The organism is Azospirillum sp. TSO5 (assembly GCF_003116065.1).
Classification (GTDB): Bacteria; Pseudomonadota; Alphaproteobacteria; order Azospirillales; family Azospirillaceae; genus Azospirillum.
This window is the reverse complement of record NZ_LGQY01000006.1, coordinates 110506-225120: the sequence shown is the minus strand read 5'-3', so window position 1 is coordinate 225120 and position 114615 is coordinate 110506. Positions and strand designations below refer to the sequence as shown.

The 114615-nt window shown below is 68.4% G+C and carries 100 protein-coding genes (2 of these 100 cut by a window edge); 43 read left to right on the top strand and 57 right to left on the bottom strand.

Annotation, left to right across the window (positions count from 1 at the left end; genetic code table 11):
- The 3 genes from TSO5_RS01815 to TSO5_RS01805 form a co-directional block, all read right to left on the bottom strand.
- Nucleotides 1-967, bottom strand: partial view of a PQQ-like beta-propeller repeat protein gene (locus TSO5_RS01815; protein WP_109073111.1) — the 5' portion only. The gene continues 392 nt to the left of window position 1, outside the view; 967 of the gene's 1359 nt are visible here — the first part of the coding sequence; its start codon is at nt 965-967; its stop codon lies off the left edge, out of view.
- A gap of 9 nt (nt 968-976) precedes the next feature.
- Nucleotides 977-1621, bottom strand: coding sequence for a tetratricopeptide repeat protein (locus TSO5_RS01810; RefSeq protein WP_109149972.1), 645 nt, complete (start codon nt 1619-1621; stop codon nt 977-979).
- 292 nt (nt 1622-1913) lie between these two features.
- On the bottom strand, nt 1914-2555 hold the full coding sequence (locus TSO5_RS01805; protein WP_085089627.1) for a response regulator transcription factor: 642 nt from the start codon (nt 2553-2555) through the stop codon (nt 1914-1916).
- Nucleotides 2556-3504: 949 nt separating this feature from the next.
- Between TSO5_RS01805 and TSO5_RS01800 the strand changes: the two genes are divergently transcribed.
- A complete protein-coding gene (locus TSO5_RS01800; RefSeq protein ID WP_247870533.1) occupies nt 3505-4245 on the top strand; it encodes a LuxR C-terminal-related transcriptional regulator in 741 nt (246 codons plus the stop codon).
- A 76-nt stretch (nt 4246-4321) separates the two neighbouring features.
- On the opposite strand, the gene TSO5_RS01795 is transcribed toward TSO5_RS01800, so the two are convergent.
- The 9 genes from TSO5_RS01795 to TSO5_RS01755 form a co-directional block, all read right to left on the bottom strand.
- On the bottom strand, nt 4322-6322 hold the full coding sequence (locus TSO5_RS01795) for a cache domain-containing protein (RefSeq protein WP_109149971.1): 2001 nt from the start codon (nt 6320-6322) through the stop codon (nt 4322-4324).
- Nucleotides 6323-6536: 214 nt separating this feature from the next.
- Nucleotides 6537-6872: a tRNA-binding protein gene (locus TSO5_RS01790; RefSeq protein ID WP_109149993.1), complete on the bottom strand. Its 336-nt coding sequence runs from the start codon at nt 6870-6872 to the stop codon at nt 6537-6539.
- 154 nt (nt 6873-7026) lie between these two features.
- Entirely contained in the window at nt 7027-7461 is a 435-nt protein-coding gene (locus tag TSO5_RS01785; RefSeq protein WP_109149970.1) for a phasin family protein, read from the bottom strand.
- A 173-nt stretch (nt 7462-7634) separates the two neighbouring features.
- On the bottom strand, nt 7635-8333 hold the full coding sequence (locus tag TSO5_RS01780; RefSeq protein WP_109149969.1) for a TetR family transcriptional regulator: 699 nt from the start codon (nt 8331-8333) through the stop codon (nt 7635-7637).
- Between the two features lie 78 nt (nt 8334-8411).
- Entirely contained in the window at nt 8412-8894 is a 483-nt protein-coding gene (locus TSO5_RS01775; protein ID WP_109073104.1) for a YbaK/EbsC family protein, read from the bottom strand.
- 12 nt (nt 8895-8906) lie between these two features.
- Nucleotides 8907-9731 (bottom strand): pyrroline-5-carboxylate reductase, encoded by an 825-nt coding sequence (gene proC, locus TSO5_RS01770; protein ID WP_109149968.1) that lies wholly within the window; start codon nt 9729-9731, stop codon nt 8907-8909.
- Between the two features lie 37 nt (nt 9732-9768).
- Nucleotides 9769-10272: a YbjN domain-containing protein gene (locus tag TSO5_RS01765; RefSeq protein WP_085089634.1), complete on the bottom strand. Its 504-nt coding sequence runs from the start codon at nt 10270-10272 to the stop codon at nt 9769-9771.
- Nucleotides 10273-10501: 229 nt separating this feature from the next.
- Nucleotides 10502-10882 (bottom strand): accessory factor UbiK family protein, encoded by a 381-nt coding sequence (locus tag TSO5_RS01760; protein WP_109149967.1) that lies wholly within the window; start codon nt 10880-10882, stop codon nt 10502-10504.
- A gap of 109 nt (nt 10883-10991) precedes the next feature.
- Nucleotides 10992-14225, bottom strand: a complete 3234-nt coding sequence (locus TSO5_RS01755) for an AsmA family protein (protein WP_109149966.1) — start codon at nt 14223-14225, stop codon at nt 10992-10994.
- A gap of 276 nt (nt 14226-14501) precedes the next feature.
- Here TSO5_RS01755 and TSO5_RS01750 point away from each other — a divergent pair, with 276 nt between their 5' ends.
- Both TSO5_RS01750 and TSO5_RS01745 read left to right on the top strand, forming a co-directional pair.
- Complete coding sequence (locus TSO5_RS01750) at nt 14502-14684, top strand: DUF4169 family protein (protein ID WP_109149965.1); 183 nt, start codon at nt 14502-14504, stop codon at nt 14682-14684.
- Nucleotides 14685-14859: 175 nt separating this feature from the next.
- A complete protein-coding gene (locus TSO5_RS01745) occupies nt 14860-15684 on the top strand; it encodes a DUF2189 domain-containing protein (RefSeq protein ID WP_109149964.1) in 825 nt (274 codons plus the stop codon).
- 63 nt (nt 15685-15747) lie between these two features.
- On the opposite strand, the gene TSO5_RS01740 is transcribed toward TSO5_RS01745, so the two are convergent.
- Nucleotides 15748-15945 (bottom strand): DUF1192 family protein, encoded by a 198-nt coding sequence (locus TSO5_RS01740; protein ID WP_109073099.1) that lies wholly within the window; start codon nt 15943-15945, stop codon nt 15748-15750.
- Between the two features lie 138 nt (nt 15946-16083).
- Between TSO5_RS01740 and TSO5_RS01735 the strand changes: the two genes are divergently transcribed.
- The 5 genes from TSO5_RS01735 (at nt 16084) to TSO5_RS01710 (ending at nt 19958) form a co-directional block, all read left to right on the top strand.
- Nucleotides 16084-17100 carry an NAD(P)H-quinone oxidoreductase gene (locus TSO5_RS01735; RefSeq protein WP_109149992.1) on the top strand — a complete coding sequence of 339 codons (1017 nt, stop codon included), beginning with the start codon at nt 16084-16086 and terminating at the stop codon, nt 17098-17100.
- Nucleotides 17101-17382: 282 nt separating this feature from the next.
- Entirely contained in the window at nt 17383-17997 is a 615-nt protein-coding gene (locus tag TSO5_RS01730; RefSeq protein WP_109073098.1) for a DUF1013 domain-containing protein, read from the top strand.
- Between the two features lie 177 nt (nt 17998-18174).
- Nucleotides 18175-18768 (top strand): UbiX family flavin prenyltransferase, encoded by a 594-nt coding sequence (locus tag TSO5_RS01720; protein WP_109149963.1) that lies wholly within the window; start codon nt 18175-18177, stop codon nt 18766-18768.
- Between the two features lie 144 nt (nt 18769-18912).
- A complete protein-coding gene (locus tag TSO5_RS01715; RefSeq protein ID WP_109149962.1) occupies nt 18913-19593 on the top strand; it encodes a carbonic anhydrase in 681 nt (226 codons plus the stop codon).
- Between the two features lie 101 nt (nt 19594-19694).
- Entirely contained in the window at nt 19695-19958 is a 264-nt protein-coding gene (locus TSO5_RS01710) for a hypothetical protein (RefSeq protein WP_146203655.1), read from the top strand.
- On the opposite strand, the gene TSO5_RS01705 is transcribed toward TSO5_RS01710, so the two are convergent.
- Nucleotides 19934-21721, bottom strand: coding sequence for a tetratricopeptide repeat protein (locus TSO5_RS01705; RefSeq protein ID WP_109149960.1), 1788 nt, complete (start codon nt 21719-21721; stop codon nt 19934-19936). The genes TSO5_RS01710 and TSO5_RS01705 overlap by 25 nt on opposite strands.
- A 183-nt stretch (nt 21722-21904) precedes the next feature.
- Between TSO5_RS01705 and TSO5_RS01700 the strand changes: the two genes are divergently transcribed.
- Entirely contained in the window at nt 21905-22339 is a 435-nt protein-coding gene (locus tag TSO5_RS01700; protein ID WP_109149959.1) for a hypothetical protein, read from the top strand.
- Nucleotides 22340-22383: 44 nt separating this feature from the next.
- Here the strand turns inward: TSO5_RS01700 and TSO5_RS01695 are convergent, their stop codons facing one another.
- Together TSO5_RS01695 and TSO5_RS01690 are read right to left on the bottom strand one after the other, a co-directional pair.
- Nucleotides 22384-22827 (bottom strand): TIGR02444 family protein, encoded by a 444-nt coding sequence (locus tag TSO5_RS01695; protein WP_109149958.1) that lies wholly within the window; start codon nt 22825-22827, stop codon nt 22384-22386.
- A gap of 20 nt (nt 22828-22847) precedes the next feature.
- Nucleotides 22848-23942, bottom strand: a complete 1095-nt coding sequence (locus TSO5_RS01690) for an ATP-dependent 6-phosphofructokinase (RefSeq protein WP_109149957.1) — start codon at nt 23940-23942, stop codon at nt 22848-22850.
- Nucleotides 23943-24213: 271 nt separating this feature from the next.
- Here TSO5_RS01690 and TSO5_RS01685 point away from each other — a divergent pair, with 271 nt between their 5' ends.
- Nucleotides 24214-24414 carry a DUF465 domain-containing protein gene (locus tag TSO5_RS01685; protein WP_085089646.1) on the top strand — a complete coding sequence of 67 codons (201 nt, stop codon included), beginning with the start codon at nt 24214-24216 and terminating at the stop codon, nt 24412-24414.
- Between the two features lie 122 nt (nt 24415-24536).
- Here TSO5_RS01685 and TSO5_RS01680 read toward each other — a convergent pair whose 3' ends face one another.
- Nucleotides 24537-25001 (bottom strand): group III truncated hemoglobin, encoded by a 465-nt coding sequence (locus TSO5_RS01680; RefSeq protein WP_247870532.1) that lies wholly within the window; start codon nt 24999-25001, stop codon nt 24537-24539.
- Between the two features lie 215 nt (nt 25002-25216).
- Here TSO5_RS01680 and purE point away from each other — a divergent pair, with 215 nt between their 5' ends.
- The 4 genes from purE (at nt 25217) to TSO5_RS01660 (ending at nt 30739) form a co-directional block, all read left to right on the top strand.
- Complete coding sequence (gene purE / locus TSO5_RS01675) at nt 25217-25753, top strand: 5-(carboxyamino)imidazole ribonucleotide mutase (protein WP_109149956.1); 537 nt, start codon at nt 25217-25219, stop codon at nt 25751-25753.
- 21 nt (nt 25754-25774) lie between these two features.
- On the top strand, nt 25775-26899 hold the full coding sequence (locus TSO5_RS01670; protein ID WP_109149955.1) for a 5-(carboxyamino)imidazole ribonucleotide synthase: 1125 nt from the start codon (nt 25775-25777) through the stop codon (nt 26897-26899).
- A 573-nt stretch (nt 26900-27472) separates the two neighbouring features.
- Complete coding sequence (locus TSO5_RS01665) at nt 27473-28636, top strand: acyltransferase (protein WP_109149954.1); 1164 nt, start codon at nt 27473-27475, stop codon at nt 28634-28636.
- 387 nt (nt 28637-29023) lie between these two features.
- Nucleotides 29024-30739: an EAL domain-containing protein gene (locus TSO5_RS01660; RefSeq protein WP_247870537.1), complete on the top strand. Its 1716-nt coding sequence runs from the start codon at nt 29024-29026 to the stop codon at nt 30737-30739.
- 44 nt (nt 30740-30783) lie between these two features.
- Here TSO5_RS01660 and TSO5_RS01655 read toward each other — a convergent pair whose 3' ends face one another.
- The 4 genes from TSO5_RS01655 to fumC all read right to left on the bottom strand — a co-directional run bounded on the left by TSO5_RS01655 (nt 30784) and on the right by fumC (nt 33653).
- Nucleotides 30784-30990, bottom strand: a complete 207-nt coding sequence (locus TSO5_RS01655; RefSeq protein ID WP_109073086.1) for a hypothetical protein — start codon at nt 30988-30990, stop codon at nt 30784-30786.
- A 138-nt stretch (nt 30991-31128) separates the two neighbouring features.
- Complete coding sequence (locus TSO5_RS01650) at nt 31129-31863, bottom strand: DUF599 domain-containing protein (RefSeq protein WP_247870531.1); 735 nt, start codon at nt 31861-31863, stop codon at nt 31129-31131.
- A 91-nt stretch (nt 31864-31954) separates the two neighbouring features.
- Nucleotides 31955-32170 carry a ribbon-helix-helix domain-containing protein gene (locus TSO5_RS01645; protein ID WP_109149952.1) on the bottom strand — a complete coding sequence of 72 codons (216 nt, stop codon included), beginning with the start codon at nt 32168-32170 and terminating at the stop codon, nt 31955-31957.
- A gap of 91 nt (nt 32171-32261) precedes the next feature.
- Nucleotides 32262-33653: a class II fumarate hydratase gene (gene fumC, locus TSO5_RS01640; protein WP_109149951.1), complete on the bottom strand. Its 1392-nt coding sequence runs from the start codon at nt 33651-33653 to the stop codon at nt 32262-32264.
- 305 nt (nt 33654-33958) lie between these two features.
- On the opposite strand from fumC, the gene TSO5_RS01635 reads away from it, so the two are divergent.
- Complete coding sequence (locus TSO5_RS01635; protein ID WP_109149950.1) at nt 33959-34207, top strand: hypothetical protein; 249 nt, start codon at nt 33959-33961, stop codon at nt 34205-34207.
- A gap of 360 nt (nt 34208-34567) precedes the next feature.
- On the top strand, nt 34568-34783 hold the full coding sequence (locus TSO5_RS01630; protein WP_109149949.1) for a hypothetical protein: 216 nt from the start codon (nt 34568-34570) through the stop codon (nt 34781-34783).
- Nucleotides 34784-34792: 9 nt separating this feature from the next.
- Here TSO5_RS01630 and TSO5_RS01625 read toward each other — a convergent pair whose 3' ends face one another.
- Together TSO5_RS01625 and TSO5_RS01620 are read right to left on the bottom strand one after the other, a co-directional pair.
- Nucleotides 34793-35290 carry a GNAT family N-acetyltransferase gene (locus TSO5_RS01625; RefSeq protein ID WP_109149948.1) on the bottom strand — a complete coding sequence of 166 codons (498 nt, stop codon included), beginning with the start codon at nt 35288-35290 and terminating at the stop codon, nt 34793-34795.
- Between the two features lie 93 nt (nt 35291-35383).
- Nucleotides 35384-36451 (bottom strand): glycosyltransferase, encoded by a 1068-nt coding sequence (locus TSO5_RS01620; protein ID WP_109149947.1) that lies wholly within the window; start codon nt 36449-36451, stop codon nt 35384-35386.
- A gap of 377 nt (nt 36452-36828) precedes the next feature.
- Between TSO5_RS01620 and TSO5_RS01615 the strand changes: the two genes are divergently transcribed.
- Complete coding sequence (locus TSO5_RS01615) at nt 36829-38100, top strand: lytic murein transglycosylase (RefSeq protein ID WP_109149946.1); 1272 nt, start codon at nt 36829-36831, stop codon at nt 38098-38100.
- Nucleotides 38101-38249: 149 nt separating this feature from the next.
- On the opposite strand, the gene TSO5_RS01610 is transcribed toward TSO5_RS01615, so the two are convergent.
- Nucleotides 38250-38900 carry a hypothetical protein gene (locus TSO5_RS01610; protein ID WP_109149945.1) on the bottom strand — a complete coding sequence of 217 codons (651 nt, stop codon included), beginning with the start codon at nt 38898-38900 and terminating at the stop codon, nt 38250-38252.
- A 282-nt stretch (nt 38901-39182) separates the two neighbouring features.
- On the opposite strand from TSO5_RS01610, the gene TSO5_RS01605 reads away from it, so the two are divergent.
- Complete coding sequence (locus tag TSO5_RS01605) at nt 39183-40235, top strand: response regulator (RefSeq protein ID WP_109149944.1); 1053 nt, start codon at nt 39183-39185, stop codon at nt 40233-40235.
- A gap of 258 nt (nt 40236-40493) precedes the next feature.
- The gene (locus TSO5_RS01600; RefSeq protein WP_109149943.1) at nt 40494-43997 is read left to right on the top strand and encodes an indolepyruvate ferredoxin oxidoreductase family protein; all 3504 of its coding nucleotides are present in this window, start codon (nt 40494-40496) and stop codon (nt 43995-43997) included.
- Between the two features lie 79 nt (nt 43998-44076).
- Here TSO5_RS01600 and TSO5_RS01595 read toward each other — a convergent pair whose 3' ends face one another.
- Both TSO5_RS01595 and TSO5_RS01590 read right to left on the bottom strand, forming a co-directional pair.
- The gene (locus tag TSO5_RS01595) at nt 44077-44289 is read right to left on the bottom strand and encodes a hypothetical protein (RefSeq protein ID WP_109149942.1); all 213 of its coding nucleotides are present in this window, start codon (nt 44287-44289) and stop codon (nt 44077-44079) included.
- A 155-nt stretch (nt 44290-44444) separates the two neighbouring features.
- Nucleotides 44445-46325 (bottom strand): PAS-domain containing protein, encoded by a 1881-nt coding sequence (locus TSO5_RS01590; protein WP_247870530.1) that lies wholly within the window; start codon nt 46323-46325, stop codon nt 44445-44447.
- A gap of 355 nt (nt 46326-46680) precedes the next feature.
- On the opposite strand from TSO5_RS01590, the gene TSO5_RS01585 reads away from it, so the two are divergent.
- Nucleotides 46681-47145, top strand: a complete 465-nt coding sequence (locus tag TSO5_RS01585; protein ID WP_109149941.1) for a hypothetical protein — start codon at nt 46681-46683, stop codon at nt 47143-47145.
- Nucleotides 47146-47317: 172 nt separating this feature from the next.
- Here TSO5_RS01585 and TSO5_RS01580 read toward each other — a convergent pair whose 3' ends face one another.
- From TSO5_RS01580 to TSO5_RS01475, 22 genes are all read right to left on the bottom strand, one after another.
- Entirely contained in the window at nt 47318-50437 is a 3120-nt protein-coding gene (locus TSO5_RS01580; protein ID WP_109149940.1) for an efflux RND transporter permease subunit, read from the bottom strand.
- A complete protein-coding gene (locus TSO5_RS01575) occupies nt 50434-51714 on the bottom strand; it encodes an efflux RND transporter periplasmic adaptor subunit (protein ID WP_109149939.1) in 1281 nt (426 codons plus the stop codon). Before TSO5_RS01575 ends, TSO5_RS01580 begins: the two co-directional genes overlap by 4 nt.
- Nucleotides 51715-51755: 41 nt before the next feature.
- Entirely contained in the window at nt 51756-52364 is a 609-nt protein-coding gene (locus TSO5_RS01570; protein ID WP_109073069.1) for a TetR/AcrR family transcriptional regulator, read from the bottom strand.
- A gap of 243 nt (nt 52365-52607) precedes the next feature.
- A complete protein-coding gene (locus TSO5_RS01565; protein ID WP_109149938.1) occupies nt 52608-54173 on the bottom strand; it encodes a BON domain-containing protein in 1566 nt (521 codons plus the stop codon).
- A gap of 268 nt (nt 54174-54441) precedes the next feature.
- Nucleotides 54442-54843, bottom strand: a complete 402-nt coding sequence (locus TSO5_RS01560) for a response regulator (RefSeq protein WP_109149937.1) — start codon at nt 54841-54843, stop codon at nt 54442-54444.
- Nucleotides 54844-54916: 73 nt separating this feature from the next.
- Nucleotides 54917-55255, bottom strand: a complete 339-nt coding sequence (locus tag TSO5_RS01555) for an STAS domain-containing protein (protein WP_085089672.1) — start codon at nt 55253-55255, stop codon at nt 54917-54919.
- A gap of 104 nt (nt 55256-55359) precedes the next feature.
- Nucleotides 55360-57513, bottom strand: coding sequence for a PP2C family protein-serine/threonine phosphatase (locus TSO5_RS01550; protein WP_109149936.1), 2154 nt, complete (start codon nt 57511-57513; stop codon nt 55360-55362).
- Nucleotides 57514-57521: 8 nt separating this feature from the next.
- Nucleotides 57522-58973 carry a HAMP domain-containing protein gene (locus TSO5_RS01545; RefSeq protein WP_109149935.1) on the bottom strand — a complete coding sequence of 484 codons (1452 nt, stop codon included), beginning with the start codon at nt 58971-58973 and terminating at the stop codon, nt 57522-57524.
- Nucleotides 58970-59803: a hypothetical protein gene (locus TSO5_RS01540; protein ID WP_109149934.1), complete on the bottom strand. Its 834-nt coding sequence runs from the start codon at nt 59801-59803 to the stop codon at nt 58970-58972. The genes TSO5_RS01545 and TSO5_RS01540 overlap by 4 nt, the downstream gene beginning before the upstream one ends.
- A gap of 44 nt (nt 59804-59847) precedes the next feature.
- On the bottom strand, nt 59848-60639 hold the full coding sequence (locus TSO5_RS01535) for a GNAT family N-acetyltransferase (RefSeq protein WP_109149933.1): 792 nt from the start codon (nt 60637-60639) through the stop codon (nt 59848-59850).
- 10 nt (nt 60640-60649) lie between these two features.
- Nucleotides 60650-61732 (bottom strand): ABC transporter substrate-binding protein, encoded by a 1083-nt coding sequence (locus tag TSO5_RS01530; RefSeq protein WP_109149932.1) that lies wholly within the window; start codon nt 61730-61732, stop codon nt 60650-60652.
- Nucleotides 61733-61737: 5 nt separating this feature from the next.
- Nucleotides 61738-63894, bottom strand: a complete 2157-nt coding sequence (locus TSO5_RS01525; protein WP_109149931.1) for an MFS transporter — start codon at nt 63892-63894, stop codon at nt 61738-61740.
- Nucleotides 63891-64661 carry a hypothetical protein gene (locus TSO5_RS01520; protein ID WP_109149930.1) on the bottom strand — a complete coding sequence of 257 codons (771 nt, stop codon included), beginning with the start codon at nt 64659-64661 and terminating at the stop codon, nt 63891-63893. Before TSO5_RS01520 ends, TSO5_RS01525 begins: the two co-directional genes overlap by 4 nt.
- Nucleotides 64662-64691: 30 nt before the next feature.
- Complete coding sequence (gene tssK, locus TSO5_RS01515; RefSeq protein ID WP_109149929.1) at nt 64692-66026, bottom strand: type VI secretion system baseplate subunit TssK; 1335 nt, start codon at nt 66024-66026, stop codon at nt 64692-64694.
- 54 nt (nt 66027-66080) lie between these two features.
- Nucleotides 66081-67361 (bottom strand): FHA domain-containing protein, encoded by a 1281-nt coding sequence (locus TSO5_RS01510; protein ID WP_109149928.1) that lies wholly within the window; start codon nt 67359-67361, stop codon nt 66081-66083.
- Nucleotides 67362-67365: 4 nt separating this feature from the next.
- On the bottom strand, nt 67366-67935 hold the full coding sequence (locus tag TSO5_RS01505) for a hypothetical protein (protein WP_247870529.1): 570 nt from the start codon (nt 67933-67935) through the stop codon (nt 67366-67368).
- 64 nt (nt 67936-67999) lie between these two features.
- Nucleotides 68000-70120 (bottom strand): type VI secretion system tip protein TssI/VgrG, encoded by a 2121-nt coding sequence (tssI, locus tag TSO5_RS01500; protein ID WP_109149927.1) that lies wholly within the window; start codon nt 70118-70120, stop codon nt 68000-68002.
- Between the two features lie 161 nt (nt 70121-70281).
- Nucleotides 70282-70758: a type VI secretion system tube protein Hcp gene (locus TSO5_RS01495; RefSeq protein WP_085089684.1), complete on the bottom strand. Its 477-nt coding sequence runs from the start codon at nt 70756-70758 to the stop codon at nt 70282-70284.
- Between the two features lie 155 nt (nt 70759-70913).
- Nucleotides 70914-73604, bottom strand: a complete 2691-nt coding sequence (gene tssH, locus TSO5_RS01490; RefSeq protein ID WP_109149926.1) for a type VI secretion system ATPase TssH — start codon at nt 73602-73604, stop codon at nt 70914-70916.
- A 152-nt stretch (nt 73605-73756) separates the two neighbouring features.
- Nucleotides 73757-74860 carry a methyltransferase domain-containing protein gene (locus TSO5_RS01485; RefSeq protein WP_109149925.1) on the bottom strand — a complete coding sequence of 368 codons (1104 nt, stop codon included), beginning with the start codon at nt 74858-74860 and terminating at the stop codon, nt 73757-73759.
- A 4-nt stretch (nt 74861-74864) separates the two neighbouring features.
- The gene (locus TSO5_RS01480) at nt 74865-75248 is read right to left on the bottom strand and encodes a PAAR domain-containing protein (RefSeq protein ID WP_085089687.1); all 384 of its coding nucleotides are present in this window, start codon (nt 75246-75248) and stop codon (nt 74865-74867) included.
- Nucleotides 75249-75266: 18 nt separating this feature from the next.
- Nucleotides 75267-75578: a hypothetical protein gene (locus TSO5_RS01475; protein ID WP_109073051.1), complete on the bottom strand. Its 312-nt coding sequence runs from the start codon at nt 75576-75578 to the stop codon at nt 75267-75269.
- A 279-nt stretch (nt 75579-75857) separates the two neighbouring features.
- Between TSO5_RS01475 and tssA the strand changes: the two genes are divergently transcribed.
- The 9 genes from tssA to TSO5_RS01430 all read left to right on the top strand — a co-directional run bounded on the left by tssA (nt 75858) and on the right by TSO5_RS01430 (nt 86651).
- Complete coding sequence (gene tssA, locus TSO5_RS01470) at nt 75858-76994, top strand: type VI secretion system protein TssA (protein WP_109149924.1); 1137 nt, start codon at nt 75858-75860, stop codon at nt 76992-76994.
- Nucleotides 76995-77038: 44 nt separating this feature from the next.
- Nucleotides 77039-77545: a type VI secretion system contractile sheath small subunit gene (gene tssB, locus TSO5_RS01465; protein ID WP_085089690.1), complete on the top strand. Its 507-nt coding sequence runs from the start codon at nt 77039-77041 to the stop codon at nt 77543-77545.
- A 4-nt stretch (nt 77546-77549) separates the two neighbouring features.
- A complete protein-coding gene (gene tssC / locus TSO5_RS01460) occupies nt 77550-79043 on the top strand; it encodes a type VI secretion system contractile sheath large subunit (protein WP_085089691.1) in 1494 nt (497 codons plus the stop codon).
- 7 nt (nt 79044-79050) lie between these two features.
- Nucleotides 79051-80601: a type VI secretion system contractile sheath large subunit gene (gene tssC, locus TSO5_RS01455; protein ID WP_109149923.1), complete on the top strand. Its 1551-nt coding sequence runs from the start codon at nt 79051-79053 to the stop codon at nt 80599-80601.
- A gap of 50 nt (nt 80602-80651) precedes the next feature.
- Nucleotides 80652-81449 (top strand): type VI secretion system accessory protein TagJ, encoded by a 798-nt coding sequence (locus TSO5_RS01450; RefSeq protein ID WP_109149922.1) that lies wholly within the window; start codon nt 80652-80654, stop codon nt 81447-81449.
- A gap of 178 nt (nt 81450-81627) precedes the next feature.
- Complete coding sequence (gene tssE / locus TSO5_RS01445) at nt 81628-82104, top strand: type VI secretion system baseplate subunit TssE (RefSeq protein WP_109149921.1); 477 nt, start codon at nt 81628-81630, stop codon at nt 82102-82104.
- Nucleotides 82097-83929 (top strand): type VI secretion system baseplate subunit TssF, encoded by a 1833-nt coding sequence (gene tssF, locus TSO5_RS01440; protein WP_109149920.1) that lies wholly within the window; start codon nt 82097-82099, stop codon nt 83927-83929. Before tssE ends, tssF begins: the two co-directional genes overlap by 8 nt.
- Complete coding sequence (tssG, locus tag TSO5_RS01435) at nt 83893-84978, top strand: type VI secretion system baseplate subunit TssG (protein WP_109149919.1); 1086 nt, start codon at nt 83893-83895, stop codon at nt 84976-84978. The genes tssF and tssG overlap by 37 nt, the downstream gene beginning before the upstream one ends.
- A gap of 131 nt (nt 84979-85109) precedes the next feature.
- On the top strand, nt 85110-86651 hold the full coding sequence (locus TSO5_RS01430) for a class I SAM-dependent methyltransferase (RefSeq protein WP_109149918.1): 1542 nt from the start codon (nt 85110-85112) through the stop codon (nt 86649-86651).
- Between the two features lie 22 nt (nt 86652-86673).
- On the opposite strand, the gene TSO5_RS01425 is transcribed toward TSO5_RS01430, so the two are convergent.
- The gene (locus TSO5_RS01425) at nt 86674-87441 is read right to left on the bottom strand and encodes a tetratricopeptide repeat protein (RefSeq protein ID WP_109149917.1); all 768 of its coding nucleotides are present in this window, start codon (nt 87439-87441) and stop codon (nt 86674-86676) included.
- Nucleotides 87442-87705: 264 nt separating this feature from the next.
- Here TSO5_RS01425 and tssJ point away from each other — a divergent pair, with 264 nt between their 5' ends.
- The 6 genes from tssJ (at nt 87706) to TSO5_RS32080 (ending at nt 96591) form a co-directional block, all read left to right on the top strand.
- Entirely contained in the window at nt 87706-88383 is a 678-nt protein-coding gene (gene tssJ, locus TSO5_RS01420) for a type VI secretion system lipoprotein TssJ (RefSeq protein ID WP_109149988.1), read from the top strand.
- A complete protein-coding gene (gene icmH, locus TSO5_RS01415) occupies nt 88380-89903 on the top strand; it encodes a type IVB secretion system protein IcmH/DotU (protein WP_109149916.1) in 1524 nt (507 codons plus the stop codon). The genes tssJ and icmH overlap by 4 nt, the downstream gene beginning before the upstream one ends.
- A gap of 17 nt (nt 89904-89920) precedes the next feature.
- Complete coding sequence (tssM, locus tag TSO5_RS01410; protein ID WP_109149915.1) at nt 89921-93562, top strand: type VI secretion system membrane subunit TssM; 3642 nt, start codon at nt 89921-89923, stop codon at nt 93560-93562.
- Entirely contained in the window at nt 93544-95550 is a 2007-nt protein-coding gene (locus tag TSO5_RS01405) for a serine/threonine-protein kinase (RefSeq protein ID WP_109149914.1), read from the top strand. Before tssM ends, TSO5_RS01405 begins: the two co-directional genes overlap by 19 nt.
- A 26-nt stretch (nt 95551-95576) precedes the next feature.
- Nucleotides 95577-96008 carry an ATP-binding protein gene (locus TSO5_RS01400; protein ID WP_158282327.1) on the top strand — a complete coding sequence of 144 codons (432 nt, stop codon included), beginning with the start codon at nt 95577-95579 and terminating at the stop codon, nt 96006-96008.
- A gap of 397 nt (nt 96009-96405) precedes the next feature.
- Nucleotides 96406-96591 carry a hypothetical protein gene (locus tag TSO5_RS32080; protein WP_136704195.1) on the top strand — a complete coding sequence of 62 codons (186 nt, stop codon included), beginning with the start codon at nt 96406-96408 and terminating at the stop codon, nt 96589-96591.
- A 40-nt stretch (nt 96592-96631) separates the two neighbouring features.
- Here TSO5_RS32080 and TSO5_RS01395 read toward each other — a convergent pair whose 3' ends face one another.
- The 3 genes from TSO5_RS01395 to TSO5_RS01385 are packed head-to-tail and all read right to left on the bottom strand — an operon-like array spanning nt 96632 to nt 101326.
- On the bottom strand, nt 96632-96826 hold the full coding sequence (locus TSO5_RS01395; protein ID WP_109073039.1) for a hypothetical protein: 195 nt from the start codon (nt 96824-96826) through the stop codon (nt 96632-96634).
- A 59-nt stretch (nt 96827-96885) separates the two neighbouring features.
- Nucleotides 96886-98784 carry a response regulator gene (locus TSO5_RS01390; RefSeq protein ID WP_109149912.1) on the bottom strand — a complete coding sequence of 633 codons (1899 nt, stop codon included), beginning with the start codon at nt 98782-98784 and terminating at the stop codon, nt 96886-96888.
- Between the two features lie 7 nt (nt 98785-98791).
- Entirely contained in the window at nt 98792-101326 is a 2535-nt protein-coding gene (locus TSO5_RS01385; protein WP_247870528.1) for a response regulator, read from the bottom strand.
- Between the two features lie 275 nt (nt 101327-101601).
- Between TSO5_RS01385 and TSO5_RS01380 the strand changes: the two genes are divergently transcribed.
- Nucleotides 101602-101955, top strand: coding sequence for a cupin domain-containing protein (locus TSO5_RS01380; protein ID WP_109149910.1), 354 nt, complete (start codon nt 101602-101604; stop codon nt 101953-101955).
- A 27-nt stretch (nt 101956-101982) separates the two neighbouring features.
- Here the strand turns inward: TSO5_RS01380 and TSO5_RS01375 are convergent, their stop codons facing one another.
- From TSO5_RS01375 to betB, 5 genes are all read right to left on the bottom strand, one after another.
- Complete coding sequence (locus tag TSO5_RS01375; protein WP_109149909.1) at nt 101983-102495, bottom strand: hypothetical protein; 513 nt, start codon at nt 102493-102495, stop codon at nt 101983-101985.
- 155 nt (nt 102496-102650) lie between these two features.
- Nucleotides 102651-103073, bottom strand: a complete 423-nt coding sequence (gene ndk, locus TSO5_RS01370) for a nucleoside-diphosphate kinase (protein WP_085089708.1) — start codon at nt 103071-103073, stop codon at nt 102651-102653.
- A 221-nt stretch (nt 103074-103294) separates the two neighbouring features.
- On the bottom strand, nt 103295-104272 hold the full coding sequence (locus TSO5_RS01365; protein ID WP_109149908.1) for a choline ABC transporter substrate-binding protein: 978 nt from the start codon (nt 104270-104272) through the stop codon (nt 103295-103297).
- Nucleotides 104273-104324: 52 nt separating this feature from the next.
- Complete coding sequence (gene betA / locus TSO5_RS01360) at nt 104325-106112, bottom strand: choline dehydrogenase (protein WP_247870527.1); 1788 nt, start codon at nt 106110-106112, stop codon at nt 104325-104327.
- 27 nt (nt 106113-106139) lie between these two features.
- The gene (gene betB, locus TSO5_RS01355) at nt 106140-107609 is read right to left on the bottom strand and encodes a betaine-aldehyde dehydrogenase (protein WP_109149906.1); all 1470 of its coding nucleotides are present in this window, start codon (nt 107607-107609) and stop codon (nt 106140-106142) included.
- 271 nt (nt 107610-107880) lie between these two features.
- Between betB and TSO5_RS01350 the strand changes: the two genes are divergently transcribed.
- From TSO5_RS01350 to TSO5_RS01320, 7 genes are all read left to right on the top strand, one after another.
- Entirely contained in the window at nt 107881-109776 is a 1896-nt protein-coding gene (locus tag TSO5_RS01350) for an ABC-F family ATP-binding cassette domain-containing protein (RefSeq protein ID WP_109149905.1), read from the top strand.
- Nucleotides 109773-110477, top strand: a complete 705-nt coding sequence (locus TSO5_RS01345) for an exopolysaccharide biosynthesis protein (protein WP_247870526.1) — start codon at nt 109773-109775, stop codon at nt 110475-110477. Before TSO5_RS01350 ends, TSO5_RS01345 begins: the two co-directional genes overlap by 4 nt.
- Nucleotides 110478-110520: 43 nt before the next feature.
- The gene (locus TSO5_RS01340) at nt 110521-111102 is read left to right on the top strand and encodes a phospholipid methyltransferase (protein ID WP_109149904.1); all 582 of its coding nucleotides are present in this window, start codon (nt 110521-110523) and stop codon (nt 111100-111102) included.
- A 49-nt stretch (nt 111103-111151) separates the two neighbouring features.
- A complete protein-coding gene (locus TSO5_RS01335) occupies nt 111152-111544 on the top strand; it encodes a VOC family protein (RefSeq protein WP_109149903.1) in 393 nt (130 codons plus the stop codon).
- A gap of 85 nt (nt 111545-111629) precedes the next feature.
- Entirely contained in the window at nt 111630-112424 is a 795-nt protein-coding gene (locus TSO5_RS01330; protein WP_247870525.1) for a YdcF family protein, read from the top strand.
- Nucleotides 112425-112555: 131 nt separating this feature from the next.
- On the top strand, nt 112556-113515 hold the full coding sequence (locus TSO5_RS01325; protein ID WP_109149901.1) for a septal ring lytic transglycosylase RlpA family protein: 960 nt from the start codon (nt 112556-112558) through the stop codon (nt 113513-113515).
- A gap of 87 nt (nt 113516-113602) precedes the next feature.
- Nucleotides 113603-114615, top strand: partial view of a D-alanyl-D-alanine carboxypeptidase family protein gene (locus tag TSO5_RS01320; RefSeq protein ID WP_109149900.1) — the 5' portion only. 178 nt of this gene lie beyond the right edge of the window; the window shows 1013 of its 1191 coding nt (coding positions 1-1013); its start codon is at nt 113603-113605; the stop codon falls past the right edge of the window.

The window sequence follows — 114615 nt, the reverse complement described above, 5'->3', positions numbered from 1 at the left end:
TGGCGACCATGCGGCCGGAATGGCCGATGGCGTAGACGTTGCCGCGATCGACCACCGGCAGGCCGCGGATGTCGGCCAGATTGCTCAGCTGGCCGGTGCGGCGGATGGCGGCGAGGCTGTCCTGCCACGACACGCGGCCGTTTTCCGGACGCAGGCCGAACAGCTCGCCCGACGAATAGGGGGAGACGACCAGCGTGCCGGTGGCCGCCGGGCTGGCGGCGCCGAGCAGGCCGGCGGTCTCCAGGATGCCCTGCTGCGACCACTGCACCGCACCGTCGTCGGTGGAGAGTGCGATGGTCTGGTTGTCGAGCGTGATGACCAGCACACGACCGCCGGCCACCGTCGGCGCGCCGCGGACCGGGCCGGCAATGCGCTTGCGCCACAGGATCTTGCCGGTGGCGGCGTCGAGCGACAGCACCTCGGCGAAGCCGGTGGCGGCATAGACGCGGCCGTCGGCATAGGCGACGCCGCCGCCGGTGGCCCCGCCCCGCTCGTTCTCCGGCCGGGTGTCGACCCGCCACAGCGACTGGCCGCTGCGCTCGTTCAGCGCGGAGACATGCGAGTCGGCGTCCATCGCGAAGATGCGGCCATCGGCGATCACCGGGGTGCCGAGCAGCGCGCGCGAGCTGCTGGAGCCCGAGCCGATGTCGGCGCGCCAGGCGTCGGACGGGTTGGCCGACAGGGCGAGGTTGCCCAGCACATGGTCCGGCGTGCCGCCCGGCTGCGCCCAGGCCGCATTGGCGACCGGCGGCGGCACGGTGACGGCGACGGCGGCGAGCTGGGCGTCCGGCTCCACCTTGCGCTCGCGCTGGAGCACGGCGACGCGCTTGCCCGGCAGGGGCGGATCGGGCGTCTTGCCGAACCAGCTGTCCACAGTGTCGCAGCCGGCGAGGAAGACGGACAGCAGCGATGCGGACAGCAGCGCCGCGCGGCGGATGGAGCCGGCCTTCATCTTGTTGTTCTTCATGGCCCTGGATCAGCCCTTGCCGTAGAGGGAGGCGAGATCGGCGGCACGGCCACGCACGCCCGACGGCGCTTGCTGGTCATCCGCCAGTTGCTTGTAGAGCGTGCGCGCCTTTTCCGTGTCACCGGCGCGGGCGGCCAGCATCGCCGTCAGCTCGCGCGCCGTGAAGCGCCAGGGGCTGGTGTCGGCGGCCAGCGGCTGCAGCTTCGCCGTCAGCTGGGCCGGGTCGCCCTTTTCCGCACGCTGCGTCACCGCCAGCAGGGTGGCGAGGTCGCGGTATTCGGCGGGCACGGAGCCGTTGGCGGCGATGCCGTCATAGATGGTCGCAGCCTCGTCCGGCTTGTTCTGGCGGATCAGCAGCGCCGCGGCGTTGAACTGGGCGATGGCGGCGAGGTCGGGCTTGGCGGAGCCGGCGAAGGCCGACAGTGCCTCCACCCCCTTCTCCGGTCCCTGGGCACTCTGCGAGATGGCGGTGACCAGCGCGGCGGTCTGCTCCTGCTTCTGCTGCGCCTGCCAATGGCGCCAGTAGCTGTAGCCGCCGGTGCCGGCGACGACCAGGACGGCCGCGGCGATCATGGCGCCGCCATACTTCTTGAACAGGTGCTCCGCGCGGTCCCGGCGCAGATCCTCGTCGACTTCGCGGAAAATATCGCTCATGGCGCTGCGGTTGCGTCCCTGCGGTGGCGGCGTCGCGCACGGCCCGGATGGCGGCGCGGGTCAGGCGGAACCTCCTCATGCCGGTGAACCGGACGGATGATTCCACAAGATCAAGAGGGGCGGATAGCATCGGGCAACCCGCCGGGTCAAGAGGCTCACTGCCGCGGACGGGAGTCCGGCCGTTGCCACCAAAAGAAAACGGGCCGCGGAGGGGTTCCTCCGGCGGCCCAGTTCCGCGACCCGTACGTGCCCCGGATCGGTCGATACAGTCTGAGGTCGATGCTGTCTGAACTTACGCCGACATGGCGGCGGCGGCGATGACCGCCTGGGTGCGGTTCTTGACGCCCAGCGACTTGAAGATGGCGGTGACGTGGATCTTCACCGTGCCTTCCGACAGGCCCAGTTCATAGGCGATCTGCTTGTTCGACTTGCCGAGACGCAGGCATTCCAGCACTTCGCGCTGGCGCTGGGTCAGGCCGTAACCGGCGCTGCGGTCGGACATGTCCACCGTGCGGCGGCGCGGCGCGGCCTCCATGCTGGCGGTGAGCGCGCCCGGCGGCAGGTAGATGCCGCCCGAGAACACCAGGTTCAGGGCGCCCATCATCACCTTCACGCTGCTCGACTTCGGGATGTAGCCGGTCGCGCCATGATCGAGCGCGCCGCGGATATCGCCCAGAGCCTCCGAAGCGGAGATCACCACCACCGGCACGCCCGGCTGCAGCGCCTGGATCTCGCGCAGGCCGTCGAAGCCCGGCCAGTTCGGCATATGCAGGTCCATCAGGATGATGTCGAAGGTGCTGCCGGCCCGGCACTGGTCCAGCACCTCGTCGAAGGTCCCGGCCTCGACGAAGCTGGCCTCGCCCTGAAGTTGCTCCAGCAGACGCCGCAGGCCTTCGCGAAACAGCAGATGGTCGTCCCCGATCAGAATCTTCATGGTCCCCGTCATCCTCGCTCGCCGACCCTTGGCGGTGCCGTCCGCTTGCGAACGACCGCCCGTCAGGGCTGTTGTCTGTTGTCCGGCACGCCCCCGCGGCACCCGGATCACCACATTCGCGCCGAATACATGGCTTGGTGGTCGATTGGTCTGTACGCCCTCTTCGGACATCGGCCGGAAGACCGTCTGCCGTTGTGGGCTTGTTCTTCGCTGTGTTGGGTATCTGATACCACGATCGGTCGGGACCCTGTATCCCGACAAGGGCCATAGGTCATTCGAAGCCGGCACGCCCCTTCGAGGCACCTTTGGTCATGGCACGACCAAGAATTGCCTCCGCCAAAAGTCATAGCTTCTTCTGCGTGTGCGAACAGAGTTATCGCGCGAGCGCATCGGATTCACTTGGCCCGATCGGGATCATTCGAAAAGAGACCTGTTGTCTCCATTAGTGACGGGAATTTTTCTGGAACCTTGCCATCTTTGCGGCGTTCGTGTGGCAAGGATTTGGTTTATCCCGATTCGAACGCGCAGAAGAGTAGGAAAAACCAGTGACCAAACCGAAAGGATATCCCTGATGGATGCCTGTACCAACGCGCATTCCCCTGTGACCCGCTCAGCACACATCATTCCATAGGTGTTACCGTTTCGAAACCTGAGGCGACCAACAAGGAGACGATAAGCGATCTTGGCTGATCATCCATCGCCTGATTTACGCGGAGCCCGGTTCATTTCTAAATCACGCGGTGCGAACAGGACTTTCCCGATCCCGACGAAGGGGGAGTTTGCAGTCCGCGCCACAATACTTCGATGTCCACAATAATTTTCCGGATGACGTGAGTTTTATGATGACGTGCCTGGGCCAACCGGCCGGTTCCTCTTCAACCCTTAGACGCAGGCGGCAATGCCCTGAGCCGGGCCGGCCGTGGATGCCTCCTCCAGACAGAGCTGACCCATGCACACACACCATGAGTACGCCCATGAGAAAGCATCTCACCAGACCCGCAACGCGGTGACTCCCATGCATGTCTGCCTGATCCTCGACAACAACGCGCTGACCGAGAACGTGGTCCAGCAACTGGACCGTGGCGGTCGCCACCGGGTCACGGTTCTGCACGATATCGGGGAGCTGACGCAGAGCGCGCTGACGCCGGATGCGATCCTGATCGGGCTGCAGCAGTTCACTGCGTTGCGCGAGAACGAACCGATGGTCTATCTGCGGCTGTCCCGCCGCTCGCGGATCGTCGTCGTGCTGTCGTCGCGTGAGCTGCTGGACGCCGCCCATATCCTTGCCTTCGCCGACGCGTGGGTGTTCGAGGATCTGAACGTCGACCGCATCAACGAGCTGCTGGACCTGGGGCTGGAAGGCCACTGCCTGATGCCCAAGCAGTTCCTGTCACGCCTCGGCGTCGACGAGATCCGGCTGACGCTGCTGCCGCGCCTGTCCGATCCGGAGTTCGAGACGCTGCGCCTGCTGGGCGAGGGCATGAACAACCGGACCATCGCCAACGCGCTGGACCTGTCGGAAGCGGTCATCAAGTCGATGGTGCGCAGCGTTCTGTCCAAGCTGCATTTCCGCAACCGGACGGAGGCCGGCGTCTTCGCCGCCCGGCAGCAGGGTGCCCTGGAACAGGCGCGGACCGGCATGACCCCGCCGCACGTTCATGCCGCTGCCGCCCGCCGGGCCGGGGTTTGACCGACAGGCCAGGACCGCGCAGGATTCGCGCGGTCCAGCAGTGCCGCCCAGCCAGACCTGATCCGGCGAACCGGGATCAGCCAGCCAAGCGGCGGCCGGCCATCGCCTCTTCGAAACGGTCGAAGCGGGCGTCAAAGACCTGACGGTCGATCTCGGCCAGCCGGAAGCGGACGCGCACCACCCCCTCCTCCCGATTGAAGGCGTCGAAGGGCAGCGCCACGCCCAGGCTGTCGAACAGCAGGGTGCCGCGTGCGCCGACGGAGTCGGCCTCGCCAAGCGCCGCGCCATGGCGGGAAATGTCCAGCAGCCGCACCGTCAGGCGCCCCTCCGCCCCCTCCACGATGCAGGGTGCCTCGACGCGATAGCGCGGCACGCTGCGGCGATCCACGTCGTCGGTCGCCGTTCGCACGGCGCGGACGAGCACATGCATCAGCTCGTCGATGCTGTGGGTCACTTCCGACGCCCCGGCGCGCAGCATGTCGGCGCGCTCCTCCGTCACCTTGGCCTCGCGCGATACCTCGTCGATGCGGGTCGAGACGTCGGTGGCGGCACCGGCGGTCTGGCCGACATTGCGCGAGATCTCCTGGGTCGCCGAGGCCTGCTGTTCCACCGCGGCGGCCACCGTGCCGGAGATGGCGTCGATCTCGCCGATGGTGCGGCTGATGTCGCGCACCTCCTCCACGCTACGGGCGGTGACCGACTGAATCTCGCCGATCAGGCGCGAGATCTCCTCGGTCGAGCGCGAGGTCTGGTTGGCGAGGTTCTTCACCTCGCCGGCGACGACGGCGAATCCCTTGCCCGCCTCCCCGGCCCGCGCCGCCTCGATGGTGGCGTTCAGGGCAAGCAGGTTGGTCTGGGCGGCGATGCCCTGGATCAGCTCCGCCACATCGCCGATGCGGCTGACCGCCGAGGACAGCGATTCGATGGTGCTTTCGGTCCGGTTGCTGGCGGCGACGGCGGCGCGGGTGACTCCGGCGGCATGGCCGACCTGATTGCCGATCTCCTCAATGGACGCAGAGAGTTGCTCGGCAGCCGAGGCCACCGCCTGGGCGTTGCTGAGCGCCTGAGCCGCCGCCGCCGCGACGTTCTGGGCGTTGGACCCGACCAGCCCGGCCGATTTCGCCATGGCGTCGGCGTTGCGGTCCATCTCTTGCGTGCGGGCGGCGACCCGCTCGACGGCGCTGCGGCTTTCCTGCTCCACCGTGTCGGCCATCGACTGCAGCGCCTTGCGCTTCTGCGCCTCGCCCTGGATGCGCTGATGCTCCTGCTCGGCGCGCAGACGTTCCGCCTCGGCCATGCCGTCGCGGAAGACGAGGACGGAGCGCGACATCGCACCGATCTCATCCAGGCGGCTGGCGCCGGCGACGCTGGCGGTAAGGTCACCGGAGGACAGCGCGGTCATCACCTGGCTGAGTTGGCCAAGCGGACGCAGCAGCCAACGCGACACCAGATAGCCCGGCACCGCCAGAACCAGGGCGCAGATCACCACCAGCATGGTGGCAAAGCGCATGCTGTCGTCGAAGGTCTTGAACACCTCCGCCTTCTTGATGCCGACATAGAGGATACCGACCGCCTTTCCGGCGGCGTCCTTGATCGGGTCGTAGGCGGCGTAATAGGGCTCACCCAGGATATCGACCATGCCGCGGAAGGGAACGCCCTGGCGCAGCACCGAGTCATAGGCCGGGCCCTGCGCCAGCGTGGTGCCGACGGCACGGCTGCCGTCGGGCTTGGCGACGTTGGTGGCGATGCGGCGGTCGCCCAGGAACAGGGTGGCCGTCCCCCCGGTGATGCGCTTGATCTTGTCGACCACGAGGTTGTTGTCGTTCATCACGACACCGTCCAGCAGCAGCTTGCCGTCGGCGACGGAGAACTGGCCGCCGCGTTCCTGCAGCGAGGACCAGGCGATGTCCATGCTGAGCCGCTGCATCTCGATCGCCTGCCGCTCCAGGTCGCGCACGATCACCTGACCGATCGCGAACAGGATCGCCGTGCTGAGGACCAGCATGCCGAAAAGGTTCAACAGGGTGACTTTCGTGGAGATCGAAAGCCGGCCGACGAAGGCGCGCAGGGCGTCCATGAGTGCCATCCACCAGGAAAACATGTTGCAGATGCGAGATCGCTGTCGCGCCGCACTATGCCATCGTGGTTTAGGGTGCATTCATTTAAAATACATACAACTCCTGCGGCAACTTGTCGCCTTACGAGATCTTTATGAATTCATCCTCGGGGTGATTTTTCCGTAGGCATGGCATGATCGAATCTTTCATACCGCCACAGGAAGACGGTCGAAATCAGAACAGCCGTGCACCGTCCGGGACCGCGTGATCCGGGCCGACCAGCACCACGGCGCCCTCGGCGTCGGGCAGGCCCAGGCACAGCACCTCGCTGGTGAAGGGGCCGATTCGCTTGGGCGGGAAATTCACCACCGCCAGAACCTGACGGCCGACCAGCGCGTCGGCGGCGTAGTGGCTGGTGATCTGGGCAGAGCTGCGCTTGGTGCCGATTTCACCGCCGAAATCGATGGTCAGCTTGTAGGCCGGCTTGCGCGCCTCCGGAAAGGCATCAACGGCGCGGATGGTGCCGACACGGATGTCGACCTTGGTGAAATCGTCGTAGAAGATGGTCATGACGGGTCCGATGCGGTTCTTGCGGTCGGCGCCAGGGTAGCGCGGCAGGACGGGCATCGGAACCGGGAAGGCGCATCCGGACCATCCGGCACAAACGAAAAAGGGGCCGCCGATGGCGACCCCTCCTCGCTGATTTCCGGCGGACCGGAGAGGATCAGGACTTCGCCTTGGCGATGGCGGCCTTGACCTCGTCCAGGCTGTCCGACACGCGCTTGGTCAGGATCTCGGCGGCCTCGGTGTTCGACTTGGCGATCATCTCGCTCAGCTCGCGGATGTTCGACAGCGACTTCTCGAAGGCGGCCTTGACCAGATCGGCCTGCTTGGCGGCCTTCTCTTCCGGGGTGCCGGCGGCGGTCAGTTCACCGACGGCGCGGTTCACGTCCTCGGCGACGGTGCGCAGCACCTCGGCCTGACGACGGACGATCGCCTGGAAGCCTTCGAAGGCCAGCTGGTTGGCAGCGGTCACCGCCTCGATGTTGCGGCGCTGGCTGGCGATGATGGACTCGACGTCCACGCCCGGCACCTTCAGGTCGCCCATCAGCTTGGACGGATCGAATTCGAGGAAGGGGTTACCGCTGATCTTGGCCATGTTTCTCATCCCGGTATCGGTGTTTGCTGCCCGCATCTGAATACGGACATGTTGCGTCGCAACATTACAGAGGCCGACTATGCAGAGTGCCGAAAAGTTAGTCAATCCGGTTTTTTGCGCCGCAGCATAACCTTGGCGGGAGGAAGCCCCCGCCGCGGAACGCCTGCCCGTCGCTAAATGCCTGACGACATGGACTCTGTTCCCGACGACCGGCCCAGCGGCCCGCGCGACCGGGTCCAGCGGCAGAAAGTCGCGCCCCAGCGCTCCGCCCCGCGCAGCGCGTTGTCGAGCGCGGCCATGGTGCGCGACAGGTCGGCGGTGTCGTCGTTCAGGAACACCCGCATCACCCGCGCATGGACGGTGCCGAGACCGGCAACCAGCGCCATGCCGCCGCGCTGGTCCGGGTCGATCCCGGCGGCGCGCAACATCCAGGCCATGGAACGGCCGAAGGCGCAGGAGAAGGCCAGCGCGGTCGCCGGATCGGCCGGCAGGTCGCGCACGACGGAATGCAGGCCGTCGCGGAAGGGGCGCAGAGCGTCGAAGCGGCGCATCATCACGTCGAACAGCCGGTCGCGCGCCGATTCTGTCGGATCGGCGGCGATATCGCCGGCGAGGACAGTTTCATCGGCGACCCGCGATACCGCCGCCAGCAGGTCGGCACGCCCGCGAAAGCGGTGATGGAAGCGCGACAGCGGGATGCCGGCGGTGTGCGCGACCTCCAGCAGGCCGACTTGGCGCCAGCCCTTCTCGGCCGCCAGCCCCATCGCCGCCGATGCCACGGCACGGTCGAGGGCGTCGGGGTCCGCAAAATCCCGGGCGGGGTCTGAGCGGAAGCTGTTGTCTTCAGGCTTGTCGGACGACATGTCGGACATGGCACCACCTCCAGGCGACAAGGATCGCCTGATAAAATGGTGTGCGGACGGGCGAACGTCACCCGTCCACCCCTTCAGTTATGCCTTGCGCACGGTCTCCACCCGGCCGCCGGTCATGCTGACCAGATCGGCGGGGGTCAGGCGGAAGACGGCGTTGGGGGTGCCGGCGGCCGCCCAGATGGTCTCCAACCGCAGCAGGTCGTCGTCGATCAGCACCAGAGGCGGGACGGCATGGCCGATGGGCGGAACGCCGCCGATGGCGAAGCCGGTCGACTCGCGGACGAACTCAGGGTCAGCGCGCTCGATCTTCTCGCCGATCAGGCGGCCGACCGCCTTCTCGTCCACCCGGTTGGCGCCGCTGGCGACGACCAGGACCGGGCGCCCGGTCTCCTTGGTGCGGAAGATCAGCGACTTGGCGATCTGCGCCACCTCGCAGCCGACGGAGTTGGCGGCGTCTTCCGAGGTGCGGGTGCTGCCTTCATGTTCGACCACATGATGGCCGAGGCCGATGCTGTCCAGCAGTGCCTGGACGCGGGCGGCGGAGGGGCTGAGGGTGGTCACGGCGGCGCCTCCTCAACCAGCCAGCTCGCGCGACCGCCGGGCGGCGGCGGCGATGGCGGCGGTCATCACCGGCTGCATGCCTTCCGGCGCCATCAGGACCTCAAGGGCGGCCTGGGTGGTGCCATTCGGGCTGGTCACCGCCTTGCGCAGATCGGCGGCCTCCTGCTGCTGCGAGGCGTCGAGCAGGGCGCCGGCGCCGGACACGGTGGCGCGGGCCAGCCGCATCGCCAGATCGGCGGGCAGACCGGCGGCCTCGCCGGCCTTGGCCATCGCCTCGACCAGGAAGAAGACATAGGCCGGGCCGCTGCCGGACACGGCGGTGACGGGGTCCAGCAGCCCCTCGTCCTCGACCCAGGCGACGTCGCCGACGGCACGCAACAGGCGGTCGGACAGATCACGCTGGGCGGCGCTGACGCGGGCGTTCGGAACGGCGACGGTCATGCCGCGGCCGATGGCGGCCGGGGTGTTGGGCATGGAACGGACGACGACCGCCCCCTCCCCCAGCAGCCGCTCGAAATAAGCGATGGTCTTGCCGGCGGCGATCGACAGGAAGACGGTACCGGGGCGGACCAGGGCGCGGTAGGACGGCAGCGCCTCCTCCATCACCTGCGGCTTGACCGCCAGGACGATCACGTCGGGAACGAAGCCGGGCGGCAGGGCGTCGGTACCGGATGCCAGGGTGACGCGCGACTCGCCCGCCACCGACTGCGGCAGACCGGCGCGGTCGACCACCACGACGCGCGACGCGATCCCGGCGGCCAGCCAACCGTCCAGCATCGCCCCGCCCATCTTCCCGCAACCGACCAGCAGCAGCGACGCACCCGATTCCGCCGTCATGACCGTGACCTTCCCCTCGCTTGAGACTTCTTGTTTTTTACGCTTCGCCCATGGTGTCGAGAATGGCGGCGGACACCGCTTCGGACGCCGATTTTCCGCCCCAGATCACGAACTGGAAGGCGGGGTAGAAGCGCTCGCACTCCGACAGGGCGATCTCCACCAGATCCTCCAGCTGTTCCACCGCAGCGCCGCGCGAACCGCGCAGCAGCATGGTCTGGCGGAACATCGGCGTGTGCTCCTCCGAGCAAACGTCGAAATGGCCGAGCCACATGCGACCGTTGACCTCGGCCAGCAGTTCGGCGACGGCGGTGCGGCGGGCGGCCTGGACCTTCATGTCGAATTGGCAGGAGAACTGCATCGCGCTGACGTCCGGCTGCCAGACGAAATAAAGCCGGTAATCGCACCAGCGCCCGCCGATCTCGACGACCAGCTCGTCCTCGGTGGCGCGGTCGAAGGGCCATTCGTTGGCGGTGACGATCTCCTCGACCACGTCGAGCGGATTGTGGGCGGAAGTGGTGGTCTCTACGGCGACTGCCGACATGTGCGCGTCCTCCTGTGAAGGCGCTATGGGCGGTACCGTTCACCCGAACCGCAGCGACGCGCCGACGATGGCGCGCGGTCCGGGGCAATACCCCGAATATGATGAAAAGGCGGGCTGGGCCGAGGCCGTGCGAAGCGCTGCCGCGAACCATCCCGGCCGCAGGACGCGCCGCGGGATGACGGCGCGTGACGACGGGAGGGACGTCCGGTGTGTGCGGCGGCGCTGCCGCTCAGGGTGCCGGGGAGGCCTTGGTGTCGGGCTTGCCACCGCCTGCCGCGACAGGCTTGGCCGGCTCGGATTCGGCCACGGCGGGGACGCCGGCGGGCTCGACCACGACCGGCAGCGGTGCCTTCGCGGCGCTCAGCGATGCGACGGTGGCCTCCAACGCGGCAAGCCGCTCGGCCATCGCCTCCTGCTCCTCGCGGGCCTTGGCGGCCATGGCGCGGACAGCCTCGTATTCCTCGCGGCTGACGACGTCCATCCGTGACAGAACCCGTTCGAGCTGGGCCCGCAGTTGGCCTTCGGCCTCTTCGCGCAAGGACGAGAAGGCGCCGAGCGCGCCACCTGCCACACGGGCGAGGTCGTCCAAAATCCTGTTGTCCACCTGCATCGCTCTGACTTCCGGTTACCGTTCGTTCATTATGGACGCCACACGCCGCGACTTCAACGCCCTTGGAACGCCCATTGCCATGGGGACAGGACGTCATTTGGGCCGGGCCTTATTTGGCGGGCGGGGCTGCGTTGAAGTGGTCACGCAGGGCCTTCAGGTCCAGCGTCTGCGTCGGCGCGGACCAGAGACCTGCCATGCGCAGCGTCAGCGGCGGCAGATCGCCATCCGCCTTCACCGCCAGCGCCAACGCCAGATCCACCCGTTCGTCGGGAAGGGAGACCGTGCCGGTCAGCGTGCCGTCGGCCGGCGCGGTGGTCAGGCGGGCGTCCTCGGTGCGGATCACCCCCTTGTCGATGGCGAAGCGGGCGTCCAGCCGGTCCAGCTTGGTCTCACCACCCTGCAGCGCGCCGGCGACGGCGCCCAGCACCTCCTGCGTGCGCTCCGCCCCGGCGAGGCGGCTGCGCAGCGCGGTGAGATCGACGCCGCGCAGCACGCCGCCCGACGCCACCGCCCGTCCCCGGCCGGTCAGGCTGCTCAGCAGCGCGTCGCCTCGGCCGCTGCCCGACAGCGTCACGTCGAGATCGACCGTGCCGCCGCTGAGGCCAAGCCCGGCGAAGCCGGACAGCGCGCTGCCCATGTCGGCCTTGATGACGGTGAGGTCGGCGTCGAGCTTCGGCGCCTGCCCCGGCGCGGCGGCGAGCCGGCCGCTGAGGCCGATCTGGCCGCCCTGCCATTCGCCGTCCAGCTGCTCCAGGGTCGCGACGCCGTTGTCCAGGGTCGCACGCAACGCCGGCTGGACGATGCGCTGCCCCGCCACCGTCAGCGAGGTGGAGGTCAGGCCGAGACGCCCGTCCAGCGACCGCATCCAACCGAGATCGGCCAGTGGATCGGCGGGCGGCAGGTCGGCGGCGGGATCCGCTGCTGTGGTCGCGGTGCGGCCGGCGCCATCGCCGACCAGCGGCGCATTGCGCAGCCGGTCGAGATCGAGGTCGCCGGTCTGGATGTCGGCCTGGAAGGCGGTGCGCTCCGACTTGCGGTCGAGGGTCAGCTTGCCGCGAACGGGGATGCCGGCGACCAGCCCCTGGAGGTTCTTCAGGGCGGGGGATGCCGCATTGCCCGACAGTTCGCCGTAGAGGTCCAGCGGGCCATAGGCGCGGGCAAGACCGCTGTCGGTGAACAGGGCGGCGAGGCGGCCAATCTCCGGATGGGTCACGCGCAGCTTCAGGTCGGCCTCGGGCTTGCGGTCGAGGCCGAGCAGGGCGCCGCCGGCGTCGACCGTGCCGCCGAGCATGCCGGCCGAGGCCTCCACCGCCAGCCGCTCGCCATCGCCGGCCAGCCGGGCCTTGACGCTGACCGCGCCCAGACGTTCTGGAACCGGCAGGCCAGGCGGCCAGGACACGGCGCTGGGCAGACCGCCGAGCGACTGGGCCTGCGCCGCCAGGGCGAGGTTGACGCCGCGCAGCGGGATCAGGCTGGCGACCTGACCGTCGATCCGCGCCTGCAGACCGGCGATGTCGTCCACCTTGGCCTCGCGCACCGTCAGCGCGCCGGACGCGACCGTGGCGTCGAGGTGAATCCCCTGGACCGGCAGGCCGCCGACCGTCAGCTGGCCGACCCGCAGATCGAGGTTGGCATCGGCAAGGCCGAGAAGCCGCTGCGGGGTCTGGCCGCCGTCGGATGCGGCGGCGCGCGGAGCCGGCTGGGGCTGGGATGCGGGCTGCGTTGGAGTGGGATCAGCCGGCAGATAGCCGTCCAGGTTCAGGCGGTCGAGCTCCAGCCGCGCGCCGAAGGCCGGCCGGCCGCGGTCGACATAAGCGACGGCGCCGCTGAGCCGACTGCTGTCGAAGCGGAAATCCAGGCCCGACAGCTCGAAGCGGTCGGCATGGCCCTGCAGCCGGGCCGACAGCGAGGCGCGGCGCAGCCGGTCGGCCGGGACGCCGTGCGGAGCCAGCTTCGCCCATTCCAGCAGGGCGCGCAGGTTGTCGGCATTCGCCTCCATCCGCAGATCGAGCGTCGGCTGCCCGCCCGGCGTGGTCACTTCGCCTGCCGCGACGAAATCGGAACCGCCGGGCAGCAGCGCGCTGACCCGGTCGATGTTGAGCCGCCCGGCGGACAGGCTGGCCTCGATCCGGCCCTGGCGCACCACGCCGTGGTTGTAGCCGATGGCGTCGATGGCAACGTCCAGCTTCGCCTCCACGCCGGTCGGCAGCGCGAAGGACGGAAGTGATGCCTTGTCGCCCGAGGCGGCGCCGGCGACGGGAGCGGGCGCGCCCCGGCCGCTGCCGCCGCTGGCCGCTGTGCCATTGCGCCCGCCCTGGGCGAGCCAGGCATCGAGGTCCAGCCGATTGACGGCGAGGGTCAGTTCGGTGCGCGGAATCTCGCGCTTGGCCGGGTCGCCGGCGCGGAGCGTGGCGTTGCCGGTGGCCCGCGTGTCGCCCAGCTGCGCCTCAAGGCCGGAGAAGGTGGCGAGGCTGGTCCCCGCCTCCACCGTCGCGCGCAGGTTGAAGGACTGGCTCAGCGCCCCGGGAGCCCAGCCGGAGGCGGGAGCATCGACCAGCTTGGCGAAGTCGCTGCCCTCGGCGCGCAGGTCGCCCTGCACCTTGGACCCGCCGCCGGCGCCGCCGCCGGTCAGGATGCCGGCGAAGCGCAGGGTGGCGTCGGTGTGCGGCATCGACAGGGTGGCGCGCACCGGCACCGCCGCCCCCTCGGTGAAGCGGCCGGCGGTGGCCTCGCCATGCAGGGACAGGCCACGCAGGCGGAAATCGCCCTGGAGTTGGAAGGGGCCGTTCAGGCTGCCGGCGGCGATGCGGGCATTCAGCTTGTCGACCGTCTCGGTCCGGCCGTTGCGGTCGTCGCGGTAGATGATGGTGCCGTTGTCGATCATCACCTGATCGAAGCTGACGGCGGAGACCAGCCCCTCGGCGGCCCCCAGACCGTCACCGGTGCGGGGGCCGGCGGTGGACAGGTCCCAGTTGATGCGGCCGTCCTTCAGAACCTCCACCACGAAGATGGGCTCGACCAGCGCGATGCTCTCAACCTGGATGCGGCCGCCCAGCAGGGGACCGAGCGCCACCCGGGCGTCCAGCTTCTTCAGGCGCACCATGTCGGGTTCGGCGGCGCCGGCGGCATTGGCGAGCCGGGCGTCGCGCACGGTCAGGGCCGGTGACGGCAGCAGCGTGAAGCCGACGTCGCCATGCAACTCCACCTGCCGGCCGGTCGCCTGCGATACCCGCTCGGCGATGGCGCCCTTGTAGGCGTTCCAGTCGATAAGGCTAGGCGCCGCCAACAGCAGGCCGGCCAGAACCGCCAGTCCGGCCAGTGCAGCGATCAGGATCTTCTTCACCGGGTTTCCGCCTTCCCTGCGACCGGCCTTGTCGTCGGCCGCGCCCCTTTGCCACGTCGATACAAAGACTCGTTCCCCCACCCGCCGCACCGTCCGCTTCCGGTGCGCGCCGTCCTTCGGTAAGCTAGCGCCCGCAGAAGAAACAAGCAATTTGGGCAATCCCACGGCCAAGTCGGGGTCCGCCCGAATTTTTTCCGCGAAAATTCCCGTCCGCCGAGCGCCCCGACCGGCCGCGCGGCGCCCGAACCATTGAAATCAGCCACCGGAGACCGTGCCATGGGCGACGTGGTCAACCTCAACCGTTTCCGCAAGACCCGCGACAAGGCCGAGCGCGCCAAGGAAGCCGACGCGAATCGGGCCCGATTCGGCCGCACCAAGGCGGAGAAGGAACGCGACCGCAAGGAGGCCGAGCGGCGAACTCAGACGTTGGACGGGCATAAGCTGGACGGTGAGAACTAAAGTTCCAAGACCAAGGTACCGTAAAGACCAAGCTTCGGGGTCGGAATAACCTCTATTGATTTGTTACTATTGGGTACACCAATAGTTCCTTGTTGCGACTATCAGCGGGACTGTGTGAAAGTGCCCCCATGAGCGCCGGCGGGCGCGTGCCTTGGTTCAAGGGGAGGGCGTCATCATGGTCGACATGACCTCGTTTCGCGGACCGGTTCAAACGCCTCAGACGCACACGCCCACCCACGCCCCCGACTGGCTGCCGCCGATCCGGACGGTCGAGATGGACCGCCCCTGGGTCTGGCTGGCATCGGCCTGGCGGGACATGATGGCGGCACCGGGCATCAGCTTCGCCTATGGCGCGCTGGCGGTGATTTCCAGCCTGGTCCTGGTGGTCGGACTGGCGATGTTGGACATGGAGTATCTCCTGCTGCCGATGGCGGCGGGCTTCATGCTCGTCGGCCCGCTGTTTGCGGTGGGGCTGTACGAGACCAGCCGCCTGCTGGAGCTGGGGGAACGGCCGACCTTCGGCAAGGTGGGCGCCGCCTATCGCCGCAACGGGGTGCAGATCGCAGGCGTCGGTCTGGTCCTGATGCTGGCGATGCTGGCCTGGATCCGCGTCGCCTTCCTGATCTTCGCCCTGTTCTTCTCGGGCGAACCGCCGGCGCTGGACCAGTTGGTCGACCGCATCTTCTTCTCGGCGGAGACCATTCCGTTCCTGCTGACCGGAACGGTGTTCGGTGGGATCATCGCCACCGCGGTGTTCTCCATCGCCGTGGTGTCGGTGCCAATGCTGCTGGACCGCGAGACCGACGTCTTCACCGCCATGGCGACCAGCATCGCCGTGGTGCGCGCCAACATCAAGCCGATGATCGCCTGGGCCTTCCTGATCGCCCTGTTCATGAGCGCCGGGATGGTCACCGGCTTCCTCGGGTTGGCGATCGCCCTGCCGGTGATCGGGCATGCGTCGTGGCACTGCTACCGCGATCTGGTCGGCATCCGGCGGTAAGGGACTGCACGATAAGTGACAGGCAGCGTGAAAAGCCCTCTCCCCGGTGGGAGAGGGCTTTTTTCATCCCTTCCTGAAGAACGCCTCGGCCGCCGATTTCTGTGCCTGCTTGGCGGCGATGGCGGCGCGGGCGCGGTCGATTTCCGCCTCCAGCGTGGCGATGTAGGCCTCGATCTCGGCCACGCCCATCACGGTCAGGTCCTTGGGCGCCGGCTTGGCCTTGCGCGGTTCCAGATCCTCGAAACGGTCGTCGATGGCCATGCTGTGGGTCCCTTCCCTGCCGCGTGGTTCGCCTTGTCAGGCCGGTCCGGCAAATCTACCTTTCGCACCGGACAATGCCAACGTGTCGGTGCCGTCAGGCGCCGGAACGGACAGACAAAAATGGAAGGGACGACCGCCATGGGCTTGAGCCTGCCCGACAGCATGCGCTGCGTCGAGATCACCCAGCCCGGAGGGCCGGAAGTGCTGCGCCCGACCCGCCGCCCGGCGCCGGTGCCCGGTCCCGGCGAAATTCTGGTGGAGGTCGCCGCCGCCGGGGTGAACCGTCCCGACACGCTGCAGCGCCAGGGCCGCTACGACCCGCCGCCGGGCGCGTCCGACCTGCCGGGGCTGGAGCTGTCCGGCACGGTGATCGCCATCGGCGAGGGGGTGGAGGACTGGGCCAGCGGCGACAAGGTCTGCGCGCTGGTGGCCGGCGGCGGCTATGCCGAATATTGCGTGGTGCCGGCGGTGCAGGCCCTGCCGATCCCCTCCCCGCTGTCGATGGTCGAGGCGGCGGCGGTGCCGGAGACCTTCTTCACCGTCTGGACCAATGTGTTCGAGCGCGGCGCCCTGAAACGCGGCGAGACCCTGCTGATCCATGGCGGGTCGAGCGGCATCGGCACCACGGCGATCCAGCTTGCCAAGGCCTTCGGCGCCACCGTGTTCACCACCGCGGGCAGCGACGACAAGTGCCGCGCCTGCGAGGAACTCGGCGCCGACCGGGCCATCAACTACAAGTCCGAGGATTTCGTCGCGGTGATCCGCGAGGCGACCGGCGGGCGCGGCGTCGATGTGGTGCTGGACATGGTCGGCGGCGATTACATCGCCCGCGACATCGACATCATGGCGGTGGACGGCCGCCACGTCTCCATCGCCTTCCTGCAGGGCGCCAAGGTGTCGCTGAACATGGCGCCGGTGATGACCAAGCGGCTGACGCTGACCGGATCGACGCTGCGCGCCCGGCCGGTGGCGGAGAAGGGCCGCATCGCCGCGGCGTTGCGCGAGCATGTCTGGCCGCTGCTGGAGTCCGGCGGCATCAAGCCGCAGATCCACGCCACCTTCCCGCTGGAACAGGCCGACGAGGCGCACCGGCTGATGGAAAGCAGCGCGCATATCGGCAAGATCGTACTGACGGTGGGGCCGGAGGCGGCCTGATTTTGCGCTTTTCTTCGCCGACAGGGCGCCGTCGGGCTTGCCATAAGCAGGCAAGACAGGTTAGCAGAGGCGAGCGGGCGGCCGGGATTTCCCGGTGCGCCTGCGCAAGCATGCTTACGCGGACCGGTATTCGCCCTATATCGTGGTGACGAGAATGGGGCGGCCGCCACGGGGGTCACCCTGGGGCCGCGAAGCCGCCCCCGCGCCGCACAACCAGTTCGAACGACCGGCCGCACCACCCGCCAGCGGGTGCGACCGGTGAAGAGTTTGTCAGGAGGGATGATGGCACTGCCCTTGATGCCGAAAGCGACAGCCGTCTGGCTGGTCGAGAACACGTCCTTGTCCTTCGAGCAGATCGCCGCCTTCTGCGGCATGCATTCGCTGGAAGTCCAGGCCATCGCCGACGGCGAGGTCGCGGTCGGCATGGTGGGGCTGGACCCCATCGCCAACGGCCAGCTGACCAAACAGGAAATCGAGCGCTGCGAGAAGAACCAGGACCTGCGCCTGAAGCTTCTGGTCGCCGACCTGCCGCAGGTCGCCTCCCGGTCCAAGGGCCCGCGCTATACCCCGATCACCAAGCGCGGCGACAAGCCCGACGCCATCGCCTGGCTGCTGAAGCACCATCCGGAGCTGTCGGACGCCCAGATCTGCCGCCTGATCGGCACCACCAAGCCGACCATCGCCGCGGTGCGCGACCGCACCCACTGGAACGTCGCCAACATCAAGCCGCGCGGCCCGGTGATGCTGGGCCTCTGCTCGCAGCGCGAGCTGGAAGAGGCGCTGGCCCTGGCCATCCGCCGCGGCGGCGTGCCCCGCCCGCCGGAGGAAGCCGCCGAGGACTTCTACGGCGAGAACCGCGACGACGACCGCTATTCCGAACAGGAAGACGCGCACTGAGGGTGGGTGTCCCTCTCCCGGCCTGGCAACCCTCTCCCCCCGGGGAGAGGGCTGGGTGAGGGGGAGGCACAGGTTGGATTCTCGGGTACGGTACGCCGCACATCCCCCTCACCCTAACCCTCTCCCCGGGGGGGAGAGGGGATATGTCGCATGTTGGGAGAGGGCACGGAAAACCCCATGACCGATCCCACCACCTCTCCGCCCCGGCTCGTCGTCGGCATCAGCGGCGCGTCGGGGGTGATCTATGGCATCCGCATGCTGCAGACGCTGCGGCGGATCGGCGTCGAATCGCATCTGGTCGTCAGCCGCTCCGCCGAGGTCACGCTGGCGCATGAAACTGCCATGAAGGTGGCGGAACTGCGGGCGCTGGCCGATGTCAGCTATGCCGCCGCCGATATCGGCGCGGCGGTGTCCAGCGGCAGTTTCCGCACGCTGGGCATGGTGGTCGCCCCCTGCTCCGTCCGCACGATGAGCGAGATCGCCAGCGGCGTCACCTCCACCCTGCTGACGCGGGCGGCCGACGTGGCGCTGAAGGAGCGGCGGCGGCTGGTGCTGATGGTGCGGGAGACGCCGCTGCATCTGGGCCATCTGCGCACCATGACCGCGCTGGCGGAAATGGGCGCGGTGATCGCGCCGCCGGTGCCGGCCTTCTACGCCAAGCCGCAGAGCATCGACGATCTGGTCGACCATTCGGTGGGGCGGGTGCTGGACCTGTTCGGGCTGGACGCCGGCAACCTGCGGCGGTGGGGCGAACGGCCGGAGGAGGCCTGACCGGCCGCCGCCGCGGATCGCTTGTTGCGGTACCGCCCAACAGGCGGCTTGGTGCGCGGGCGCAATGCCGCTATACCGCTGTCAATGAATCATGATGCGGAGCCGGCACAGCCGCCGGCCGGCAGCAACGGGAACAGGCCGACCATGCCCTTCAGCAGCAAACCGAGCGAGCCCATCCGCCAGCTACTGGCCGGCATCAAGTCCTTCCGCGCCCGCTATTACGAGCGGCGTCCCGACAGCATGCGGCAACTGGTGACCGAAGGGCAGCACCCGGAGGTGCTGGTGATCGGCTGCTCCGACAGCCGTGTCGATCCCGCCCTGCTGACCACGGCGGAGCCGGGCGAGCTGTTCGTCGTGCGTAACGTCGCCAACCTCGTCCCGCCCTACCAGCCCGACGGCGCCTATCACGGCACCTCGGCCGCGATCGAATATGCGGTCAAGTCGCTGAAGGTGTCGGAGATCATCGTGCTGGGCCATGCCCAGTGCGGCGGCATCCAGGGCCTGATCCGGCTGCGCGCCGGGCAGAAGTCGGGGGACGATTTCATTTCCCCCTGGGTATCCATCGCCGGTTCGGCGCTCGACCCCTATGTCGGGCCGGAAGGCTCCGAACAGGCGCGGGCGGATGCGGAAAAGCTGCAGAGCACCCCGGCGGTGATCGAACGGGCTGCGGTCCGCGCGTCGGTCGACAATTTGATGACCTTCCCCTTCGTGCGCGAAGGGGTGGAAGCCGGCACGCTGAACATCCATGGCTGGTGGTTCGACATCCAGACCGGCGAGATGTGGGCGATCAATCCCACCACCCGCCTGTTCCAGCCGTTCGAGTAAGCATCGGCCGAAACGCCGGCGCGGGAATTTACCGGCGCCCTGCCCTGTTGAAGGCGAAGGAACGCTTTTTCTTCGCCATCACCAACCGGGAAGGGAATGCCATGAAGACCGCACTTCGAGTCCTTGTTATCGCCGCCGTGCCGCTGGCGCTCGCCGCCTGCAACCAGACCAGCAGCAGCGGTAGCGGCGGCGGCCTGTTCGGCGGCAGCGGCGGCGGGCTGTTCGGGTCGGGAGGTTCCGATTCGTCCTATGCCCGCAACGGCCGCTGCGACGATCCGCGCTACAACACCTCCAACGGCGGCCATGCCGAGGCCGGGACCGACGATTACGACTGCTCGCGCTACGGCAACGGACTGAAGCGCTGAGCCGACACCGCCAGTTCCGCGGCCATGCGTCCGGCGACCGACGACCAGTCGCCGGGCGCCGGCTGCCGGAACAGGCGGGCGGTCGGATACCAGGGGCTGTCGTCACGGCCGGTCAGCCAGCGCCAATCGGGCGAGAAGGGCAACGCCAGCCACAGCGGCACGCCGAGTGCCCCGGCCAGATGCGCCGGCCCGGTGCAGGACGACACCACAATGTCCAGGTTCGCCATGATCGCCGCGGTGTCGGCGAAGTCGGCGATCTCCGGCCCCAGATCGGCGAAACTGTCCGGCAGGACGGCGTCGGCAAGGTCGGCGCGGCCCGGACCCATCTGCAAGCCGTAGAAGCGGCAGCCCGGCACGTCGAGCAGCCCGCGCAGGCCGGCCAACTTGGGTGAGCGCTCCCCATCGCCGGGAAAGCGCGGGTTGCCGGCCCAGACCAGCCCGACACGCAGCACGGCATGCGCCCCCAGCCGGTCGCGCCAGCGGGCGACCCTCACGGGATCGGGGCGCAGATAGGGGATATCGGCCGGCACGCCGTCCACGACGGTGGCGAAGGCGCGCGGCAGGCTCATCAGCGGGCATTCGAGGTCGAAGGGCGGCAACGGGTCGCCGCGGGCGATGACCTGCGCCGCGCCCTCCACGCCCTGTATCAGCGGCAACAGGGGGCGCTGCACCTCCAGCACCACCCGGCCGCCGAGGGCCACCACCAGCGGGACATAGCGCAGGAACTGCAGCGTGTCGCCCAACCCCTGCTCGGCATAGAGCAGGATGGTCCGGCCGTTCAGCGGCTCGCCGCGCCATGTCGGCTGATTGAGGCGGCGCCAGGGCGGTTCGGCACGGTCGTCATGGCGGCGCCAGTCGAACTCCGGCCAGCCGCGCGCGTAATCGCCAGCCATCAGACAGGCGAAGCCGAGATTCCAATGCAGGCCGGCATCCTGCGGCCGATCGGCCAGAGCACGGTCGAAGTCGGCAGCCGCCTCCGTCGGGCGGGCCATGGCGATCAGAGCGGTGCCGCGCGCCGCGTACAGGGACGAGTTTGGCGAGGAGCCGGGCTGCAACCGCTCGGCCGCCGCGAATGCCTCCAGCGACTCCGGGAAGCGGCCGAGCTTGGCCAGGACGGCGCCCAGCACCTCCCACGCCTCGCCGGCATTCCGGTCGAGCGCCAGCGAATCGCGGGCGGCGGTCTCCGCCTCCGCCCAGCGGCGTTGCGCGGCCAGCGTGGCGGCCAGGGTCGCATGCGCGACGGCGGAACGGGCGTTCAGGCGGAGCGAACGACGGGCGCAGCGCTCGGCCGACGCGGGATCGCCGGACGACAGCAGGGCGGCTGCCCGGTTCGCCAGCGCGTCGGCATGGCCGGGCGCCAGAGCGAGCGCCTTGTCGGTGGCGAGAAGTGCAGCCTCCGCCTGCCCCAACCGGCGCAGGGCACCGGCACGGCTGGCTTGGGCATCGGCAAGGTCGGGCAGCAGGCGCAGTGCCCGGCCATAGAGCCGCACCGCGCCATCAAGGGTGCCGGCCGACTGCTCAACCCCGGCGAGGTTGGACAGGCCGCCGGCCCCGTCGGGACGCAACGCCACCGCAAGGCGCAGGATGCGGCCGGCCGCACCGAACCGGCAGGTCTGGGCGGCGAGCACGCCCAGCAGTTCCATGGCGTCGGCATGTTCCGGATCGGCGTTGAGGATTCGGCGATAAATATCCTCCGCCTCCGCCATCCGGCCCGCCTGATGGTGGTCGAGGGCGATCAGCAGGGCCTGCGACAAAGTGACCATCGGGACTCTTGCGGGTTGGCGGGCGTGCTGCCCGGATCCAGATCATGCCCCGGCGCCCCCTCCGCGGTCCAGCCGGGCACAGTCGGAAATCGTCGCAAACGGTCACAGATTCGGGATTTTCCCTGGATTGTCATGAGGCTGACGCATCGCTATTGTCCGCGCCGCATTCCTGAGGAGCGGATCATGACCTCCCGCCCAATCCGGGCACTTTGCCAGTTCGGCCTCCGCCGGGGCCAATCCGGCCTCCGCCGGGTCACTCTCGCCGCCGCCCTGATGCTGGGGTTCGGTATCGGTGCCGCCCAGGCCAATGAAGGCGCCAAGTCGAACGGCTGCCCGTGGGCGCAGGACGTGACGCTGGAGATCAACGGCAAGACCCTGACGCTGAAGCAGGACGTCTTCACCACCACCAGCGCGGAACCGATCGAGATCGAGTCCTTCAAGGTGGTTCCGCTGGTCGACCAGTTGAAGCTGCGCATCATCGGCCCGAAGGGGCGCGAGTGGGAAGCGGCGCTGACCCGGCTGGTCAGCGGCAAGCGTTGCAGCGCCTTCTATGCGGGCAAGCCGGTGCTGGTGTCGAACACGGTGCGCAATCCGGACGAGCTGATTCTGAACAGGTAGGGGGGCTTCGCTTTTTGCGGAGTTAGACCCCCACCCTGATTCCGTTATTCCAACACCCCCACCAGTTCCTCCAGCGCGGGATCGCCGCCCGGCACCAGCAGCGCCATGTTGGCGGCGGCCAGAGCCACGCTGCCGCCCGGCTGCGGCAGGAACCCGCCGGCGGCGAACAGGCGATCCTGCTGGACACGCTCGGCCTCCAGTTCGGCGGCCTTCATGCGGCGGTAAAGGGCGTCGTCCTCTGCCTTGGCGCGGCGGCGCAGGGCGCGCAACGGGCGTACCATCTCCTCGCGCCAGCCGGACACCGCGCCATCGATGCGGGCGAGGTCCCCGGCGGACAGGCGGACGCCGCACTCCAGCCCGACCCAGGCGGCGAACAGCAGAACGTTCACGTCCACCCCGCGCCAGTCCTGCAGGGCCAGACAGCAGGCGGGCACCCCCGGCCGTCCGTAGACGGCCAGGGAGAAGTCCCAGAACGGGTTCGCCGACATCGCGCCTGTCATCGTCCTCGTCAGTCGCCGAAGCTGATGTTCAGGCCGCGGGCCGTCTTCACCAGCGCGCCGTCCAGCTCGACGCAGGAGTAATGCTCGATCGCCTCGGTGATCGGCACGTCGATGACGCCACGGTTGGCCCAAGCGACCATGCGATTGAACTTGCCCTCCGCGATCAGGTCGACGGCATGGACGCCGAAGGCCGAGGCGATCAGGCGGTCGCGCGGGCTGGGCATGCTGCCGCGCTGGACATGGCCGAGCACGGTGACGCGGGTCTCGGCCCCGGTGGCGTCGGCGATCTTCTCGCCGATGTAGTCGCCGATGCCGCCATAGCGCTTCTCGCCGCCCTGGAGGATCTTCTTGACGCCGGTTCCTTCCAGGGTCTTCACCGCCTCCGACACCACGACCAGGGCGAAGTTGCGGCCGGAGTCGCGGACGTTCTGGATCTTGGCGGCGATGCTTTCGATCGAATAGGGGATTTCCGGGATCAGGATCACGTCGGCCCCGCCGGCGATGCCGGCCGCCAGCGCGATGTGGCCGGCGTCGCGGCCCATCACCTCCAGAACCATCACGCGATGGTGGCTGGCTGCGGTCGGCTGCAGGCGGTCCAGCGCCTCCACCGCCACGGCGACGGCGGTGTCGTAGCCGACCGACACCTCGGTCTTGCCCAGGTCGTTGTCGATGGTCTTGGGCACGCCCACCATCGGGAAGCCGCCCTTCTGCGCCAGCTTGTGCAGGATGGCGAAGCTGCCGTCACCGCCGATGCCGATCAGCGCGTCCAGGCCGAGTTCGCGGTAGCCGCCGATGATCTCGTCGGAACGGTCCTTCAGCGTGCCGTCGGGCATCGGATAGGCGAAGGGGTCGCCGCGGTTGGTCGTGCCCAGGATGGTGCCGCCCTGGCGCATCATGTGGCCGTCGACACAGCCGAGGTCGAGCGTCTGGTACTGCACCGGGCGCTGGAGCAGTCCCTGGGTGCCTTCCTTGATCCCCAGCACCTGCCAGCCATAGCCGGTGGCGCGGTGAACCACCGCACGGATGACCGCGTTCAACCCGGCGCAATCGCCGCCGCTGGTCAGGATGCCGATACGCTTGCCGGCTTTAATTGGGGCAGTCATTGAGGGTTTCCCGTCCCGTTCGCCTGTTCATTGAAATGGAACACCATGTTACCGGAAAGGGCGTTTCCCGCAATCATTGCCGGTATCCGCAAAGGAGGCATCGGGCCGATCCCTCGCCGCGGTGATATCCCGGATGGCCAAAGGACCGAACCGGCGGTTTGGCGGTGCCGTGCCGCTGGATTTCTGGTATAGTCCGGCCCGCCCAGCCAACGGGTTACCCGCAAGAGCACCCCCGATCCACCCGGGGCAACGGCCATTCCTAACGGGCGCGATGAACGAGCAAGAGATTTTGAAGGAAAAGCTGGCGAGCTTGCGCAGCGAGCACCGCGACCTGGACGACGTCATCGCCCGGCTGGTCGAACGCGCGCCCTATGACCAGTTGCAGATGCAGCGGCTGAAAAAGCGCAAGCTGATGCTGAAGGACCAGATCATGGTCCTGGAGAGCCGGCTGCTGCCGGACATCATTGCTTAACCATACGGGCCTTTGGGCGTCATCCCCGCGAAGGCGGGGATCCAGGCTGCCGGATCAAGCGCTTGGAAAGACTGGATTCCCGCCTTCGCGGGGATGACGGTTTCCCTGATGGGAAAGCCCCCTCAGTCCTTCTTGGGCACGGTGAAGAACTGGATGCCCATCTGGAAGCTGCGGGCGATGTTCTCGGCCTTGCCAATCAGGAAGTTGGCACCTTCGGCGGGCAGGACCTCGTGGGCGGTCTCGCGGAACAGGCCGAGCCAGCGCTCGAAATGCGGCGGCTCCAGCCCAAGCGAGATGTGGACCGGCATCGGGCGGCCGTCGTAACGCTGGGTCAGCAGGGCGATGGACGACCAGAAATTCATCATCTTGCGCAGATGCGGTTCCCAATCGGTGATGGCGCGGCCGAAGATCGGACCGAGTTCCTCATCCTTCATGATCTTGCCGTAGAAGGTCCGCACCAGCGTCTCGATCGACGCCTCGTTGATGCCGACGGTGGCCATCCGTTCCTCCGCCATCGCGGCGCGGATGTCGCGGTGCTCTTTGCGTCGGTCGTCGTTGGAGTCTTCGTTGGGAGCGGCGTCGGTCATGCGATGGGTCCGGTTCCGGGAATGAGCAGGGTCTATCCAGTCCATATATGACGGCACCATAGGTGGAACCATGTTCCATCGGAAGGGCCGGAATGTCGCAGCCGCAGGCCCGGATTCGTCGTGGCCGGAGGAGGCGGAGCGGCGGCGCCTCTGGACAGGCGCCCGACTCTTCCTATAATGCGCCGCTTTCCGGACCTTGAGGAAAGCGCCAGGCCGTGACCGCCGATCACTCCCCGAACAGCACCCCTTCGGCTGACGGCGCCCAGCCGCTGGTCGGCATCATCATGGGCAGCCAGTCCGATTGGACGACGATGAAGCATGCCGCCGACACGCTGGCGGCGCTGGGCGTTCCGCACGAGGTCCGCATCGTTTCCGCCCACCGCACCCCGCACCGGCTGGTGGAATACGCCACCACCGCCAAGGCGCGCGGGCTGAAGGTGGTGATCGCCGGGGCCGGCGGCGCCGCCCACCTGCCGGGCATGGCCGCGTCGATGACGCCGCTGCCGGTCTTCGGCGTTCCGGTCGAAAGCCACGCGCTGAAGGGCATGGACAGCCTGCTGTCGATCGTGCAGATGCCGGGCGGCGTCCCGGTCGGCACGCTGGCCATCGGCAAGGCCGGCGCCATCAACGCCGCCCTGCTGGCCGGCTCGGTTATCGCGCTGATGGACCCGGCGGTGGCCGAGGCACTGGACGGCTGGCGCGCCCGCCAGACCGCCGCAGTGGCCGAGGCCCCCGTAGACGATCCCGCCTGACAGACAGAAAGCCTGACCGCCATGACCGGCAAGCCAACCGGCACTCTCCTGCCCCGCCTCGCCCCAGGTTCCACCATCGGCATGCTGGGTGCCGGACAGCTTGGCCGGATGACGGCGCTTGCCGCCGCGCGGCTGGGCTACAAGACCCATGTCTACGCTCCCGACGCGGCGGACAGCCCGGCGGCGCAGGTCAGCGCCGCGGCGACGGTGGCGGATTGGGATGATCTGGAGGCGCTGGAGCGCTTCGCCCGCTCGGTCGATGTGGTGACTCTGGAGTGGGAGAATGTGCCGGTCGCTACGGCCGAGCATCTGCGCCGCTTCACCAACCTGAACCCCGGCCCGAACGTTCTGTCGGTGGCGCAGGACCGCATCGCCGAGAAGAGCTTCGTCAACAAGCTCGGCATCGCTACGGCACCCTGGCGGGCGGCCAACAGCGCCGAGGAGGTCGCCAGCGCGGTGGCGGAGATCGGACCGCGCTGCGTTCTGAAATCGACGCGGCTCGGCTATGACGGCAAGGGACAGGCGCGGCTGGACAGCGGCAGCGATCCGGCGGCTGCTTGGGCCAGCATCGGCGGCGGCAAGCCGGGGGTGGAGGGCATCGTCGAGGGCTTCGTCACCTTCGCCTGCGAGGTGTCGGTGATCGTCGCCCGCGGTGCCGACGGCGCGATGGTCGCCTATCCGGCGGTGGAGAACCGCCACAAGGACGGCATCCTCGACGTCACCATCGCTCCCGCGGCAGCGGATAAGGTGTCGCCGGAAACCGCGGCGGAGGCCGACCGCATCGCGCGCCGCATCGCCGAGGCTTTGGATCTGGTCGGCGTGCTGGCGGTGGAGATGTTCGTCACCGCCGACGGGGCCGTGCTGGTCAACGAGATGGCGCCGCGCCCGCACAATTCCGGCCACTGGACCATGGACGCCTGCGCCACCAGCCAGTTCGAACAGCTGGTGCGCGCGGTCTGCGGCCTGCCGCTGGGCTCGGTGGAGCGGCTGGCCGATGCCGAGATGACCAACCTGATCGGCGACGACGTGCTGCGCTGGCCCGACCTGCTGGCCGAACCCGGTGCCCGGCTGCACCTGTACGGCAAGGCGGAGGCCCGGCCCGGCCGCAAGATGGGCCATGTCAACCGGCTGTTCGCGCGCCGCTGACGCTTCGGATCGCCATAACGACTAGAAGGCCCCGCCGACCGGACCGGTCGCGGGGCCTTTTTCATGCTGGGATTCAAGTCAGGGCGGAATTCGTTCTCGCCACGGCCGAGCTGCAGCCACTGCACGCGCTGCGCCGGTGGATGGGCATCATCCGGTTCTTCGGCCGCGACGAGATGGATGAAGGATGCCGGGCGGAACGGCCAGGCACAATCGTGAGAAAGCTCAACCGCCAGGCGCAGGAGACGTACTGCCCCGGCGGCACCCAGCCAGTGGGAGAGAGGCGAATCCGTGTTGCGAACCGTGCCATCGGCACTATGGCCACCGGACAGTTTGGCAAATCCGCACTCCCCACCAATTGCAGGGCCGCTACAGTGAACCAGACCGGGGTAGCTGTCGGCAGTCATTCGAAATAAACCGCTTTTCCGGCTATTTGGTTGCGCCGCCAGCATTTACTTTCGCCCGACGGTAATTAACTGTTTATTCCTTATCTATCGAAGTAATATTCCGCCGCAACATTAAGATCGTCGATCGACATGACCTGACTGAATTGACACCCCGATTAGGAGAAACCCAATGCGTTTTCCAGTGCTGGACGGTTGGCGCGGCTTGTGCGCGTTATTCGTGGCTTTATTCCATTTCAGCGCTTTTGGAAATTTTTATCTCAATCCATTCGTTCGAGGCAGCTATCTGTTTGTCGACTTTTTCTTCGTTCTCAGCGGCTTCGTCATCACCCACGCCTATCTCCGGCGCCTGAACTCGGCACCGGATGCCGGGATTTTTCTGGTCCGGCGGATGGGCCGTGTCTGGCCCCTGCATGCGGCCACCCTGGTCGCGTTCATTCCGCTGGAGATCGTCAAGGCACTGGCGATCCATGGCGAGGCCGCGGCCTTCACCGGCCGCTTCGCGCCGTCGTCCATTCTCAGCAACCTCTTCCTGGTCCATTCACTAGGCGTCGAGAGCGAGCTGACCTGGAACATGCCGAGCTGGTCGATCAGCGCGGAGGTCATCGCCTACATCACCTTTGCCCTGGTCTGCCTGCTGGCCCGCCGCACGTGGCTGGTGACGGCGGCGGCGGTGGCGCTGTCGGCCGCCGGTGCCTTCGTCATCATGGGATGGTCGGACCATTTCATCGACACCAGTTTCGACCTCGGCTATTTCCGCTGCCTCTACGGCTTCTTCGCCGGACACATCGTCTATCGGCTGTTCATGGCCGCCCGCGGCGCCGGACTGGCGAAGCTGCCGATGGCCGGGCTGGTCGAGGCGGCCTGCCTGGCTGCGGTGATCGTGTTCGTGGCGGCGGCGCGCGGCAATGCCCTGTCCTTCGCCTCGCCGCTGCTGTTCGGCCTGGTGGTCTGGGTGTTCGCCTTCGAGGGGGGAGTCCTCTCGCACCTGTTGGCCAAGGTGCCGCTCCAGTGGCTGGGCGCCCGTTCCTACTCCATCTACATGGTGCATGCGCTGGTCATCGCCCTGTACCAGAAGACGGCGGCCGTGATGCAGAAGCTGCTGGGCCAGCCGATGTTCACCGAGACGCCGGTCGGTGGTGAAGAGACTCGGCTGATCTTCTTCGGCGGCACCTGGGTGATGGATGGGCTTGCGCTGTCGTATCTGGCGACGGTGATTGCGGTGTCCGCCCTGACCTACCGTTTCATCGAGATGCCCGGTCAGGCGAGCTTCAACGCAGTGCTTCTCGGCCGGCGCAAACCCACAGTCCAGCCGGTGACCGTGGACGTCACCTGATACGGCACACTTGGCGCACACCGGGCGCGGGAGTTTTGGCAGCCGCTCGACAACCCGCTTGCGGGGGCTGCCGATTCCCATTCAGCGCTTCCAACGACCGTCGTTGCGGTCCCGGAACGACCGCGTCAAGTTTTCGGTAACGATAATTTCCGAGAAGACAGGCAGAAGGCAAGGCGCCGGCGGAGCGTTAGCATTTACGGTATAGATGTCACAAATTGTCGCGTTCTGTTAAGCCGACGGTGGTCGGCAACAGACTCTCTTCTAACCTATGGCGATATTGGTTACTCTCGGTCACATTCATCCTCAAACTCTCTAAACTTTGATGCAATTTGTAACCTCATGACGATGCCCTTGGCGCAGGACAGTGCAGGACGCTCCCCCCCGGTGATGACTCCGGTCGTCGGGCCGGTGATGACGCCGGCTGCCGGTTCGGCGGCGTCGCGCCGTCCGGCGTCAAGCCGCGATCGCGACCGCTTCGTCGGCTTCGCCTTCGCCGCCGCCGACCTGCTGATCGAAACGGACGCGCAGGGCAACATCCTGTTTTCCGCCGGGGCGCGCTGCCGCCTGACCAAGGGCGAGGTCGGCGGGCTGGTCGGCACCAACCTGATGGAAGTGGTGGCGCCCGGCGACCGCAAATACGTCCATGTCCTGTTCGACCGCATCCGGGAGAAGGCGCGGATCAAGCCGTCGCGCGTGCTGTTCCAGGCCTTCGACGGGCAGCAGTTCGCGGCCCTGCTGGGCGGTTGCCGGCTCGATTCCTGTCCGGGATCGCTGTTCCTGACCGTGCTGTTGACCGCACCGCAACGCCACGGTGCCGGCGCAGCCGCCGCGGCGCAGGGCGAGTTGCTGGACCAGACCGGATTCGCCGGCATCCTGGAGGAGCGGATCCTCGCCGCCCGCGAGAAGGGGCTCGACCAGGGGCTGACCCTGCTGCTGGTCGAGGGGCTGCAGGCGATGGTGGAGACGATGCCGGAAGGGGCCGCCGCGGAGGTGCGCGAGGGCATCGACGCCTATTTGCGCGGCATCTCCGCCGACGGCGACAGCGCTGGCCAGTTGACCGGCGACCGGTACGGCATCGTCCATGCCGCCGACATCGACGGGAGCGAGGTGCAGGGCCATATCGCCCAGATCATCGAGGCGGCGGGCGGCGCCCTGCCCGGCGGCATCCGGTCCTGGACGCTGGACATGGCCGACGACCGGCTGGACGCCGCGGATGCGGCGCGCGCGCTGGTCTATACGGTGCAGGCCTTCGCCTCGGCGCAAGGCGGGGAGTTCACCATCTCCAGCCTGGAGGACGGTGCCAACCGGCTGATGGCCGGCGCGGTGGAACGGATCGGCCAGTTGCGCGCGACCATCGACAACCGCGACTTCATCGTCGTCTACCAGCCGATCGTCGACATCGGCACCGGCGCCGTTCACCATCTGGAGGCGCTGACCCGTGTCGACGGGATGAGTTCGCCGGCCGACTTCATCACCTTCGCCGAGGATGTCGGGCTGATCTACGATTTCGACCTGCTGCTGACCCGCACGGTGCTGGACACGTTGCAGGAGTTCCGCAAGGAGCCCAAGCTGCCGGACGTGGCGATCAACCTGTCGGCCAAGACGCTGATGAGCCCGATCTTCCTCAAGCAGTTCCAATCGGTCGTCGCCCCCTATGGCGATCTGGCCGCGAAGCTGCTGATCGAGGTGACGGAAACGGTCATCGTCACCGACATCGCCAAGCTGAACGAGGTGCTGCAGAAGCTGCGCGAGACCGGGTTCCGCATCTGCCTGGACGATGTCGGCGCCGGATCGACCAGCTTCCAGTCGCTGTACGGCATCCAGGCCGATTACGCCAAGATCGACGGCAAGTTCGTCCGCGGCGCCGTCAACAGCCCGCGCGACATGGCGATGCTGCGGTCGATGGTCGACGTCTGCCGCCAGTTGGGACTGGACCTGATCGGCGAGCAGGTGGAGGAGGCGGTGCACGCCGATCTGCTGACCGGGCTGGGGGTGTCGCTGGCCCAGGGTTTCCTGTTCAGCCGGCCGTCGCGGGACTTCGCCTATTTCGCCAAGGACTGGTCGAAGGTGCGCAGCGGCGGCAAGGTGCTGCTGAAGGGGTGAGTCGGGCTGAAGGGGTGAGTCGGGCCTGCCCCGGGCCAGCCGGATCAGGCGAGCGCCGTCGCACCGGCGAAAGCGCCCATCCCCTCGATGCTGTGGACCTGCTCCAGCCGGTGGCGGGCGGCGTCCAGCAATTGCCGGTTATGGGCCAGCGCATTGGCGCCCGCACAACCGTCGCGCAGGTGCATGCGACGCAGAAGCGCTTCGGCCTGATCCAGGGTATCCATGATGCTCAGTGCGGTATCGGCGTCCATCGTCGCCCTCATATCCTGTGCGTCGCGCGGGAAGGTCGTCGCGCCGTCTTTCGGTGCGTCGACATTAGGCGCCGCAACTCTCCATCAGGTAGAGGATATTTGGTCGCACGCACGGGAAAAATAGTGGTTTTTTAAATGTTATTTCGTATTAGTTGAATCGTTTCTTTCCAACCATTGGGTCTGCACGCGGATGACCTTCTCGGTGGCGGAAAATGCCTGACGGCGGGTAAGAACCAGAACGACGCCGCTGGAGGCGGCGATCAGGGGAATCGGTCCGATGATCCAGACCAGCGCCGCCAGCGCAAAGTAATAGGCGCGGATCCCGCCGTTCAGCGCGGTGATCGCCAGGGTCAGCGCCTCGCTGATGGTCCGGGCGATTTCCTTGCGGTCGTCCGGCGGCACCGGCGGCATCGGGGCGGAGCCGATCAGGGCGCAACAGTAATTGTACTGGCGTAGCGCCCAGGTGAACTTGAAGAAGCCGAAGGTGAAGATCACCACCATCAGCAGCATCTTGATCTCGAACAGCTGGGGCGAGGTCTGGACGGCGAAGGACAGGTCGGAGATGAACTGCTGCGCCCGTTCCGCCGCGCCGAAGGACCCGATCAGGCCGGCCAGCACCAGCATGTTGGTGGAGGCGAAGAAGGTGCAGCTGTGCATGGTGTGGCCGAACAGCTGCGAATCGATAATGCGGTTGTCGCGCTCCAGCATCCGTTCGATCCAGTGGCGCCGCACGATCCGCAGATGCTGGTTCAGCACGTTGCGGCCGGTCAGCAGATGGTCCTGGGTGATGGTGAAGCCGACCCAGGAGCCGACGAACCAGACGAAGGCGATGATGTCGAGGGTGGTGACGTCGGAAGGCATGGCGGCGGGCATGGCGGCGGGGTCTCGTCGGGTGGCGGACGGCCAGCAAGCGTGTACGCCGGCCGCGGACGGCTGTCCATTGTGGCTGTCCGAGAGGATTCCGTCACCGTTCTCCCGCTTCGCGCCCCTGTACCGCCTTCAGGACATGGACGCGGATGGCGCTGGAGAGATTGCCGGTGCGGGTCTGGTCGATTTCCTCGATCAGGGCGTTCACCGACAGGCCGCGGGACTGAGCAACCGATTTCAGGGCGTCCCAGAACTCCTCCTCAAGGGAGACGCTGGTGGGGTGGCCGGCGATCAGAACCGAACGCTTCTTCATGGTCACGCACGCATCGCAAGTGGGGGATGGGGGTGGTCAGAGGAAGGCCGGAACGGCCGGGAACGACGACACCCCCACCCTAACCCCAAGCTTAACCGGGACCAACCATCCGTTCGGGGCGAACCCATTGATCGAATTGCTCATCCGTCAGGAGTCCGAGTTCGCGTCCGGCCTCCTTTAGGCTTGTCCCTTCCTTGTGGGCTTTCTTGGCGATCTTCGCCGCATTGTCATAGCCGATGTGGGGATTCAGCGCCGTCACCAGCATCAGGCTGTCCGACACCAGTTTGGCGATGCGGTCGCGGTTGGCCTCGATTCCCACCACGCAATTGTCGGTGAAGCTGTTCGCGGCGTCGGCCAGCAGACGGATCGACTGCAAAACGTTGAAGGCGATCACCGGCTTGAACACGTTCAGTTCGAAATGGCCGGTGGCGCCGGCGATGGTCACGGTGGTGTGATTGCCCATCACCTGGACACAGACCATCGTCATCGCCTCCGACTGGGTCGGATTGACCTTGCCGGGCATTATCGAGGAGCCGGGCTCGTTCTCCGGCAGCGACAGCTCGCCGATGCCCGAGCGCGGGCCGGAGCCCAGCAGGCGGATGTCGTTGGCGATCTTCATCAGCGACACCGCCAGCGTGTTCAGATGGCCGTGCACGTCGACCAGCGAATCATGGGTCGCCAGCGCCTCGAACTTGTTCTCCGCCGTGACGAAGGGAAGGCCGGTGAAGGCCGCCACCTCCTCCGCGAAGGCCTCGGCGAAGCCGGGCTTGGCGTTCAGGCCGGTACCGACCGCCGTGCCGCCCTGGGCCAGCCGGTAGAGCTGCGGCAGCGCGCCCTTCACCCGCGCGATGCCATAGGAGACCTGCGCGGCATAGCCGGAGAACTCCTGTCCCAGCGTCAGGGGTGTGGCGTCCTGCAGATGGGTGCGGCCGATCTTGACGATCTCCTGGAAGGCATCGGCCTTGGCGTCCAGCGCCGTGCGCAGATGCTCCAGCGCCGGGATCAGGCTGCGCACGATCTCGTCGGCGGCGGCGATGTGCATGGCGGTGGGGAAGCTGTCGTTGGAAGACTGCCCCATGTTGACGTGGTCGTTGGGATGGATCGGCGTCTTCGACCCCATCGCGCCGCCCAGCTTCTCGATGGCGCGGTTGGCGATCACCTCGTTGGCATTCATGTTCGACTGGGTGCCGGAGCCGGTCTGCCAGACCACCAGCGGGAAATGGTCGGCCAGCCGGCCGTCGATCACCTCGTCCGCCGCCTCCATGATCGCGGCGCCGAGTGTCGGGTCGAGCACGCCCAGCTTCAGGTTGGCGGCGGCGGCGGCGCGCTTCTGGATGCCCAGCGCGCGCACCAGCGGCACCGGCATGCGCTCTCCGCCGATGCGGAAATTCTGGAGCGAGCGCTGGGTCTGGGCGCCCCAGTAACGGTCGGCCGGAACGTCTATGGGGCCGAAGCTGTCGGTTTCGGTGCGGACACCGCTCATGGTCGGACCTTTCCTGATCGCCGCTTTTGGTCACGGATGGAGCAGGTTGCAAATGCTCCCGCCCCGCCTGATCTTTGCGGTGAAGGTGCGGACGGCAAGGGGCGGTCTGACGGGGCATCTTGGGACGCACCAAGCGGGAGCTTGGGCGACTCGGCAGGAATCCTCACTTCACCCCCGAATTTGTTCTTGTTGCGTTCGCAGTTCTTCCGTACCCTTTTCCGAGTGACCGGTTGAACCGCCGCAAGTCCGGCGGTCATCGACGGATTTTGGCGACAGCATTGGGCGACAGCGACAGGGGGAACAGAATGGACGATCTGGCACACGACCATATCCGCGCCTTCATTGCCCGGACGCGCGTTTCGGAGATGAAGAGCCGCGGCTGGCGCGTTCTCGGCCCGGGGGAGGAAGGCTCTGTCCTGATGGAAGGCCCGATGCCGGCCGGGCGTGCTGCGGTTCTGGATGCGCCCATCGGCGGGATTTTCGACGATCTGGTCGCCCGCGCGCTGGAACGCGCCGACGCACGCGACCGCATGACCGCCCGCCGCGCCGCCTGATATGTCCAGCGGCCGGCATTTCCAGGGAGGTCATGATCTCAAACGGGGTTGACGGGACCACACCCTTTGGTAGTCCCTCCCTCCAATTCCCTCAGGCGCTCTGAGCAACCTGACATAGCGGTGCGTGTTGTCATAGTGCAAGGCACCCGCCGGGACATCCAACAGCGACCTATTGTAGCAGGGTATCGAGCGTGGCTTTCAACGTTCGGGGTAACTCTTCGGAGTGGTCACGGGCGATAGGACCATAGATCGGAAGTACCCCCGAAGATACCACCTGCCGCATAGTCCCGTTAGGAAGTCTTTAACTGGCCCGGTGGCCTTATTGGGTCATCGGGAACGCTCAGGCCAAGGGAGATTTACATGATCGGCGCCGTCAACACCAAGAAGATCAACGCGTCCTCTGCGGCCCATATCGAGCTTCTCGATCAGTTCATTCGACTGACCCAAGACACCATCGTCGAGCAGGACGACGCTTTCGTTCGCGACAGCCTGGTCGATCTTCTGGCCAACCTGCGCAATGAACGCGCCGACTATGCCGAGATCATCGGCGCGTCCGCGTTGAACCGCGCCGCCTGATCCCACGCCTTACTTCTCCCCGGCCAAACCCTCGGCCGCGAGATTGGCCAGCGCTTCGCCGGTCAGGCGGTAGGGAAGCCATTCCTTCATCTGGCTGAACCCGATCCGGTCGTAGAATCCGCGCGCCGGGTTCCAATCCAGGACACTCAGATCGACACGACGGTAGCCGCGCTCCACCGCGCGTTGCGCGACCGCGGCCAGCAGCTTGCGGCCGACGCCGTAGCGCCGCGCGTCGTGCGTGACGTAGAGGTCTTCCACATACAGGCCGGGCCGCCCCTCCCAGGTGGAGAAGTTGCGGAAGGTCAGGGCGAAGCCGACCGGCACGCCGTCCAACTCGGCGATCATCGCCTCGAACACCGGCTGCGGCCCCCAGCCGTCGCGGCGGAAATCCTCTTCGGTCGCCTTGACCGCATCGGATTCGCGCTCGAACTCCGCCAGTTCGCGGACGAAACGCAGGATGGTGGCGCAATCCTCCTCGACGGCGGGGCGGATGGTGACGGTCGGCATCGGCGGATGGCTCCCTGATTTGGCACAAACGAAACGGGGAGCGGACCATAGCCCGCTCCCCGCTCTTGTGCACTCCCGTTGAGCATGACGCCCTCAGTCGTCGCCGCCGCCCTTCAGGTCGAGAATGCCGCGCAGTTCCTGCACGCGGCGTTCGGCGCTGTGTTCGGCCAGCACCCGCTTGCGCGCCCGGCGGCCAAGGTCGGTCAGGTGGTTGCGCGGCAGCATCATCGCGGTGGTGACGTCGTCGGTCTGGGCGGCCACCAGAATCTCGCGCCCGGGCTCGAAGAAACTGTCCAGCCCCTCCCACTGATCGGCGACGATGGCGGAGCCGCAGGCGGCGGCGAGGAACAGCCGGTCGGACGGGCACCAGCCGATCTTGCGCTCGTCGTCGCGGGCCAGCGTCAGCGCGAGACTGGCCGAAGCCAGCACGTCGGCATGCTGCGCCGGGTCGAGATCGGGGAAGGTCAGGATGTTGGAGGCGCGCGGCACGCCGTCCGGCAGATCGGCGCCGACCAGCACGAAGCGACGGCGGGTCAGCCGTTGGGCGGGGTTGATGAAGAAGTTGTCCAGCCCCTCGCGGATGCCGTCCGGCCCGCCGACGATGCAGCAGAGGTCGCCCAGATACTCCCGCCTGAAGTCGCCGGGCTTGTCCACCTCCGGCACGATCCAGGGATAGAGCGGGACCACCGATTCCGCCCCTGCCTTGGCACGGTAGCGGTCCAGCGCCGGCCCGCCGCAGGAGGCGAGCACCATGTCGAAGCCGCCCAGCCCGTCGGCCGGCAGATGGGCCACGCTCTCCCCCGCCTCCAGCGCGGTCAGGCTGACCGCCGCTTCGGGATCGTAGAGCACACGGCGCGGTGCCTTGGACTGGCGGACGAGGTCGGCGGCAAGGCGGGCGTCCGGCCCCTGTGCCACCACCAGCGCCACCCCGGCATCGTCGGCCTGCGCCGCCGCCTCCACGGCGACCTCGTCCCAGGCGCCGTAGGACAGCACGTCGCCGCCGGGGATCGTCCAGGGCGTCGGCGCATCGGGGCCGCTGCGTTCGACCGCGACGACGCGATGGCCGCGGATCGCCAGCGCCTGGATCAAGGCACGCCAGCGCGATCTGTGCCCGCCATCATGGCGATACCCGTTGGTCAAGCCGAAGATCACGATTTTCATGGCGACGGCACCCTTGGCATTCCGTGACAGAAGGCGGCCTCTTCGTCGAAGCGGCACCCGATCGTTGCGCGTTCCGGATCGATGTGCCTCCAGATCAACGCAATAGAGGAAGGCGGTGTTCCGGATTTCGTTCCCGTCCCGTCTTCCTTGTCGGGAACAGGTCTTTCCGGGATCGGCACCGAAAGGCGGAGACCCGCCGGACGGGAATTGCGAAAGCGATGCGCTGGATTTTGATATGGACCGGTCCGCCGGCCCTGCAAGCGTTTCGCTCCCGCAATCGAGGGTTCCACCCCGGAAGTATCCATTTGTCGGTTGAGCCTTGCGGCCGGGAGCCTTAGGGTCACGCCCCGGTTCCCCCTCCGATCACGGTCGAGCGCATGCGAGTCCCGTTCCGTCATCCCGCCCGCCTCCTTCTCGCCACCCTGCTGATGGCCGGCTGCCAGAGCACCGGCGCCACCGCCCCGGTCGTTTCCGGCACCCCGACGGCTGCCGCCACCCCAGCCCCGGCGGCGGCGACGCAGCAGTCCGTCTCCTTCGCCGAATGGCTGGCGGCGTTGCGTACCGAGGCGCTGAGCCAGGGCATCCGCCCGCAGACCTTCGACCGCGCCTTCCAGCGGGTGAAGCTGTCCGACCGTGTGGTGGAGCTGGACTCGGCCCAGCCCGAGTTCACCCGGCAAGTGTGGCAGTATTTGGACAGCGCCGTGAATGAAAAGCGCGTCCAGGACGGCCGGCAGAAGCTGCAGGAGCATGCGGCGTTGCTTTCCCGCATCACCCGCCGCACCGGCGTGCCGGGGGAGGTCCTGGTCGCCTTCTGGGGGGTGGAGTCCGATTTCGGCAAGTCCACCGGCAACTTCTCGGTCATCGACGCGCTGACGACGCTGGCCTTCGAGGGCCGCCGCGCCGCCTATTTCCGCTCGGAACTGCTGGCGGCCCTGCGCATCCTCGAGTCCGGCGACATCCCGCCGGAACGGATGAGCGGCTCCTGGGCCGGGGCCATGGGCCAGACCCAGTTCATGCCGACCGTCTTCCTGCGCAACGCGGTGGACGAGGATGGCGACGGACATCGCGACATCTGGGGCAGCATGCCCGACGTCCTGGCCTCCACCGCCAAGTTCGTGCTCGCCAATGGTTGGCGTCCCGGCGAACCGTGGGGGCAGGAGGTGCGGCTGCCCGACGGCTTCGCCTACGATCAGGCCGAACTGAGCATCACCAAGCCGCTGTCGGAATGGCGCCGGCTGGGCGTGCGTCCGCTGGACGGCAGCGAGCTTGACGGCGACGGGTCCGCGGCGATCCTGGTGCTGGCCGGGCATCGCGGGCCGGCCTTCCTGGTGCGCGACAATTTCCGCGCAATCATGCGTTACAACCCGTCGACCAGCTATTCGCTGGCCGTCGCCCTGCTGGCCGACCGCATGACCGGCAAGCCCGGCGTCCGCGGCAGCTGGCCGCGCGAAGAACAGGCGCTGAGCCGCGACGAGCGCATCGACCTGCAGCAGCGTCTGGCGGCGCTGGGCATGGATCCGGGCGCAGCCGACGGCATCGTGGGGGCGAACACGCGCAACGCGGTGCGGCGGTTCCAGGCTTCGGTCGGGGAAATCCCTGACGGATTTGCCACCAAGGCGCTGCTGGAGCGGTTGCGGCAGCGGTCGTGAGGAAGAGGTTTCGTTGGGGGGAGCCCCCTCCCCATCCCTCCCCCGCTTTGCGGGAGAGGGGGTAAAATGCTTGTCGACGTCGATTAATCGCGAAGCGGCGGAGTTCCCTCTCCCGCGTTAGCGGGGGAGGGTTAGGGAGGGGGCATCCACTAGAAGTGCCTCACACCCTCCCCCACCATCCCGCCGCGCAGCAGCCCCCAGGCGCCCGCCAGCAGAACCGCCGCCACCCCGGCGCCAGCCAGCCCATCCGGCGCGCCGTCGAGCAGAAGCCAGCTCGCCGCCAAACCGACCAGCCCGGCGGCGAGCGGCAGCACGTCCTTGCGCGAGCAGAGCCAGATCGCCCGCAGGGTCAGCGTGCCGCGCCGGTTGGCGAACAGAAGGGTAGCAGTCGCCACCGTCACGCCGACGGCCAGCAGCAGGGCAAGACTGGCGAGCGGCACGTCGGGAATGGTCATGCCGGCGATGCTGCGCCCGGCAGTCACCACCAGAGCCACGGCGGCAACCGCCAGCGCCACACCTTGCAGCATCGACAGCCGGGCGCGCAGGTCGGGCCGCCGCCCCGTGCCGACCAGGGTCACCGCATGGCCGGCGGCGTGGTTCAACACCAGCAGCGCCGCCGCCCACAGCGACACCGCCTGCGTCGCATTGGCGGCGGTGAGCAGCAGGGCGCCGAGCAGCCCGTTCACCACCATCGCCATCCGCATCGTGTGCTTCAGATCGTCCGGTCCGCTGGACGGACGGGAAGACCCACCGCCGCAGGAACCGCCACCACAGGATCCGCCACCGCAACCGCCGTCCATCACATCGCCCTTTCCCATAGGAGAATGGTGGGAATCATAGGAGTGCGGGGGCGGCGCGTCCACCACCATCAGGACTTTCTGATATGCACCACGTCCGTGGCTGCGCATCGAAAGGGGTGGTGTCGCAGGCCGGTTACCCTTTCGAACGGCGGAGGGGATAACCCGGCCCACCCAACGGTGCAGCGGGCGTCTCATTGGTCGCTTACCCGTCCCCTTCCCATGAAAAGGAGCGGGACGAGGCGGATATGGGGACTGTCACAGCCGCATCATCGGAACCACTCCATGACGAAGCGACCCGCCTCCCCCGTCAAGATCCTGATTGTCGACGACAATCCGCTGCTGCAGCGGGCGTTGAAGGACATGCTGGGGCTTTGGGGTGTCGGCCAGATCACCGCGGTCGCCAACGGACAGGAGGCCAAGGACGCGCTGCGGCGCGAGGTGTTCGACATGATGGTGACCGACTGGGTGATGGAGCCGGTGGGCGGTGCGCAGCTGATCCAATGGATTCGCCAATCGCCGGGCAGCCTGCGGCCCAACATGCCGATCATCGTGCTGACCGCCAACGCCGATCTCGCCACCGTGCGCAGCGCCTGGGATGCCGGCGCCGACAGCGTGCTGGCCAAGCCGGTGCCGGCCGCCACGCTGGCCCGGCGCATCGACGCGGTGCTGAACCGTCGCGACAGCACGCCGCGTACGGCCACCGGCGGGGCCAGCGATGGAACCGCGACCCACAGCGAAAGCCGCCCTGACTCCGCACGCCCGGCCGACCAGGGCGGCATCTCCCCCGCCGGCCTGCCCTCCCCCCGGACGACGGCGCCGCGTCCGGTTGTCAGCGGCACGGCGCAACTGCCGCCTCCCATCCCGCCGTCAGCCGTTCCTGCGTCGGTGACGCCGCCGGACCGCAGCGCCGCCACCATGCGCAGCGACGATCCGAAGCGGGTGCGGCTGCTGCTGGCGCTCGACAAGCTGGAGGCGGCCATCGACCGGCCGGACCCGATCGGCAGCCGGCTGCGCCATTCGCTGTCCGATCTGCAGATCGCCACCGCCGGCGATTCCGCCGCGTCCTCCATCGTCGCGTCGCTGTCCACCTGCGTCACCTGGGTGGAGCCGGATGTCGAGGGCTATATCGACGCCCTGCAGGCCCATGCCGCAGCCTTGCGCTGGCTGGTGGGGTCGGACGGCAGCACCCAGTCGATGGCGGTGGCGCTGTGCCTGATCCGCACGCTGCGCGCCAGCGTCCGCACCCTGGCCGCCCGCGGCCACTCCGACTTCGGCAACTGGCCCGAGGGCGGCAACCCGACCCCTCCGGGCAAATCCCCCCTCACCGGCCGCTGAGTCCGTCCCCATATCGCTTGGACAGGCTCCGGGCGAGAAGGGAGCGGAGCGGGAATTTCCGCAAGGCAGGGCATTCCATACGCTCCGTTACGGAAGACCGCCGGTTGCCGGCCGATCCTTGCTTTTTGCGATCCGGCCGGCCGCAGGCGTTGCGATATAAGACAGCCTTCATTACCTTTTTGCCCAGCGAACAAATCGGCGTCCCAGCACTCCGCACCGGAGTTTGCCAGGCTGCCGACCGATGGGAGGAAATGAAGAATGGCGCTCGCAACTGTCTCGCTCGAAGACAAGTACGCGCTCGAAGAGGGGCGTGTGTATCTCACCGGCACCCAGGCGCTGGTGCGCCTGCCGATGATGCAGCGCCAGCGCGACCTCGCCGCCGGACTGAACACCGGCTGCTTCATTTCCGGCTATCGCGGGTCGCCGCTGGGCGGCTTCGACCAGAATCTGTGGAACGCCCGCAAGTTCCTGGAAAAGAACCACATCCAGTTCCAACCCGGTGTGAACGAGGAGTTGGGCGCCACCGCCGTCTGGGGCAGCCAGCAGGTCGGCATGTTCAAGGGCGCCAAGTATGACGGCGTCTTCGCCATGTGGTACGGCAAGGGCCCCGGCGTCGACCGCTCCGGCGACGTGTTCAAGCATGCCAACGCGGCCGGCACCTCCAAGAACGGCGGCGTGCTGGTGCTGACCGGCGACGACCACAACTGCAAATCCTCCACCTTCCCGCACCAGTCCGAACACGCCTACATGCACGCCATGATCCCGGTGCTGAACCCGTCGGGGGTGCAGGAGATCCTGGATTACGGCCTGATCGGCTGGCAGATGAGCCGCTATTCCGGCTGCTGGATCGCGATGAAGACGATCGCGGAGACGGTGGACACCTCGGCGTCGGTCTACATCGACCCGCACCGCGTGTCCCCCGTCATCCCCACCGACTTCGCGCTTCCGCCGGGCGGCCTGAACATCCGTTGGCCCGACCCGCCGCTGGAGCAGGAACATCGGCTGATGAAGCACAAGCTGTACGCCGCCCTGGCGTTCGCGCGTGCCAACAAGCTGGACCGGGTGGTGATGGAAAGCCCGCGTCCGCGCTTCGGCATCGTCACCACCGGCAAGAGCTATCTCGACGTCCGTCAGGCCTTTGACGAGCTGGGCATCACCGAGGAGATGGCCGCCGACTGGGGCATCACCGTCTACAAGGTCGGCATGCCCTGGCCGCTGGAGCGTGATGGCGTCCGCCACTTCGCCGAGGGTTTGGAAGAGATCGTCGTGGTCGAGGAGAAGCGCGCGGTCATCGAGAACCAGTTGAAGGAACAGCTCTACAACTGGAATCCCGACGTCCGCCCGAAGGTGGTCGGCAAGTTCGACGAACAGGGCGAGTGGATCCTGCCCAGCGCCGGCGAGCTGACGCCGGCCCAGATCGCCGTGGTGATCGGCCGCCGCCTGCAGCGCTTCATCGACAACGAGAACCTTGTCCGCCGCATCGCCTTCCTCGACGCGCAGGAGAAGCAGAAGGCCCATGTCGCCCGCGTGGTGCGCAAGCCGACCTTCTGCTCCGGCTGCCCGCACAACACCTCCACCGTCGTGCCGGAGGGCAGCCGCGCGCTGGGCGGCATCGGTTGCCATTACATGGCGACGTGGCTGGACCGCTCGACCGACACCTTCACCCAGATGGGCGGCGAGGGCGTGCCGTGGGTCGGTCAGGCCGCCTTCACCGAGGAAAAGCACATTTTCGCCAACCTTGGCGACGGCACCTATTTCCACTCCGGCATCCTGGCGATCCGTCAGGCCATCGCCGCCAAGGTGAACATCACCTACAAGATCCTGTTCAACGACGCGGTCGCGATGACCGGCGGCCAGCCCTTCGACGGCACGCTGACTGTGCAGTCGATTGCCAACGTCCTGCGGGCGGAGGGGGTGCAGCGCATCACCGTCGTTTCCGACGAGCCGGAGAAGTACGGCATCAACAGCGGCCTGCCGCAATACGCCAATGTGGAGCACCGCGACGACCTCGACCGTGTGCAGAAGGAGATGCGTGAGGTCCCCGGCGTCAGCGTCCTGATCTATGACCAGACCTGCGCCACCGAGAAGCGCCGCCGCCGCAAGCGCGGCAAGATGGTCGACCCGGCCAAGCGCGTCGTCATCAACGAACTGGTCTGCGAAGGCTGCGGCGACTGCTCGGCCAAGTCGTCCTGCGTATCGGTGATCCCGCAGGAGACCGAGTTCGGCCGCAAGCGCCAGATCGACCAGTCCAGCTGCAACAAGGACTATTCCTGCACCAAGGGCTTCTGCCCCAGCTTCGTGACGGTCGAAGGCGGGCAACTGCGCAAGCCGAAGCCGGCTGCCGCGAAGTCGGCCGACGCCACCGCCCTGCCCGCACCCGCCATCCCGGCCTTCGACAAGACCTGGAGCCTGTATGTCACCGGCGTCGGCGGCACCGGCGTCGTCACCATCGGCGCGCTGCTGGGCATGGCCGCCCATATCGAGGGCAAGGGCGTCGGCGTGCTCGACATGACCGGGCTGGCGCAGAAGGGCGGCGCGGTGACCAGCCACATCCGCATCGCCAACACGCCGGAGGACATCCACTCCGTCCGCATCGCCGCCGGCGGGGCCGACGCGGTGCTGGGCTGCGACCTGATCGTCGCGGCGGCCGGCGACGGCCTGTCGAAGATGACCGCCGGCCGCACCCGCGCCGTCATCAACACCCATGACAGCATCACCGCCGACTTCATCAAGAGGCCGGACATGGTGATCCCGGTGCGCGATCTGGTCGGCGACATCCGCAAGGCCTGCGGCGGCGACGCCAATGTCGATGCCTTCGACGCGACGAAGCTGGCCACCGCACTGCTGGGCGACAGCATCTACGCCAACCCGTTCCTGATGGGCTATGCGTGGCAGAAGGGGCTGATCCCGCTGACCGAGGAATCTATCCTGAATGCCATCGAGCTGAACGGCGTGTCGGTGAAGCTGAACCTCGACGCCTTCCAGTGGGGCCGCCACGCCGCCGTCGATCTGGCCTCCGTCGAGGCCGCCGCCAAGCCGCAGGAGGTGGTGCAGGCCACGCAATCGCTGCTGCTCGACCAGCGCCGCCAGTCCGGCAGCCTGGAGGAGGTGATCGACCGCCGCCACCGCTTCCTGGTCGATTACCAGGACGCCGCCTATGCCGCCCGCTATCACGCGCTGATCGACTGGACCCGCCGGACGGAGCAGCAGAAGGTCCCCGGCTCCACCGCGCTGACCGAGGCGGTCGCCCGCGCCCACTTCAAGCTGATGGCCTACAAGGACGAGTATGAGGTGGCGCGCCTCTACACCGACAGCGGCTTCGTCGAGAATGTGCAGCGCATGTTCGAAGGCGACTGGAAGCTGACCTTCCACATGGCCCCGCCGGTGATGGGCGAGACCAACGAGGACGGCGGCGAGCCGAAGAAGAAGACCTTCGGCCCGTGGATGCTGCACGCCCTGCGCCTGCTGGCCAAAGGCAAGCGCCTGCGCGGCACCCGGCTCGACCCGTTCGGCCGCACCGCCGAGCGCCGGCAGGAACGCCAGCTGATCGCCGATTACGAGGCGGTGGTGGGCGAGCTGCTGAACGGCCTGACCCGCGAGAAGCTGGCTCTGGCGGTGGAGATCGCCTCGCTGCCGATGGAGATGCGCGGCTACGGCCCGGTGAAGGCCCGCAACGTCGCGGGGGCGAAGGCGAAGGAAGCCAAGCTGCTGGCTGACTTCCGCGCCCCGGTCGCCGCCCCGCAGCCGCTGGCGGCGGAGTGAGGTGGTTCGGGTGGTTCAGTGAGGTGATTTGAAGCAAAGGCGCCCTCCCCGGTGATGCTGGGGAGGGCGCCTTCTTTTTTCAGGGCCGCTTCGACCCGGCGGTCATCTTCCAGATCGCGACGAAGAACAGCGCGGTGCCGAGCAGGGCCGCATAAAGGACGATGCTGGGGTGGAAGATGAAGCCGATCGGCAGGATCAGCAGCATCAGCGCCGCCGCGAGCAGCCCGAGTACGAAGATGCCGGGGTTGAAGTGCTCATAGATCGGGGCGTTCAGGTCGGCGTGGGTGGCCATGGCATGTGCTCCATTCCGGTGCCGCGACGCGCGGCTTTGTCTGAGAATATGAGAGCAGGCTAATGAAATGGTGAGTGGGTGGCATTGCGAATTCGCAAGGGAATGGCCAATCCTCGTCGATTCCTTGGATCAATTCACCCTGAGCACGGTGGCCCCTACCCCACCGGAAACCGCAGCACGAAGCGCGTTCCCTTCCCCTCGCCATCCTCCAGCGCGATGCTGCCGCGCATGGTGCCGGTCATGATGTTGGCGCAGATGCTGAGGCCCAACCCGCTGGCGCCCAGGCCGCGCTTGGTGGTGAAGAAGGGGTCGAAGATGCGGGAGCGGATGTCGGCGGGGATGCCCTTGCCGTCGTCGGCGTAATGCATCTCGATCCAGCCGGCCGGCTGCTCACGCGCGGACAGCAGGATGCGGCCGGGCTCGCCCTCGTCAAAGGCGTGGACCAGGGCGTTGATGATCAGGTTCGACAGCACTTGCGCAAAGGAACCGGGATAGCCGTCGACGATCAGGCCGGCGGGAATGTCCAGTTCCACCGTCACGCGGGTGCGGCGCAGGCGGGGGCGCAGGCTCAGCAGCACCTCGTCGACATAGGCGGCGAGGTCGAAGGCGCGGCGCTCGCCGCTGGCTTGGTCGGAGGCGACCTGCTTGAAGCTCTGGATCAGGCCGGTGGCGCGCTCCACGTTCGACAGGATCATCCGCGTCGATTCCCACGCGACATCCAGGAAGTCCCGAAAATCGCTGCGGCGGATGCGGTTCTCCTCGAACAAGGTGCGGATGCGGCCGACTTCCTCCGCCAGATGGGAGATGGCGGTCAGGGTGACGCCGATGGGGGTGTTCACCTCATGCGCCACGCCGGCGACCAGTTGGGCCAGCGAAGCCAGCTTCTCCGCCTGGATCAGGCTGGCCTGGGCGTCGCGCAGTTCGGCCTCCGCCCGCTTTCTCGCGGTGATGTCGAGCGCCACGGTGACGATGTGGGTGACCTCGCCGTCATCGTCGGTCAGCGGCATCTTGGTGGTCAGCCAGTCGCGCATCGCACCGTCGCCGTCGGGGGCGCGGTCCTCGTGGAAAGGGACGCCCTGGCCGCTGTCCACCACCAGTCGGTCGAGAGCGGTGGCGCGGTCGGTGGAGGGACCGGGCGGCGGAGCGGCGGCGGGGCCGTAGGTCTCGCGGTAGTAACGGTTGGTCAGGCGCACCGTGCCGTCGCGGTCCTTCACGTCGATCAAGGCCGGGATGGCATCGATCACCCCAGTCAGGATCTCGCGGCTCTGACGCAACGCCTCGTCGGCGATCAGGCGGTCGGTGATGTCGGTGAAGGTCCGCACCTGCCCCCCGTCCGGCAGCGGCACCACCCGCACCTCGATAAAGCGGCCGTCGCCCTGGGGCCGGGCATAGATGAACTCCCGCTCCGGCCGACCGATGCGGTCCATCAGATAGATCGTCTTGGCGTCAAGGTCGTCGCCGAAATCGGGGGCGCCGGACGGCAATCCGACGATGCCGTTGGCGATCTGGTGCCGCACCACGTCGGGCAGCGCCGGATTGGCGCGCATCACCTCCTCCGACACGCCCAGTATGTCCAGCGCATTGCTGTTCCAGGCGATGTAATGCAGGTCGCGGTCGAGCAGAACGATGCCCTGCCCCATATTCTCCAGGGTCAGGCGCAGCAGATGACGCTGGGTGGCAAGCTCGTCCTCCGCGCGTCGCCGCTCGGTCACGTCGGAATAGGTGCGGAGGAATCCGCCGCCGGAGGTGGGGCGGGTCCGCACCTCCAGCACCCGGCCATTGGGGCGGCGGTGCTCGTACAGGGGCGGATCGGCGCGGCGCGCAAGCTCCAGATTGCGGGCGGCAATGGCCTCGGGGTCACCGGGACCGAATTCGCCGCGGCGGGCGAGGTAATGGACGATGCGGGCATAGTCGGCGCCGGGCATGTAGCCGCGCGGCACCTCGAACATCTCGTAAAGCCGGCCGTTGATGACGCGCACCGTCAGGTCGGCATCGACCAGCATCACGCCCTGGTCCATCTGCTCCAAAGCCAGCACGGCGAGATCGTCGCCGGTTGCGGGCTCCGGCCCAGGTCCGTCACCCGGAAGAGGACGGGGCGTCGGTAGATCGGGAATCTGGGCTGGCAAGGTCTGCGCGCCATCCATCGGTTTGCTGGTCCGCTATCGAACGGGCTACTGTAACAGCCCCTTCCACTCCTGCCGAGTTCTCCTCTGCGCCATGGAGTCGCAATACAGAGACATTTGTGGGGCATTTTAAGTATTTCGGAACCTTTCCCGCACTACCCTGTTTCGAATCGCAGGTGGTTTGTGCAAGATCGCCGGATGAGCGATAGTGCTTGAGTGCTGCTGCGCTTCCCCCGTGTTCCACCGGCTGTTTTGAGGTAACCGCCCCTTGTCCGGACTGGCCGCCCTTCCCGCACCGACCGGCGCGTCGCCCAACGCGGGCCTCGCGAAGCTGCGTCAGATGCTGGCGAGCGACGCCGCGGCGGTGCAACCAATCCGCCGCATCCCAGGCGAAGAGGAACGCAAGCGCGGCAAGGACGGCACCGAGGCGACCGGCGACGCCCTGCAGAGCAGCGGGCGCGCCGATGCCGAGTCGACGGCGACGCGGGCGAAATCGGCGGTCGGCTCGGCCGGTGGCTTCACAATCGGCGGTGCGACGGAAGACGCCGGCCCGGTCAATGGCGGGCCGGTGCCGCTAAACGCCCTGCCGAACGCCGGCTATGTCGCGCAAAGTATCCATCAGGAAGCCATGGGCAGCGGCCTGACCATCGAACCCTGGTCGGAAGCCATCGACGCCTACCGCCGCGCCGATGCCGGGGTGAACACGCCGATGGTCACGCAGATCGCGGTGTAAGGTTCCGCACGGGTGCCCCCGCCCTTCAACCTGTTGCCCCCTCCCTTCCCATGCTGCGCATGGGCCCCTTCCCTCCCCCGCCTTCGGCGGTAGAGGGAGTTGTTTGCAAAGCGATGGTAGTCCCCTCTCCCACCGAAGGTGGGGGAGGGTTAGGGAGGGGGCATAACGCCCCTCAATCGTCGCCGCTGGCCGGCATCGGGCCGTGGGGCACGTCCGCCTTTCGGCTGCGGAACAGGTTGCCGACGAAGTGGCCGAAATCTTCCATGTAGAGGTAGAGCGACGGCGTGATGTAGAGCGTCAGCACCTGCGACACGCACAACCCGCCGACCACGGCGAGGCCCAGCGGCTGGCGCAGTTCGGCGGCGGCGCCGTGGGCGATGGCGATGGGCAGGGTGCCCATGATCGCCGCCATGGTGGTCATCATGATCGGGCGGAAGCGCAGCAGGCAGGCCTGCTCGATGGCGTCGCGCGCCGCCATGCCGTTGCGCCGGGCCTCCACCGCGAAGTCGATCATCATGATCGCGTTCTTCTTCACGATGCCGATCAGCATCAGGATACCGATGATGGCGATGACGCTGAGTTCGGTGTCGAACAGAATCAGCGTCGCCAGCGCGCCGATGGCCGCCGAGGGCAGGCCGGACAGAATGGTCAGCGGGTGGATGAAGCTTTCATAGAGCACGCCCAGCACGATGTAGATCACCAGCACCGCCGCCGCCAGCAGCAGGGCCTGCCCCGACTGGGCATCCTGGAACACCTGCGCGGTGCCGGCGAAGCCGGTGGTGATGGTGGCGGGCAGCCCCATCTCGCGCTCCGCCCCACGGATCAGGTCGACCGCCTGCCCGAGCGAGGCGCCGGGCGCCAGGTTGAAGGACAGGGTGACGGCGGGAAGCTGGCCCTGGTGGGCCACCGCCAGCGGGCCGGCCGTGCGCTCCACCCGCGCGAAGGCGTCGAGCGGCACCAGCTTGCCGCTGGTGGTGGAACGGACATAGATGCGTGACAGCGAACTGTCGTCGCCCTGGTATTTCGGCTCCAGTTCGATCAGCACCTGATAGTCGTTGCTGGGGGTGTAGATGGTCGAGACCTGCCGCTGGCCGAAGGCGCTGTAAAGGGTCGAGCGCACCTGATCGACGCCGATGCCCAGCGTCGCCGCCTTCTCGCGGTCGATGTGGACATAGGCCTGGGGGTTGTTGAGCTGAAGGTCGCTGGTGACGTCCTGCAGGATGGGAATGCCGCGCAGCGCCTGCTCCAGCCGGCCGGACCATTGGTACAACTCGTCCAGGTCCAGGCCCTGGATGGTGTACTGATAGAGGCTCTTGGACGCACGGCCGCCGATGCGCAGGTTCTGCACCGGCTGCATGTAGACCGCCATGCCGGGGATGCCGGCGACCTGACGGCGAAGCTGCTGGATCACCTCGGTCGCCGACGGGCGCTCGTCGCGCGGCTTCAGGGTGATGAACATGCGGCCCTGGTTGCCGGTGTTGCCGCCGGTCCCGACGGAGGAGATGACGTCGACCACCGCCGGGTTGGCCTTGACGATGGCGGCGACCTGCTGCTGCCGTTCCGCCATCGACGGGAAGGCGATGTCGGCCCGCGCCTCCGTCGTCACGAAGATCTGGCCGATGTCCTCGGTCGGGAAGAAGCCCTTGGGGATCGCCTGATAGAGCAGGACGGTGCCGATGATGGTGCCGATCATCACCAGCCCCATCAGCGGCCGGTGGCGCAGGGTCCAGCGCAGGGTCCGCCCATAGCCGTTCAGCAGGGCGGAGAAGCCCGCCTCCAGCGTGCGGCCGAACCACCCTTCCTTCTGGTCATGGGCGTGGGTGAGGAAGCGCGAGCACATCATCGGCGTCAGCGTCAGAGACACGAAGGCCGACGCGGCGATCGACATGGTGACGACCAGGGCGAACTCGTGGAACAGGCGCCCGACAACGCCGCCCATCAGCAGGATCGGGATGAAGACCGCCACCAGCGACAGGGTGATCGACAGGATGGTGAAGCCGATCTCGCGGGAGCCCTTGATTGCGGCCTCGAACGGCTTCATCCCCTCTTCGACGTAGCGGACGATGTTCTCCATCATCACGATGGCGTCGTCCACCACGAGGCCGACTGCCAGGGTCAGCGCCATCAGCGAGATGTTGTCGACGGAAAATCCCAGCAGATGCATGCCGCCCGCCGTCGCGATCAGCGAGATCGGCACGGCCAGCGCCGGAATCAGCGTCGCCGACAGCCGGCGCAGGAACAGGAAGATCACCAGAACGACCAGCACGATGGTCAGGCCGAGGGTGAACTGCACGTCCTCCACCGCCTGACGGATCGACTGCGAGCGGTCGTTGACCACCTGGATGGCGGCGGCGGCCGGAAGCTGGGTCTGGAAGACCGGCACCAGCTCGCGCACGCGGTCCACCACGTCGACCGTGTTGGCGTCGGGCTGGCGCTGGACCGCCAGCATGATGCTGCGGGTGCCGTTCAGCCAGCTGGCGGTGCGGTCGTTCTCCACACTGTCCAGCACCTTCGCCACGTCGCCCAGCCGCACGGGGGCGTTGTTGCGATAGGCGACGATCAGCTGGCGGAAGGCGTCGGCGTCGGGAAGCTGCGGATTGGCGGCGATCACCAGCTGCTGCTGCTGGCCGGTCAGGGTGCCGACGGGGGTGTTGGCGTTGGCGGCGGCCAGCGCCTTCTGCAGTTCGTCGATACCGATGCCGCGCAAAGCCAGCGCGTTGGGGTTGACCTGAATCCGAACGGCGTATTTCTGCGAGCCGTAGATCTGCACCTGGGCCACGCCCGGCAGGGTCGCGACCTTTGGCTGGATCAGCGTCTCGGCGATGTCGTTCAGGCGTGCCAGCGGCAGGGTCGGCGAGTTCAGCGACAGGAACAGGATCGGCTGGTCGGCCGGGTTGACCTTGCGGTAGCTGGGCGGCGTCGTCATCTCTGCCGGCAGCCGGCGCTGGGTGCGGGCGAGGGCCGCCTGCACGTCGGCCGCCGCCGCGTCGATGTCGCGTTCCAGCACGAATTGGATGGTGATGCTGGTGTTGCCGAGCGTGCTGTTCGACGTGATGGTGTCGATGCCGGCGATGGTGGAGAACTCGCGCTCCAGCGGGCTGGCGATCGACGCCGCCATCGTCTCCGGCGAGGCTCCGGGCAGGCTGGCGCTGACGCTGATGACCGGGAAATCCACCCGCGGCAGCGCCGCGGTGGGCAGCTGGCGGTAGGCCGCCAGACCGCCCAGCACCAGCGCCGCCGTCAGGAGAATGGTCATCACCGGACGGCGGATGCAGAGTTCGGAGAGGTTCACGTCGCACTCCCGGTGGTCTGCGTCCGGGTGCCGGCGGTCTCCTCGACGGCGGAGCCTTGGGCAGCGGAGCCCTGGCGCCGCCCGCCTTCGGCCGTCTCGCCGGGCGGGGGAGCGGCCGGCTTGCCGGCGCGTTCGCTGATCTTGGCGCCGGGGAACAGGCGCGACTGGCCATCGACCACCACCCGCTCCCCGGCCTGCAGGCCGGAGGCGACGACGCTGAGGCCGCCATGGCTGCGCTCGACGGTGACCGGGCGAACCTCCACCGTCTCGTCGGGCTTGACGACATAGACGAAGCGGCCCTTCTGGCCGGTCTGCACCGCCAGATCGGGGATGGTCAGCGCGTTCTGCTCGACCCGCAGGGTCAGGACGGTGTCGACGAACTGGCCCGGCCACAGCCGGGTGTCGGCATTCGGAAACTCGCCCTTCACCAGGATGGTGCCGGTCTGCTGGTCGACCTGGCTGTCGACGAAGGACAGCTTGCCCTGCGCCGTCTCACCGTGACTGCCGGCGATGCTGGCAGTCACGGCAAGCGAGCCGGCGGCCATCGCGGCGCGGATCGCCGGGAGGTGCTTTTCCGGAACGTTGAAGGCGACGTTGATCGGACGAAGCTGGGTCAGGGTGACCAGCGGGTTGGCGTCGGCGGCGCGCACCATGGTACCGACCTTGGCGGTGATGGTGCCGGTGCGGCCGTCCATCGGCGCGGTGATGCGGGTGAAGCTGAGCGATACCTTCGCCGCCTCGATCGCCGCGAGGTCGGCCTTCACCGTCCCCTCCAGCGCATCAGCGGTGGCGACGGCGGCGTCATAGGTGGTGCGGGAAATGGCGCTGGTGCGCACCAGCTCCCCATAGCGCTTCACGTCGCCCTTGGCCTTGTCCAGATTGGCGCGGTCGCGTTCCAGATTGGCCTGGGCCTGACGCAGCTGGGCGTCGAGCGAGCGGCTGTCGAGCGTGAACAGCGTGTCGCCGGTCTTCACCTCCTGCCCCTCGGTGAAGGCAACGGTCTCCACGACGCTGTCGACGCGGGCCTTGATGGCGATGGCGGCGATGGGCTGGACGCTGCCGATGGTGACGATCTGCTCCGGCACGGCCTGCACCGCCACCTTCTGGGTCACCACCGGCACGGTGCGGGCGGATGCCTGAGCCTGGGTCTTCGCCCCGTTCGCCGCCCCACCCGCCGTGGTCCCGCTGCCCGCCCCGCCAGTGTGGGAGGCATACCAATAGTACCCGCCGCCGCCGATCAGTGCGGCAACAAGCAGGACCAGGAAAAACCGTCTCATAGGCGAGGACTCCAGACGCCGGAGCCGGGGTCCGGCAGCGCTTATATGAAGGGGGGCAGGTTGGTGATGCCGGACATCAGAAGATCGATGACGGAGCGCTCCAGCGCCTCGCGCGGGCGGTCGCCCACCTGCATGATCCCGCCACGGACCATGCCGATGATCAGCAGAGGCACGATTTCCAGGTCGATCTTGCGGAATTCGCCCGACTGCATGCCCTCCGCCAGGACCTGCTGCAGGGCCGTCGCGCTGCGCTGGCTGCGGCGGCGCAGAATGCGGCGGCTGCGGTCGGCCAGATCGGACTGGTCGCCGCCCAGCAGCTTCAGCGTCTGCAACTGCTCGCTCAACGTGCCGACCAGGGCGGAGACCATCGCCGACAGGCGGACGGAGGCGGGAACCTGCTGCGGCGCCAGTTCGGCGTTCAGCTTGTGCTCCAGCCCGCCCAGCGCCCGTTCGAGCGATTCCAGATACAGCTCTTCCTTGGAGGGGAAGTAGCGGTAGAGCGTTGCCTTGCCCACGCCAGCCCGCTTCGCCACCTCCTCCACCTGGACGGAGGCGTAATCGCGGCCGGCAAACAGCTCCGCCGCGGCGTTGAGGATCACCTCGCGCCGCCGAGCGCGCCAGTCAGGTATCTCTTCCGCATCAAGAGGCATGAATGGAACTCACGGGTTTCAAAATTGACGATAGTCGAGATCCTTAGAGTGTCAAGGAACCAGTCTCCAAGAAAAATGAATTCCGCGTCATCTGCGGAAAACCCTTGCCCGGCAAGGGACTGACGGCGTGACGACGGCAGGCGCCGTTCCCGCATGAAAAAGGCGCGAAGCCCGACCCGCCCAGGCGGAGATGCCTGGGAGGCCGGGCTTCGCGCCCTTGTATCGGAAGGCGATGCCTTCCGGTCAGCTCCGGGTGGCGGGGGAACGGCCGGTGCCGGTGGAGCCGGCCACGCCGGTGGTCGAGCCGGCCATCGACCCGGTGCCGGCCGAGGCTCCGGCCGGACCGCCACTGGTGCCGGCGCCGGTCCCCGTGCTGGTCGGCGAGGCCGAGCCGGTGTTGGCGCCGGTGCCCACGCCGAGCCCGCCGGCGGTGCCGGCCCTGGTGGTGTCGGAGCCCTGATGGCCGCCGGTGGTCCCGGACATCGACGTGGAGGTGCCGCCGCCGCCCGCGGTCGCCATGGCGGAGGCGCCGGCGCCGGTGGAGCTGCCCCAGCCGGTGTCGCTCTGGTTTCCGGTCTGGCTGCGGACGCGCAGGTTGTTCTGCACGTGCGACACGCCGGACACCGATTCGGCGACATCCTCGGCCCGGCGTTTGGTGTGCCGGTCGGGCACCATGCCGGTCAGCGTCACCTCGCCGCCGCTGACCGTCACCTCGATGTCGGAGGCGTCGACATAGGCGTCGTCGGTCAGGCGGTCGCTGACATCCTCGCGCACGCGCTCGTCGGAACGGCTGTAGCCGCGCGGGCCACGGCCGCGATGCTGGGAAGCACGGCGTTCGTCCTCGCGGCGGCGCCGCTCGGCATCGTCGTCACCGAACCAGGAGGCGATCTCGTCGCCGGCCTGTTCCCAGAAGCCGCGATCACGGTTCCGGCCACGGTCGTCGCCCCGGCGCTCGTACCGGTCGTCGGCGTAGCCGCCGCCATAGTCGCTGCGGCTTTGCCCGCCGCGGAACATGCTGCCGCGGTCCTCGCCCCAGGAGCGGTTGCGGTCGTCACGCTCGTAGCCGCCGCCGCTTTGGCCGCCGCCGTAGCTGGTGGAGGAGCTGCCGCCGAAATCGCGCCGGCTCCAGTCGCCACGCTCCCAATCGCCACGGTCGCGACCGGATTCGTAGCCGCCGCCATAGCCGCTGCCCTGGGTGCCGCCCTGGGAACCATAGCCGCGCGAGCCGTAATCGCGGTCACGTTCGCCATACTCGCGCCCGCCATAGCCGAGCGAGCCGCGGCCACGCACGCCACGGTCGCCCTCGCCATAGGGGCGCACGCCGTAATCGCGGTCGCGGTAATCGGCATTGCCGACGTCGCGGTTGGTGTAATTGCCCTCGGTCCCGGCATTGCCGGCGCCGGCATAACCGCCATAACCGCTGGACCCGGACCGCCCGCCATAGCCGGCGCCGTAGCCGCCGCGGCTCATGTCACGTCCACCGCCGAAGCTGCGGTCATAGACCCGCTCCATCTCGCGGGAGGTATCGCCGCGGCGGTCGTCGCTGTCGGAATAGGACTCGCGGCCGTAGCCGCCGGATTCGTTGCCGACGCGCCCGCCATAGCCGGCGTCGCGGTAGCTGCGGCCCTGGTCGTCCTGGTGGCGGTGGGCCTGCGTGCGATACATGCTTTCGTGACGGCGGTCGTCGTCCTGGTCATAGACGCCGGTGCGCTGCGGCCCCTCGCCCCAGTCGCGATGCCGGTTCGGCTCCCGGTCGTCGTCGCGCCAGTCGCGGCCTTCGCCCCGCCACCGATTCTCATACTGCGCCATCGTGGTCGGCTCCCTCTTTTCCGGATTCTTGGGGTGCGGGCGTCGCGCCACGAAAGGCGTGGGCACGCCCGTCCTTCCCCGAACAACAGGAGCGGTCAAACGGCGTTCCGGATTTTCAGCGGCCGGCCCCCGGCGATCCCGAGAGTTCTGGCACGGCGCTTGCGTGGTGCAGAGCGGTTGGTTCCACGCATCACTTGCGGCTTCGGCGCTTCATGCACCGAAGCCGTTTTCTTTTGCGCCCCATTATTGGGCAGACGTGTCGATCTGCTTAATTTGGCAGCGGCTGGTCGAGCAGACGGGCAACCGCGGCCCCCAACTCTTCATTGAGGAAGGGCTTGTAGATGATCTCGTCCGCATTGAACATGCGCGTCATCTTCAGCAGATAGCCGGCCGGCATGTTGGGCGCACCGCCGGACATGGCCAGGATCTTCACGTCGGGCTGAGCGCTGCGGGCGGCCTTGATGAGTTCGATCCCGTCGACCTCCGGCATCAGCACATCGGTGACGATCAGGTCGAAGCTGCGGCGGTCGAGCGCGCGGATGGCCGCGCGTCCGTTCTCCGCCTCGGTCACCTCGAAACCGCGCCCTTCCAGATAGCCGGCGACGGATAGGCGGACGGCCGGAGAATCCTCCACGACCAGGATGTTGGGCCGAATGGCACTTCCCATCATACACCCGGTTCCTTTTGGGAACCGCCTTATCGAAAAGCCGGCAACGGCCGGCGGAAGCCCGCCCCTTATCCCCTCACCCGCCGAGAGCCGCGACCGCCGCAGCCGCGTCGGCGTGGATCTCGAACAGGGACGAGAAGCCGCTGACGTCGAACACCTCGCGGATGTGCGGCGCCATGGCTGAAAGGGCGATCGAGCCGCGCTTCGTCCGTGCCGCCTTGGCGGCGACCAGCAGACAACGAAGCCCGGCAGAACTGATGTAGGAAAGCTGGGCCATATCGACAACAAGCCGCGTGCCTTCGGCGCCGATGGCCGACAGCAGAGCCGATTCGAATTCGCCGGCATTGCCGCTGTCGATCCGACCCTCCGCCCGCAGAACGGTGACGCCGTTGACCGACTGTTCGGTGATGTTCATACCCTGCCCTCGCCTCGTCTTACCACGTTGGTGCTTATACCACGTCGGTGGACGCCCGACGACGCATTCGCGGTGCGGCGGACGATTCCTCCCGAATGCCGCCGTCAGGCGACCGGATCGGACAGCGCCGCCAGGGCGGACACCGGAGCGTCCGCCGCCCCGCGCCAGCGCAGGACGAGACAGGTGATGTCGTCGGACTGCGGCGCGCCGGCGGTGAAGCGGGCCACGTCGGTCAGCACCCCGTCCAGCCCATCGCGGGCGGACGCGCTGGACTGGCCGGCGACCGCGGCGGCAAGGCGGGGGTCGCCGTACATCACGTCCTCGCCGTTGAAGGCCTCGGTGACGCCGTCGGTGAACAGGAAGACCATGTCGCCGGTGTCGAGCATGACGCTCTTCTCGCCGAAGGGCATGTCGGGCATGGCGGCCAGCGCGATGCCGGGGGTGCGCTCCAGCTCCTTCACCGCGCCGGACGCGGTCATGCGCAGCGGCGGGTTGTGGCCGCCGTTCGAATAGGCCAGCACGCCGGTGCGCAGGTCCAGCTCACCATAGAAGACGGTGACGAACATCATCTGTTCGTTCTCCGCCGCCAGCAGGTTGTTGACCCGGCGCATCGTCTCCGCAGGACCGACGCCCGATTCGGCAATGGCGCGCAGCATCGTGCGGGTGATCAGCATGAAGAAGGCGGCCGGGATTCCCTTGCCCGACACGTCGGCGATGACCAGCGCCACCTTGTGCTCGGAAATCGGGAAGAAGTCGTAGAAATCGCCGCCGACCTCCTTGGCCGGGATCATGCGCGCCGCGATGTCCAGCTCGGCCAGATCGGGGAAGACCTGGGGCAGGATGGTCAGCTGCATGGTGCGGGCGATTTCCAGCTCCTGCTGCAGGCTGATGAGGCGGCGCTTGTCCTCCAGGGCCTCGCGCAGGTCGCGCACCATCTGGGTCAGCTGCACCTGCTGGGTGCTGACCCGCGTCGCCAGACGGGAGAAGCCCAGCGCCAGCAGGCCTAGCTCGTCGCCCACCCCCTTGGATTGCGAGGATTGGGCATCGTGGGTCTCGGCCTCGATCTGGCGAAGCTCCTCCAGCAGGGTTTGGCGGGCATCCTCCTCCAGTGTGACGGCCAGCGCCTCCATCTGGCGGCGGATAAAGCGCTGCTGACGGCGCAGGCGGCGTTCGCGCTGGCCGGCGCTGCGCTCGATCTCGCGCATCACGCCGCGGAAGACCTCCACCGCGCCGGCGATGCGGCCGATCTCGTCATTGCCGGCCGGCAGCTCGACATAGCCCATGGACCGGCCGTGGGAGAGGTCCTGAAGCGCCTTCACCGCCCCGTCGAGCGTGGAGAAGTTCCGCCGCAGGAAACCATAGAGCAACCCCAGCGCGCCCAGCAACACCAGCCCGACCGCCGCGACATAGGCGACCGACCACAGCGCCTGCTCCTCCACCGCCTGGGTGACGTCGGTGGCAATCAGCACGGTGGCGACGCGGCCGCCGGCGAGATCGGCCACCGGCAGGCTGGCCAGCGCGTAGCGGCGCCCGCCGTCGGCGACATGGGTGATGCTACGCTCCGCCGGGCGGACCAGCGGCTTGATCGCCGGCCACAGCGGATCGGTCTCGCCATCCAGCGCCACACCGCTGCGGCTGACGGCGAAGACGCGCCCGCCGGTGGTCCGCCGCAGCACGTCGAGCGCAGAGACGAAGTCCAGGCCGGCCACCGCCGCACCGGTGACGCCGGCCCCGCTGCCCGCACCGCCGCCGGCCCCGGTCCCGGCATAGATCGGCACGCCGGCCACCACCACCAGACGCTCGCCATCGACCAGACGGACGCCGCGCGCCAGCTTCTGCCCGGACAGGATGGCGTCGAGCGCGCCGCGATTGAGCAGAGGCGCCGGATCGAAGGCCGGATCGCTGCTGTAGAGCAGGTCGCCCGACTTCGACAGCAGGTTGATGTCGGTGATGCCGCCGGTGGCGGGGGCGGCGAGAATCCCGAGCGCGGCGACCCGGCGGTCGAGCGCGCCGCGCTCCTCCACCTCGACCGCGCGGGCGATCTCGGCGTCGCCGGCCAGCCGGCCAAGGCCCTGATCGATGCGGCCGACGGCACCCGAAACGGCGAGCTGCCAGGAGGTTTCGAGCCGTGCCAGTTCCAGCTCACGCGCGCGCTCGTCGGCGGCGTCCTCGCGCAGGGCGGCGAAACCGAGAAGCAGGCCGGCCACGATGGTGACGGTGGCGAGCACGAACAGGATGATGCGGGTCTGGAGCAGCATGGGGCCTCTCAGCTCCGCGGAACAACGATGGGCCGCGCCAGCAGCAGGGCCAACCCGGCGGGAAGCAGGGCCGACGCGGCAAGCAAGCCGCCGTCCCAATCGACCGCCACCGCCCACAGCAGCGCGGCCAGAACACCGACCGCCAGCGCCCGCAGGATCGATGGAAGACCACCGTCCCCGGTCTGCCGCCGTACATAGGACAGCGCCAACCCGGCGGCGAAGCCTCCCGACCCCGCACCGAGCAAGCCGGAGGCCAGAGCTGACGTCGAAAGCGCGGCGATTGCCACGACGGCCGCCGCCAGCAGAAGCAGCGCGGTCAGCAGAGCGGCTATCCGGCGCAGCCGGGTGGGGATCGCGTAACCAGCGACCAGACCGGCCATCGCCACTGCCGGCAGAGCGGCGAGCATGCCACCGGACGGGTTCCCGGCGCCCGCCTCGGCGCCCGCCCCGGAGCCCATCGCCAACATCGCTGCGGCGGACGCCGCCAGCAGGGCGAAGGAATGGATGTCGTCGGCGCGGGAATCGAGCTCGCGCCGGGGAGCGGCTTCCAGGCCGGAGCCGAGCGCCTCCAGTGCGGAGCGGCGGGTACGGTCGACGGCCTCGGCGACCTCCGGGTCGAAGACGGCGGCGCGAACCTCTTCCGCATGGGCGGCGAAGCGTTGGCGGCGCTCGTGAAGGCCAAAGACCACGGCGTTGAAGGAGAAGAGCAGACGGCCGACCTGATCGCGCGGACGGCGGCCCAGCAGCGTGGCGAAACGGCCGGCCGCGGCCTCCTCCATCGCGCGGGCCAGCCGGCGCAGCGGCGCGCGGAAGCTGGCGCGGGCCAGCACGCCGGCCAGTTCGGCCAGCAGCAGCAGGACCGCCAGACCGCCCAGCGCCACGGTCGCCAGCTCGCCGGCGATCTGGCCGCGCACCTGACCGGGCTGCACGCCAACCAGCACATGGCCGGCGGGCGGCTGCCCCACCCCACCGCCGCCGCCTTCCGAGGACAGGCGGCCGATGCGCACCGGCAGGCGCAGGATCAGGAAGCCGTCGCGCTCGATCGGCTGGAGGGTCGCGGCGCGGGTCTCGGGCGTCGGCAGGCTGCGCAGCGAGGCGGCCAGCGTCTCCATCTGCTTGCGGTCGGGAAGAGAGCCGCCGGTGGCCGCCGACTGGAGAAGCGCGCCGTCGGCGCCGGTCAGCGCCAGGAAGCCGATGTCAGTGTTGCGGTCGGCGATGCCCTGGAGAAAGGCGCCAACCCCCTCGATCCGCGGAAGCGGGATGCCATAGCCGATGGCGCGCTCCAGATCGTGCTGAACCGCCTCCGCCACCGCGGCGGCCTTGGCGGCGCGGGCCTCGCCCAGCTGGTCCTGCGCCAGCCAGGTGCCGAGAAGCCCGACCCCGGCCATCGCCAGCGCTGCCGCCAGCAGGATGACGGCCGGAATGCCGAGCATGAAGGAGCGATGGCTGCGGGATGTCATGCGAGTTCGTCCAGGCGGGCGACTTCGCGCTCCGCCTCGTCGAGGATGGTCAGGCGCCGCCGCACCGCTTCGGTGAAGGCGGGTGCCGGCAGGCCGAGTGCCTGGGCGGTGGATCGGGCGGTGGATCGGGTGGCAGATGGGGCGGGAAGAGCGGTCGCGCCCTCCCCCAATCCTTCCAGTGCGGCGGCGAGATCCGCCAGAGACCGGCGCGGACCGGCGGCGATCCCCAGCCCGGCCAGCCAACCGACCAGGGCCAGCGGCAGCACGATCAGAACCGCGCCGATGGACAGGGTCAGGGCATAGTGACGCATCGGCTCGGCCATCGCGCCAGACGGCATGCGCACCAGCACGCTGCCAGCCGCAGTGTCGAAGCTGGTGGCAAGACCGACGCCATAGACCCGCTCGGCCCCGCGCACCTCCGACCAGAAGCCGCTGACGTCGCCGTCGGGGCGATTGGGGCCGCCGGGGCTGTCGGAGGCCGATGCCGGGCGGGGCGGCAGCGCCTCCCCCACCTCCACCGCGTTGGTGGAGAAGAGGATGGTGCCGGCCTCGTCGAGAACGGCGACGGACTGGATGCCGGGAAGGGCGGCGCGGGCGCGGGCCAGCAGCACATCGACCTGCGGCAGGTCGCCCAACGCCAAGCCGAGATTCAGCTGGGTCTCAAGCGACGTCTTCGCCTCGCTCAGCACGAAGCCGACCTGGGAGGACACGGCCTCGTCCAGGCGGCGCGCCTGTTCGCGCGTCCACAGCACGACGGCGGACAGGCCGGCGACGAACACCGCCACCGCCACGAACGCTGCCAGCCGTGCTCCGAAACTGCCCGATCCCATCCCGATTTTCTCCCTCCGGCCGTCTGCCGATCAGCGCGGCCCAATCAGCGCGAATCGCGTTCCCGGCCGCACAGCGCGTACCAGCGTTGCGACGCATCCTCGCCCGCCGCGACGCGGCCCCAGACATGGCCGCGGTCGAACACGTCCCAGCGGGAGGCCAGTTCCTCCACCGCGACCAGTTCGGCGCTGGCGGTGTCGAAGACCGGGTCGACGGTGAAGTCGCGGTGGACCAGCAGCCGCACCAGATCGCCGCCGACGCGGACCAGCCGCTTCGGATAGATGCCGTGCCGCGCCAGATGACCCCAGCTGCGGTGGTTGCGCGTGCTGACGGTGGTGACGAGATGCCGGCGGCCGAGCGCCTCCGCCACCTCGATCCGCCAGTCGATCAGGCGGTGATGCAGGCCGCGCCCGCGCTCCGACGGATCGACCATCGCCGATGACATGTGCGCGACCCAGGGCAGCTCCGCTTCCGGCAGGTCAAGGTCGCGGCCACGGTTGGGATCGGCGGCCGACGGCAGGCCCAGCGCGCCGTAGGCGACCAGCGCGCCCTTGCGGAAGATGCCGGCGGTCAGGCCGCGGTCGCCCAGATGGTCGGTGACGAAGTTCCCGACCTCGCCCGCCATGCGGTAATGGTCGGGGTCCTCCAGCGTCGCCACCACGCGGACGCGGAAGTCGGCGAGCAGGTTGGAATCGTCCAGGTCCATCATGCGGACGGTCAGCCCGTCCGGCAGGTCGGCGGCCAGCGCCCGCAGGCGGACGGCGGCAACCGCGCGCGCGGCATCGCCGCGCAGGGGGATCGCGCCGAACGGCAGGGGAACGGGGGGCAGGACGCTCATAATTCGCCACTCACGATTCGATGATTTCCGCGAAGTTCAGGAGGCCGATGGGCGGGTAATATTCCAGTGCCCGCACCGTGGCCATGTTGATGATGACGGAGAAGCGCTTCAGCGTTTCCACCGGGATTTCGGCCGGCTTGACGCCATCGAGCAGGATTTGCGCCGCCTTGAAGGCGGTGAAGCGGCCGATGCCGTAGGCGCTGCTCGCCAGCGCCAGCATCGCCTTGTCGGTGCGCACAATCAGTTCGGTGACGGAGAAGGTCGGCAGATGCAGCCGCAACGCCTCCGCCGCCACGACGCTGCGGTTGTGGAACGCGATGAAGGTGTCGGGGCCGATATACAGCATCTCCGCCCCGCGCTGCGCCGCACGTGCGATGGCGTCGGGAACCGCGGCGGAAATCGGCTCGCCCCGGTCGTTCAGCGGCACCGGCTCCTCGATCAGCTCAAGCCCGCGCAGGGCCGTCTCCGCCCGCAGACCCTCAATGGTGAGGACGGAGTTGCGCTCCTGCGGGTTGTAGACGACGCCCAGCCGCTTGATCGGGCGATAGGCCTGGATGGTGTTCAGCTGGACCGCGATGGGGGCGATGTGGATGGTGCCGGTGACGTTGCGCCCCGAACGGGCGAGGTCGGGCACGATCTTCGCGTCCACCGGGGCGGCGACGAAGGTGAAGACGACCGGGATGTCGGTGACGTATTTGCGCGGATCGGGCTGGTCGAAGGGACCGATGAGGCCACGGGTCTGCGGCGTGCCCCAGCTGTAGATCAGATCGGGGCGGGTGTCCTTGATCTCTTCGATGATGCCCGGCAGCTTGGCGGTGTCGCCGCCGGTGTTGCGGATGGTGTAGTCGACCTTCAGGCCGCGGCGCGCCAGATAGTCCTTGAAGCCGTATTCGTTGTCGCTCTCGCCGCGGCCCAGCACCATGGTGATGCGGAAGGTCTTGTCCGGCACCGTGGCGGCCAGCGCCGACCCGATCAGCGCGTTGCCGGCCAGCGGCAGGCCCGGCAGCGACAGTCCGCCGGCGGCGGCCAGCCGCAGCAGCGAACGGCGGCGGATGCGGAGGAGGTCGTCCTCGTCGAAGAAGTTCGCGCTCATCGCGGTCAAGCCTCCTGCGGCCGGGTCGCTGGGGTGGCCGGCCGGCCGGTGCGGAAGAGAATCCAGAACAGCAGGGCGCTCGCCCCGCACAGAAGGCCGATGCCCAGCATCGCCTCCCGGTAGGAGGTGGCGACCGCCACCGCCATCGCGGTGACGGGGCCGAGCGCGCCGCCGAGCCGCTCGATCAGACGGTACCAGCCGATGGCCGCGGTCTCCTGCAGGCCGCCCTCGCGGGCGATCTGCGAGACCAACGTCAGCTGTGGCGCGCCGACCAGCGCCTGGGACAGCCCGAACAGGGCGATGGCCAGCGGCGGCCCCCACAACGCCTGGGTGGCGACGATGGGCAGGCAGCTGGCCAGCGTGCCGATGCCGCCGGCGGCGATGAAGCCGCGCCGCGCCTGCCAGCGGTCGGACAGGCTGGCGGCCAGCGGCGACACCAGGATGAAGGCGACGAAATACATCATCTGCACCCGGCCGATCTCCGCCTTGGTGGCGCCGTCGGCGGTCAGCAGAAGCGGGACGAGGCAGAAGAGGAAGGCGGTGGAGGCGATCTTGGTCGGGATCGCGCTCAGCACCATCAGGGCGGAGAAGCGGAAATCGCGGAACAGCGGCAACGCGCTGCCCATCGCCGGCCGCGCTGCCGCGCCGGCCGGACGCGCCGCCGATCGCCCGCGCAGGAGCAGCAGGCTGACCGACAGGCCGGAGCCCAGCGCCAGGACCGCGCCCAGCAGGAAGGTGGCGCGGAAGCCCGCCTGATCGGCGATGATGCCGCCGCCGACCGGGCCGCAGACGCCGGCCGCCAGCAGGGCGCCGATGAACATCGCCATGCCCGCCGCCCGGTTGCGCGGCGTGGTGTGGTCCACCACGATGCCCTGCGCGGTGATGAGCACCAGCCCATAGCCGAGCGCGGTCAGGCAGCGCCACAGCATCAGCTCGAACAGCGAGCCGGCATAGGCGGTCAGCGCCAGGCTGACGGAGCCCAGCAACGCCCCGATGGTGAAGGATCGCGCCCGGCCCCAGCGTTCGGAGAAGCGCGCCCCGCCCGGCTGCGACAGCGCCCAGATCAGCATGAACAGCGTGATCGGCAGGCTGACCACCATGTCCGGCGTCAGCCACGGCACCTCGCCGGCAAAGGATTTGGCATAGGCCGGCAGGAAGGGGCGCGACAGCTCTTCCGACAGGCAGAACAGGAAGACCGGCAGACGCAGGAAGACGAGGTTCAGCGGTGTCGGCGGCGGGGTCGCGGACTGCGGATCGCGGAAGCGGAAACGGCTGGCGAGCGCGGCCAGCCCGGCCTCCGCCCGGTCGACCCGCGGATCGTCGTTGCCCAGCCGCCGCCGCAGTTCCGCCACCCGCGCGGCGAGGCCGGCATGGCGGGCGTTGACGCTGTCGAGCGCGGCCCGCACGCCGCCTTCCAGCGCGCGGTCGTCATTGGCGCCGGCGGCCTGCGTTCCGGCAGGTTCGGTGATCACCGGCAAGGTGGCGCGGAAATCGCCCTCTTCCGCCCGGTCGGCCAGCAGCCGCAAGGTCAGCACCCGCCGCATGGCGAGATTCACCACCAGCTGCAGCACTTCGAAGATCAGCAGGACGGAGACGATGACCACCGACAGCACGTCGAGCGCCAGATCGGTGGAGGCCTTCGCCAGGAAGGCGCTGTCGATGCCGACATGCAGCGCGCCGGCCGCGGCGCCGGTCCCGCCCAGCGGGTTCTCGACATCGACGAAGCCGCTCACCAGCCGTCCGTCGGCGGGGCCGGACAGCTGGCCGGCCGGCACGGACGACAGCCCGGCGAGCGGCTTGCCCGCCGTCGCCACGATGCGTCCGCCAGGATCGGTGACCGCGATGTAGGCGATGTCGTCGTGGCGATCGACCTCGGCCGCCAGCAGGGCGTCGAGACCGGCCATGCGGTCCAGCGGAATGCGGACGCCGAGGCCGCGGTCGATCTGCGCAGCCAGCAGGCCGCCGACCGTCTGCGCCTTGCGCGCGAGTTCCGGCTGGAACAGCGGGTCGAAGCTGCGCAGCGACAGCCAGGATGCCGCCCCCGCCGCCACCAGCAGGACCGCCACCGTGACGATGGTCAGCCGCAGCACCAGCGCACTGATCGGGTCGCGCTGCTGGGCCGGCGCGGCCTTCGCGGCGCTGGATTGTCCCTTTCCGGTCATGGCACGGCCCCTTTCGGCATCGGCGATGCCATGTTCACCGATGAAATGCCGAGGGGAGCCATCGCATCCAGCTCCCGCTCCAGGTCCTCGATGGCGCGGTCGGCGTCGGCGATGCCATGGTTCAGACGGTCGCGCACGACACCCAGCGGTGCCGCGCCGGCGGCCAATCCGCGGCGGCCACCGCCCTGCCGCACGACGACGAAGACGGCGGCAAATGTCGCAAGCGCGGCGAGCAGAACCAGCACCAGGGTTCCGAAGCGCAGACCGCCTTCGACCGCCGCGACCCTCGCCTTCAGGCCGGCGAGGGAAGAGCGCAGGATCACCTCGCCCACCGTCTGGCCGAAACTGTTGCGCACGCCGGTGCCGATGACCAGCACGTCGCCGTCGACGCGCTGGCGTAGCGTGCTGCCGGGCTCCTCGCTCCAGTGGATCGGGCTGGGGCGGCCGACGCTGTTGTGGTCGGAGGCGAAAAGCACGATGCCGCGGTCGTCCACCACCTCCACCCCGAGGATTTCCTCGCCGGAAGCGGCGCGTTCGGCCTGCGCCTGCAGATCGACCAGTTCGGACAGGTCGAGGCCAAGCGTCAGCCCATATTCTACCCGGCGCTTCATTTCGTCCGCCACCACCGTCAGGCGGGACGTCGTGACCTCGCGCAGCTTCTGTTCGAATTTCAGCCCGGACAGGGCGACGGAAAGCAGAACAGCCGTCGCCACCGTCGCGGCGATGACGGCGCCCGTGCGCAAGGCCAGCACGCCGCCGAGCCTCATCGCAACCCTACACGATGAATTGGTGATACATCAGCCACGGATCGCCCAAAGCTCCATCGCCACTTGGGGGAAGTCACCCGCTAGATGAACCGCGATTCCGCCCGATGTTGCAAGCTGTTTCCAAATCGGGCTACCGCGTTCGAGTTCGAAATACACGGCCCCGGCATGATAGGGCAGTTGCCGAGGTGCGACGGGCAGCGGTCTTACTCGGATGCCGGGCAACTGGACATTGACCAGCTCGCGGATTTGTTCGACCGGACCGATCTTGACCAGCGCCGGGAAGTTGCGGCGCAGCGCCTCGCCCGGCATGTCCGCCCGCACCGCCAGCACGAAGGTGGCGGTGGTGATGAGCGAGCGGTCGGCGATGGTGCCGACGCGGATGCCGTATTTGCGTTCCAGCAGGTCGATGGGGATGGCGGTCTGTTCCAGCACCGCGCTGAGCGAGCGGCGGATCTCCGCCATCACCGGCTCCATCGTAGCCTGCAGGTCGTCGTGCCGATAGGGCGGGAACCCAGGCGGCCGCTTGTTGACCGCGGTGAAGGTGGCCAGTTCGCCGGCCAGCGACAGCATCATGCCGTGCAGCCGTTCCGGATGGATGTCGGGCATGCGGGCAATGTTGGCGAACAGCGGTTCGGAGCGGTTGGCGACCTGAAGCATCAGGAAATCGGCCATCTCGCCGGCGCCGCGCCCGTTGGACCCGGCGACGCGGGCGGCCAGCGCCTCCGACCGGCTGTTCAGCAGCCCCTGGATCTCGGTGACGTAGCCGGCCAGCGGGGCCAGCGCCTGGACGTTCAGGGTCGGCGGGATGTAGCGGTCGTCCAGCGTGGCCCGGCGGTCCGACCGCACCTCCTGGATGCGGGCGAGGCCGAGGCAATGGTAGCCGGCGCGCTCCTGCCGTTCCAGCCGGTAGCGCAGGCGCAGCCGCCCGGTGCGGATGCGCGACACGCTGGCCGACCCGGCGATGGCGTCGACCGTCTCCGTCTCCTCGCCGACATAGCGGGTGGCCGCATCGGCACTCTCGCCGACCTCGAACTCGACGCCGCCGCGCTGGCGCACCGGCAGGGCCAGATAGACGATGCTGTTCGCCAGCGTCTCCGGCAGATCGAGCGGCGGGGGCGGATCGTCGTCGTCGGGGATGTTGATCGGCGTCCCATCCTCCAGGATGCCCTTGCAGCCCAGCACGGCGAACTTGCCGACGGCCAGAAGCTCGCGGTTGATCGTCAGTTCGCTGATGCCCCAGGCGAAGGGACGCAAGCCCGCCACCCGGCCGCGCACCAGCCGTTCGACGTAACGGTCCTGCTGCTGGAAATGCTGCGCCCGCAGGAACATGCCTTCGGACCAGATGACCTTGTCGTCCCAACTCATGGGCGCTTTCCCTCTTGCAAGCTGGTGGTCGTCGTCATGGGTCGTCCTCCGCCGTCAGCCGCCGAGCGCGTGGCGGTGGATGGGCAGGAGCCGGCGGTAGAGCGCCGCCAGCCGGGCGCCGCCGTCGGCGGTCTCGCCGGTCAGCTCGCGCACCGCCGCCAGCAGGGCCGATTGGTGGGCGGCGCCGTCGGCCGCGGCCGACTGCAGCAGCGCCTCCGCCTCGCCCGGCGGCAGGGCACGCAGCTGGGCCAGTGCATCGTCGGCGTCCGCCGCACGGAGCAGGGGCGAGGTCCCCTGCGCCAGCGTGTCCTCCGGATCGAGGCCGAGCAGCGATTCCAGCGCTGCCTGCCGCCGAACCAACGACAGCACGACGTCGGCCAGCGCGCGGGCCAGGGGGTCGGAACCGGGGCCGGACGCGAAGCCGGATTCAAAGCCGGTGTCAGCGGCCGGCGGCGCGGAAGGCGCCGGCCGCGCGCCGAAGGCGGGCGGCACCAGCGGATCGTCCGCCCAATCCTCCGGCGGAAGGCTGTTCACTTGGGGCTGCGGTGGCGATGCGGGGGGCAAGGCCGGCATTGCCGGCGGGGAGGACTGGGCCGGCGGCAGATCGACCGGATCGTCCAGCCAGTCGTCGGGGATCGACAGTCCACCGGTTCCGCCGCCGCTTCCCTGGTCGAAGGCCGGCTGTTCGGGCGCCACGCGGATGGTGCCGAGGCTGTCCGGCGAGAAATCGCGCTGGGCCGCGCCGGCCCAGTCGGCATCGCGGCCGTAGGCGTCGGGCTGCGCCGCAGCAGCCGTCGGCTGCCAGCCGCCGGACGGCTTGTCGCTCCATCGGTCGTCGGCACGCGGCAGGTCGCCGAACAGATCCTCGTCTTCCGGGATCGGCATCACCGGCACCGCGCGACTGTTGAAGGCCGGCACGGCGAAGGGGTCGTCCTCCGCCGCCTGCGGCGTCTGCGTCGGGGTGTCGGAGCCGCGCAGCACTGCCAGGAAGGGATCGTTGGCGGCCGGCGCCTCTTCCGCGGCGAAGCCGGCGCGCATGACGAAGCCGCCCAGTCGCAGCCGGTCGCCCTCCCCCACCACGGCGGAATTGCCGCGGCCGATCGGGGCCGGCGCGTCGTTGAGGAAGACGCCGTTGGTCGAGCTGTCGATCACGATGTAGACGCCGCCCTTGAACTCCACCATGCAGTGGATCTTGGACAGCGTCCGTTCCGGGTCGTTCAGTATCCAGTCGCAATCGGGGCCGCGGCCGATCACCAGCCGGCCGGTGCCGAGGTCGCGTGCGATATCGGCGCCCTGTGACGGTGGGCATTGGATCAGGGTCAGGCGAAGCTTCATCGGATCACGCCCCCACCTTGCCGCTGCCGCCATTGGCGATGTCCAGCGCCTGGGCCAGCGACGCGCGATGTCGGGCCTTGATCTCCTTCGGCACCGCGGCGGCGGCGAGCAGCACCGCGGCGGCGGCGGCGGTGCCGGTCAGCCCGTCACCCGGCGGCACCACCACCGCCGCATCGGGCGGAGCGAGGCTGCCGCCGGACCAGAAGGCGGCCATGGCGGCATTGGCGCAGGCCGTCTCGAAATTCATCGCTTCTGCGGGGGCGAAACAGGCGCGGCGGTTCTCCTCCGTCGGGCGGAAGACCCAGGCCTCCGCCGCCTCCAGCGCGGCGCCGTCGGCGGGGGCCGGTTCAGGGGGAAGCGCGCCGCGGGCCGCCAAGCAGCCCCACCATACCGCCTCGCGCCGCGGCAGGGCCATGCCCAGCAGGCGGATGGCGTCCGCATACAGTTCGGCGTCGATCAGCGCCTTCAGGTAGGCGGATGTCGGAGCGTTCGGCGCGAACAGCGCCTTCGCCTCCGCCGACAGGTCCAGCCCCGCGACCGCTTCGGCCGCGCGGGCGAAGCGCAACTTCGGCAACAACCCGATGTCCACCGTCCCAAACCCCGCTTGTGAAGACCGCCCCACTCTGGGCGGTGTTTCGTCAATTGATGGTTACCACGCCGCCCTTGACCTGGACCATCGCGTCGCCGTTCACCTGCGTCATCGCACCCTTGATCTGCACCTGGCTATCGCCGGTGACCTTGACCATCAGGCCTTTGACGGTGACGCCGGTCTGATCGATCTTGACGCTGTTGCCGCCGACCTTCAGTTCGATGGAGGTCGTGGCCTCCATGGTGATCTTGCCGGTGCTGGCCTTCACCGACACGTCGCCCAGCCCCAGCTTCAGCGCATAGTCGCCCTGCTTCACGTCAATCGCCATGTTGCCCTGGCCGACGGTGAGGCTGTCGTTGCCCTGCCCGACCTCCACCGTCCGGTTGCCCTGGCTGACCGTGTGGGTGTCGTTGCCCTTGCTGACGGTGACGGTCCGGTTGCCCTCCCCCACCGTCAGGGACTGGTTGCCGGTCGACACCTCATGGCTGTCGTTGCCTTCCGACACGGTGACGCTGCGGTTGCCCTTGGCGATGGTGACCGACTCGTTGCCTTCCGACACCGTTTCGGTGCGGTTGTTCTTGATGGTGATGGTCTGGTCGTGATCGACGGTCAGCGTGTCGTCGTTCTCCACCATCCGGGTGAAGTCCTTCTGGGCGTGGAAGTAGATCTCCTCCGCGTCCTTCTTGTCCTCGAAACGCAGCTCGTTGAAGGTGGCCGTATCGCCCCCCTTGCTGGAGCGCGTCTTGATGCCGCTCTGCGTCTTGTTGTCGGGCAGCGTGTAGGGCGGCATGTTCTCCGCGTTGTAGACGCAGCCGACGATCAGGGGCCGGTCGGGATCGCCGCCGATGTAATCGACCAGCACCTCCATGCCGACGCGCGGGGTGAAGATGGTGCCCCAGTTCTTGCCGGCCATGGTCTGGGCGACGCGCAGCCAGACGAAGCTCTTCTCGTCGTTGGTGCCCTTGCGGTCCCAATGGAACTGCACCCGCACCCGGCCGTACTTGTCGCAATAGATCTCCTCGCCGCTGGGGCCGACCACGGTCGCGGTGTCCGGCCCATGGGTGCGCGGGCGCGGCACCGGCGGCGGGCGGAACACGGTGGCGTCGGGGATCGCGGCGAAGCGGCAGGAGAAGGACGGCGGAACGCCACCGTTGCCCAGATGGCTCTGGTCCTGGGCGCTCAACGCCAGTTCTGTGAGGACATAGCCCTTGCCGACCTCGGCCGTCACCGCATGGCCGGTCATCGAGATCTTGCCGCCGGCGAACAGGCCGCGGTAGGTGGCGCTGCCCTCCACCCGCTCGTATCCGGTCTCCGTCTCCTCCATGCGCAGGCGCGACAGGGTGGTGCCGTCGGCCTTCACCATATGGCCGCCGGGATAGCCGAACATCTCGTGCGACTTGAAGGCGGGAACGCTGAGCACCGTGGTGGTGCTGGCGGTCAGGTCGGTGCTGGGCGTCTCGAAATTATAGTCCTTCAGCGTCCATTTGCCGGACACGTAGGATTGCGAATGCGCCCAGCCGTCGATGGCCAGCGTGTTGCCCTGCACCGAGGTGGCGTGGATGACATCCTTGTCCAGGCAGTCGGTGTAGCCGGACGCGCTGTCGCTCAGCACCAGCGTGTGCTTGCCGGCCTCGTGCTGGAAATAGAAATAGATGCCCTCGTCCTGCAGCAGGCGGGCGATGAAGTCGTAATGGGTCTCGCGGTACTGGACGCAGACCGGCCGGGCGTTGTGGCTGCCGGACAGGCCCTGCTTCTTCACCTCGGTCACACCGCAGTCGGACAGCATGGCGTCGACGATCTGCACGACGCTCTTCTCCTGGAAGACCTGGCAGTCGGAGCGCAGCGTGGCCAGCCACAGGGTCGGCACGATCTCGGCGGTGTATTGGCGATAGCCGCGCAGGGCCAGCGGCCCGGCGGAAAAGCTGCTGACGATGCCGTTGACGATGCGGGGATCGCCGCCCTTGCGCGCGATGGACAGCGTCAGCGACTTCCCCAGGATGTCGGCCGGCGCGATCGTCATCCGCGGAGAGATCATCGTGATGGTGTAGCGGAACAGGCGCGACAGCCCTTCCTCCCCCTCGACGGCCACCGGGATCAGCACGTCCGCGCCCAACGGCGAGGTCAGCGACAGAAGCCGGCCGGTCTGCGAGATGGTGGGCGCATCCGACATGCGGGCTTGGTCCTTGATAAAGAGAAAGTATCAGTGACGGCAGGTGCTTTGCCCCCTCCCCGACCCTCCCCCGCTTCGCGGGAGAGGGTGCCTTATGCGAAGCGGCGGCAGTCCCCTCTCGCACCGAAGGTGGGGGAGGGTTAGGGAGGGGGCACCGCTTATCAGGCGCTCTTGGTCGTCGACAGGTCGTAGGAGACCGAGATCGGCGTGCCGGCCTTGTTCTTGTCGTCGTACGGGATGAACTTGTACTCCATCTTGGTGAAGCTGATGGAGATCGACTCCGACGGACGGTCGCCGCCCGACGACATCGAGTAGGCCGAGACCAGGGCGTTGGTCAGGGTGTACTCGGCATAGGTGTTGCCCGGGCTGCCGGTGGTGACGAGGTGGATCTGCACCTTCTTGCCGATGGCGCCGGTGCAGGATTCGACGAAGAACTTCGGCGAGGAGCTGTCCATCAGCTTGGTGATGGTCACTTCCGACACCGACGGCTCCGACGCCTCGCGGTTGGCGGTCGAGCCCGACGGGGTGCTGATGGCGCGGCCGACGCCCCACTGCAGCGAACCGACGTCCAGCCACTTCTTGTGGGTCTCGTGCGTGGCCTCGCCGTCGATGCCTTCGTACTTGATGTAGATCGCCATGTTGGTCTCCTCGCTCTCTCTTGAAGGTCGGTCTTAACGGGTAAGCTTGATCTGTGCAGTATGGTTACGAAAGAATTGAGGCGGGTGCTGTGACGGGCGTCACCGCCGGCCTGTTTTTTCTCGCGCCCGCCCCGGCTCTCCCGCTTCCGGATGTGTCAGGCGATGTCGTAGACGAAGCGGTCTTCGCCATCGACCGAGACGTGGACGCGGGTGATCGGTTCGCCATCGCCCATGCGGGCGAGGATGCGGGACGAGATCTCCGGCAGCAGCGTGCGGCTCAGGATGGTCTCGATGTTGCGGGCACCGCTCGACACCTCCTGGCAGCGGCTGACGATGCTCTGCACCAGATCGTCGGAGTAGGAGAAGGCGGCCTTGTAGTTCTGCACCACCCGCTTGGCGATGCGGTTCAACTGCAGGACCACGATCTTCGCCAGATTCTCGTCGGACAGCTGGAAATACGGGATGACCGTGCAGCGGCCGAGGAAGGCCGGCTTGAAGCTCTTCTGCAGTTCCGGATGCAGCGCCTCCAGCAGCCCGTCGGCGTCCGGCGCGGTCTCCGGATCGGCGCACAGCTTGTGGATCAGGTCGGTGCCGGCGTTCGACGTCATGATGATGACGGTGTTCTTGAAGTCGATGTCGCGGCCTTCGCCGTCCTTGATCGTGCCCTTGTCGAACACCTGGAAGAAGATGTCCTGCACGCCGGGGTGGGCCTTCTCCAGCTCGTCCAGCAGCACGACGCTGTAAGGCCGGCGGCGCACCGCCTCAGTCAGAACGCCGCCTTCGCCGAAGCCGACATAGCCGGGAGGCGAACCGAGCAGCAGGGAGACCTTATGCTCCTCCTTGTACTCGGTCATGTTGATGGTGGTGACGTTCTGCTCGCCGCCATAGATCAGGTCGGCCAGGGTCAGCGCCGTCTCGGTCTTGCCGACGCCCGAGGTGCCGACCATCAGGAAGACGCCGATCGGCTTGCGCGGGTCGGTCAGCTTGGCCCGGCTGGTCCACATCGCCTGGGCGATGGCGTCCAGCGCGTGGTCCTGGCCGATGATCCGCTCCTTCATGCGGTCGGCGAGCGACAGGATGGTCTTGATCTCGTTGGAGACCATGCGGCCGACCGGAACGCCGGTCCAGTTGGCGACCACCTCGGCCACCGCCTGCCCGTCGACCGCGACCTTGACCAGCGGATCCTCGCCCTGCAGCGCGGTCAGCTCGGCGGTCAACGCGCTCAGCTTGGCGTTCAGCGCCTCGGCGTCGAGCGGCTCGGCAGGAGCTGCGCCCTCGGCGGCCGGAGCCTTGGCCTGCTCGTGCGCGGCGACCAGCTGGTCACGCGTCTCGTTGATCGCCTTGACCAGTTCCAGTTCCTTGGTCCAGCGCGCCTCCAGCGCCTCCAGGTCAGCCTGGGTGGCGGCGATCTTGTCCTTCAGCGCGGCGAGCAGTTCGGCATGGTCGATGCCGATGGCCTCCTCGCGCTCCAGGATCGCGACCTCGGTCTCGGTCAGCTGGATGGTGCGGCGGCGGTCCTCGATGGCGGGCGGCGTCGCGGTCTGGCTCATCGCCACGCGGGCGCAGGCGGTGTCGAGCAGGCTGACCGCCTTGTCGGGCAGCTGGCGCGCCGGGATGTAGCGGCTGGACAGGCGAACCGATTCGATCAGCCCTTCGGTGACGATGCGGACCTTGTGGTGCTTCTCAAGCGTGGCGGTCAGGCCGCGCATCATGTCGACGGCGACCGGCTCCGCCGGCTCCTCCACCTTCACCACCTGGAAGCGGCGGGTCAGCGCCGGGTCCTTTTCGAAATACTTCTTGTATTCGGCCCAGGTGGTGGCGGCGATGGTGCGCATCTCGCCGCGCGCCAGGGCGGGCTTCAGCAGGTTGGCGGCGTCGTTCTGGCCGGCCTGCCCGCCGGCGCCGATCAGGGTGTGCGCCTCGTCGATGAACATGATGATGGGCTGGCTGGAACCCTTCACCTCGTCGATGACGCCCTTCAGCCGATTCTCGAACTCGCCCTTCATGCCGGCGCCGGCTTGCAGCAGGCCGAGGTCGAGCGACAGCAGGCGGACGTTGCGCAGGTCGGGCGGCACGTCGCCGGCGGCGATGCGCAGCGCGAAGCCCTCCACCACCGCCGTCTTGCCCACGCCGGCCTCGCCGGTCAGGATCGGGTTGTTCTGACGGCGGCGGGTCAGCACGTCGATGATCTGGCGGATCTCGGCGTCGCGGCCCAGAACCGGATCGATCTTGCCGTTCTTGGCGCGGTCGGTCAGGTCGATGGTGTACTGGTCGAGGTTGGGGGTCGCCCCACCCGCCTTCGGCGCACCGCCGGCCGACGCCCCGGCGGCACCGCCACCGGCAGCCGCGACCGGGGCGCTGGTCCGCGCCTCCGCCGTGTCGGCGACGATGCGGGCCAAGTCGCGGCGCAGAGCCTCGGCGGTGATCTTCGCGAACTGGCCGGACATGTCGCGCGCCTGGGCCGACAGCGATTCGTCGGACAGCAGGGCCGTCAGCAGATGGCCGGAGCGCACCGCCCCCTCGCCATATTGCAGGGAGGCCAGCACCCACGCCTCGCGCATCAGCTGGACGAGGTTGGGCGACAGCGCAGGGGCGCGGCTGTTGCCGGTCTTCAGCTTGTCCAGCACCCGCGTCAGGTCGGCCGACAGCCGGCCGGCGTCGATCTCATAGACGCGCAGGATGGCGGAGATGTCGCCGTCCGCGGCACCGATCAGCTGGAGAAGCCAGTGCTCGATCTCGCAATTGTAATGCGTGCGCGACAGCGTCTGTCCGGCCGCCGCCTCCAGCGCCCGCCGGCACAGAGGATTCAGCCGGGAAATCATGCTCTGCAGATCGACCGCCACCATGGCTCCACCCCCTTCTCGTGCTTTCGTGTCTTCAACCCATGCGGGCAGAGCGCTCTTGGCGTCCGCTCCATCTCAACCGGCCGGCCGGTTCGTCCTGTGGCTGTACCGCGAACTCTGGCCAAGCTATTTCGAAAAATCCACAGCAATGCTTCTCAAGTCGAATGAAACTTTCCAGCGTCTTTCTCGGAACATGCGCGTAACATCGTCATATTCGTCATATATTGCATAAATGCGCGGTCATGCATACGCACCGTCCAGGGAACATCGACCGGCTCTCCTTGCGCGTGCAGCCTCGCGACCGATTGCGGATGGGCCCCCGGCGTCAGAAGCCGGGCCAGCACCGCTTCGCAGCGGCCGGCATCGTCGCCACGCTGGGAATGGCCGCCGAGCCAGGCCTCCACCGGCGTCGCCTGGGTTGACCAGTCGAAGGGCGTCGCCAGAATCGCGCCACCGCCGTCCGCCACCGCCCCGTCGATGGCGTGCAGAAGTGCCGGCGGCGAAGCCACGCAATCGAGCACGTTCATCGCCGCAACCAAGGCAAATCGCTGCGGCGCGAAAGGCGGGAACAGCGCGTCGCCAATCCAGAAATCGACCCGCTCTGCCGCGGCGAACCGGGCTTCGATCCGCCGGCGGTCATAGGCGATGCCGGAGCGGCGCAGCGGAAAGACCGCCTCCCCCCGCTCCATCACCCGCCGCGCCAGCATCAGCAGCGGCCAGTGCAGGTCGAGCCCGACCACGAGGCCACCGGTCCGGTCCGCCAGTTCGAAGCTGGTCCGTCCGGCGCCGCAGCCGAGATCCAGCACCGGCCCGGCCGGCAGCGCGCCCAGGCGCTCCAGCCCGGCGTCGAGACAGCGCACCACCGACCCCGCCTCGCCCGGCGGCGTCGCGGGGTCGAGGTCTCCGTAATGGTCCCAGCCATAGCTGGACAGGTGCTGGCGCGTGGCGTTGAAGGCGCTGTCGGGACCGAAGCCATCGCCCAGCACACCCTCCATCGCCGCCGGCAGGTCGGTGCGCGTGGTCAGCAGATGGCCGTTGGCCGCCATCCAGCCGCGCAGGTCGGGAACCAGGATCGGAACGCCGTCGACGATTGGATATTCCATGGCGCAGGCGTCGTCGCCGCACACCAGCGTGCCCCAGCGCACATCCTCCGCCGTCGCCTGCTCCATCATGCCCAGCGCCAACGGCACCGCGGCTCCGCGGGTGGCGAGGCAGCGCGGGCAGACCGGGTGCAGACTCTCGAAATGGCCGAGGCGCATGCGGTCAGCCGCCGATGATGACGGTGGGGCAGCCGGGCGGCAGCACCTTGCCGACCGGTGCGGGGATCGGGGCGACGCAGCTGGTGTGTGCGGTCATGTCGTTGATCCGGGCAGCCGGCAGGCTGTTGATGAGCACGGTGCCCGACCCTTGCGAGATCATGCCGGGACCGGCGGGAATGCAGCCGGGCAGCACGCAGGGGGCTGAGATGTCGGTCAGCCGGGCCGCCGGCATCTTGCCGATCAGCACCGTCGGACTGCCCAGGATGATCGCCAGCGGCAGGCCCGGATGGGGCGCCGGCGCCGGCACCGGGGCCGGCGGGTGGATCGGTGCGTGGCAGTGCGGCGTGTCCTGCTTGATCAGGTCGCCGAGGCGGGCAGCGGGCGGCATCCTGGTGACTCCGGCCGGTCAGAACGGCGATTCGCCGGCAGCCACCGGGCAGCCGGACAGGAAGGGCGACGGGACGCCCGGCGATTGCGGCAGAAGCGGGCGGCCGGCGCGGAACATCATCCGCGACACCACCGTCTCGCCATCCTCCGCGAAGAAGAGGCACGGTCCCTCCAGCACCCCCGCGGCGATGCCGACCCGCGCCAGCAGCCGGCCGGAGGGGTCGCGCTTTTCCACCAGCACAGGCATGCCGGTCTCCTCGGGCACGGCCACATCGGCCGGCAGGCCGATGGCGATGCCTTGCGGGTTGTACGGATTGGCGCCAGGAGTCATCGCAAAAGGCATCCCGAGGGGCTTCGTTCCGACGTCAGACCGGCAGCATTCATCCGCAATTGCGTTTCGTCAAGCTTGTCGGGCTAGCCCACCGGCTAATTTGTTACGCAATTGCAATATTTCGTTCGTCCAGGGCCGCCATGACGAATAGCCTTGTCGAACCGTTGTAAGTAACGCTATCAATTTTGCGGCTTGAACGCTTTCTCCCAAACTGGCGGGAGCGCCGGCGGTCGGCTATTGCTTCTTTCATATGAATGCGGAAAGGGTGTTCTCCTTAACATGGCGTCACCGCAAATTTTCGACATTGAAGAGCTTCTGCAGCCGATCGAAGGTGAATCCGAGTCCGGAATCGACCTGCGCGAGAATGCCTCGGCTGACTACTACACGGTAAAGGATGCGCGCAGCGCCGCCCGCGCCGCGGAACGCTCCATGGATGTGGAGGACGATGCCGGCGGGCTGCTGCCGGAATGGCGCACCATCCTGGAGGTCAGCCCCAGAATCCTGCGCACCCAGGCCAAGGACCTGGAGGTCACCGCCTGGTTCATCGAGGCGCTGCTGCGGGCGGAGGGCTATGCCGGCCTGCGTGACGGCTTCGCGCTGGCCCGCGGCTTGGTGGAGCGGTTCTGGGACGGGCTGTATCCCGCCCCGGACGAGGACGGCATCGCCACCCGCGTGGGACCGCTGACCGGACTGAACGGCGAATCGGCCGACGGCACGCTGATCCAGCCCATCCGCAAGGTGCCGCTGACGATGGGGGACATCCCCTATTCGCTCTGGCAGTACGAGCAGGCGGTGGAACTGGCGAAGATCACCGACGAGACGCGCCGGCAGGCGCGAATCGATAACGGCGCCGTCACCTGGGAACAGTTCGAGCAAAGCGTGCGCGAGACGCCGGCGTCGGAATTCAAGACGCTCGTCGAGGACATCCAGGGCGCCATCGACGAGTTCGAGGCGCTGGGCAAGATCCTCTACGACAAGGCCGGCTACGACTCGCCGCCCGCCGGCAACATCCGCAACGTGCTGGCGGCGGCGCTGGACGCGGTGAATTACGCCGCGCGCGACCGTTTGGCGACCCTGTCCGGCGACGAGCCGGCGGCGGCCGACAGCCCCTCGGGATCGACCGAGCTGGTGGCGGCCGGCGGCGGTGCCGTGGCCGCGACGGCGAAGGTCCAGGCCAGCGGGGCCGTTGCAACGCGCGAGGAGGCCTTCAAGGTCCTCTTGCAGGTCGCCGATTTCTTCCGCAAGACGGAACCCCATTCCCCCATCTCCTACACGCTGGAGGAGGTGGTCCGCCGCGGCCGCATGTCGTTGCAGGAGCTCCTGCTGGAGCTCATCACCGACGAGGAAACGCGGCGGCAGTTCTTCATCGCGTCCGGCGCCAAGGCGCCGCCGCCGGCAGAACAATCCGGGTATTGACGATCATCGCCTATCCTACGGCGTGAGCAGGGAGGTCCGATCACATGGCGAGTATCCACCAGAAGCTGGATCGCGTGCGCAAGCCCCGCGTCCACATCACCTACGACGTCGAGACCGAAGGCGCGACCGTCGTCAAGGAGCTGCCCTTCGTCGTGGGCGTCCTCGGCGACTTCTCGGGCGATCCGACCGAGCCGCTGAAGCCGCTGAAGGACCGCAAGTTCATTCAGATCGACCGCGACAACTTCAACGACGTCATGGCCCGCATGACGCCCGGCCTGAAGATGAAGGTCGACAACACCCTGGCCGACGACGGCACCCAGCTGTCGGTCGATCTCGCCTTCAAGTCGATGGAGGATTTCGAGCCGGGCCGCGTCGTCCAGCAGGTCGAGCCGCTGCGCAAGCTGCTGGAGACCCGCAACCAGCTGCGCGACCTGCTGAGCAAGGCCGACCGCTCGGAAGAGCTGGAAGGTCTGCTGGAGCGCGTGCTGCAGAACACCGACGAGCTGAAGGCGCTGAGCGGCGAGCTCGGCACCGAGACGAAGGAGGGCTGATCCTATGAGCGACGCTCAGACCCAGGGCGCTGCCGCCGCCGGCGCGGTCGCCGAAGGTACCGGCCTCTCGATCCTCGACCAGGCCATCGCCGCCACCAAGCAGACCGAGCCGGACCGTGCGCAGGAGCTGCTGCGCACCCTGACCCAGGAAGCGCTGGCCGGTACGGTCACCTTCAACAAGAACCTGGGCCAGACGATCAACAAGGCGATCGCCGCGATCGACGCCAAGATCAGCAAGCAGCTCAACGCCATCATGCACCACGAGAAGTTCCAGAAGCTGGAAGGATCGTGGCGCGGCCTGAACTATCTGGTCATGAACTCGGAGACGGGCTCGACGCTCAAGATCCGCGTCATGAACTGCCCGAAGAAGGACCTGTACAAGGACATCTCGAAGGCGGTCGAATTCGACCAGAGCAACCTGTTCAAGAAGATCTACGAGAACGAGTTCGGCATCGCCGGCGGCGAACCCTACGGCGCCCTGATCGGCGACTACGAGTTCACCAACCACCCCGACGACATGGAGCTGCTGACCGGCGTCTCCAACGTCGCGGCGGCCGCCTTCGCGCCCTTCATCTCGGCCGCCAGCCCCAAGCTGTTCGGTTTCGAGGACATGACCGAGCTGTCGAAGCCGCGCGACCTGGAGAAGATCTTCGACAGCGTCGAGTACACCAAGTGGCGCAGCTTCCGTGAGAGCGACGACAGCCGCTTCGTCACGCTGACCATGCCGCGCGTGCTGGCCCGCATGCCCTACGGCGCCAACACCAAGCCGGTCGAGGAGTTCGAGTACGAGGAGGCCCCGTACGAGGGCGGCATCGCCCGGCCGATGGCGCATAACGACTATTGCTGGATGAACGCGTCCTACGCGATGGGCCAGCGCCTGACCAACGCCTTCTCGCAGTATGGCTGGTGCACGGCCATCCGCGGCGCCGAGGGCGGCGGCAAGGTCGAGAACCTGCCCTTCCACACCTTCACCTCCGACGACGGCGACAGCGACGCCAAGTGCCCGACCGAGATCGGCATCACCGACCGTCGCGAGGCCGAGCTGTCGAAGCTGGGCTTCCTGCCGCTCTGCCACTACAAGAACCAGGACTACGCCGTCTTCTTCGGCGCCCAGACCACGCAGAAGCCCAAGAAGTACGACCGGCCGGAGGCGACCGCGAACGCCGCGATCTCCGCCCGCCTGCCCTACATCATGGCGACCTCGCGTTTCGCCCATTACCTGAAGATCATGGCGCGCGACAAGATCGGCTCCTTCATGGAGGCGAGCGACTGCGAGGCGTGGCTGAACCGCTGGATCCTGAACTACGTCAACGGCAACGAAGCCGCGGGCCAGGAGATGAAGGCGAAGTACCCGCTGGCCGAGGCCAAGGTGCAGGTGAAGGAGATCCCGGGCAAGCCCGGCTCCTACAACGCCGTCGCCTGGATGCGCCCGTGGCTGCAGATGGAGGAACTGACCACCTCCATGCGCATGGTCGCCCGCATCCCGCAGGCCGGCTGATAGCGGCATGAGCGAGTCAGCGGCGGACTTTCATGCCGATGACGCGGAGGCGACGGTCCTAGAACGGCCGTTGCGTCTGCGGGCGGTCGACATGGCGATCGGCCGCGACGACCCCGGCCTGCTCGACGCCTTTCTGGCGGCGAAAGGGCCGGGCGACGCGCTTCGCCTGTGGTTCGGGATTACCCTTCCCGTCTATGACAGCCTGGACACGCTGCGCGCCGCGCTCGACCGCGACATCGCGGCCATCGACGCGCTGCTGTCCGAGCAGGTCAACGCCATCCTGCACCACAAGCGCTTCCAATCGCTGGAGGCGTCGTGGCGCGGGGTGCGCACGCTGGTGAAGCAGGCGCAGACCGCCGAGACGGTGGTTCTGCGGCTGCTGAACCTGACCTGGGCCGAACTATGCCGCGACCAGGAACGCGCCATCGAGTTCGACCAGAGCCAGCTGTTCAACAAGGTCTACAGCGACGAATTCGGCATGCCCGGCGGCCGTCCGTTCGGCGTGCTGCTGTGCGACTATGCGGTGCAGCACCGCCCGACCAAGGAGCGACCGACCGACGACGTGTCCGGCCTGAAGGGGCTGGCCCAGGTCGCCGCGGCTGCATTCGCCCCCGCCATCGTCGGAGCGGCGCCGGAGCTGTTCGGGCTGGAGACCTTCCACGAGCTTGGCCTGCCGCTGGACCTGAAATCGGTGCTGCGGCAGACGGAATACCAGCGCTGGCACCGCTTCCAGGAGACCGAGGATTCGCGCTTCATCGGCGTGGCGTTGCCGCGCGTGCTGATGCGCGAGCCCTATGGCGACGATCCGCAGGCCCGCCACGGCTTCCGCTACCGCGAGGAGTCCCTCGGCGGTGAAGGCGGCATGCGGCTGGAGGATCATTGCTGGGGCAACGCGGTCTACGCCTTCGGCACCGTGCTGATCCGCTCCTTCCTGCATCACGGCTGGTTCGCCGACATTCGCGGCGCGCAACGGGACGTGGTCGGCGGCGGGCTGGTGACCGAACTGGTGGTGCCGGACTTCGCCACCGACGCCACAAAGGTGGCGCAGAAATTCTCGGTCGAGGTTTCGATCTCCGACCAATTGGAACGGGACCTGGACGATCTCGGCTTCATCCCGATCAGCCGCTGCAAGGACACGCCCTATCTGGTCTTCTACGGCAACCAGTCGGTCCAGCGCGTCGGGCAGTACACCAACATGACGGCGACCGCCAACGCCCGGCTGTCGGCCATGATGCGCTACATGTTCTGCGTGGCGCGCTTCGCCCATTTCCTGAAGGTGATGGTGCGTGACCGCGTCGGCGCCTTCGTCACGCCGGAGGAATGCGAGCGCGACCTGCAGAGCTGGCTGCACGGCTATTGCCTGGGCAACGACGACGCCAGCCTGGACCAGAAGGCGCGCTATCCCTTGCGCGAGGGCAGCATCCAGGTCCGCGCCATTCCGGGCAAGCCCGGCAACTATCAATGCGTCATCCATCTACGGCCGCACTTCCAGCTCGATCAGGTCTTCTCGACCTTCAAGCTGGTGACGGAGCTGGCCCAAACCGGCGGAGCGGCGTGACCCGGCGATACCGGCGAGGTCAGGCGTTCCATCCAGGGGAGAAACCGATCATGAGCGAAACCGCAGCCCAGCTGTTCCAGGCGGGCCGCCTCGACGAGGCGATCACCGCGCTGAACGGCGAGATCAAGAAGAAGCCGACCGACCTCGACCGCCGCGTCTTCCTGGCCGAGCTGCTGAGCTTCGCCGGCAACCTGGAGCGCGCCGACCTGCAGCTCGACACCATTGGCACGCAGGAACCGCAGGTCGCCGTGACCATGGCGCTGTTCCGCCAGCTGGTGCGCGCCGAACAGGCGCGGGGCCAGCTGTTCGCCGACGGCCGGGTGCCCGAGTTCATCGATCAGCCCGCCGACCATCTGCGCCTGCATCTGGAGGCGCTGGTGGCGCTCCGCGCCGGCGACACGGCGGACGCGGTGGCGAAGCTGGCCCAGGCGGAGGAGATGCGTCCGCAGGTGTCCGGCAGCCATGACGGCACGCCGTTCGAGGATTTCCGCGACCTGGACGACCTGACCGGCGGCTTCTTCGAGGTCTTCACCAGCACCGGCAAGTATTTCTGGATCGCCACCGAGACGGTGGAGCTGGTCGAGTTCCGCGCGCCGGAACGCCCGCGCGACCTGCTGTGGCGCCCCGCCCACATGACGGTGCGCGGCGGCCCGGACGGCGAGGTCTATCTGCCGGCGCTGTATGGCGGAGCCCCCGCCGATGCCGACGCCGCGGTGAAGCTCGGCCGGGTGACGGAATGGTCGGAGGAGGCGCCGGTGCGCGGCCAGGGCCAGCGCTGCTTCCTCGTCGGGGAAGAGGCGGTGCCGATGATGCAGCTGGGCACGCTGGAGTTCTCCGGGGCGGTGTGAGGATAACGCCCTCTCCCGCCCCGGCAGAGGGAGGGGACCCGCGCCGCAGGCGTGGGGAGGGTGAGGGGCGATCCGGACATGGATTTCTAATCCTTGGATCACCCCTCACCCTTCCCATGCTGCGCATGGGCCCCTTCCCTCTCCCGGGACGGGAGAGGGAGAAGACACAAAGGTCACCATGGATCGCAACCAATCCATCACCCTGTCCGTCCTGGACCGTCTGCTCGACGACACGCCGGAGCACATGGCGCCGCGGCCGCACACCGTGGCGGACCTGCGGGCGGCGATCCGGCGCGACCTGGAGAACCTGCTGAACACCCGGCGGCGGGTGCTCGGCTGGCCGGACGACCTGACGGAGCTGGCGGACTCGATCCTCGGCTATGGCTGCCACGACCTGCTGGTCGAGAATGTCGGCACCGAATCCCGCCGGCGCGAGGTGGTGGCGCAGATCGAGGCGGCGATCCGGCGCTGGGAGCCGCGCTTCGCCCATCTGGCAGTGAGCATGGTCGAGAACAGCGACCCCGCGGACCGCACGTTGCGCTTCCGGATCGAGGCGCTGATCCACGCCGATCCGGCGCCCGAGCCGATGGTGTTCGATTCGGTGGTCGATCCCACCTCCAACATGGTCACCGTGACGAGCAAGGCCCGTGGCTGACGAACTCCTCCCATATTACAACCGCGAGCTGACCTATCTGCGCCGCATGGCGGCGGAGTTCTCGGAGGCGCATCCGAAGATCGCCGGCCGGCTGCGGCTGAGCGCCGACGCGGTGGAGGACCCGCATGTCGCCCGGCTGCTGGAGGGCGTCGCCTTCCTCAACGCCCGCATCAGCCGCAAGCTGGACGATGAATATCCGGAGCTGGTCGACACGCTGCTGGACGTGCTCTATCCGCATTACCTGGCGCCGATCCCGTCGATGGCGGTGGTGCAGATGCGGAGCAGCCCCGACCTGACCGGCGCCCACACCGTGCCGAAGGGGACGGAGCTGGAGACCGAGGCACTGCGCGGGGAGACCTGCCGCTTCTGCACCGTCTACCCGGCGACTCTGTGGCCGGTCGATCTGGATCAGGCGGTGCTGAGCGGCCGGCCGCTGGTGGCCCCGCCCAACCCGCGGGCGGGCGACGCGGTGGCGGCGCTGCGGCTGACCCTGCGCTGCCGCGTGCCGGAGATGACCTTCACCGAGTTGGGACCGGAAACCCTGCGCTTCTTCCTGCGCGGCCAGCCGCAGCAGGTCTATGCCCTGCACGAGCTGATCTTCAACAACGCCGTCTCGGTGGCGCTGGCCGACGATCCGCACGACCCGAACGCGGTGATCCTCGGCCCCGACGCCATCCGCCCGGTCGGCTTCGGCGACGAGGAGGGCATGCTGCCCTACCCCGCCCGCTCCCACGGCGGTTACCGGCTGCTGACCGAATATTTCGCCTTCCCCGAGAAGTTCCTGTTCTTCGACCTGAACGTCTCGCCGAAGGTGCTGCGCCGCGCCGGCAACACGCTGGAAGTCTTCATCTATCTGAACAGCACCGACGGCGACCTGGAGCGCGCGGTGTCGAAGGATAATTTCGCCCTGGGTTGCACCCCGGTGGTCAATCTGTTCCGCCAGCGGGCGGAGCCGGTGGCGCTGACCCAGACCCAGCACGAGCACCGGGTGGTCCCCGACGCCCGCCGTCCCGGCGCACTGGAGGTCTATTCGGTCGACAGCGTGCTGGCCACCGACCCAGACGGCAAGCAGCGGCGCTTCCTGCCCTTCTATGGCCTGCGCCATGGCGGGGTGGAGGCGGTCAGCCGCACCTATTTCACCGCCAGCCGCCGCCCGGCCGGCGGGCGCGATCCGGGAACGGAGGTGCATCTGGCGCTGGTCGATCTCGATTTCGATCCGTCCAGCCCGGCGGAATCGGTGCTGTCGGTCGAGACGACCTGCCTGAACCGCGACCTGCCCTCGCAACTGCCCTATGGCGGCGGCCACCCGCACCTGAAGCTGATGGAGGGGATGGCGGCGGTGTCCGGTGTCGCCTGCCTGACGCCGCCGACGCCGACGCTGCGCATCGCCGAACGCAAGGGGCACCGCTGGCGCCTCGTCTCCCACCTGCTGCTCAACCACCTGTCGATCTCCGGTGGAGCGGAGGGGACGGAGGCTCTGCGCGAGATCCTGCGGCTCTACGACTTCCGCGATTCGGCCGAGACGCGCGGCATCGCAGACGGCCTCGTCAAGGTGACGACCAAGCGCGGCACCGCGCGGGCTCCGTCGCGGCCGGGCGACGTCGCCTGGGGCGACGCCATCTGCCGCGGCATCGATGTCGGCATCGAATTCGACCCGCAGCGCTTCAGCGGCAGCGGCATGTTCCTGCTGGCGATGATCCTCGACCATTTCCTGGGGCTGTACTGCTCGATCAATTCCTTCACGCGGCTGACCGCTACGGTCAAGGGCCGCACCGGAGTGCTCCGCACATGGCCCGCCCGCGCCGGCAACCGCCCGCTTCTGTGATCGACCGGCTGTTCCGCACTCCCCACCGCTTCGACTTCTTCCAGGCGGTGCGGGTGCTGGAATGGCAGGCCCGGCGCGATGCGCGCGACCCGCGCAACGCCCGCCGCCACGCCGTGGGCCATGACCATGACCCGCGCGAAGAGGTGGTGCGTCTGCGCGCCGAAACCTCGCTGACCTTCCCCGGCAATCAGGTGGCGGGGGCGGAGCCGGGCCAGGACGGCCGGCCGCCGACGGTGATCGGCGCCTTCATGGGGCTGGTCGGGCCGCTGGGCGTGCTGCCGCAGCACTACACCGAGATCATGATCCGCTCCTTGCGCGAGCGGAACCGGTCGCTGCGCGACTTCTTCGACGTCTTCCATCACCGCAGCTTCTCGCTGTTCTACCGCGCCTGGGCCAAATACCGGCTGCCGGTGTCCTTCGAGCGGGGGCAAGGCTCGCGCGAGCCCGATCCGGTCAGCACCACGCTGTCCAGCTTCGTCGGCATCGGCCAGCCGTCGCTGACCAAGCGGCTGGTGGTGGAGGACGAGACGCTCCTGCATTATTCCGGGCTGCTGTCGCGTGGGACCCGCTCGGCCGTCGATCTGCAGGAGATGCTGTCGGATTTCCTCGGCCGGCCGGTGACGGTGGAGAGCTTCGTCGGCGGCTGGCTGCCGATATCCTCGGACGGGCAGACGCGGCTGCCGACGCTGGCCGAGCCGGAAGGCCGGCATTGCCGGCTGGGCATCGACGCGCTGGCCGGCGACCGCGCCTGGGACGTCCAGGGCAAGTTCCGCCTGCGCATCGGCCCGCTGAACCACGACCAGTTCCGCGACTTCATGCCGGAAGGCCGCGAGTTCCGGAAGCTGCAGGATTTGGTTCGGATGTATGTCGGGCCGGAGCTGGATTTCGAGCTTCAGGTGACGTTGCAGGCGCCGGAGGTGCCGGGCGCCCGGCTGGCCGCCGGGGAGGACGACCGCGATGCCACGCGGCTGGGCTGGAACGGCTGGGTGCTGCACGCGCCGAGCCCGGTCGAGCGCAAGGACGCGGTGTTTCCGATGCAGGATTTGTGAGTGGTTGCCCGCTTGCCCCCACCCTCCCGCTTCGCGGGTCCCTCCCTCCCCCGTGTCGGACGGACCTAGGTCCGCCGAGAGCGTGGGAGGGTTGGGGTGGGGGTATCGGCTCGAGCTGAAACGAGGACCCAATGAGCGACTGGAGCGCCGGCTATGTGTCGGACATCGAATATCTGCCGGGCTTCTACCGTGAACAGGGACCGGCGCATCTGACGCTGAGCTGCCTGATCAACGGCATCGCCCCGCCGTCCACGGCGAACGGGTTCGACTATTGCGAACTCGGCTGCGGCCATGGCACGACGGTGGCGCTGTTCGCGGCGGCCAACCCGCAGGGGCGGTTCCATGCGGTGGACTTCCACCCCGCCCACATCGCCCGTGCCCGCGACGCCGCCGAGGCGGCCGGCCTGACCAACATCAGCTTCCACGAGGCAAGCTTCGCCGACATGGCCGACGGCGAGGGACCGGAGCTGCCGGAGTTCGACTTCGTCACGCTGCACGGCGTCTACAGCTGGGTCAGCCCGATGAACCGCGCCGCCATCGCGCGCTTCCTGGCGAAGAAGCTGAAGCCGGGCGGGTTGGTCTATGTCAGCTACAACGCCATGCCGGGCTGGGCGCCGATGATGCCGCTGCAGCGGCTGCTCTACGAGTATTCCGGACTGGTCCACGAGCGCAGCGACCGGCAGGTCAAGGCCGGCCTCGACTTCGCCGAGCAGCTCTACAAGGCCGGCGCCAAGATCCTGGGCGACGATGCGATGTTCGGCAAGCTGCGCGGCGAGACCAAGACGCAGAGCGCCACCGACCAGTCGGTCTATCTGGCCCACGAGTATCTGAACGGCAGCTGGCAGCCGCTCTACCATGTCGACGTCGCGCGCGAACTGGGCGAGGCGAAGCTGACCTATGCCGGCTCCGCCACCCTGTTCGAGAACTACCCGGACCTCGCCCTGACGCCCGACCAGCGCAAGGCGCTCGACAGCATCGGCGTGCCCAGCCTGCGCGAGACCTTCAAGGATTATTGCGTCGGCCGGCCCTTCCGCCGCGACGTCTTCGTGCGCGGTGCCCGGCGGATCAGCGTGGCCAAGCGCGACGCGATGCTGATGGACATGGCGATGGCGCTGACCATCCCGCGGGCCGACGCCCACACCACCATCAAGGTCCCGCTGGGCGAGGCGACGCTGGAGGCCAAGCATTACGAGCCGATCTTCGACGCGCTGGCCGACGGGCCGCGCCGCATCGGCGAGTTGATGGAGCTGCCGGAGGTGCGGCGGGCCGGCGGCAACCTGTCGGCGGTGGAGATCGCCGGGATGCTGACCGGCTCCAACCAGGCGATCCCGGTGCCCAACCCGCCGGAGCGGGTGACGCCGCTGCCGGGCGTGCTGGCCCACAACCGCGCCGCCGCCAATGAACTCGCCACCAGCGAGGGGCGCAAAAGCAGCGCCTTCGCCGCTTCGATCGGCGGGGCCGGCCTGCATGTCAGCACGATGGAGGCGCTGCTCTATGACGGCCTGTGCGAAGGCGTGCCGGAAACGCTGGACGCGCTGGTCGGCCACGCGATGCGCCGTCTGGCCGCCCCGGAGAATGCCGACGACGCGAGCCGCAAGGCCATCGCCGACAGCATGGACTGGTGCCTGCGCAACAGCCTGCCGGTCTGGCGCAAGCTGGGCGTGATCGGATGATTGAGGTCGGGTGGGACGGGCGTCAGCCCGGCGGCATCGCTCCGGCACGGGCGTCCTGCATGGGACGCTGTTCCGCCTGATGCCGCCAGTCGATCGCCTCGTCCTCATCCTCCGCGCCACTGTCCGTCCCGCCGCTGCCAGTCCGGATGTCGGCAAAGGCTGGGACGACGGTCTGGCGCAGCTCGGCCAGCGCCACCAGCGCTTCGCGGTCGCCGGCCGCGGCGGCGGCCTGCAGCCAGAGCGCGGCTTCGGCGGCATCGCGCTCCAAGCCGACGCCCTCGCGCAGGCAGAGGCCAAGGCGGTACTGGGCGGCGGGGTGGCCCTGCTCGGCGGCGGCGCGCAGCCAACGCACCGCCTCGACCTCGTCGCGGTCGACGCCGCGGCCGTCGAGCAGGAGAAGGGCGAGGTTGACCTGGGCGGGGGCCGAATGCTGCAGCGCGGCCAACCGGTACCACAACGCCGCCTTGGCAGGGTCGCACGGCACGCCGGCGCCATGTTCATGCATGAAGCCCAAGTTGTTCTGCGCCCCGACATCGCCCTTGGCGGCGGCGCGGCGGTACCAGGAAACCGCCCGGCGCGGGTCGGGCGGCACGCCGATGCCGTTGGCGAGCAGGAAGGCCAGCATGGTCTGCGCCGCGACATGGCCCTGACGGGCCGCGCGGCGGTACCAGGGCACGGAAGCGACGACATCGGACGTCCGCAGCATCTCCGCCAGCCGGTACTGCGCGTCGCTGTCGCCCAGTTCGGCTCTCATCCGGGTCCAAAGCGTGGGCATGGCAAGCGTGGACATGGCGCCGTTACCTTCGTCAATTGTCCCCCGGGGGTCCGCAACACGAACAGCGCGCGAACCGGCTTTATTCCATTCGCCGCTTCGTTGTGGACCGTCCCGTCGCCCCGAGTCTGTCCCGCTGGCGGTCCCGGTTCAACCTCTCCAGCCGGCGGTCGAGGAATTGTCACGCCGGCGCCTTTGGTTAGGGATGACCATCCGTTCGTGCCCTGCTATACCCGAACGTATAAGGGGAAAGGTGTGGTGATGCAGAGGATTGCCGGCTGGATGCGGATCCGGAAGACGACATGGTCCGCTGCCGCCCTGGTCGCAGCGCTGGCGCTGGCCGCCTGCTCCTCCGCTCCGAAGCCGCCGCCGCCGACCACGATCCGGCTGACGGTGGTGGGGGCGAAGGCGCTGAACCCCGATCCCAGCGGCCGGCCGTCGCCGGTGATGCTGCGGCTTTACCAGCTCGGCCCCAGCGACGCTTTCGCCAATGCCGATTTCTTCCAGGTCATGGACCAGGACAAGGCGACGCTCGGCCCCACCCTGCTCGACCGGCAGGAGCTGGCGGTGCAGCCCGACGGCCGGCAGACCGTGACGATCCAGCCCAAGCCGGACGTCAAGACGCTGGCCATCGCCGCCGCCTTCCGCGCCTATGAGGAAGCCGGCTGGCGCGCCCTGCAGCCAGTGGAACCGAACAAGGCGAACAATTTCGTCCTGACCGCCAAGGGCAGCACCATCACGCTCGTCCGGCAGGATGGCGAAGATAGCGATGCGGCCACCGCCGACGGTGAGACCGAAGGGGATAAGCCCGCTGCGGACAAGCCTGAAGACGCGAAGCCCGATGCCGACAAGGCTAAGGCCGATGCGCCAAAGGCCGAAAAGGCTGAACCTGCGCCGAAGGTCTCCACCGACCAGCCGCCCGTTGCCAAGCACAACCTGATCGTGAAGGGGCCGTCATGAGCGTCCGGCCGCCGCCCGACAAGAACCCGTTCGACGAACCGGACGACATCGACGCCACGGTGATGCAGCCGATGGCGTTCCAGCGCCCGTCCGCGCCGGCCGGGGGTGCCGCCGCTGCCGCTCCGGCGGCCGGGCTGGTGCCGCCCGCCTTCGGCCAGGGCGCTGCGTCCTACGCCCCCTCCCCCTCGCCGGCAGCCTTCTCGCAGCCCGCCTTCGCGTCGGCCAAGCCGTCCGCTCCGGCGGCTCCGGCCCCTGCGGCCTCCGGTCTTGCTCCATTCTCTCCAGGTTTCCGGCCGCTCGACGACGCGACGCTGGCGGCGCTGACCGCGGTCAGCGACAACCCGCTGGTCACCGCCGCCGCCCCCATCCTGGCGACCGTGGTGCGGCTGCGCGACCTGCCCCAGCACCGCGACGTGGAGTCCCTGCGCGAGCGGGTGATCGCCGAGATGCAGCGGTTCGAGGCGGCGACGGTGCGCGCCGGCCTGCCCGCCGCCCAGATCCGCAGCGCCGGCTATGCGCTGTGTGCGACGGTGGACGACGTGGTTCTGGCGACCTCCTGGGGCAACCAGAGCCTGTGGGCGCACAAGAGCATGGTCTCCACCATCCAGAAGGAGACCTGGGGCGGCGAGCGCTTCTTCGACCTGCTCGACCAGATGGCCGAGGTGCCCGACCGTCACCTGATGGAGCTGGAACTTTACTACCTCTGCGTTTCGCTGGGGTTCGAGGGCAAGTACCGCGTCCTGCCGCGCGGCTATAGCGATCTGGCGAAGCTGCGCGACCGGCTGTACCGCGTCATTCGCAAGCAGCGCGGCGAGGCGGAGCGCGACCTGTCGCCCCATTGGCGCGGGCAGGCCGACGGCTTCCGTCCACTGGCGGCCACCATCCCGCTGTGGGTTCCCGCGGTGATGATCGTGGCGCTGCTGGCGGCGCTCTATGCTTGGTTCGTCTTCGCGCTCGCCGACCAGTCCGATGCCGCCTACCGCCGCTTGGCCGGGCTGATCCCGGACAAACCGGTGCAGGTCGTGCGGATCGAGGCGCCGGCCACCCTGCCCGCCCCGCCACCCAGCCGGACCGTCGCCGACCGCGTCGCCGCGGCGTTGGCCGCCGACATCAAGGCAGGGCTGGTCGAGGTCAGCGGCGGCACCGATGGTCGCGTGCTGGTCCGCACCCGCCTGAACGTCTTCGCATCGGGCAGCGACCGCATCGAGCCGCGCTATGTCGAGCTATTCAAGCATGTTGCCGAGGCGCTGCGCTCCGAAAAGGGCCGGATCGCCGTGATCGGCAACACCGACAGCGTCGCAATCCGTTCGCTGCGCTTCCCGTCCAACCAGGAATTGTCGGAGGCGCGGGCCGACAAGGTACAGCGGCTGATGACCGAGATTCTGGGCGCCGACGCTGCAAAGGACGGTGGAAGCCGCCTGAGCGCCGAAGGGCGCGGCGACACCGACCCGATTGCCCCCAACACGACAGCGGAGGGCCGTCAGGCCAACCGGCGCGTCGACATCGTGCTGGCGCCCTGACCGATGGCGAAACACCGATGCTGAAATCCATCCTCTCCGCCCTGACCTCCCGCTGGTTCCTGACGCTGGTCGCGGCGCTGTGCCTGGGCGCCATCGTCTGGTTCCTCGGGCCGCTGGTCGCCGTATCCGGCGCCTTCCCGCTGGAGGATGCGACCATCCGATTGGCGGTGGTGTTCGGCATCCTGCTGGTGTGGGCGCTGGCGATGCAATGGTCGCTGTACCGCCACCGCAGCGCCAACGACCGCATGGTGCAGGCGCTCTCCAAGGCGACGCCGGCCGCCAAGGGAGATCCCGATTCCGAAGCCGTTGGTCAGGAGACCGACTTGCTGCGCGGCCGGCTGCGCGAGGCGCTGGACCAGCTGCGCAAGGCGCGGTTCGGCGGCAAATGGGGGCAGCGCTATCTCTACCAACTGCCCTGGTACCTGCTGATCGGCGCGCCGGGGGCGGGCAAGACGACGGCGCTGGCCAACTCCGGCCTGCGCTTCCCGCTGGCGGCGGAGATGGGGCGGGCGGCGCTGCGCGACGTCGGCGGCACCCGCAACTGCGACTGGTGGTTCACCGACGAGGCGGTGCTGATCGACACCGCCGGCCGCTACATCACCCAGGACAGCCAGCCCGCCATCGACGGCAAGGTGTGGAAGAACTTCATCGCCCTGCTGAAGCGCCACCGCCCGCGCCAGCCGGTCAACGGCATCCTGCTGGCCGTCAGCCTCGCCGAGCTTGCCGCCTGGAGCGAGCCGGAGCGCAAGGGCCATGCCGAACAGCTGAAGCTGCGGCTGAAGGAGCTGCGCGGACAGGTCGGGTCGCGCGTCCCGGTTTATGTGCTGCTGACCAAGGCCGACCTGATCGCCGGCTTCGCCGAGTTCTTCGACGACCTCAGCCGCGAGGAGCGCGAGCAGGTCTGGGGCGTCACCTTCCCGCTGGACGACGGCAGGAAGGGCGACGACGCCCCGGTCTACCGCTTCGGCGAGGAGTTCGACGCGCTGACCGGCCGGATCGCCCGCCGGGTGCTGGACCGCGTCCATGGCGAATCGGACATCCAGCGCCGGTCGCTCGACACCCTGTTCCCGGCGCAGATCGCCGCGCTGAAGCCGGCCATCGCCGACCTGCTGATGGTGATCTTCGAGCCCAACCGCTACGAGGAGCGGGCACTGCTGCGCGGCGTCTATCTGACCAGCGGCACCCAGGACGGCGCGCCGGTGGACCGGCTGTCGGAGATGGTGGCGGGGTCTTTCGGGCTGGAACGGCCGGTGCTGCCGGCGGCAAGCGGCGGGCGAAGCTTTTTCCTGACGCGCACCCTGCGCGAGGTGGTGTTCGCCGAGGCCGGGCTGGTCGGCGCCGACAGCGGGCTGGAGCGGCGGCGGCGCCTGCTGCGCAGCGGGGCGATGGCGGCGATGCTGCTGGCCGGACTGGCGGTCGCCGCCTTCTGGGCCAACAGCTTCACCGGCAACGCCGCCCTGGTCGCCGGGGTCGATGCCGCCGCCGCCAAGGCTCAGGCGGAGCTGGAGCCGCTCGCCGTCGCGCCGCGGTCGCTGACCAAGGTGGACGACACCGATTTCATCACCATCGTGCCGCCGCTGAACACGCTGCGCGCCATTCCCGCCGGCTGGACCGAGCCGCCGCCGCTGGAGATGACCGGCGGCCTCTATCAGGGCGACCGGCTGGGCCGGCAGAGCGGGACGGTCTATGGCCGGGCGCTGAACGCCGTGCTGCTGCCGCGCGTCTTCCTGCGGGTGGAAGGGCAGCTGCGCCACGAGCGCGGCCGGCCCGAATATCTGTTCCAGGCGCTGAAGGTCTATCTGATGCTGGCCGGCAAGGGGCCGATGGACAAGGCGCTGGTGTCGGAATGGATGGCGCTGGACTGGATGGCGTCGCTGCCCGGCCCCGCCTATGACGGCATCCGGCGCGACCTGCGCACCCATCTGGACGCCATGCTGGCCGCGTCGTTGCCCGCCATGCCGGCAGACGAGGCGCTGGTCGAGGAGGCCCGGCAGAGCCTGACCGGCTATCCGCTGGCCGAACGCGGCTTCGCCATCCTGCGCGACCGGCCGGAGATTCAAGCGCTGACCGATTGGCGGCTGGTGGACAATGCCGGGCCGCTGGCCGGGCGGGTGCTGATCCGCCCGTCGGGCAAACCGCTGTCGGACGGCGTCCCCGGCCTCTACACCTATGACGGCTTCCACAAGGCGGTGCTGCCGGCGCTGCCCAAGGTCGCCAAGGCGCTGGTGGCCGAGAATTGGGTGCTGGGCCAGCCGAGCAGCGGACCGCAGGCGGTCGCCAGCGCGCAGCGGCTGGAACAGGGCATCCTCGCCGTCTATCTCGACCGCTACGCCCGCCAGTGGGACGAGATGCTGGGCGACGTGGTGATCGTGCCGCTGCGCAGCCTCAATCAGGCCGCCGACGTGCTGAACACGCTGTCCGGCCCGCAATCGCCGTTGAAGCTGTGGCTGACCGCCATGGTGCGGCAGACCACGCTGGCGCCCGGCCCGAATGACAAGCCGGCAGACGGCAAGGGGCCGGTGGCCGGCGGGCCGCTGGCCGGGGTGGCGCAGCAGGCGCAGGTGGCGGAGAAGGCGGTGGACTCCACCGGCACCAATGCCGCCTATCTGGCGCGGCTGGCCGGCGTCTCGCTGCAGCCGGAGGGTCCGCCACCGGGTCAGCCGATCAACGACCATTTCAAGGCTCTGCGCGAACTGGTGCAGGGTGAAGGCGGCGCTCCGCCGAAGCTGGACGACTCGCTGAAACTGCTGGGCGAGCTGTACCAGCAGATCGCGCGGGCCGCCAACGCGCCCGACCAGAACGGCGCGCTGCTGGCCGGGCTGGCCGGCAGTGGCGACAAGGGGGCGGTGGCGGCGCAGCTGCGCACGCTCGCCCGCGACCTGCCCGATCCGGTCGGCGGCATGGTCGCCACCGTGGCGCAGAGCGCGGCGACGGTCAGCGCCGGCGGCGCGCGGGCGCAGATCAACAAGGCGTGGCAGTCCACCGTCCTGCCCTTCTGCCGGGCGGCTCTCGACAACCGCTTCCCCATGGTGCCGAACAGCCCGGTCGACGTGACCTCGGCCGATTTCGCCAAGCTGTTCGCGCCGGGCGGCATGATCGACCAGTTCTTCAACACCAACCTGCGCCCCTTCGTCGACATGACGGTCAGCCCCTGGGCCTGGCAGAAGGTGGATCAGGTCGATCTGGGCGTTCCGCCCGCCGTGCTCGACCAGTTCGAGCGGGCGGCGCGCATCCGCGACAGCCTGTTCCCGGCCGGGGCCGCCGCCGCCAAGGTGGTGTTCGAGATCACGCCGGTGGAGCTGGACGCCAAGGCGACGCAGGTGGCGATGGACATCGACGGCCAGACGCTGATCTACCAGCACGGTCCGCCGCGCCCGCAGGTGATGAAATGGCCGGGGGCGGAGGGCACCAGCAGCGTGCGCCTCGGCTTCGGCCCGCCACTGCCGGGGGAACCGGCCGGCATCTCGCGCCAGGGTCCCTGGGCCTTGTTCCATTTCCTCGCCGACGGCAAGCTGGAGTCCACGCCGCAGCCCGACCGCTTCACCTTCTCGGTGACGGTGGGCACCCGCAAGGCGGTCTTCGCCCTGCGGGCCGACAGCGTGAACAACCCCTTCGGCAAGAACCTGCTGGAGAGTTTCCGATGCCCGACGGCGCTGTAGGCGGCGTGCTTCCCGGTCCCATCGGCCCCTATCGGGTCGAGGGGGTGCTGGGCCAGGGTGCGATGAGCGTGGTCTATCGCGCCACCGACGGGCGGTCCGGACAGCCGGTCGCGCTGAAGCTGCTGCGTGCCGAGTTGCTGGCGGCGGCGGAACGCAACGCCGTGCTCGCCCGCTTCGGGCGGGAGGCGCAGATCGGCCTGAAGCTGGACCACCCAAACATCGTCCGGGTCCATGATTACGGCACCTTGGACGCCGCCCAGGGCGATGCACCCTACCTCGCCATGGAACTGATCCAGGGCAAGGAGCTGAAGCAGTATCTGGAGGCCGACACGCCGCTGTCGGTGCAGCAGGGCGGCGCGCTGATGGCGGCGGTGCTGGACGCGCTGGCCTTCGCGCATGCCCGCAACGTCATCCACCGCGACATCAAGCCGGCCAACATCGTGGTGCAGGAGGACCTGACGCCGAAGCTGGCGGATTTCGGCATCGCGCAAATCTCCTCCTCCGACCTGACCCAGGCCGGCGACCTGCTGGGCACCCCCGCCTACATGGCGCCGGAGGTTCTACGCGGGGAGAAGGCCGACCCGCGCAGCGACCTGTTCTCCGCCGGGGTGGTGCTCTATTACCTGCTGGCGCAGCGGCGGCCCTTCTCCGGCTCCGTCGCCACCGTGATGCAGCAGATCCTGTTCGTCGAGCCGCCGCCGCCGTCGCACGGCAATCCGGAATTGCCGCCGCCCTTCGACACGGTGATCCTGAAGGCGCTGGCCAAGGCGCCGGCCGATCGCTACGCCAGCGCCGCGGAGTTCGCCGAGGCGCTGCGCCACGCGCTGGCGGTTGCCGGCACCATGCGGGTGGCGGTGCCCACCGCCGAACAGACCCTGTTCAATGCCGAGGTTCCGACCGTCGCCCCCTTGCGCGACCGCGATGCGCTGGCGGCCGCGCTGGAAGCAGCCCTGCGCGCCGTCCCCAGCCAGCCGCTGGACGCCCGCAAGCTGACCGAGCTGCTGGACATGCTGGCCGACTGGCAGGCGGGCAGCGGTGGCGACGCCCAGCGCTGGCAGTCGGTGCTGCTCGGCGCCGGGATCGAGCCGCTAACGGAATTGATCGTCGCCTCCACCCCGGCGCCGCGCGCCGCCCCGGCCAGTCAGCGGCGCGACTGGATGCCGATGGTCCGGCTGTTCGCGGCAATGACGCGCGCGCTGGCCGGCACGCCGGCGGCGGATCGGGCCAAGATGTCGGCGGCACGCATCGCCTTCGATCTGTCCGGACGCTTCTTCCTCTATTCCGGCGAGCTGAACCGCGTGCTGATGGACGGCGACAACCCGGACATCCAGATGCTGTCGCTCGACTTCCTGCGGCTGGAGATCCTGCAGCACGCGCTGGAGGAACTGGGCGCCGAGGCCGAACTGGCACAGAGCCGCAGCGCCATGCTGATGTTCGCCGTGCAGGTCATCCGCAAGGTGACGCAGATCCTGCGCGCCTGCACCGACGGCAACGACGGGCTGGCCCGCTTCGGCGTTGCCATCATCCTCGCCAACATCGAGGAGCTGATCGTCATGGCGCAGCGCCTGTTCGAGACCGGCGGCCAAGCCACCGGCGGTCTGCCCCAGGACGCGGTGGCGGAGTTCATTGCCGCCGCCGGCCGCTTCGCCAGTCTGTCGGTGGAGGAGCTGCGCGGCGAGGTCGCGACTGGAGCCGGCACGGCGGAGAGCTTCGCCGCCCGGCTGCGCGGCGTCGGCCAGCTCTATCTGTTCGCCACCAGGCTGACGGCACCCGATTGCGCGGCGCTGATGCACAGCCTGTCGACCATGCTGTATGGCCTGGTCGCCGGGCTGACCGCCGATCTGGGCAATGCGCCGGTCGGCGACACCGGCGCCCGCAGCCGTCTGGTGGCGCTGGCGGAGATGGCGAGCGGGCTCGGCTGGAGCGAGGTGGAGCGGATCGCCCTGACGGCCCTGCGCCGCTGGGCAGTGGCCGGCGTGGCGGCATAACGGGCGGAATGGAGGCAGAGGAGCGGATGGACGATACCCTGACGAACCGCCTGGAGATGGTGCTGCGCAACGACCTGTCCGAACTGGAACGGCTGGCCGCCGCGGTGGACGAGTTCATCGAGCGCAACGACCTGCCCCCCGCCCTCGCCTTCAAGTTCAACCTCTGCTTCGACGAACTCATCACCAACACCGTATCCTACGGCTATGGCGATGCCGGCCCGCACGAGATTCTGGTGCGGATGGAAGCGGACGGCACCGAGCTGAGGGCGGAGGTGGAGGACGACGCCGACGCCTTCGACCCCTTCGCCGAAGCCCCACCCCCCGACCTGACCAGCGACGTCGGCGACCGCCGCGTCGGCGGCCTTGGCGTGTTCCTGGTCCAGAAGACGATGGACCACGCCAGCTACCGGCGCGAAGGCAACCGGAACCTGATCCTGCTGTCCAAAGGCATCGGCTGAGGGCCGTGGGGCTGAAGGCTTGCGGACAGACGCAACCGGAAGCGGCAACGCACTCTGCAAAACTCACTTCAAAAAATCGTCATCCATGCCTTGTCGACTTTACGGTTCGATCCAAAAGCCGACGGTCTGGACAAGTCCCCATCATCGATAAGGTCATATTGGTGGCCTTGCGGACTTCCCGTGGTTTTCGTCGAATGTCGGCAAATTGCCTTCCATGACAATCCAGCAAAGCAGAGCGTTTCGCTCTGCAACAACCCGACACATGACAAGCCGGGGAAATTCTTGCACTATTGGGGATAGCCCCAGGTTGCGGGCGGGATCGGCCATTCGGGCCTCTCGCGGCGGGCTCGGGGCAATGCCATGGAAGGCAAACGCTAACGTGTGGAGTCGACGCATCATGACCGGGTCGCAGTGCCAAGAGGCACGCCTGCGTCTTGGCTGGTCGACACGGATGCTGGCGAACAAGGCCGGCGTTCCGTGGTACGCCGTGATGAATCTCGATTACGGAACGGGCGAGGTCGACCCGGCCATCGTCGATGCCCTCGCCCGTGCTTTCAAACAGGCCGGCTTGGAGTTGCGCTGAGCCCAATGTCTCTCTCCCGCCCCGGGAGAGAGCTTCCCCTTCATTTCGTCTTTCCGGCAGTCTTTCCGGCTTTGCCCTTTTCCGCCGGGCGGTCGATGTGTTTGGCCGATTCGGTATCGGGGGTGATCGGTTTGCCGGTATCCGACACCGCCTTGGCCGCGTCGAGCGGATCAGCGATGTCGCGGTCGGGTTCGTTGGACAGCACGTTGCTGCTGGCGGGTTTCTGGTCTGCCATTGGATGGCTCCTTCGATCAGGTCTCGCACACCACAACAGCCCGGCGCGACGGAAGTCCCCTAGTCGCCGATCCCCTTCTGCGCCAGCACCAGGAAGACCTTCTCCTCCAGTTGGTCGGGCGTGAAGGGCTTGGCGATGTAGCCGCTGACCTGATGGGCGAGCGCCTTCTTCACCGCCTCCAGCGTCGCCAGCGCGGTGACCATCAGGAACGGCAGGTCGCTGCGGGACTCGCGGACCTGCTTCAGCAGGTCGAGACCGCTCAGACGCGGCATCATCCAATCACAGATGATCAGGTCGTAGGCCGTACCATCGGTCTGGAAACGCTCCATCGCCTCCTGTCCGTCGGCGGCGCTGTCGACATGTCCGATGCCGAGGTCCTGCAGGACGGAGGCGACCAGGGCGCGCGGCCCGGCCTCGTCATCCACCACCAGAACGCGCTGCGCGGCGAGGTCGATGAAGGGCACGCCCACCATCGCCAGCGATTGCCGAAGCCAGTTCGCCCGCGCCGCCCGTTCCTTCGCCCCCGGCGCGTTCAGCAGCACATGGCGGACGAAGCGCGGGCGGTGGCAGTGGCGGTAGAGCACGCGGGCCACCGCCAGCCGGCTCTTGCCGCTGCAGATCGCCCCCTCCCCCGCCAGCCGGACGATGTCGAGCACGCTGTCCACCGGCGGATCGTCCTTGGCCTGGATCAGCGGGGCCAGCACGCGCTGGGTGCGCAGAAAGGCGTTCTGGATGTCGTCGAGCTGGCTGCCGAGATACTCCCGCTCCTCCTCCGGGAAGGCGCTGGACAGCACCATGCGCTGCACCTCCGCCAGCCCCTTCAGCTTCTCGTTCCGGTCCTTCCAGCAGTCCAGCAGGCGACCGGCGAAGTCGCGGCTGTCGAAGAAGCTCTTCAGGTAATCGGTCACCGCCTTGGCAGCGGAGGGCGACAGCGGCATCTTCTGAAGCACGAACAGGATACGCAGCTTCTGCATGAAGTTGCGGCCGCGGGTGATCTCCGGGACCGTATCCTCGTTGACCAGCAGGGCGGTGCGGCGCTGCAGGGCCGCCTCGGTGCGGCCGCCGCCGACATAGGCGCCCTCGCGGTCGCGCAGGCGGGCGGACAGGTCGCTCAGCGCCAGGATCTCGCGCTGCACCGCCTCGATGCCGAACATGTCGCCGGCGCTGGCGATGGTGAAGCAGGCGGGCTTGGCCATCTCCCGGCGGAAGGCGGCGGCCAGCGCATCGCGCAAGCCCGGCATCGGCACCCGGCGCATCAGCGTGTCGAGCCGCCGGAACACCGGCGGAGCCTCGTCCGGCATCGGCCGGTCGGCGGCGATCAGCGTCACGATCAGGTCGATCAGCGTGACGAAGGGCGCATCGCGCGCGCAGGACGCGGTGCCGGCGTCGCTCAGCAGGATTTCGCCCAGCAGCCGCTCCAGCGGCGCCAGCGCGTCGGGATGCTCGGTGGTTTCCGCAAGATCGAGCAGCGATTCGCCCTTCTCGGCGAAGCTGCGGCAGGTGGCGATGTGCTGGGTGACGGCGGCGTCGAGCAGGAAGCGGCCGAGGAAGCCGCCGACCGACAGCAGTTCCGCCGCCGTGCCGGGATAGGCATCGGGCAGGAAGTCGGGCGGTGGGTTTTCCTTCAGCCGCTCGCGCGACAGCCGGGCGATCTCGTTGACCAGCGGGGTCATCCCGCCTTTCCGGTCCATCGCCCGCTCGGCCTGGGTCAGGATGGCGACGAAGGTGGCGGTGTTGGAAAGTGCCGTCTGGTGGCGCGGGTGGTGCAGAAGCTCCGTCGCGGTCAGCGCGTTCTCGTCCAGGAAGCGGCGGCAGAAGCGGCCGACGCCGTCGCGGCCGGCCGGCGTGTAGAAGTCGGCAGGCTCCCGGCAGGCGGCTGGGGCCGTCCCCTCCGCCTCGTCCGGCGCCGGCTCCGCTGCCGGTCCCTTCGCCGAAGAGTCGTGACGGGACGCCTCCATCCCGCCCTCACAAGGCCAAAAGATCGCGGAGCGCGGCCAGCAGCCGTTCCGGCGTCACCGGCTTCATCACGATCTGCCGCCCCTCCTGCGCCGTCAGCCCGGCCGCGGTCTCGCGCGAGGCATAGCCGGTCAGGAACAGGATGGGCAGAAGCTGGTTGCGGGTCTCCAGCGCGCGGGCCAGCTCCAGACCGTTCATCCGCGGCATCGACACGTCGCTGACCACCGCGTCGAACAGGCCGCCGGCCTCGTCGTAACGAGTCAGCGCCTCCTGGCCGTCGGACGCCTCCACCACCGTGCAGCCGGCCTCCTCCAGCACGAGGCGCAGATAGCGGCGGACCGAGTCCTCGTCATCGACCAGCAGGATGACTGCCCCTTCTCCCTCGGCGACGTGCAGGGGGGCGAGCCCGGCCGGCTCGGCGGGCGTATCGACGGCCGGCAGGTAGAGGGCGAAGGTGGCGCCGTGCCCCGCCTCCCCTGCCATGTCCTCGAGCTCAACGGCACCGCCGGACTGCTGCGCCGTGCCGTAGACCATCCACAGGCCGAGCCCGGTGCCCTTTCCCGGTTCCTTGGTGGTGAAGAAGGGCTCCCAGATGCGGTCACGGATCTCCGCCGGGATGCCGGTGCCCTGGTCGGTCACGCGGATCACCACGTAACGGCCGGGCTTCAGACCGCGATGGCGGGCGAAGAAGGCATCGTCCGGCACCTCCATCGTCAGGGCGATGGTCAGGGTGCCGCCGTGGGGCATGGCGTCGCGCCCGTTCAGCGCGAGGTTCAGCAGCGCCTGATTCAGCGTGACCGGATTGACCAGCACATGCGCGCCTTCATCCTCCGCCAGGATCGCCACATCGATGCCGGCGCTGAGCAGCGGCTTCAGGAAGACGCGCAGGTCGCGCACCAGCGGCGCGACGGCCACCACCTCGCGTTCGTCGGTGACGCGGCGGTGGGAGAAGTCCAGAAGCTGGCCGGTCAGCGCCGCCGCCCGTTCGGATGCCTTGGCGATCTCCTGCACGCAGGTCAGCACGCGGTTGGGATCGGCGGGGTTGCGTTCCGCCAGCCGGGCGAAGCCGCCGATGGCGGTCAGCATGTTGTTGAACTCATGGGCAATGCCGCCGGCCATCCGGCCCACCGCCTCCATCTTCTGGGCTCGCTGCAGCTCGCCCTCGACCCGGCGACGGTCGGTGATGTCGTTCAACACCAGCAGCACCGCCGGCCCGCCGGAATAGACGGCCTGGCTGGCCGCGACCTCCAGCCGGCGGCGCTCACCGTCGGGGCGCAGGGCGTCGCATTCCAGCCGCTGTTCCTCGCCGTCGGCGGCACCGGCGAGCGTCGTCGCCAGCGCGTCGCCATCCTCCAGGAAGCCGGCGAGCGGCTGGCCTTCCAGCGCCTCGGCTGCCATGCCCAGGATCGCGGCCGCGGCGCCGTTGGCGAAGCGGATGGCGGCGCGATCCCAGATGACGATGCCGTAGGGCGCCAGCTCCACCAGCTGGCGGTAGCGCAGTTCGCTTTCGCGCAGGGCGCCGACGGTCCGTTCGAGGCGGGCGGTCTGGTCGGCAAGCTCCTGCTCCCGCGTCTTCAGTTCGGTGATGTCCATCAGGATCTTCACCACGCCGCCGGTGCCGGTGGCATGTTCGCTGATGCGGTACCAGCGTCCGTCGGAAAGCCGGCCGTCGACCGGGGCGGAATGCTGCAGGTGCCGGGTCAGCCGCTGCTCCACCCAGGCGCCGATGTCGTCGGCGCCCTCCAAACCGCCGCGTTCGGCCGCCGCGCGCAGGATCTCGGCAAAGCTGCGGCCGGGGGTCAGCATGTCGGCGATGGTGGGATAGGCGCGGCGGTACTGCTCGTTGCAGATCAGCAGCCGGCCGTCGGCGCTGAACAGGACGAAGCCTTCGGACACGCTGTCGATGGCGTCATGCACCACCGCCTGCATGAAGCGCGCCTCCACCAGCGCCAGCGTTTCGGTGGTGGCATCGACGCCGCAGCCGCGATAGCCGCGGAAGCGCCCGTCGGCGCCGCGCACCGGATCGGCGCTGAGCCGCAGCACGAGGTCGCGGCCGTCCACCCCTTCGAAGCTGACCTCCAGATCGCGGAAGGGCCGGCCGGCCTCGATGTCGGAACGGTATTCGGCCCAGGTCGCCTCGTCGGCGACCAATGTCCCCAGGTCGAACAGCGAATCGCCGAACACGGTCCGCGGATCGCAGCCGAGCAGAGCCGTCAGCCCGCCCGACAGCGACAGATAACGGTGGTCCGACCCGGTTTCCCAGAACCAGCCGGGGGAGACGGCGGCAAAGTCGCGGGAGCGGGCGCGCAGCCCCTCCAACTCGTCCCGCGCCTGGAGCAGGGCGGCGTCGGAGCGGGCCAGGGCCGAGGCGGCGGACCCTACACGAACCGCGCTCCACAGCGCCAGCCCGCCGGCGACCGCCAGCGCGGCGGCGGCCGGCAGATCGATCCGGCCGGATACGGACAGAGCCAGAAGCGTGCCGATGCCGGTCAGCCCGGCCAGGGCGCCGGGAAGCGAGGCGGAAAGACGGGACGGCCCGGACACCGGTTCAGCGGCACCCGCAGTGCGGAGCGGTCGGTCGGTGTCTGCAACGTCCACAAAGCCTCCGTCGGTCCGGAAGATCGTCCGGCAGTAACGCCGCCGAACTGTCCCGTCTTAGAAGGTCAGGCGTTAACAGCAGGTTTAGCACCCCAGCTTTGGCACGGATGCGACAGCCTGAAGCAGATCCGGCGACCGGCAGGAGATCCGGGATGCGACGGAGCCCGTATCAACGGGTTGACGTTGAAAAGCCGGTGAGCTTCGCAAGGAAGGACCCCACCATGCCCCCCGCCACTCCGCCTGCTACTCCCCCTGGCACCCCGAAGGCCGACGTGATCACCTGGAGCAACCTGCCGGCTCAGACGGCGGACGGCGTGGAGCGGCGCAGCTTTCCCGGCACCGGTGCGTCGCTGAAGCACATCGTCATCAAGGCCGGGACCGCCGCCCCGCGCCACGCCCATGCGCATGAACAGTTCGTCATCGTCGTGGAAGGCCGCGCCCTGCTGACCTGCGAAGCCGGTCCGGTGGATTTGCGGCCGGGGATGGTCATCCGCTTCGACCCCGAGGCTTGGCACAGCGCCGACTTCATCGAGGACACGGTGCTGATCGAGGTGAACCTGAACCCGGCGGGGTGAAGCCGCCGGGATGCGGGAGGCGAGCGCTCAGACGTCGATGTTGATGTCGATTTCGCCGTCGTCTTCCGGGGCGCGGCCGAGCAGCAGGTCGGCGGCGTCGAGAGTCAGCGCCTCCACCTCCTCGTTGCGCTCCTCGTCGGGAAGGCGCAGCGCGTGCATCACCTGGGTCGCCAGATGGATCAGCATGGCGCGGACGCAGTCGTCCTCCGGATATTCCAGCGCCACCACGTCCTTCAGGAATGCGCCCAACTGTTCCGGCGTGTTCCACGGATGGGTAATGACGGATTCGAAGCCGCTGGTGCCGAGGAAGACGGAGTTGAGCGCGATGGCCTGACGGTTGATGCCGTCCACCGCCTCGTCCTGGTCCAGCTTGCCCTGCAGAACCTGATTGAAGGCGTCCAGGCTGAGGTCGATGAACTGGCGGACCAGCAACCGCACCACGGATTCGTCGGACAGGTCGTTGCGGGCCTGCGGCTGGGTCAGCACCGGCAGCGGTTGCAGCAGCGCCGCGATGATCGGCTTTGCGGATTGGGATTCCATCGCGGGCAACTCCTGTCGGGATCGGCCCCGGCGTCTGCGGGGCAACATGTTCATGGCCCCCGATACTGCCAGAGCTTGACGCAAAACGCAAAAAAGGCCGCCCCCTCTCGGGAGCGGCCCTTTCGGCAAGCCTGACGAAGGTCAAGCGAGCAGGATCAGCCCACCAGCTCGATGCCGGCGAAGAAGAAGGCGATCTCCTGGGCGGCGGTCTCCGGGGCGTCCGAACCGTGGACCGAGTTGGCCTCGATCGACTCGGCGAACTCCTTGCGGATGGTGCCCTCGGCGGCGTTGGCCGGGTTGGTGGCGCCCATGATCTCGCGGTTGCGGGCGATGGCGTTCTCGCCTTCCAGAACCTGCAGGACCACCGGACCGGAGATCATGAAGGAAACCAGATCGCCGAAGAACGGACGCTCGCGATGCACGCCGTAGAACTGCTCGGCCTGGGCCTTCGACAGCTGGACGCGCTTCTGGGCGATGATGCGCAGGCCGCCGTCTTCGAACTTGGCGTTGATCTTGCCGGTCAGGTTGCGGCGGGTGGCATCGGGCTTGATGATCGAGAGGGTCCGTTCGACGGCCATGGTGGTGACTCCTGCGGGAATGGGGCTTTTCGCCGATTTAAAAACACGCAGGCGCCGCCGGAAGACCGGGGCGCCGGATGGGCCGCTTTATAGAGGCGCTTTCGCGGCGCGGCAAGGCGTTCGTTGCGGGGCGGGCGTCGCCTGCCTCCCGAAAAAAGCGGCCGCGACGGCATCCCGTCGCGGCCGGAGTCGAGGAGGCAATGCGAAACCGCGGCGTCAGGTCAGGATTTCAGCGCGTCCAGCTTGGCCTGCGCGGCGGCCAGACCGTCCTTTCCGTCCAGCGTGGTGACGCCGGACAGCCAGGTCTTCAGGATGGCGGGATTCTTCTTCAGCCAATCGGCGGCCACCGCTTCCGGCTTGCGGCCGCCGTTCATGATGCCGTCCATCACCGAATTCTCCATGTCCAGGGTGAAGACCAGATTGGACAGGAACTTGCCGACATTCGGGCATTCGGCGGCATAGCCCTTGCGCACGTTGGTGCTGACGGTAGCGCCGCCGAAATTCGGGCCGAACCAGTCGTCGCCGTCGGCCAGATAGGTGATGTCCATCGTCTTGTTCATCGGGTGCGGCGCCCAGCCCAGGAAGACGATCCACTTCTTGGACCGGACCGCCCGCTTCACCTCGGCCAGCATGCCGGCCTCGCTGGATTCCACCATCTTGAAGTCCTTCAGCCCGAAGGCGTCGGCCTTCAGCATCTTGTCGATGACGAGGTTGCCGTCGTTGCCGGCCTCGATGCCGTAGATCTTGCCGTCGAGCTTGTCCTTGTACTTCGCCAGATCCTTGAAGCTCTTCAGCCCGGCCTCGGCGGCATAGGTCGGCACGGCCAGCGTGTATTTGGCGCCTTCCAGGTTGACGCGCGTCACCTCGACCGAGCCGTCCTCCAGCACCGGCTTGATGAAGGTCTCCATGGTGGGCATCCAGTTGCCGAGGAACACGTCCAGCGACTTGGTCTTCAGCCCGAGATAGACGACCGGCACCGACGAGATGCTGGTGGTCGGCTTGTAGCCCAGCGCCTCCAGCGTGACGGAGGCGAGCGCCGTCGTCGCGGCGATGTCGGTCCAGCCCACATCGCCGAAACGCACCGACTTGCAGGATGCCGGATCGGCGGCGAGAGCCGTCCCCGCCGGCAGGGCGGCGGTCCCGGTTGCCAGCATCAGGCCGACGGCCAGGCCCGAGAGTTTACCGAAGGTTTTGCCCATATCCCTGTTCTCCTTGCTTGTGGTTATCGTTGTCGTTATCGGCGCGCGGGTCTCAGGCCCGCAGTCGCTGGTCCTTCAATGACTCCCGCTGGGACTCCTTCTGTCTGTTGGCGGCGTCGGCGACGTAGTAGGGCACGTCGGCGCGCGGCAGCGGCGGACGGCCGCGCACCGCGTCGGCCAGCTTCTCCGCCATCATGATGGTTGGCGCATTCAGGTTGCCGGTGACGATGCGCGGCATGATCGAGGCGTCGATGACGCGCAGCCCCTCAAGCCCATGCACCCGGCCCTGGCCGTCAACCACCGCGCCGTCGTCGGTCCCCATCCGGCAGGTGCCGCAGGGGTGATAGGCCGTCTCGGCGTGATGGCGGACGAAGGCGTCGAGGTCGGCGTCGGTGACGCAATGGGCGCCGGGGCTGATCTCCTCCCCGCGGTAGGGAGCCAGGGCGCGCTGGCGCATGATGTCGCGGGTGATGCGGATGCCGGCGCGGAACTCCCGCCAGTCCTGCGGATCGGCCATATAGTTGAACAGGATGCTCGGCGCCTGCCCCGGATCGCGCGACCGGGCATGGACCCGCCCCTTGCTGGGCGAGCGCATGGAGCCGACATGGGCCTGGAAGCCGTGCGCCTCCACCGCGTTGGTGCCGTTGTAGCTGATGGCGACGGGGAGGAAATGATACTGGATGTTGGGCCAGGGCACGTCGTCGCCGGTGCGGATGAAGCCGCCGGCCTCGAACTGGTTGCTGGCACCGATGCCGGTGCCCAGGAACAGCCATTCGGCGCCGATGGCCGGCTGGTTCCACCATTTCAGCGCCGGATAGAGCGACACCGGCTGCCGGCACTCATACTGGATGTACATCTCCAGATGGTCCTGGAGATCGCCGCCGACCCCCGGCAGGTCGATCACCGCCGGCACGCCCAGCTCGCGCAGCAGCGGCGAGGGGCCCACGCCTGAGCGTTGCAGGATCGCCGGGGAGGCGATGGCCCCGGCGCACAGCAGCACCTCCCGCCGCGCCCGCACCGTCACCGGCGTGCCGTTGCGCAGATAGGCGACGCCGACGGCACGGCGCCCGTCGAACAGGATGCGGTCGGTCATCGCGTGGGTGACGATGGTCAGCCCCGGCCGTCCCCGTGCGAGGTCGAGATAGCCGCGGGCCGTGCTGCAGCGCCGCCCCTGCGCGGTCACCGTGCGGTCCATCGGGCCGAAGCCCTCCTGGCGGTAGCCGTTCAGATCGTCGGTGCGGCCATAGCCGGCCTGCGCCCCCGCCTCCACCATTGCCTCGTAGAGCGGGTTGACGCCCGGCTTGGCGGTGGTGACGAAGAGTGGACCATCGCCCCCGTGATAGGCGTTGGGGCCGATGTCGCGCGTCTCCGCCTTGCGGAAATAGGGCAGGCAGTCGAGATAGCTCCAGTCCTCCAGCCCCGGCAGCTCGGCCCAGCCGTCATAGTCCAACGCATTGCCGCGGATGTAGCACATGCCGTTGATCAGCGACGAGCCGCCCAGCCCCTTGCCCCGCCCGCACTCCATCCGGCGGTTGTTCATGTGAGGTTCGGGTTCGGTCACATAGGCCCAGTTGTAGCGGCGACCCTGCAGCGGAAAGGCCAGCGCCGCCGGCATCTGGGTGCGGTAGTCCAGCCGGTGGTCGGGTCCGCCCGCCTCCAGCAGCAGGACGCTGACGCCGGCATCCTCCGTCAGGCGGCAGGCGAGGACGTTGCCCGCCGAACCGGCGCCGACGATGATGTAGTCATACTCGCGCGCCGCAGGGGCGAAGGAGGATGTGGCGGCGGGCACAGCGGTGCCGTTCTCCGGCGCAGCAGCCCCGGAGGTCGGTGAATTCGACATCGAACACCCCTTCTTTGAAGAGCGGGCTCAGAACACCGAGGAGTAGGTTCCCAACTCGACCTGGACCGACTTCAGGCGGGTGTAGTGGTCCAGCGTCTCGACCCCGTTCTCGCGGCCGATGCCCGACTGCTTGTAGCCGCCGACCGGCATCTCCGGCGGCGATTCACCCCAGCCGTTGATCCAGCAAATGCCGGCCTCCAGCCGGTGGATCACCCGGTGGGCACGGGCCAGATCGCTGGTGACCAGCCCGGCGGCAAGGCCGTAGCTGGTGGCGTTGGCCCGCGTGATGACCTCCTCCTCGCCGTCGAAGGCCAGAATCGACAGAACCGGGCCGAAAATCTCCTCGCGCACGATGGTCATGCCGTCGTGGCAGTCGGTGAAAACGGTGGGCGCCACATATGCGCCGCGCGCAAAGGCAGGCCCCTCCGGAACGCCGCCGCCGGCCAGCAGCCGCGCCCCCTCCGCCTTGCCGGCCTCGATGTAGCGCAGCACCTTGTCGCGGTGGGGGAAGCTGGCGAGCGGGCCGAAATTGGTGTCGGGGTCCAGCGGATCGCCCATGCGGATGCGGCGGACGCGGGCCAGCAGCCGCTCCTCGAACGCAGCCCCAATGCTGCGGTGGACGAACACGCGGGTGCCGTTGGTACAGACCTGACCGGAGCTGTAGAAGTTCGCCATCATGGCGATGTCGGCGGCGCGGTCGAGGTCGGCGTCGGCGAAGACGATCAGCGGCGACTTCCCGCCCAGCTCCATCGTCACCTCCTTCAGGGTCGATCCACCCGCGGCGGCCATCACCCGCTTGCCGGTCTCGACCCCGCCAGTGAAGGACAGCTTCTCGATGCCGGGATGGGCCGCCAGCATGGCGCCGACCCGGCCGTCGCCCTGGAGGACGTTGAACACGCCGTCGGGCAGCCCGGCCTCGCTGTAGATCGCCGCCAGATGCAGGGCGGTCAGCGGCGTCACCTCGCTCGGCTTGAAGATCATGGCGTTGCCGGCGGCCAGCGCCGGAGCCGATTTCCACAGCGCGATCTGGATCGGGTAATTCCAGGCGCCGATGCCGGCCACCACCCCCAGCGGCTCGCGCCGCGTATAGACGAAGGAGCTTGGGCGCAGCGGGATCTGCCGCCCTTCCAGCGCAGGCGCGAGGCCGGCGTAATATTCCAGCACGTCGGCGCCGGTGACGATGTCGACCGCCCGCGTCTCGCTCAGCGGCTTTCCGGTGTCCAGCGTTTCGAATTCCGCCAGCGTGTCGTTGCGCTCGCGCAGCAGGGATACCGCCCGGCGCAGCACCCGCGCCCGCTCCATCGCCGTCATCGCCGCCCACACCGCCTGCCCGGCACGCGCGCTGTCCACCGCGCGATCCAGATCGGCGGACGTCGCCTGCACCACCTCGGCGAGCGTTTCCCCGGTCGCCGGATTGACGGTGGCGAAACGCTCCTCACCCTCGCCTTCAACAGGACGGCCGTGGATGTAATGGGCCTGCCGTCCGAATCGCATCATGTCCCGTCTCCCTGATTCCGGGTCCCAAAGGTGCATTGGATCGAAGCACGATCATTCCACAAGGAGAGACTGATTTTTATTGATTGGACGTTCAATCAAAAAAAGACCGGGTGGCGGTTCCGTTCTCCGAATTAGTCGTGTTCAAACAAACCGGAGGGTCCGCAACCGTCCGCTGGCCCGGCATTCGGGCCGTCCCGCGCGGGACAAAGCCGTGCCATTCGCCGGCCCCCGCTTCAAATCCGCGGCCCCTCGTGCTACATCCTCGCGCGCTATGCTGCACATCAATGACCTGACCTTCCGCTTCGGCGGCCGAGTGTTGTTCGACCATGCGACCGCCGTCGTGTCCAAGGGGCACCGCGTGGCGCTGGTCGGGCGCAACGGCACCGGGAAATCGACCCTGCTGAAGCTGATCTCGGGCCAGCTGCAGACGGATGCCGGCGCCGTCACCCTGCCGGCCGGCATGCGGATGGGCATGGTGGCGCAGGAGGCCCCCAGCGGCCCGACCTTGCTGATCGACGCCGTGCTGGCCGCCGACACCGAACGCACCGCCCTGCTGGCTGAGGCGGAGACGGCGACCGACCCGATGCGCATTGGCGAAATCCATGCGAGGCTCGCCGACATCGAGGCGCATTCCGCCCCATCGCGCGCCGCGCAGGTGCTGTCCGGCCTGGGCTTCGATGCGGAGGCGCAGCAGCGGCCCTGCTCCGACTTCTCCGGCGGCTGGCGGATGCGCGTGGCGCTGGCCGGCGTGCTGTTCTCCCGCCCCGACCTGCTGCTGCTGGACGAGCCGACCAACCACCTCGACCTCGAAGCGACCATCTGGCTCGAGGGCTATCTGAAGAACTACCCGCACACCATCCTGCTGGTCAGCCACGACCGCGAACTGCTGAACGCTGTGCCGACCACGACGATCCACATCGACCAGGGCAAGCTCGTCACCTACAGCGGCAATTACGACCAGTTCCTGGCGCAGCGCCGCGCCAACCAGGAGCGCATCGCCTCCATGGCCGCCAAGCAGGAGGCGCGGCGCAAGCACATGATGTCCTATGTCGACCGCTTCCGCTTCAAGGCCAGCAAGGCCCGTCAGGCGCAGAGCCGCCTGAAGCTGCTGGAGAAGATGGAGTCGATCACGCTGATGGAGGACGATCCCGAGGTCGTCTTCAACTTCCCAGCCCCCGACGAGTTGGCGCCGCCGCTGATCGCGCTGGAGGGGGTGAGCATCGGCTATGGCGACAAGGTGATCCTGCGACGGGTCAACCTGCGCATCGACATGGAGGACCGCATCGGCCTCTTGGGCGCCAACGGCAACGGCAAGTCGACGCTGGTCAAGCTGCTGGCCAACCGGCTGCAGCCGATGGCCGGCGAGATGCGGCGGTCGTCCAAGCTGCGCATCGGCTATTTCGCCCAGCATCAGGCCGAGGAACTGGACCTGTCGCTGACGCCGATCCAGCAGACCCAGCGCATCATGCCGCTGGCGCTGGAGGAGAAGGTGCGCGCCCATCTGGGCCGCTTCGGCTTTCCCCAGGCGAAGGCGGAGACCAAGATCGCCAACCTGTCGGGCGGCGAGAAGGCCCGGCTTCTGCTGGCGCTGATGAGCCGGGAAGTCCCGCACATCCTGATGCTGGACGAACCGACCAACCATCTGGACATCGACAGCCGCGAAGCGCTGATCGAGGCGATCAACGACTTCCCCGGCGCCGTCATCGTCATCAGCCACGACCCGCACCTGATCGAGATGACGGTGGACCGGCTGCTGCTGGTCGCCGACGGCACCGTGCAGGCCTATGACGGCGATCTGGACGACTACCGCCGCTATCTGCTCGACCGCGCCAAGGCGGAGCGGGCCGTTGCCAAGGGCGGCGCGGAGCGCGACGCCGGGCCGAACAAGAAGGACCAGCGCCGCGCCGCCGCCGAGGCGCGCACGGCGCTCGCCCCCTTGAAGCGCAAGGCCACCGACGCCGAGGCGCTGGTGACCAAGCTGAGCGAGGAGAAGCGCAAGATCGAAGCGAAGATGGCCGACCCCGCGCTCTACAGCGGCCCGTCGGACAAGCTGACCAAGCTGCAGATCGACCTGGGCACGGTGGAGAAGAAGCTGGCGACCGCAGAGGAAACTTGGCTGGAGGCGCTCGAACTTTACGAGAGCGCCGCGGCGGAGGCCGGCGTTTGAACGCCGATCACCACATCGACCACCCGCTCGCCGATGAGGTCGGCGGGCCGCAGCGCGACGGCGCCATCGCCCTGCCCGCCCTGTGCGGAACGGTGGAGGAGGAGCGCACGTCGGACGTGCTGGCCCGCTTCCGCGCCAACCTGCCCCAGGGGCGGGTCACGCTGGGCGATCTGATCCGGGCGCTGGGCGACCGCTCGCTCGGCACCATCCTGCTGGCGCTGTCGCTGCCCACCATCGCGCCGGTGCCGCTGGGCGTGTCCTGCCTGTTCGACCTGCCCATCGTGCTCTACACCGCCCAACTGGCTTTCGGCCGGCGCGGGGCGGGGCTGCCGGACTGGCTGCTGCGCCGCTCCATCGGCACCAAGCTGGCGGCGCGGACGCTGGACGCCGCCATGCCGCGTCTGACCGGGATCGAGCGGATGCTGAAGCCGCGGCTCCACCGCCTCGCCCGGATCGATCAGGAACGCTGGTTCGGGCTTCTGCTGTTCATCCTGACGCTGACCTGCATCGTGCCGCTGCCGCTGACCGGCTGGCTGCCGGGCTTCGCGCTGGTGCTGATCTCGCTGGGGCTGATCGAGCGCGACGGCGGCGCCATCGGCATCGGGCTGGGGCTGACCGTGGCGGCGCTGGTGTTTTTGACGCTGGTGGCGAGCGGGCTGTCATACGCAGGTCACCAACTTCTGGCAGCAACTCCGCTGTAGGGTGAGCCGCGGATGGGCCGCCCCGATCCAGGGAGGCCCACAGATGAACCGAACCGCACCCGCGTCGCTTTCCGAATCCTGGCTGTTCTTCCGCCGCTGGCTGGCCGATCCCTGGGCGATGGGGTCGGTCGCCCCGTCCTCACCGGCGCTGCGCCGCCGGATCACACGCGAGATCCGCTGCGAGCCGGGCGAAGCGGTGGTGGAGTTCGGCGGCGGCACCGGCCCGATCACCGCTGCAATCCTGGAGTCCGGCATCCCTGCCGACCGGCTCTACAGTTTCGAGATCGACCGCGACCTCGCCCGCCATCTGCGCGCCCGCTGCCCCGCCGTCACCGTCATCGCCGACGATTGCCGCAAGGCGCCTGAGTTGCAGGGCGAGGCGTTGTGCGGCAAGGTCGGCACGGTGGTGATCGGCATCCCGATGATCACCTTCCCGCTGGAGTTCCAGCGCGAGGTGCTGGACGCCACCTTCCGCATCCTGCGGCCGGGCGGGCGCTTCCTGCTCTACAGCTTCATGCCGCATTCGCCGCTGAACCGCGGGGCGCTGAGGCTGAAGGGGGAGCGGCTGGGCTTCACGCTACGCAATCTGCCGCCGGCGTCGGTGTGGGGATACCACCGCGCCTGAGAGTGATAGAGTCGCCTCCCTCCGGTCACCCATACAAGTGAGGGCCGTCATGAAGTTTGGCTATACGATTCTCTACGTTCCCGATGTCGCGGCATCGCTGGGCTTCTTCGAGAAGGCATTCGGCCTGAACCGCCGCTTCCTCGCCGAAACGGGCGACTATGGCGAGCTGGACACCGGCTCCACCACCCTGTCCTTCGCCAGCCAAGAGCTGGCGCTATCGCACCACTCCGCCGGCTATGTCTTCGCCAGCGGCAGCGAGAAGCCCCTGGGCGTCGAGATCGCCCTGGTTACCGACGATGTGGAGGCGGCGCACGCCACCGCACTGACCGCCGGCGCCACCGAACTGGCGCCGCCGAAGGCCATGCCGTGGGGACAGACCGTCTCCTTCATCCGCTGCCCCGACGGCACCCTTGTGGAGCTTTGCACGCCGGTCGGGGGCTGACGGCGCCGGAGCCGACGCGGTTGCCCCGTCCCAACCGCCCCGCTTATGCTTCGCCCCCTCCCCTTTCACCATCGTGAGCGTGCCGGTGCTGTCCTTCATCCTGTCGAAGCTGCTGTGGGGCGTCTTCGCGCCCGGCAATGCGCTGGTGCTGGCGGTGGCGCTGGGGGCACTGCTGCTGCGGACACGGCGCTGGCAGCGCGCGGGGCGGCGGCTGGTCACGCTGGCGGCGGTGCTGCTTCTGCTGGTCATGTATACGGGACTGGGCGCGCTGGTCGCCCTGCCGCTGGAGAACCGCTTCCCACGGGTGGAGCCGGAGGGGCGGATCGACGGCATCGTCATGCTGGGCGGCGCGGTCAACCCGCCGATCACCGCCGACCGCGGCGATCCCTCCGTCAATGAGGCGGCCGAACGCATCCTGGGCTTCGCCGACCTCGTCCGCCGCCATCCGGAGGCCAAAGCGGTCTTCACCGGCGGGTCCGGCCGGCTGCTGGGGCAGGAGTACAAGGAGGACGTCACCGCCCGCGCCGCCTTGGCTCAGGCCGGCATCCCCGCCGACCGCGTGATCTACGAGGCGGACTCCCGCAACACCTGGGAGAACGCGGTCTTCAGCAAGGACATGGTCAAACCGGCGCCGGGGGAGCGCTGGGTCCTCGTCACGTCGGCCATGCACATGCCGCGGTCGGTCGGCATCTTCCGGCAGATCGGGTGGGAGGTGATCCCCTACCCCGTCGATTACCGCACCCGCCACGACGCCAAGCCCTACTTGCGGTTCGAGTTCGGACAGAATCTGGTGATCCTCGACGACGCGGTGCGGGAATGGATCGGGCTGACCGCCTATTGGCTGATGGGCCGCACCGATAGTCTGTTCCCCGGCCGCTAAGCGTCCTGCCCGCGTGCGGGCTGTGTCATCGTGTTTCTGCCGCGTTCGAGGCATTGGCGCGGCGATGCCACTCCGCTAGAGTGCCGCCGCCCCGGTGGTGGGGCGGGGTCGGGAAAGAAGGAAATTGGCGGATGCGTCGCTGGCGCGGGGTAAGCAGGGTCTTCGTGCTGGTCGGCGTGGCAGCGCTCGCCGCCTGTGCGCAGAAGCCCGCCGGCACCGGCTCGGGCCTTCCGACCAGCGGCGTCTACAAGGTGGGCAAGCCCTATCAGATCAACGGCGTCTGGTACTATCCCAAGGAAGATTACAGCTACGACGAGACCGGCATCGCCTCGTGGTACGGCCCCGGTTTCCATGAGAAGAACACCGCCAACGGCGAGATCTACGACCAGAACGAGCTGACCGCCGCGCACAAGACGCTGCCGATGCCGAGCCTGGTGCGGGTGACCAATCTGGACAACGGCCGCTCCATCGTGGTGCGCGTCAACGACCGCGGCCCTTACGCCAACGGCCGCATCATCGACATGTCGCGCCGCGGCGCCCAGCTGCTTGGCTTCGACGGTCCCGGCACCGCCAAGGTGCGCGTGCAGATCCTGGCCGAGGAAAGCCGCGCCATCGCCGCCGCCGCGCGCCAGGGCACGCCCGCCCCGATGCTGGCCGAACTCGACGGCCCGCCGCCGAAGGCCGCCCCGCGCGGCCGGATCGAGGTGACGGGACCGGCCGGACCGGTGACGACGCTGGCGGCCGCCCGCCCGGCGGTGGTCGGCGCCCCAATTCCCCCGCCGGCGACCGTCGCCGGCAGCATGTCGGAAGGACGCTTCGTGCCGGCCCCGGTGGTGTCGCAATTGCCGGTGAGGGCGCACGAGGCCATCTATGTGCAGGTCGGCGCCTTCGGCAGCGAGGAGAATGTGGCGAAGGCTCGTGCCCGGCTGTCCGCCATCGGCCAGCGCGCCAGCGTCAGCCAGACGCGGTCGGCCGGCATGACCCTGCACCGCGTCCGCGTCGGCCCGCTGGACAACGTGGACCGTGCCGACAGCCTGCTGAACCAGATCATCCAGGCCGGCCTTACGGAGGCCAAAATCGTGGTGGATTGATCCGTCCACCCGACTTCCATCCCGGCTGCTCTTCACGAGCGCCAATGACCCAATGCCTGTACCGAGTGCCCTTGGAGGATTGTTGCCATGAACGCTGTTGTCGTCCGCCTGTGCGCCGTTTTCGGCCGTTCCGTTGCTGTTGCGGCCGGAATTGCGATGGCCGGGGCCACGATTGGCGCCGGCTTCACCGCGGTCTCGGTCCAGGCCGCGACCATCGACACCATCGCCAAGCAGGCGATCCTGGTCGATCTGACCTCTGACACCGTACTGTTCGAGAAGAACGCCGACGAGCGCATGGCGCCCTCGTCGATGAGCAAGATCATGACCGCCTACATGGTCTTCGAGGCCATCAAGGCCGGCCGCCTGACGCTGGAGAGCACGCTGCCGGTCAGCGAGCGGGCCTGGCGGATGCAGGGCTCCAAGATGTTCGTGGAGCTTCACAACAACATCAAGGTCGACGACCTGCTGAAGGGCATGATCGTCCAGTCCGGCAACGACGCCTGCATCGTGCTGGCCGAAGGGCTGGCCGGATCGGAAGGGGCGTTCGCCGAGCAGGCGAACAAGAAGGCGCGCGAGCTGGGACTGAAGAACAGCAACTTCGTCAACGCCACCGGCTGGCCCGACCCGAACCACTATATGACCGCCCGTGACCTCGCGCTCCTTGCCGAGCGCCTGATCAAGGATTTCCCCGAGTTCTACAAGTACGATTCGATCCGGGAGTTCAAGTATCACGGCATCACCCAGGGCAACCGCAACCCGCTGCTCTACCGCAACATGAATGTGGACGGGTTGAAGACCGGCCACACCGAGGCAGGCGGCTATGGCCTGACCGCATCGGGCGAGCGCGAGGGGCGGCGCCTGCTGCTGGTGGTCAACGGCCTGCCCAGCATGCAGGCACGCGCCGACGAATCGGCCCGGCTGATCGAGTGGGGTTTCCGTGAATTCGCCTCCTACACCCTCTACAAGGGCGGCGAGACGATCGAGCAGGTGCCGGTCTGGCTGGGTGAGCAGGATATGGTGCCGGTCACCGTGCCGCAGAACCTGAGCGTCACCATGGGCCGCGCCGACCGCCCCGGCATGAAGGTGTCGCTGGTCAGCAG

Excerpts from the sequence above, each read along its gene's own strand:
- TSO5_RS01525 (WP_109149931.1), bottom strand. The coding sequence starts at position 63,894 with ATGACCGGAAAGGGACAATCCAGCGCCGCGAAGGCCGCGCCGGCCCAG.
- TSO5_RS01630 (WP_109149949.1), top strand. The coding sequence starts at position 34,568 with ATGATCGGCGCCGTCAACACCAAGAAGATCAACGCGTCCTCTGCGGCC.
- TSO5_RS01720 (WP_109149963.1), top strand. The coding sequence starts at position 18,175 with ATGACCGATCCCACCACCTCTCCGCCCCGGCTCGTCGTCGGCATCAGC.
- TSO5_RS01620 (WP_109149947.1), bottom strand. The coding sequence starts at position 36,451 with ATGAAAATCGTGATCTTCGGCTTGACCAACGGGTATCGCCATGATGGC.
- TSO5_RS01705 (WP_109149960.1), bottom strand. The coding sequence starts at position 21,721 with ATGGTCACTTTGTCGCAGGCCCTGCTGATCGCCCTCGACCACCATCAG.
- TSO5_RS01760 (WP_109149967.1), bottom strand. The coding sequence starts at position 10,882 with ATGCAGGTGGACAACAGGATTTTGGACGACCTCGCCCGTGTGGCAGGT.
- betA (WP_247870527.1), bottom strand. The coding sequence starts at position 106,112 with ATGTCGAATTCACCGACCTCCGGGGCTGCTGCGCCGGAGAACGGCACC.
- icmH (WP_109149916.1), top strand. The coding sequence starts at position 88,380 with ATGAGCGTCCGGCCGCCGCCCGACAAGAACCCGTTCGACGAACCGGAC.
- TSO5_RS01610 (WP_109149945.1), bottom strand. The coding sequence starts at position 38,900 with ATGGACGGCGGTTGCGGTGGCGGATCCTGTGGTGGCGGTTCCTGCGGC.
- tssC (WP_109149923.1), top strand. The coding sequence starts at position 79,051 with ATGAGCGAGTCAGCGGCGGACTTTCATGCCGATGACGCGGAGGCGACG.
- TSO5_RS01390 (WP_109149912.1), bottom strand. The coding sequence starts at position 98,784 with ATGGAGGCGTCCCGTCACGACTCTTCGGCGAAGGGACCGGCAGCGGAG.
- TSO5_RS01495 (WP_085089684.1), bottom strand. The coding sequence starts at position 70,758 with ATGGCGATCTACATCAAGTACGAAGGCATCGACGGCGAGGCCACGCAC.
- TSO5_RS01655 (WP_109073086.1), bottom strand. The coding sequence starts at position 30,990 with ATGGACGCCGATACCGCACTGAGCATCATGGATACCCTGGATCAGGCC.
- TSO5_RS01785 (WP_109149970.1), bottom strand. The coding sequence starts at position 7,461 with ATGGCCAAGATCAGCGGTAACCCCTTCCTCGAATTCGATCCGTCCAAG.
- TSO5_RS01680 (WP_247870532.1), bottom strand. The coding sequence starts at position 25,001 with ATGACCGACGCCGCTCCCAACGAAGACTCCAACGACGACCGACGCAAA.
- TSO5_RS01780 (WP_109149969.1), bottom strand. The coding sequence starts at position 8,333 with ATGTCCGACATGTCGTCCGACAAGCCTGAAGACAACAGCTTCCGCTCA.
- TSO5_RS01645 (WP_109149952.1), bottom strand. The coding sequence starts at position 32,170 with ATGAAGAAGCGTTCGGTTCTGATCGCCGGCCACCCCACCAGCGTCTCC.
- TSO5_RS01735 (WP_109149992.1), top strand. The coding sequence starts at position 16,084 with ATGGGCTTGAGCCTGCCCGACAGCATGCGCTGCGTCGAGATCACCCAG.
- tssJ (WP_109149988.1), top strand. The coding sequence starts at position 87,706 with ATGCGGATCCGGAAGACGACATGGTCCGCTGCCGCCCTGGTCGCAGCG.
- fumC (WP_109149951.1), bottom strand. The coding sequence starts at position 33,653 with ATGAGCGGTGTCCGCACCGAAACCGACAGCTTCGGCCCCATAGACGTT.
- TSO5_RS01545 (WP_109149935.1), bottom strand. The coding sequence starts at position 58,973 with ATGACATCCCGCAGCCATCGCTCCTTCATGCTCGGCATTCCGGCCGTC.
- TSO5_RS01615 (WP_109149946.1), top strand. The coding sequence starts at position 36,829 with ATGCGAGTCCCGTTCCGTCATCCCGCCCGCCTCCTTCTCGCCACCCTG.
- TSO5_RS01520 (WP_109149930.1), bottom strand. The coding sequence starts at position 64,661 with ATGAGGCTCGGCGGCGTGCTGGCCTTGCGCACGGGCGCCGTCATCGCC.
- TSO5_RS01475 (WP_109073051.1), bottom strand. The coding sequence starts at position 75,578 with ATGACTCCTGGCGCCAATCCGTACAACCCGCAAGGCATCGCCATCGGC.
- TSO5_RS01685 (WP_085089646.1), top strand. The coding sequence starts at position 24,214 with ATGAACGAGCAAGAGATTTTGAAGGAAAAGCTGGCGAGCTTGCGCAGC.
- TSO5_RS01690 (WP_109149957.1), bottom strand. The coding sequence starts at position 23,942 with ATGACTGCCCCAATTAAAGCCGGCAAGCGTATCGGCATCCTGACCAGC.
- TSO5_RS01555 (WP_085089672.1), bottom strand. The coding sequence starts at position 55,255 with ATGAACATCACCGAACAGTCGGTCAACGGCGTCACCGTTCTGCGGGCG.
- TSO5_RS01325 (WP_109149901.1), top strand. The coding sequence starts at position 112,556 with ATGCGTCGCTGGCGCGGGGTAAGCAGGGTCTTCGTGCTGGTCGGCGTG.
- TSO5_RS01805 (WP_085089627.1), bottom strand. The coding sequence starts at position 2,555 with ATGAAGATTCTGATCGGGGACGACCATCTGCTGTTTCGCGAAGGCCTG.
- tssI (WP_109149927.1), bottom strand. The coding sequence starts at position 70,120 with ATGTCGGATGCGCCCACCATCTCGCAGACCGGCCGGCTTCTGTCGCTG.
- tssA (WP_109149924.1), top strand. The coding sequence starts at position 75,858 with ATGGCGTCACCGCAAATTTTCGACATTGAAGAGCTTCTGCAGCCGATC.
- tssG (WP_109149919.1), top strand. The coding sequence starts at position 83,893 with ATGGCCCGCCCGCGCCGGCAACCGCCCGCTTCTGTGATCGACCGGCTG.
- TSO5_RS01605 (WP_109149944.1), top strand. The coding sequence starts at position 39,183 with ATGACGAAGCGACCCGCCTCCCCCGTCAAGATCCTGATTGTCGACGAC.
- TSO5_RS01700 (WP_109149959.1), top strand. The coding sequence starts at position 21,905 with ATGACCTCCCGCCCAATCCGGGCACTTTGCCAGTTCGGCCTCCGCCGG.
- TSO5_RS01600 (WP_109149943.1), top strand. The coding sequence starts at position 40,494 with ATGGCGCTCGCAACTGTCTCGCTCGAAGACAAGTACGCGCTCGAAGAG.
- TSO5_RS01665 (WP_109149954.1), top strand. The coding sequence starts at position 27,473 with ATGCGTTTTCCAGTGCTGGACGGTTGGCGCGGCTTGTGCGCGTTATTC.
- TSO5_RS01710 (WP_146203655.1), top strand. The coding sequence starts at position 19,695 with ATGAAGACCGCACTTCGAGTCCTTGTTATCGCCGCCGTGCCGCTGGCG.
- TSO5_RS01425 (WP_109149917.1), bottom strand. The coding sequence starts at position 87,441 with ATGTCCACGCTTGCCATGCCCACGCTTTGGACCCGGATGAGAGCCGAA.
- TSO5_RS01625 (WP_109149948.1), bottom strand. The coding sequence starts at position 35,290 with ATGCCGACCGTCACCATCCGCCCCGCCGTCGAGGAGGATTGCGCCACC.
- TSO5_RS01395 (WP_109073039.1), bottom strand. The coding sequence starts at position 96,826 with ATGGCAGACCAGAAACCCGCCAGCAGCAACGTGCTGTCCAACGAACCC.
- TSO5_RS01560 (WP_109149937.1), bottom strand. The coding sequence starts at position 54,843 with ATGATGGGAAGTGCCATTCGGCCCAACATCCTGGTCGTGGAGGATTCT.
- TSO5_RS32080 (WP_136704195.1), top strand. The coding sequence starts at position 96,406 with ATGACCGGGTCGCAGTGCCAAGAGGCACGCCTGCGTCTTGGCTGGTCG.
- TSO5_RS01650 (WP_247870531.1), bottom strand. The coding sequence starts at position 31,863 with ATGCCCGCCGCCATGCCTTCCGACGTCACCACCCTCGACATCATCGCC.
- tssB (WP_085089690.1), top strand. The coding sequence starts at position 77,039 with ATGGCGAGTATCCACCAGAAGCTGGATCGCGTGCGCAAGCCCCGCGTC.
- TSO5_RS01795 (WP_109149971.1), bottom strand. The coding sequence starts at position 6,322 with ATGGACGCCCTGCGCGCCTTCGTCGGCCGGCTTTCGATCTCCACGAAA.
- TSO5_RS01750 (WP_109149965.1), top strand. The coding sequence starts at position 14,502 with ATGGGCGACGTGGTCAACCTCAACCGTTTCCGCAAGACCCGCGACAAG.
- TSO5_RS01365 (WP_109149908.1), bottom strand. The coding sequence starts at position 104,272 with ATGGGCAAAACCTTCGGTAAACTCTCGGGCCTGGCCGTCGGCCTGATG.
- TSO5_RS01660 (WP_247870537.1), top strand. The coding sequence starts at position 29,024 with ATGACTCCGGTCGTCGGGCCGGTGATGACGCCGGCTGCCGGTTCGGCG.
- TSO5_RS01530 (WP_109149932.1), bottom strand. The coding sequence starts at position 61,732 with ATGAGCGCGAACTTCTTCGACGAGGACGACCTCCTCCGCATCCGCCGC.
- TSO5_RS01340 (WP_109149904.1), top strand. The coding sequence starts at position 110,521 with ATGAACCGAACCGCACCCGCGTCGCTTTCCGAATCCTGGCTGTTCTTC.
- TSO5_RS01740 (WP_109073099.1), bottom strand. The coding sequence starts at position 15,945 with ATGGCCATCGACGACCGTTTCGAGGATCTGGAACCGCGCAAGGCCAAG.
- TSO5_RS01570 (WP_109073069.1), bottom strand. The coding sequence starts at position 52,364 with ATGCCTCTTGATGCGGAAGAGATACCTGACTGGCGCGCTCGGCGGCGC.
- tssH (WP_109149926.1), bottom strand. The coding sequence starts at position 73,604 with ATGGTGGCGGTCGATCTGCAGAGCATGATTTCCCGGCTGAATCCTCTG.
- tssC (WP_085089691.1), top strand. The coding sequence starts at position 77,550 with ATGAGCGACGCTCAGACCCAGGGCGCTGCCGCCGCCGGCGCGGTCGCC.
- TSO5_RS01565 (WP_109149938.1), bottom strand. The coding sequence starts at position 54,173 with ATGGCGCAGTATGAGAATCGGTGGCGGGGCGAAGGCCGCGACTGGCGC.
- TSO5_RS01400 (WP_158282327.1), top strand. The coding sequence starts at position 95,577 with ATGGACGATACCCTGACGAACCGCCTGGAGATGGTGCTGCGCAACGAC.
- betB (WP_109149906.1), bottom strand. The coding sequence starts at position 107,609 with ATGATGCGATTCGGACGGCAGGCCCATTACATCCACGGCCGTCCTGTT.
- TSO5_RS01540 (WP_109149934.1), bottom strand. The coding sequence starts at position 59,803 with ATGGGATCGGGCAGTTTCGGAGCACGGCTGGCAGCGTTCGTGGCGGTG.
- TSO5_RS01335 (WP_109149903.1), top strand. The coding sequence starts at position 111,152 with ATGAAGTTTGGCTATACGATTCTCTACGTTCCCGATGTCGCGGCATCG.
- TSO5_RS01480 (WP_085089687.1), bottom strand. The coding sequence starts at position 75,248 with ATGCCGCCCGCTGCCCGCCTCGGCGACCTGATCAAGCAGGACACGCCG.
- TSO5_RS01550 (WP_109149936.1), bottom strand. The coding sequence starts at position 57,513 with ATGCTGCTCCAGACCCGCATCATCCTGTTCGTGCTCGCCACCGTCACC.
- tssE (WP_109149921.1), top strand. The coding sequence starts at position 81,628 with ATGGATCGCAACCAATCCATCACCCTGTCCGTCCTGGACCGTCTGCTC.
- TSO5_RS01745 (WP_109149964.1), top strand. The coding sequence starts at position 14,860 with ATGGTCGACATGACCTCGTTTCGCGGACCGGTTCAAACGCCTCAGACG.
- TSO5_RS01430 (WP_109149918.1), top strand. The coding sequence starts at position 85,110 with ATGAGCGACTGGAGCGCCGGCTATGTGTCGGACATCGAATATCTGCCG.
- TSO5_RS01535 (WP_109149933.1), bottom strand. The coding sequence starts at position 60,639 with ATGAGCGTCCTGCCCCCCGTTCCCCTGCCGTTCGGCGCGATCCCCCTG.
- TSO5_RS01765 (WP_085089634.1), bottom strand. The coding sequence starts at position 10,272 with ATGTCGGCAGTCGCCGTAGAGACCACCACTTCCGCCCACAATCCGCTC.
- TSO5_RS01800 (WP_247870533.1), top strand. The coding sequence starts at position 3,505 with ATGCACACACACCATGAGTACGCCCATGAGAAAGCATCTCACCAGACC.
- TSO5_RS01575 (WP_109149939.1), bottom strand. The coding sequence starts at position 51,714 with ATGAGACGGTTTTTCCTGGTCCTGCTTGTTGCCGCACTGATCGGCGGC.
- TSO5_RS01375 (WP_109149909.1), bottom strand. The coding sequence starts at position 102,495 with ATGGAATCCCAATCCGCAAAGCCGATCATCGCGGCGCTGCTGCAACCG.
- proC (WP_109149968.1), bottom strand. The coding sequence starts at position 9,731 with ATGACGGCGGAATCGGGTGCGTCGCTGCTGCTGGTCGGTTGCGGGAAG.
- ndk (WP_085089708.1), bottom strand. The coding sequence starts at position 103,073 with ATGGCCGTCGAACGGACCCTCTCGATCATCAAGCCCGATGCCACCCGC.
- TSO5_RS01810 (WP_109149972.1), bottom strand. The coding sequence starts at position 1,621 with ATGAGCGATATTTTCCGCGAAGTCGACGAGGATCTGCGCCGGGACCGC.
- tssM (WP_109149915.1), top strand. The coding sequence starts at position 89,921 with ATGCTGAAATCCATCCTCTCCGCCCTGACCTCCCGCTGGTTCCTGACG.
- TSO5_RS01510 (WP_109149928.1), bottom strand. The coding sequence starts at position 67,361 with ATGAAGCTTCGCCTGACCCTGATCCAATGCCCACCGTCACAGGGCGCC.
- TSO5_RS01730 (WP_109073098.1), top strand. The coding sequence starts at position 17,383 with ATGGCACTGCCCTTGATGCCGAAAGCGACAGCCGTCTGGCTGGTCGAG.
- TSO5_RS01485 (WP_109149925.1), bottom strand. The coding sequence starts at position 74,860 with ATGCGCCTCGGCCATTTCGAGAGTCTGCACCCGGTCTGCCCGCGCTGC.
- TSO5_RS01350 (WP_109149905.1), top strand. The coding sequence starts at position 107,881 with ATGCTGCACATCAATGACCTGACCTTCCGCTTCGGCGGCCGAGTGTTG.
- TSO5_RS01715 (WP_109149962.1), top strand. The coding sequence starts at position 18,913 with ATGCCCTTCAGCAGCAAACCGAGCGAGCCCATCCGCCAGCTACTGGCC.
- tssK (WP_109149929.1), bottom strand. The coding sequence starts at position 66,026 with ATGAGTTGGGACGACAAGGTCATCTGGTCCGAAGGCATGTTCCTGCGG.
- TSO5_RS01670 (WP_109149955.1), top strand. The coding sequence starts at position 25,775 with ATGACCGGCAAGCCAACCGGCACTCTCCTGCCCCGCCTCGCCCCAGGT.
- TSO5_RS01450 (WP_109149922.1), top strand. The coding sequence starts at position 80,652 with ATGAGCGAAACCGCAGCCCAGCTGTTCCAGGCGGGCCGCCTCGACGAG.
- TSO5_RS01695 (WP_109149958.1), bottom strand. The coding sequence starts at position 22,827 with ATGTCGGCGAACCCGTTCTGGGACTTCTCCCTGGCCGTCTACGGACGG.
- TSO5_RS01380 (WP_109149910.1), top strand. The coding sequence starts at position 101,602 with ATGCCCCCCGCCACTCCGCCTGCTACTCCCCCTGGCACCCCGAAGGCC.
- TSO5_RS01635 (WP_109149950.1), top strand. The coding sequence starts at position 33,959 with ATGGACGATCTGGCACACGACCATATCCGCGCCTTCATTGCCCGGACG.
- TSO5_RS01595 (WP_109149942.1), bottom strand. The coding sequence starts at position 44,289 with ATGGCCACCCACGCCGACCTGAACGCCCCGATCTATGAGCACTTCAAC.
- TSO5_RS01790 (WP_109149993.1), bottom strand. The coding sequence starts at position 6,872 with ATGACCATCTTCTACGACGATTTCACCAAGGTCGACATCCGTGTCGGC.
- TSO5_RS01405 (WP_109149914.1), top strand. The coding sequence starts at position 93,544 with ATGCCCGACGGCGCTGTAGGCGGCGTGCTTCCCGGTCCCATCGGCCCC.